At 69.5% G+C, this 115,343-nt stretch carries 92 protein-coding genes, 1 tRNA gene and 1 pseudogene (1 of these 94 cut by a window edge); 53 read left to right on the top strand and 41 right to left on the bottom strand.

The window, feature by feature from the left end; genetic code table 11:
• A protein-coding gene (locus OIC96_RS22945; RefSeq protein ID WP_330306027.1) for an RICIN domain-containing protein crosses the window boundary here: on the bottom strand, nt 1-961 show its beginning. It extends 1,700 nt beyond the left edge of the window; the window shows 961 of its 2,661 coding nt (coding positions 1-961); it begins with the start codon at nt 959-961; its stop codon lies off the left edge, out of view.
• Between the two features lie 626 nt (nt 962-1,587).
• Here OIC96_RS22945 and OIC96_RS22940 point away from each other — a divergent pair.
• On the top strand, nt 1,588-4,638 hold the full coding sequence (locus OIC96_RS22940) for an RICIN domain-containing protein (RefSeq protein WP_330306028.1): 3,051 nt from the start codon (nt 1,588-1,590) through the stop codon (nt 4,636-4,638).
• 176 nt (nt 4,639-4,814) lie between these two features.
• Here the strand turns inward: OIC96_RS22940 and OIC96_RS22935 are convergent, their stop codons facing one another.
• From OIC96_RS22935 to OIC96_RS22925, 3 genes are all read right to left on the bottom strand, one after another.
• Entirely contained in the window at nt 4,815-5,588 is a 774-nt protein-coding gene (locus OIC96_RS22935; protein ID WP_330306029.1) for a polysaccharide deacetylase family protein, read from the bottom strand.
• 396 nt (nt 5,589-5,984) lie between these two features.
• On the bottom strand, nt 5,985-8,369 hold the full coding sequence (locus tag OIC96_RS22930; RefSeq protein ID WP_330306030.1) for a non-reducing end alpha-L-arabinofuranosidase family hydrolase: 2,385 nt from the start codon (nt 8,367-8,369) through the stop codon (nt 5,985-5,987).
• Nucleotides 8,370-8,785: 416 nt separating this feature from the next.
• Entirely contained in the window at nt 8,786-10,390 is a 1,605-nt protein-coding gene (locus OIC96_RS22925) for a sigma-70 family RNA polymerase sigma factor (protein WP_330306031.1), read from the bottom strand.
• A 181-nt stretch (nt 10,391-10,571) separates the two neighbouring features.
• Here OIC96_RS22925 and OIC96_RS22920 point away from each other — a divergent pair, with 181 nt between their 5' ends.
• Both OIC96_RS22920 and OIC96_RS22915 read left to right on the top strand, forming a co-directional pair.
• Nucleotides 10,572-10,832 (top strand): CopG family transcriptional regulator, encoded by a 261-nt coding sequence (locus tag OIC96_RS22920; RefSeq protein ID WP_330306032.1) that lies wholly within the window; start codon nt 10,572-10,574, stop codon nt 10,830-10,832.
• Nucleotides 10,829-11,272, top strand: coding sequence for a PIN domain-containing protein (locus OIC96_RS22915; RefSeq protein WP_330306033.1), 444 nt, complete (start codon nt 10,829-10,831; stop codon nt 11,270-11,272). The genes OIC96_RS22920 and OIC96_RS22915 overlap by 4 nt, the downstream gene beginning before the upstream one ends.
• Before the next feature lie 229 nt (nt 11,273-11,501).
• Here OIC96_RS22915 and OIC96_RS22910 read toward each other — a convergent pair.
• Nucleotides 11,502-11,572 (bottom strand) — tRNA-Gly (locus OIC96_RS22910).
• 570 nt (nt 11,573-12,142) lie between these two features.
• Between OIC96_RS22910 and dcd the strand changes: the two genes are divergently transcribed.
• The gene (gene dcd, locus OIC96_RS22905; protein WP_330306034.1) at nt 12,143-12,718 is read left to right on the top strand and encodes a dCTP deaminase; all 576 of its coding nucleotides are present in this window, start codon (nt 12,143-12,145) and stop codon (nt 12,716-12,718) included.
• 10 nt (nt 12,719-12,728) lie between these two features.
• Complete coding sequence (locus tag OIC96_RS22900) at nt 12,729-13,226, top strand: phosphoribosyltransferase (protein WP_330310210.1); 498 nt, start codon at nt 12,729-12,731, stop codon at nt 13,224-13,226.
• Nucleotides 13,227-13,293: 67 nt separating this feature from the next.
• Here the strand turns inward: OIC96_RS22900 and OIC96_RS22895 are convergent, their stop codons facing one another.
• From OIC96_RS22895 to OIC96_RS22855, 9 genes are all read right to left on the bottom strand, one after another.
• Complete coding sequence (locus OIC96_RS22895; protein ID WP_330306035.1) at nt 13,294-14,307, bottom strand: Yip1 family protein; 1,014 nt, start codon at nt 14,305-14,307, stop codon at nt 13,294-13,296.
• A gap of 94 nt (nt 14,308-14,401) precedes the next feature.
• Complete coding sequence (locus OIC96_RS22890) at nt 14,402-15,850, bottom strand: FG-GAP-like repeat-containing protein (protein ID WP_330306036.1); 1,449 nt, start codon at nt 15,848-15,850, stop codon at nt 14,402-14,404.
• A 31-nt stretch (nt 15,851-15,881) separates the two neighbouring features.
• Nucleotides 15,882-17,189: an FG-GAP-like repeat-containing protein gene (locus OIC96_RS22885; protein WP_330306037.1), complete on the bottom strand. Its 1,308-nt coding sequence runs from the start codon at nt 17,187-17,189 to the stop codon at nt 15,882-15,884.
• A gap of 166 nt (nt 17,190-17,355) precedes the next feature.
• On the bottom strand, nt 17,356-18,792 hold the full coding sequence (locus OIC96_RS22880; protein ID WP_330306038.1) for an FG-GAP-like repeat-containing protein: 1,437 nt from the start codon (nt 18,790-18,792) through the stop codon (nt 17,356-17,358).
• A 93-nt stretch (nt 18,793-18,885) separates the two neighbouring features.
• Nucleotides 18,886-20,235: an FG-GAP and VCBS repeat-containing protein gene (locus OIC96_RS22875; RefSeq protein WP_330306039.1), complete on the bottom strand. Its 1,350-nt coding sequence runs from the start codon at nt 20,233-20,235 to the stop codon at nt 18,886-18,888.
• A 15-nt stretch (nt 20,236-20,250) separates the two neighbouring features.
• Nucleotides 20,251-21,624, bottom strand: coding sequence for an FG-GAP and VCBS repeat-containing protein (locus OIC96_RS22870; RefSeq protein ID WP_330306040.1), 1,374 nt, complete (start codon nt 21,622-21,624; stop codon nt 20,251-20,253).
• A 103-nt stretch (nt 21,625-21,727) separates the two neighbouring features.
• Complete coding sequence (locus OIC96_RS22865) at nt 21,728-23,212, bottom strand: FG-GAP-like repeat-containing protein (RefSeq protein ID WP_330306041.1); 1,485 nt, start codon at nt 23,210-23,212, stop codon at nt 21,728-21,730.
• 263 nt (nt 23,213-23,475) lie between these two features.
• A complete protein-coding gene (locus tag OIC96_RS22860; RefSeq protein WP_330306042.1) occupies nt 23,476-24,954 on the bottom strand; it encodes an FG-GAP repeat protein in 1,479 nt (492 codons plus the stop codon).
• A gap of 159 nt (nt 24,955-25,113) precedes the next feature.
• On the bottom strand, nt 25,114-26,439 hold the full coding sequence (locus OIC96_RS22855) for an FG-GAP repeat domain-containing protein (protein WP_406501844.1): 1,326 nt from the start codon (nt 26,437-26,439) through the stop codon (nt 25,114-25,116).
• Between the two features lie 285 nt (nt 26,440-26,724).
• Between OIC96_RS22855 and OIC96_RS22850 the strand changes: the two genes are divergently transcribed.
• Nucleotides 26,725-27,753: a hypothetical protein gene (locus OIC96_RS22850; RefSeq protein WP_330306043.1), complete on the top strand. Its 1,029-nt coding sequence runs from the start codon at nt 26,725-26,727 to the stop codon at nt 27,751-27,753.
• Between the two features lie 138 nt (nt 27,754-27,891).
• Here OIC96_RS22850 and OIC96_RS22845 read toward each other — a convergent pair whose 3' ends face one another.
• A complete protein-coding gene (locus tag OIC96_RS22845; RefSeq protein ID WP_330306044.1) occupies nt 27,892-30,168 on the bottom strand; it encodes a (Fe-S)-binding protein in 2,277 nt (758 codons plus the stop codon).
• 168 nt (nt 30,169-30,336) lie between these two features.
• Nucleotides 30,337-33,144 carry an NACHT domain-containing protein gene (locus OIC96_RS22840; RefSeq protein WP_330306045.1) on the bottom strand — a complete coding sequence of 936 codons (2,808 nt, stop codon included), beginning with the start codon at nt 33,142-33,144 and terminating at the stop codon, nt 30,337-30,339.
• 200 nt (nt 33,145-33,344) lie between these two features.
• Here OIC96_RS22840 and OIC96_RS22835 point away from each other — a divergent pair, with 200 nt between their 5' ends.
• The 5 genes from OIC96_RS22835 (at nt 33,345) to OIC96_RS22815 (ending at nt 39,107) form a co-directional block, all read left to right on the top strand.
• Nucleotides 33,345-34,424 (top strand): MraY family glycosyltransferase, encoded by a 1,080-nt coding sequence (locus tag OIC96_RS22835; protein WP_330306046.1) that lies wholly within the window; start codon nt 33,345-33,347, stop codon nt 34,422-34,424.
• 495 nt (nt 34,425-34,919) lie between these two features.
• Nucleotides 34,920-36,770, top strand: a complete 1,851-nt coding sequence (gene dnaK, locus OIC96_RS22830) for a molecular chaperone DnaK (RefSeq protein ID WP_330306047.1) — start codon at nt 34,920-34,922, stop codon at nt 36,768-36,770.
• A complete protein-coding gene (gene grpE, locus OIC96_RS22825; protein ID WP_330306048.1) occupies nt 36,767-37,429 on the top strand; it encodes a nucleotide exchange factor GrpE in 663 nt (220 codons plus the stop codon). The genes dnaK and grpE overlap by 4 nt, the downstream gene beginning before the upstream one ends.
• Nucleotides 37,430-37,462: 33 nt before the next feature.
• Nucleotides 37,463-38,647, top strand: coding sequence for a molecular chaperone DnaJ (gene dnaJ / locus OIC96_RS22820; RefSeq protein ID WP_327430334.1), 1,185 nt, complete (start codon nt 37,463-37,465; stop codon nt 38,645-38,647).
• Nucleotides 38,648-38,654: 7 nt separating this feature from the next.
• Complete coding sequence (locus tag OIC96_RS22815; protein WP_330306049.1) at nt 38,655-39,107, top strand: heat shock protein transcriptional repressor HspR; 453 nt, start codon at nt 38,655-38,657, stop codon at nt 39,105-39,107.
• Between the two features lie 65 nt (nt 39,108-39,172).
• Here the strand turns inward: OIC96_RS22815 and OIC96_RS22810 are convergent, their stop codons facing one another.
• Nucleotides 39,173-41,596: a PA14 domain-containing protein gene (locus OIC96_RS22810; RefSeq protein ID WP_330306050.1), complete on the bottom strand. Its 2,424-nt coding sequence runs from the start codon at nt 41,594-41,596 to the stop codon at nt 39,173-39,175.
• Nucleotides 41,597-41,898: 302 nt separating this feature from the next.
• Here OIC96_RS22810 and OIC96_RS22805 point away from each other — a divergent pair, with 302 nt between their 5' ends.
• Together OIC96_RS22805 and OIC96_RS22800 are read left to right on the top strand one after the other, a co-directional pair.
• The gene (locus OIC96_RS22805; protein ID WP_406501846.1) at nt 41,899-43,026 is read left to right on the top strand and encodes a sugar ABC transporter substrate-binding protein; all 1,128 of its coding nucleotides are present in this window, start codon (nt 41,899-41,901) and stop codon (nt 43,024-43,026) included.
• Between the two features lie 185 nt (nt 43,027-43,211).
• Nucleotides 43,212-43,706: a hypothetical protein gene (locus OIC96_RS22800; protein ID WP_330310213.1), complete on the top strand. Its 495-nt coding sequence runs from the start codon at nt 43,212-43,214 to the stop codon at nt 43,704-43,706.
• Here OIC96_RS22800 and OIC96_RS22795 read toward each other — a convergent pair.
• On the bottom strand, nt 43,684-43,884 hold the full coding sequence (locus OIC96_RS22795; RefSeq protein ID WP_330306051.1) for a DUF397 domain-containing protein: 201 nt from the start codon (nt 43,882-43,884) through the stop codon (nt 43,684-43,686). The genes OIC96_RS22800 and OIC96_RS22795 overlap by 23 nt on opposite strands.
• Before the next feature lie 2 nt (nt 43,885-43,886).
• Nucleotides 43,887-44,777 (bottom strand): helix-turn-helix domain-containing protein, encoded by an 891-nt coding sequence (locus OIC96_RS22790; RefSeq protein WP_330306052.1) that lies wholly within the window; start codon nt 44,775-44,777, stop codon nt 43,887-43,889.
• A gap of 268 nt (nt 44,778-45,045) precedes the next feature.
• On the opposite strand from OIC96_RS22790, the gene OIC96_RS22785 reads away from it, so the two are divergent.
• The 5 genes from OIC96_RS22785 to OIC96_RS22765 all read left to right on the top strand — a co-directional run bounded on the left by OIC96_RS22785 (nt 45,046) and on the right by OIC96_RS22765 (nt 49,908).
• Nucleotides 45,046-45,528, top strand: coding sequence for an ATP-binding protein (locus tag OIC96_RS22785; protein ID WP_330306053.1), 483 nt, complete (start codon nt 45,046-45,048; stop codon nt 45,526-45,528).
• A gap of 75 nt (nt 45,529-45,603) precedes the next feature.
• The gene (locus tag OIC96_RS22780) at nt 45,604-46,869 is read left to right on the top strand and encodes an AAA family ATPase (protein ID WP_330306054.1); all 1,266 of its coding nucleotides are present in this window, start codon (nt 45,604-45,606) and stop codon (nt 46,867-46,869) included.
• Nucleotides 46,847-47,470, top strand: coding sequence for an RloB family protein (locus OIC96_RS22775; protein WP_443058349.1), 624 nt, complete (start codon nt 46,847-46,849; stop codon nt 47,468-47,470). The genes OIC96_RS22780 and OIC96_RS22775 overlap by 23 nt, the downstream gene beginning before the upstream one ends.
• A 103-nt stretch (nt 47,471-47,573) precedes the next feature.
• Nucleotides 47,574-48,236, top strand: a complete 663-nt coding sequence (locus OIC96_RS22770; RefSeq protein WP_330306055.1) for a M15 family metallopeptidase — start codon at nt 47,574-47,576, stop codon at nt 48,234-48,236.
• A 175-nt stretch (nt 48,237-48,411) separates the two neighbouring features.
• Nucleotides 48,412-49,908, top strand: coding sequence for a hypothetical protein (locus OIC96_RS22765; RefSeq protein WP_330306056.1), 1,497 nt, complete (start codon nt 48,412-48,414; stop codon nt 49,906-49,908).
• A 54-nt stretch (nt 49,909-49,962) separates the two neighbouring features.
• On the opposite strand, the gene OIC96_RS22760 is transcribed toward OIC96_RS22765, so the two are convergent.
• Genes OIC96_RS22760 through OIC96_RS22750 form a run of 3 tightly spaced genes read right to left on the bottom strand, consistent with a single transcriptional unit; the run spans nt 49,963 to nt 53,314 of the window.
• Nucleotides 49,963-50,805, bottom strand: coding sequence for a transglutaminase family protein (locus OIC96_RS22760; protein ID WP_330310215.1), 843 nt, complete (start codon nt 50,803-50,805; stop codon nt 49,963-49,965).
• A 35-nt stretch (nt 50,806-50,840) separates the two neighbouring features.
• Nucleotides 50,841-51,773 carry an alpha-E domain-containing protein gene (locus OIC96_RS22755; protein ID WP_330306057.1) on the bottom strand — a complete coding sequence of 311 codons (933 nt, stop codon included), beginning with the start codon at nt 51,771-51,773 and terminating at the stop codon, nt 50,841-50,843.
• Nucleotides 51,770-53,314 carry a circularly permuted type 2 ATP-grasp protein gene (locus tag OIC96_RS22750; RefSeq protein ID WP_330306058.1) on the bottom strand — a complete coding sequence of 515 codons (1,545 nt, stop codon included), beginning with the start codon at nt 53,312-53,314 and terminating at the stop codon, nt 51,770-51,772. The genes OIC96_RS22755 and OIC96_RS22750 overlap by 4 nt, the downstream gene beginning before the upstream one ends.
• A gap of 496 nt (nt 53,315-53,810) precedes the next feature.
• Between OIC96_RS22750 and OIC96_RS22745 the strand changes: the two genes are divergently transcribed.
• The 3 genes from OIC96_RS22745 (at nt 53,811) to OIC96_RS22735 (ending at nt 57,233) form a co-directional block, all read left to right on the top strand.
• Complete coding sequence (locus OIC96_RS22745; RefSeq protein ID WP_330306059.1) at nt 53,811-54,185, top strand: hypothetical protein; 375 nt, start codon at nt 53,811-53,813, stop codon at nt 54,183-54,185.
• 148 nt (nt 54,186-54,333) lie between these two features.
• Nucleotides 54,334-55,065 (top strand): ABC transporter ATP-binding protein, encoded by a 732-nt coding sequence (locus OIC96_RS22740; protein WP_330306060.1) that lies wholly within the window; start codon nt 54,334-54,336, stop codon nt 55,063-55,065.
• A 260-nt stretch (nt 55,066-55,325) separates the two neighbouring features.
• On the top strand, nt 55,326-57,233 hold the full coding sequence (locus OIC96_RS22735) for a hypothetical protein (protein WP_330306061.1): 1,908 nt from the start codon (nt 55,326-55,328) through the stop codon (nt 57,231-57,233).
• 60 nt (nt 57,234-57,293) lie between these two features.
• Here the strand turns inward: OIC96_RS22735 and OIC96_RS22730 are convergent, their stop codons facing one another.
• Nucleotides 57,294-57,929, bottom strand: coding sequence for a response regulator transcription factor (locus OIC96_RS22730; RefSeq protein ID WP_330462137.1), 636 nt, complete (start codon nt 57,927-57,929; stop codon nt 57,294-57,296).
• A 396-nt stretch (nt 57,930-58,325) separates the two neighbouring features.
• Between OIC96_RS22730 and OIC96_RS22725 the strand changes: the two genes are divergently transcribed.
• The gene (locus OIC96_RS22725; protein WP_330306063.1) at nt 58,326-59,414 is read left to right on the top strand and encodes a helix-turn-helix transcriptional regulator; all 1,089 of its coding nucleotides are present in this window, start codon (nt 58,326-58,328) and stop codon (nt 59,412-59,414) included.
• Here OIC96_RS22725 and OIC96_RS22720 read toward each other — a convergent pair.
• The 3 genes and pseudogenes from OIC96_RS22720 to OIC96_RS22710 form a co-directional block, all read right to left on the bottom strand.
• Nucleotides 59,323-60,197, bottom strand: a pseudogene (locus tag OIC96_RS22720) (helix-turn-helix transcriptional regulator). The gene OIC96_RS22725 and the pseudogene OIC96_RS22720 overlap by 92 nt on opposite strands.
• A gap of 154 nt (nt 60,198-60,351) precedes the next feature.
• A complete protein-coding gene (locus OIC96_RS22715; protein ID WP_330306064.1) occupies nt 60,352-61,359 on the bottom strand; it encodes a helix-turn-helix transcriptional regulator in 1,008 nt (335 codons plus the stop codon).
• On the bottom strand, nt 61,360-62,328 hold the full coding sequence (locus OIC96_RS22710) for a helix-turn-helix transcriptional regulator (protein WP_330306065.1): 969 nt from the start codon (nt 62,326-62,328) through the stop codon (nt 61,360-61,362).
• A 354-nt stretch (nt 62,329-62,682) separates the two neighbouring features.
• Between OIC96_RS22710 and OIC96_RS22705 the strand changes: the two genes are divergently transcribed.
• Complete coding sequence (locus OIC96_RS22705; protein WP_330306066.1) at nt 62,683-63,018, top strand: hypothetical protein; 336 nt, start codon at nt 62,683-62,685, stop codon at nt 63,016-63,018.
• A 159-nt stretch (nt 63,019-63,177) separates the two neighbouring features.
• Here the strand turns inward: OIC96_RS22705 and OIC96_RS22700 are convergent, their stop codons facing one another.
• Nucleotides 63,178-63,591 carry a pyridoxamine 5'-phosphate oxidase family protein gene (locus tag OIC96_RS22700; RefSeq protein ID WP_330306067.1) on the bottom strand — a complete coding sequence of 138 codons (414 nt, stop codon included), beginning with the start codon at nt 63,589-63,591 and terminating at the stop codon, nt 63,178-63,180.
• Between the two features lie 146 nt (nt 63,592-63,737).
• Here OIC96_RS22700 and clpB point away from each other — a divergent pair, with 146 nt between their 5' ends.
• Nucleotides 63,738-66,335 carry an ATP-dependent chaperone ClpB gene (gene clpB, locus OIC96_RS22695; protein WP_330306068.1) on the top strand — a complete coding sequence of 866 codons (2,598 nt, stop codon included), beginning with the start codon at nt 63,738-63,740 and terminating at the stop codon, nt 66,333-66,335.
• A gap of 13 nt (nt 66,336-66,348) precedes the next feature.
• Here clpB and OIC96_RS22690 read toward each other — a convergent pair whose 3' ends face one another.
• Nucleotides 66,349-66,798, bottom strand: coding sequence for a hypothetical protein (locus tag OIC96_RS22690; protein WP_330306069.1), 450 nt, complete (start codon nt 66,796-66,798; stop codon nt 66,349-66,351).
• Between the two features lie 135 nt (nt 66,799-66,933).
• Here OIC96_RS22690 and OIC96_RS22685 point away from each other — a divergent pair, with 135 nt between their 5' ends.
• Nucleotides 66,934-67,467, top strand: a complete 534-nt coding sequence (locus OIC96_RS22685; RefSeq protein ID WP_330306070.1) for a YbjN domain-containing protein — start codon at nt 66,934-66,936, stop codon at nt 67,465-67,467.
• Between the two features lie 41 nt (nt 67,468-67,508).
• Here OIC96_RS22685 and OIC96_RS22680 read toward each other — a convergent pair whose 3' ends face one another.
• The gene (locus OIC96_RS22680) at nt 67,509-68,708 is read right to left on the bottom strand and encodes a mannosyltransferase family protein (RefSeq protein WP_330306071.1); all 1,200 of its coding nucleotides are present in this window, start codon (nt 68,706-68,708) and stop codon (nt 67,509-67,511) included.
• A 154-nt stretch (nt 68,709-68,862) separates the two neighbouring features.
• Entirely contained in the window at nt 68,863-70,074 is a 1,212-nt protein-coding gene (locus OIC96_RS22675) for a pyridoxal phosphate-dependent aminotransferase (protein WP_330306072.1), read from the bottom strand.
• A gap of 489 nt (nt 70,075-70,563) precedes the next feature.
• On the opposite strand from OIC96_RS22675, the gene OIC96_RS22670 reads away from it, so the two are divergent.
• From OIC96_RS22670 to kynU, 12 genes are all read left to right on the top strand, one after another.
• Nucleotides 70,564-71,082 carry a hypothetical protein gene (locus OIC96_RS22670; RefSeq protein ID WP_330306073.1) on the top strand — a complete coding sequence of 173 codons (519 nt, stop codon included), beginning with the start codon at nt 70,564-70,566 and terminating at the stop codon, nt 71,080-71,082.
• A gap of 273 nt (nt 71,083-71,355) precedes the next feature.
• On the top strand, nt 71,356-71,658 hold the full coding sequence (locus OIC96_RS22665; protein WP_330306074.1) for a hypothetical protein: 303 nt from the start codon (nt 71,356-71,358) through the stop codon (nt 71,656-71,658).
• A gap of 382 nt (nt 71,659-72,040) precedes the next feature.
• Nucleotides 72,041-72,586, top strand: coding sequence for a DUF2617 family protein (locus OIC96_RS22660; protein ID WP_330306075.1), 546 nt, complete (start codon nt 72,041-72,043; stop codon nt 72,584-72,586).
• Nucleotides 72,587-72,786: 200 nt separating this feature from the next.
• Nucleotides 72,787-74,436 (top strand): polyamine aminopropyltransferase, encoded by a 1,650-nt coding sequence (locus OIC96_RS22655; protein WP_330306076.1) that lies wholly within the window; start codon nt 72,787-72,789, stop codon nt 74,434-74,436.
• Between the two features lie 67 nt (nt 74,437-74,503).
• The gene (locus OIC96_RS22650; protein ID WP_330306077.1) at nt 74,504-75,343 is read left to right on the top strand and encodes an SRPBCC domain-containing protein; all 840 of its coding nucleotides are present in this window, start codon (nt 74,504-74,506) and stop codon (nt 75,341-75,343) included.
• 254 nt (nt 75,344-75,597) lie between these two features.
• Nucleotides 75,598-76,386 carry an aldose epimerase family protein gene (locus OIC96_RS22645; protein ID WP_330306078.1) on the top strand — a complete coding sequence of 263 codons (789 nt, stop codon included), beginning with the start codon at nt 75,598-75,600 and terminating at the stop codon, nt 76,384-76,386.
• 10 nt (nt 76,387-76,396) lie between these two features.
• Nucleotides 76,397-76,945 carry an orotate phosphoribosyltransferase gene (gene pyrE, locus OIC96_RS22640; RefSeq protein ID WP_327430363.1) on the top strand — a complete coding sequence of 183 codons (549 nt, stop codon included), beginning with the start codon at nt 76,397-76,399 and terminating at the stop codon, nt 76,943-76,945.
• A 216-nt stretch (nt 76,946-77,161) separates the two neighbouring features.
• Nucleotides 77,162-78,184 (top strand): class II fructose-bisphosphate aldolase, encoded by a 1,023-nt coding sequence (gene fbaA / locus OIC96_RS22635; protein ID WP_330306079.1) that lies wholly within the window; start codon nt 77,162-77,164, stop codon nt 78,182-78,184.
• Between the two features lie 85 nt (nt 78,185-78,269).
• Nucleotides 78,270-79,790 carry an MFS transporter gene (locus OIC96_RS22630; RefSeq protein ID WP_330306080.1) on the top strand — a complete coding sequence of 507 codons (1,521 nt, stop codon included), beginning with the start codon at nt 78,270-78,272 and terminating at the stop codon, nt 79,788-79,790.
• A gap of 59 nt (nt 79,791-79,849) precedes the next feature.
• A complete protein-coding gene (locus OIC96_RS22625) occupies nt 79,850-80,263 on the top strand; it encodes a DUF3151 domain-containing protein (RefSeq protein ID WP_330306081.1) in 414 nt (137 codons plus the stop codon).
• Between the two features lie 157 nt (nt 80,264-80,420).
• Nucleotides 80,421-81,299: a tryptophan 2,3-dioxygenase family protein gene (locus OIC96_RS22620; RefSeq protein ID WP_330306082.1), complete on the top strand. Its 879-nt coding sequence runs from the start codon at nt 80,421-80,423 to the stop codon at nt 81,297-81,299.
• 1 nt (nt 81,300) lies between these two features.
• Nucleotides 81,301-82,494, top strand: coding sequence for a kynureninase (gene kynU / locus OIC96_RS22615; RefSeq protein ID WP_406501850.1), 1,194 nt, complete (start codon nt 81,301-81,303; stop codon nt 82,492-82,494).
• 171 nt (nt 82,495-82,665) lie between these two features.
• On the opposite strand, the gene OIC96_RS22610 is transcribed toward kynU, so the two are convergent.
• On the bottom strand, nt 82,666-83,271 hold the full coding sequence (locus tag OIC96_RS22610; protein ID WP_330306083.1) for a TetR/AcrR family transcriptional regulator: 606 nt from the start codon (nt 83,269-83,271) through the stop codon (nt 82,666-82,668).
• A 251-nt stretch (nt 83,272-83,522) separates the two neighbouring features.
• Between OIC96_RS22610 and OIC96_RS22605 the strand changes: the two genes are divergently transcribed.
• Both OIC96_RS22605 and OIC96_RS22600 read left to right on the top strand, forming a co-directional pair.
• Nucleotides 83,523-84,464 carry an alpha/beta hydrolase gene (locus OIC96_RS22605; protein ID WP_330306084.1) on the top strand — a complete coding sequence of 314 codons (942 nt, stop codon included), beginning with the start codon at nt 83,523-83,525 and terminating at the stop codon, nt 84,462-84,464.
• Nucleotides 84,465-84,676: 212 nt separating this feature from the next.
• The gene (locus tag OIC96_RS22600; RefSeq protein WP_330306085.1) at nt 84,677-85,699 is read left to right on the top strand and encodes an alpha/beta hydrolase; all 1,023 of its coding nucleotides are present in this window, start codon (nt 84,677-84,679) and stop codon (nt 85,697-85,699) included.
• Here OIC96_RS22600 and OIC96_RS49905 read toward each other — a convergent pair.
• Nucleotides 85,623-85,832 carry a pentapeptide repeat-containing protein gene (locus OIC96_RS49905; RefSeq protein ID WP_406501851.1) on the bottom strand — a complete coding sequence of 70 codons (210 nt, stop codon included), beginning with the start codon at nt 85,830-85,832 and terminating at the stop codon, nt 85,623-85,625. The genes OIC96_RS22600 and OIC96_RS49905 overlap by 77 nt on opposite strands.
• 99 nt (nt 85,833-85,931) lie before the next feature.
• Between OIC96_RS49905 and OIC96_RS22595 the strand changes: the two genes are divergently transcribed.
• The 6 genes from OIC96_RS22595 (at nt 85,932) to OIC96_RS22570 (ending at nt 93,331) form a co-directional block, all read left to right on the top strand.
• Entirely contained in the window at nt 85,932-87,149 is a 1,218-nt protein-coding gene (locus OIC96_RS22595; RefSeq protein ID WP_406501852.1) for an acyltransferase family protein, read from the top strand.
• Between the two features lie 10 nt (nt 87,150-87,159).
• Complete coding sequence (locus OIC96_RS22590; RefSeq protein WP_330306087.1) at nt 87,160-88,779, top strand: sensor histidine kinase; 1,620 nt, start codon at nt 87,160-87,162, stop codon at nt 88,777-88,779.
• A complete protein-coding gene (locus tag OIC96_RS22585) occupies nt 88,776-89,456 on the top strand; it encodes a response regulator transcription factor (protein WP_330306088.1) in 681 nt (226 codons plus the stop codon). Before OIC96_RS22590 ends, OIC96_RS22585 begins: the two co-directional genes overlap by 4 nt.
• Before the next feature lie 454 nt (nt 89,457-89,910).
• Nucleotides 89,911-91,257, top strand: a complete 1,347-nt coding sequence (locus tag OIC96_RS22580) for a sensor histidine kinase (protein WP_330306089.1) — start codon at nt 89,911-89,913, stop codon at nt 91,255-91,257.
• A complete protein-coding gene (locus tag OIC96_RS22575) occupies nt 91,254-91,937 on the top strand; it encodes a response regulator transcription factor (RefSeq protein ID WP_330306090.1) in 684 nt (227 codons plus the stop codon). Before OIC96_RS22580 ends, OIC96_RS22575 begins: the two co-directional genes overlap by 4 nt.
• Before the next feature lie 173 nt (nt 91,938-92,110).
• Nucleotides 92,111-93,331 (top strand): cytochrome P450, encoded by a 1,221-nt coding sequence (locus OIC96_RS22570; RefSeq protein ID WP_330306091.1) that lies wholly within the window; start codon nt 92,111-92,113, stop codon nt 93,329-93,331.
• 172 nt (nt 93,332-93,503) lie between these two features.
• On the opposite strand, the gene OIC96_RS22565 is transcribed toward OIC96_RS22570, so the two are convergent.
• Complete coding sequence (locus tag OIC96_RS22565; protein WP_330306092.1) at nt 93,504-95,153, bottom strand: ABC transporter permease; 1,650 nt, start codon at nt 95,151-95,153, stop codon at nt 93,504-93,506.
• Entirely contained in the window at nt 95,150-96,067 is a 918-nt protein-coding gene (locus tag OIC96_RS22560; RefSeq protein WP_330306093.1) for an ABC transporter ATP-binding protein, read from the bottom strand. Before OIC96_RS22560 ends, OIC96_RS22565 begins: the two co-directional genes overlap by 4 nt.
• 118 nt (nt 96,068-96,185) lie before the next feature.
• Here OIC96_RS22560 and OIC96_RS22555 point away from each other — a divergent pair, with 118 nt between their 5' ends.
• Nucleotides 96,186-96,728, top strand: a complete 543-nt coding sequence (locus OIC96_RS22555; RefSeq protein ID WP_330306094.1) for a GbsR/MarR family transcriptional regulator — start codon at nt 96,186-96,188, stop codon at nt 96,726-96,728.
• A 155-nt stretch (nt 96,729-96,883) separates the two neighbouring features.
• Here OIC96_RS22555 and OIC96_RS22550 read toward each other — a convergent pair whose 3' ends face one another.
• Nucleotides 96,884-98,404 carry an APC family permease gene (locus tag OIC96_RS22550; protein ID WP_330306095.1) on the bottom strand — a complete coding sequence of 507 codons (1,521 nt, stop codon included), beginning with the start codon at nt 98,402-98,404 and terminating at the stop codon, nt 96,884-96,886.
• Between the two features lie 216 nt (nt 98,405-98,620).
• Here OIC96_RS22550 and eutB point away from each other — a divergent pair, with 216 nt between their 5' ends.
• The gene (gene eutB, locus OIC96_RS22545; RefSeq protein WP_327430382.1) at nt 98,621-100,015 is read left to right on the top strand and encodes an ethanolamine ammonia-lyase subunit EutB; all 1,395 of its coding nucleotides are present in this window, start codon (nt 98,621-98,623) and stop codon (nt 100,013-100,015) included.
• Nucleotides 100,012-100,812 (top strand): ethanolamine ammonia-lyase subunit EutC, encoded by an 801-nt coding sequence (gene eutC / locus OIC96_RS22540; RefSeq protein WP_330306096.1) that lies wholly within the window; start codon nt 100,012-100,014, stop codon nt 100,810-100,812. The genes eutB and eutC overlap by 4 nt, the downstream gene beginning before the upstream one ends.
• A 101-nt stretch (nt 100,813-100,913) precedes the next feature.
• Here eutC and OIC96_RS22535 read toward each other — a convergent pair whose 3' ends face one another.
• Both OIC96_RS22535 and OIC96_RS22530 read right to left on the bottom strand, forming a co-directional pair.
• On the bottom strand, nt 100,914-101,327 hold the full coding sequence (locus OIC96_RS22535; RefSeq protein ID WP_330306097.1) for a hypothetical protein: 414 nt from the start codon (nt 101,325-101,327) through the stop codon (nt 100,914-100,916).
• Nucleotides 101,328-101,501: 174 nt separating this feature from the next.
• Nucleotides 101,502-102,353, bottom strand: a complete 852-nt coding sequence (locus OIC96_RS22530; protein WP_330306098.1) for a diacylglycerol kinase — start codon at nt 102,351-102,353, stop codon at nt 101,502-101,504.
• A 191-nt stretch (nt 102,354-102,544) separates the two neighbouring features.
• On the opposite strand from OIC96_RS22530, the gene OIC96_RS22525 reads away from it, so the two are divergent.
• Nucleotides 102,545-103,828 carry an adenylosuccinate synthase gene (locus OIC96_RS22525; protein WP_330306099.1) on the top strand — a complete coding sequence of 428 codons (1,284 nt, stop codon included), beginning with the start codon at nt 102,545-102,547 and terminating at the stop codon, nt 103,826-103,828.
• 75 nt (nt 103,829-103,903) lie between these two features.
• Here OIC96_RS22525 and OIC96_RS22520 read toward each other — a convergent pair whose 3' ends face one another.
• Nucleotides 103,904-105,769 carry a serine/threonine-protein kinase gene (locus tag OIC96_RS22520; RefSeq protein ID WP_330306100.1) on the bottom strand — a complete coding sequence of 622 codons (1,866 nt, stop codon included), beginning with the start codon at nt 105,767-105,769 and terminating at the stop codon, nt 103,904-103,906.
• 357 nt (nt 105,770-106,126) lie between these two features.
• Between OIC96_RS22520 and OIC96_RS22515 the strand changes: the two genes are divergently transcribed.
• The 4 genes from OIC96_RS22515 to OIC96_RS22500 all read left to right on the top strand — a co-directional run bounded on the left by OIC96_RS22515 (nt 106,127) and on the right by OIC96_RS22500 (nt 111,703).
• Entirely contained in the window at nt 106,127-107,938 is a 1,812-nt protein-coding gene (locus tag OIC96_RS22515; protein WP_330306101.1) for a bifunctional metallophosphatase/5'-nucleotidase, read from the top strand.
• Nucleotides 107,939-108,190: 252 nt separating this feature from the next.
• The gene (locus OIC96_RS22510) at nt 108,191-110,410 is read left to right on the top strand and encodes a glycoside hydrolase domain-containing protein (protein ID WP_330306102.1); all 2,220 of its coding nucleotides are present in this window, start codon (nt 108,191-108,193) and stop codon (nt 110,408-110,410) included.
• A gap of 64 nt (nt 110,411-110,474) precedes the next feature.
• Nucleotides 110,475-110,954, top strand: coding sequence for a hypothetical protein (locus OIC96_RS22505; RefSeq protein ID WP_330306103.1), 480 nt, complete (start codon nt 110,475-110,477; stop codon nt 110,952-110,954).
• Complete coding sequence (locus OIC96_RS22500; RefSeq protein ID WP_330306104.1) at nt 110,951-111,703, top strand: hypothetical protein; 753 nt, start codon at nt 110,951-110,953, stop codon at nt 111,701-111,703. The genes OIC96_RS22505 and OIC96_RS22500 overlap by 4 nt, the downstream gene beginning before the upstream one ends.
• A gap of 65 nt (nt 111,704-111,768) precedes the next feature.
• Here the strand turns inward: OIC96_RS22500 and OIC96_RS22495 are convergent, their stop codons facing one another.
• The 3 genes from OIC96_RS22495 to OIC96_RS22485 all read right to left on the bottom strand — a co-directional run bounded on the left by OIC96_RS22495 (nt 111,769) and on the right by OIC96_RS22485 (nt 115,078).
• A complete protein-coding gene (locus OIC96_RS22495; RefSeq protein ID WP_330306105.1) occupies nt 111,769-113,178 on the bottom strand; it encodes a condensation domain-containing protein in 1,410 nt (469 codons plus the stop codon).
• A gap of 330 nt (nt 113,179-113,508) precedes the next feature.
• Nucleotides 113,509-114,159 (bottom strand): hypothetical protein, encoded by a 651-nt coding sequence (locus OIC96_RS22490; RefSeq protein WP_330306106.1) that lies wholly within the window; start codon nt 114,157-114,159, stop codon nt 113,509-113,511.
• A gap of 223 nt (nt 114,160-114,382) precedes the next feature.
• Nucleotides 114,383-115,078 (bottom strand): GntR family transcriptional regulator, encoded by a 696-nt coding sequence (locus OIC96_RS22485; protein ID WP_330306107.1) that lies wholly within the window; start codon nt 115,076-115,078, stop codon nt 114,383-114,385.
• Nucleotides 115,079-115,343: the final 265 nt, after the last annotated feature.

Here is a 115,343-nt window from a genome sequence, read left to right as displayed (position 1 = left end):
CCAGCTTGAACGGCAGAGCGGTGCGCTTGAAGGTGCGGCCCCGGTCCGTGGAGCGCAGCAACTCGGCGTTGCCCGCCCAGTCGTTGGTGTAGGTGCCCGCCCCGATGTAGAGCCGGTCGGGGTCGACGGGGTCGGTGGCCAGCGAGTCGATGCCCAGCAGGTTCCAGTCCTTCTCGCCGAACCGGTCGGTCAGCGGGATCCACTGCTCGGCCCCGGTGTCCCAGCGGTAGGCGCCGCCCATGTCGGTGCGCGCGTACAGCAGGCCCTTCTCACGCTGGTTGAACACCAGCCCGTCGACGTAACCGCCGCCCACCACCTGGGCGTTCTTCCAGGCGTACGGTCCGGCCGCGGCCGTGGTCTGCGCGTTGCCGTCCCCGGATGCCTGGGTCTCGGCCGCCTTCACCAGCTTCCACTGCTGGTTGGTGCTGCCCTTCCCGGGATACTGGACGACTGCCGCGCCCTCGGCCGTGGAGCCTCCCAGGACGTCCAGGACCTGGCCGCTCCTGCGGGAGGTGAAGGTGACGGCGTCGGAACCGCTCACATCGTCGATCCGCCACTCCTGGGAGGTGGAGGAGCTGTCGGTCTGTTGCTCAGCGGCGGCCTTCTCGGCGGTCGAACCGCCCGCTATGCCCAGCACCTTGCCGCTGTTGCGGTTGACCAGCTCGTAGTAGCCGTCCCCGGCGGGCTTCAGCTTCCACTGCTGGTTGGCGGTGTTCTGGTCGGTCCACTGCTGGATACGGGTGCCGTCGGCGGTGGAGTAGCCGTTGACGTCCAGCACCTTGCCGCTGCGCACGGAGACCAGCCGGTAGTAGGCCCCGTCGTCGACCGGTGCGGCCTGCGAGTCCTCCTGCACGAACGCGAGATACGGCAGGACGACGGCGGGCACGCCGAGGAGCAGTCCGGTGGCGGTCCAGCGACGGCGGTGACGCCCGCGGCGCCCGCCGTTCGTGGGGTCGTTCATGGGGGGTGTTCTCCTTGCGTACCGTGCACCAGAGGAAGGGCGAATCCAGGCGCTGGAAGCACCGGATCCGACTCCTTGTGGTCACAGGCCACGCATAGGGTTGCCGCGCGCCGAGATCTTTTTCGGATCACCTCGTGGCGCGGTGGGCGTTGCGGCGATGAGGGAGCGCGGCGGCCGCACCAGTGCGCCGCGTTGCGCCAGTGGATTTGCGCAACGCGGTACGGGTCTCGGCTGCCGAGCGGCCGGTGTTGCCCCGTCCGCTCGGTTGCGTCCTTGGGAGCGGTGCATCCAGGCGGCGGCAGTGCAGCAATACATCCTATGACTGGGGGGGCGAGGAGTGCGATCGCATCGTCGCCGGTTCACGCCAACTGCCTGTAACCGCAGGTAAGTTCCCCTTTGTGGCGATCTTTGCTGTCCGAAGCATGGACAGCGTCTCCGACGCGCCTCTGTACATACACCCCATGTCTCTGCTTTCTTACAGGCCGGACATCTCCGTGAAGCATCAAGACAGGAGCCCGCATGTCCTTGAGGGGATCGCCTCCTCGGGCACGTGAACGCGACCGGATACTTCGCGGCAGCGGATGTGCGCCCTCACGATTTCCGAATCCGAACACCGAGAGGTGATCATGTACCAGCACAGACCGCCCCCGCACCGGCGTCGTTTCGCACAGTTGTTTGTGACCGTCACGGCGCTGTTCGCCGCGGTCCTGGCGGCGCCGCAATCGGCGTCCGCCGCACCGGTATCGGCGTCCGCCACGTCGGCATCGGACATCAACGGGTCTACCGCGGGCAACGCCGCGATCAGGTCGGTCGACCTGGCCGGAACGTGGAGCTTCACACCGAAGGGCCGCGCGGCGACGTCGATCACCGTGCCCGGCGGCGGCTGGTACAAGCAGGGCTTCACCGACGTGAACGAGGCGACGTACTCGCGCACTGTGACCGTGCCGGACACGGGGCAACCGCAGTCGGTGTGGATCGAGTTCGGCGCGGTGAACCATCAGGCGACGCTGTCGGTCGACGGGCAGGTGGTCGCCACCCAGACCACCTCCTTCACGCCGTCGAACTTCGACATATCCGCCGTCGCCGCCCCCGGTACCACCCACATGATCAGCGTGAACGTCAAGGGCCGCTACGCCCTGATGAACGGGAACAAAACCCTGGTTCCCGACGCCGCCAACTGGTCCGAGGCGATCCCCCAGGGCATCTACCGCTCGGCATTCATGCGCGTGTATCCGGCGGTGTACGTCAGCGACACGTTCGTGCGCACCTCCGTGACCGACAAGACCCTCACCTACGACGTGTCGGTGACGAACACCTCCGGCAGCTCGCGGTCGGTGACGCTGACGGGCTCGCTCGCCTCGGACAACGGCGGGTCGTTCAACTACCCGGCGCTGCCCAGCAAGACGGTCACCGTGGCCGCCCACTCGACCGCCAAGGTGACGGTCGGCCCGGTGGCGTGGGACCTCGGATCCGCCTCGTACTGGTGGCCGAACGTGCCCTACCAGGCCGGGTACCGCGCCCAGCTGCACAAGCTGTCGGTGCACGCGTCCACCGACGACGGCCGCACCAGCGACGCCAGCTACCGGTTCGGGTTCCGGGAGACCGTCCAGAACGGCGAGTACTACTACGTCAACGGCGTGCGCGTGAACTTCCGCGGTGACAGCCTGCAGGGCGCGGACTACGACCGGATCGACCATGGCGGAAAGGGCGACGCCTATGACACGCTGCCCGGCTTCCTTCCGCCGTCCTCGGGCAACGGCGGCTGGCCGCAGGCGGTCGACAACTATCAGCGGCTCAACTACAACGTGGTCCGCATCCACCAGGAGCCGGGCAGCCCGTACATGCTCGACGTGGCCGACGAGATGGGCCTGATGGTCATCGACGAGACCGCGATCCGCGGCACCTGCAGTTGCCAGGACTTCGTCGCCGGGCACGACAACATGGTCAACCACGCCAAGGCGCTGACCCTGCGCGACCGCAATCACCCCGCGATCATCCGCTGGAGCCAGAGCAACGAGGCGGACATCAGCAGCGTCGACTCCGAGTCGTTCGAGAAGGACCTGTACGCGGCGATGAACGGCAACGACGGCACCCGGCCGATCAGCGCCGACACCGCCTGGAACACCAACCCGTGGCCCACCATGCTGAACGGCAACTTCACCGTCTTCTCCCACTACATCGACGGCATCGGCAAGTACGGCGAGGCGCGCACCTCCCTGGCCGGCCGGCCCGACGGTGAGGGCGAGTACGTCTGGGACAAGTCCAACACCAAGCAGGGCTTCGAGTGGTTCGCCACCACGACGGCGGCCAAGCGCGCCAAGGACGCCAGCGACCTGCGCCCCTACACCCTGCTGTCCGGCTGGGCGAGCTTCGTACCCGGCGTGAAGAGCACCGACTTCGTCCCTGAGGAGGGCGGCCACCCCGTCTACGGCGAGGACAACCTGTCCGCCCCGTGGAGCAACCCGCAGATCCAGCGGATCCAGGCGGCATTCAACCCGGTCGCCGCGATCGACCTGCCCTTCTGGTCGGCCTCCGGCCAGTCGGACGCGGACGGCAACTTCCCGCTCCCGGAGAAGGTGGACACCTACTCCTACAACAAGGCCATCACCCGGAACATCACCGTCTTCAACGACGACTTCAGCGGTACCTCCGTCGGCCTGAACTGGACGGCGCGACTCGACCGGCCGGACGGCGCGGTCATCGCGTCCGGGAACGAATCCCTGACCATCCCGCTCGGCTCCCGGGTCACCCAGCCGATCTCGTTCACCGCGCCGGCCAGTGGTTCACGCGTGTACCTGGTGCTGTCGACCACGAAGTCGGGCAGCACCACGTTCACCGACTCGGTCGAGTACCTCAACCTGGGCAACAGCGCGACGTCCAATGTGGACGACGGCGCCACCGCGGTGACGTACAACGGCAGTTGGAGTCACGCGAGCGATGAGAGCGGCCCGTACGCCGGCACGAACTCCTACAGTGACACCACGGGCGACACGGCGACGCTGAGCTTCGTCGGCACCGGCATCACGCTGCACGCCGTGACCGCGCCCAGCCATGGCATCGTGGGCGTCTCCATAGACGGCGGGACCGAGGCGCTGGTCGACGAGTACTCGGCGGACCGTACCGGCGACGTCGCGGTGTGGACCAGCCCCCGGCTCGCCTCCGGCACCCACACGATCCGCGTGCGAGCCACCGGCACCCAGCGGGCCGCTGCGACGCACGACTGGGCCACCGTCGACCGCTTCGAGATCGCCAACCAACCGGCGGTGGGCACGAACTATCGCATCGTCAACCGCAACAGCGGCAAGCCGCTCGCCGTGTCCGGCGGGTCGACCGCGGACGGCGCGAAGATCGTCCAGAAGTCGGACGGCGGCGCCTGGACCATCAACACCGCCCCAGGGGGCGCGTACACGCTGACCTACGTCAGTAGCGGCAAGGCGCTCGATGTCGACGGCTACTCCTCGACCGTCGGGCTCCAGCTTCAGCAGTGGACACCCAGCGGCGGCACCAACCAGCAGTGGTACCTACGACCTGCCGACGACGGGTACTTCACCATCGTCAGCCACGACAGCGGACTGGCGGCGGACGACTACGGCTGGGACACCGGCGACGGCGCCAAGGTCGTGCAGTACACCGCCGGCGGCGGCGCCAACCAGCAATGGCAGCTGGTACCGGCGTGATCCGTTCACAACCATCACCCGCATCCTGACGGCTGCGGATCCCCGACGTGCGGTCGGCCGGGCACCCGGCCGACCGCACGCCTGCGTCTCAGCTTGGGAAGCGGCGGTGCTTGGGCGGCAGGATCGCTTTTGACCTGCGTGGATTCGTTGCGTGAGTCTGGCGCGAAGGCCGGGGTTCAGCGGACCGGGAAGCCGAAGAAATAGCCCTGCTGCTTGAGCCGGGGGAGGATTCGGCGCAGGGCCTCGACGGTCTGGGAGCGGTCGCCGCCCGCGTCGTGGAAGAGGAGCGTCGGGCCGCCCGGCAACTCCCGCTGGACGGTGGCGACGATGGCGTCCGTGCCCGGCCGCTCGAAGTCCTTGGTGTCGACGTTCCAGCCCAGCGGGCGCATGCCCCGGGAGGCGGCGAGCTTGCGACTGTAGGGGGTGAAGGCTCCGCCGGGCGCGCGGTAGTACATCGGCCGTACGCCCCCGGACGCCTCGGTGATCATGCGTTCGGCGTCGAGTATCTGCTGCGACTGGTAGGCCTGGGACTTCTTGTCCATGGTGGTGTCGTGCGACACCGAGTGGTCGCACAGCCGGTGCCCGGCCGCGACCACCTTCTTCACGAGGTCCGGGTGGGCCTGCGCCTGTGTCCCCACCATGCAGAACGTGGCCTTCACCCCGTACTCCCGCAGCACGTCGAGCACTTGAGGGGTCCACACCGGGTCCGGGCCGTCGTCGACGGTGATGTTGACGCCGCGCGAGCCCTTGTCCGAGGCGTGCGCGATGGTCACCGCCACCGACTTGACGTCACCGCCCGCCGCGGGCGACGCGACCGCCCGAGGCGACGAGCGGTCCACGGCATCGGCCTGAGCGGTCCACACCGAGGCACCGACGGCCATCAACGTCACCCCGAGCGCCGCCCCGAACACCTTGCCGTACCAGCCCCGCCCGCCACCGTGCCGCGCCATGTCCGCCCCGCTCTCCCGCAGTTCTTCGCCGATCCCTCGGTCATCTCCCGACCACCTGGCAGGACGAGGAACAGCGGCCACAGGATGCGTTTGTTACCGATCAAGGACAATTCCGGGGAAGTTCACGGGAACCCCGGCGGCGAACAGCGACCGCAACCGGACCGGTCGACCCGACCGGGCCCCCGGCAGCCGCGCGCCCGCGACGGTGGCCCGTCGGAGTCGAGATCCCGCTGCCGCATGACGACGGCAAAAGAGAGGAACCCCAGCCGACGCACGGCTGGGGTTCCTCGAAGCGGTGAGTATCGGTCAGCGGGTGGAGTTGCCCACGCCGTGAAGCGCTCGTCTCCGCGCCGGCAGGCCGCCGCCCCGAATCGCGATCACCGTGGATCGAGCAGGTCAGCGCTGCAGGGTGAGGACACCCGGCCGGTACGGCAGTTTGTCGTAGGGGCCGCCCGCGGTGGGGGACTTGCCCTGGTAGAGGAACTGCAGGTTGCAGGGGTCGATGGTCATGGTCTGGTCGGGGTTGTTGCGGACCAGGTCACCGTGGCTGATGTCGTTGGTCCAGGTGGCACCGCTGTTGGCCTTGCCCGCGAAGGGGTTGCTCTCGGTGGCGGCCTGCGGGGTCCACGAACCGTTCAGGCTGGAGGCCGTGAACGAGCGGAAGTAGCGCTGCTCAGTGGCACCCCGAGCCTCAACGATCATGAGGTACTGGTTCTGGCCCTGGACCTTGTAGACCTGCGGCGCCTCGAACAGGTTCTTCACCGTGTCGCTCATGACCGTGGTGTACGACGAGCCGAAACTGCCCGGGAAGTTCCCGATCGGCATGCTCGCCCGGTAGATCTTCCCGTTGTCACCGGCGAAGAACAGGTACATGTTCTGGTCGTCGGCGATCAGGGTCTGGTCGATCGGGGCGGCGCCCGGGATGCTGCCGGTGAACAGCGTCTGCGGCGAGGACCAGCCGTTGGGGTTGGTGGGGTCGCTGGATGTGCGGTAGACGAAGGGCGACGCACCCCACTGGGACGCCAGCACCCAGATCTTCTTGGGTGCGAAGTAGAACAGCGTGGGCGCCACCGTTGACTGACTCATCCCGGTCTGGCCGGCCGACGCCATGTCCGACCAGTTCGTGAAGGGGCTGAACGCCATCGAGCCGTAGGACGATCCCGAATAGTTCGTTCCGTAGACCAGGTGCTTGCCGTTGTACACCACGTTGGTGAAGTCCTTCAGCGAGGCCCACCCGTTCGCCGGCTGCGCCAGCGCACCCGTCGACGTCCACCGGTACGTCGACGGAAGAGCACACGCGCCGCCGGTCGCTGTCGGCGTCGGGGTCGATGTCGACGTCCCTGACAGGCCGGTCCACTTCTGGTTGCTGCCGGACCAGCAGGAGTACAGCTGGATCTTGGTGCCGTTGGTGGTGGCCGCGCCGACGGCGTCGAGGCACCGCCCGGACTGGACGCCGGCGATCGTGCCGTTGGTGTTGATGTTCCACTGCTGGTTGGCGCCGCCGTCGCAGTCCCCGATGACCACCGCGGTGTCGTTGCTGGTGCCCTTGGCCTCCAGGCACTTGTTGCCGTAGATCATCAGCTGCTTGCCGGAGGTGTGGGTCCAGCGCTGGTTGGTCTGTCCGTTGCAGTCCCACAGCTGCGCCTGGGTGCCGTTGACGGTGGTGGAGCCGTTGATGTCGATACAACGACCGGAGGCGACGCCCTTGATCGCCCCGGTCCCCGTCCCGCCCGTGGTCGTCGTCCCGCCCGTGTTGGTACCGGGAGCGGCCTTGAGGGCGTTCATGACGGCGGTGTAGGCGGCCTTGGGGTTGCCGTTGTTGTCGAACAGCAGGGGGCTGTCGCTGCTGCGCCAGGAATCGCTGTCACGGATGCCCCATACCGTGAGGCCGGTGCACCGGGCCACGGACAGGCAGGCGTTGACCGCGTTGGCGTAGTTGGTGGACGACGCCTGGGCGATGTCCAGTTCGGTGACCTGGACATCAACGCCCAGGGCGGCGAAGTTGGACAAGGTGGTCTGGAAGCTGGACGGCGGGCCGCCGGCGCCGAAGTGGCTCTGGAACCCGACGCAGTCGATGGGCACGCCGCGCGCCTTGAAGTCCTTGACCATGTTGTAGACGCCCTGGGTCTTGGCGTCGGTCCAGTTCTCGATGTTGTAGTCGTTGTAGCAGAGCTTGGCCGAGGAGTCGGCGGCCCGGGCGGTGCGGAACGCCTCCTCGATGAAGCCGTTGCCGAGCACGTTCTGGAACACCGAGCTGCGGTGCTGGCCGCTGCCGCCGTCGGCGAACGCCTCGTTGACCACGTCCCAGGCGTAGATCTTGCCCTTGTAGTGGTTCATCTCGGTGGTGATGTGGTTCTTCATCACGCTGCGCAGGGTGTTCGCGTCGCCGATGGAGCTGACCCAGCCGGGTAGTTGGGAGTGCCAGACCAGCGTGTGGCCGCGCATCCGCTGCCCGTGCGCGGTGGCGTGGTTGACGATCTGGTCGCCGGGCCCGAAGTTGAAGTTGCCGCGGGACGGTTCGGTGGCGTCCCACTTCATCTCGTTCTCCGGGGTGATCATGTTGAATTCCCGGTCGAGAATCGTGGAGTACGTCGAGTCGCCGAGCCTTCCGGCGGCCACAGCGGTGCCGAAGTACCTGCCCGAGGGGGCCGCCTGCGCACCCAGGGCCGCGGCTCCGGCGGAGCTGGGGAGGAGCGTCACGACACCGGCCACCACCGCCGCGGCCGACAGTCCTATCGCCAGTGTCCGGCGACGCCGGCCGAGCCGGTGCAGGCCCTTCATGATTCTCCTCGGAGGTCGCGGGTCACTCTGGGTGCGCTGATCGGTTCGTGGGTGTGTCGCGTCATGGGAGGGGCTTTCATCAGGGGATACGTCAACGGGGGAGTCGGGGAACCTGCCACGCCGGCACGTCATGGTGAGCGGCGGGAAGGGCACCCCCTGAAGTGGAGGCCTCCGAACTCGCGGTCTCGTAACAGAAAAGTCGCGCCGTCCGGACGATTGCTCAGTGATGCATCTCGCAGGCAAAAAGCGTTATGCCAAGCCCCGCGGTCCGGTCGTCCCTGTGGAAGGGGCGCGCCGCCCAGATCACCAGTGAAGGGTTTTGGAGTGGTGGAGGTGGCGGTGATCAGCCTTCAGACCGGTCACGGCGAGGCAGCCGTCGATGCGCGACTCGGTCCAAAATGCTCAGAGGGCGGTTCTCAAGCCCGGGCCCTGCGCACGATGAAGGAAGCCTGGCCGGCGAAGGCCCGAGTGCCGTCGGAGCCATCGAGCCGGATGCCACCGTCGCGGTGGCGGAGGACCGATCCCGGATAGTTGTGCGCGTGCAGGGTCACCGACCCGGCGACCGCCCCGGGGCGCGGACAGAAGGTGGCATCTTCACGGAACAGTTCGCTGCCGTCGTCGGCGCTCAGCCGTAGCCGCAGGTCACGATGGCGCAGATAGCGGCCGTCGGCGGCACGGAAGGTGACGCACCGTGTGTCGGCCAGCCCCCGGATGACCGTGAAGGTGGCCTGCTGCCGTGTCTGCGCGCTGCTGGACGCGGAGACCCGGCCGAGCGTCGCGAAGTCGCCGGCATACGTGACGTACAGGGCGGGCTCGTCCACGGACTCCAGTGACTGTGCGCCCAGCGGAACAGCGCCCGCGACGGCGGACGGACTCACCGGGGACGGCTCGGCCGACGTGGTGCGCGACGGAGTCGAGGTGGGAGTGCCGGCCGTGGGAGCGGCGGTGACGCCGGGCGTCCGATGCGCCGGTTCGGGCCAGGCCGCGTAGGTGGCGGTCCCGGCGATGAGCACCGCGCCGGTGGTGAGGCTCACCAGCGGATGAGCGGTCACCGCGGAGAGCTTGCCGAGCAGCGAGCTGTGCAGACCGCCTGCCCCCGACGCCGACGCCGACGCCGACGCCGACGCCGACGCCGACGCCGACGCCGACGCCGACGCCGACGTGCCGAAGCCGACATGTGCCGTGGCCAGCCCGGCGGCGCTCACGGCCGTACCCGACAGCAGGCCCTTGGCGGCCAGCGCGGCGATGAGCCCGGCCGGAACGGCCAGCGGCGCGAGGCTGAGGAGCAGGAGGTCGGCCGGAACCCGTTCTGTCGTCGTCGCCGTGCAGACCGGGCAGTCGCGGGTGTGCCGCGCGATCCGCTTGCGCCACACCGATGTACGGAGACCGTCCCAGCCGACGACGGTCTCGTCCAACTGCGGACAGCGCGGGTCGGCCTCCAGCGCGGCGACGATCGTCCGGCTCAGTTCCAGCTGCTCGCGCATGCGTTGCAGGCTCACTCCGACGTGGGCGACCGTGAGCCCCGTCGCGGCGGCGATGTCGTCACGGCTCAGCGAGCCGGCGCATTCCTGCCACCACAGCGACAGCAGCACCCGATGGTCCGGGTCGAGCCACCGGCCGGCTTCGACGACCTGACGGCGCTCGTCCGACACATGCAGACGCAGGATCGTCATGTCCTCGGGTTCGGCGCCGGCGTCCGGTATCTGGCGTGCCTCGTCGATGACCGTGGTCCGGCCGGCGAAGGCGCGTTGCCGGTGCCGGTGGGTACTGATCTGGCGGAGCGTGATCGACACCAGCCAGGACCGGAAGCTCTCGGGCGCACGCAGGGCAGGCAGGTCGCGCACCACGCGCAGCAGGGTTTCCTGGACGACGTCGTCGACGTCGGCATGTCCGCTCAGCGCTCGCCCGACGATGTTGTAGAGCAACGGCAGGTACGCGGCGACCAGCTCCTCGCGCGCCCGATCGTCACCGGCCTGCGCCGCGACAACCCGCTCCGCGTGGTTCGCATCCATGAGCCTCATTCCCACCTCCCTCAGGGAGCGATCCGCCGAGTACGGCGCCACACCTTAACGTCGGCACATGTATGCGGCCAGATTCTGTGTCTTGGGTCACTGTTCCTCCTCGTCCTCCTCGACGACGCGACCCCGGCGATCGCCGAAGCCGCCGGGTACATCAATTCAGTACATGGACTACGCTTGGTACATGTCCATGAAGCGCACGAACGTCTACGCCGACCCTGAGGACCTGGCGATCATCAAAGAGGCGGCCAAGCGGCGGGGCATAAGCGAGGCCGAGATCATCCGTCAGGGGATCCATCTCGCGGCCATGGCGAACCGGGTCTGGGACGAGCCGCTTTTCTCGCGGACGTTCGAGGGGTCGGGTCGTACGCCGTCCAAGGTCGAGGTCCGTGACGCGGTCGCCGATGCGGTCGGCCGCGAGACGGACTCCGGAACTGCCGCGTGATCATCGTTATCGCGGACACGTCCGGCCTCCTGGCCGCTCTCGACTCGACGCATCCGGAGCACGGAGCGGCCAACGAGGCGATCATGGCGGCCGGTCTCCTGGTCATGTCCCCGCTCCTGCTGGCGGAACTCGATCACGTGGCCACGCGCGAGCTGGGGCGTGCCGCCGCTGTCAGCGCGGTCGACGACCTGCGGCGCTGGATGAGCCGGGGCCGGGTCGTCCTGCCCGAGATCACGGAAAACCACTTGGGCGCCGCGCAGTCCGTCCGAGTTCGCTACGGCGCGCTCGACCTGGACCTCGCCGACGCCGTGAACGTGGCGCTCGCCGCCGACTACGACACCGACGCGATTCTCACCCTCGACCGACGGGACCTCCGGGCCGTACGACCGTTGGGCCGTCACAAGGCGTTCCGGGTGCTGCCCGACGACCTCCCGCTCTGACTCGAGATCCTCTGCGGCCAAGCGCCTGTATCCGCAAGCGACTTGGCCCCTTCCGTTCGCAACGTGCGGTGCGCGTCCGGCATCGTGCAGGACAGGCGGGAGCGGACTTCATCCGCAAGGCGCTCGCGCCCTCCACGTGCCCGATCCTCGGGCCCAGGGCTACCGGCGAAACCCCGAAACGGCCCACCAATACACAAGCCCCAGGTCGCTGACCTGGGGCTTGAAGAAGAGCGGGTGACGAGAATCGAACTCGCACTCTCAGCTTGGGAAGCTGATGTTCTACCACTAAACTACACCCGCGTAAGACGCCGACCGAGCCGGTGTCGAATGCTCGCTCACTCTACCGCATGCCTGGCCCCCGGCGTCGAAGCCGTGGGGCCCGGTTGCGTTTCGGGGGGTGGATGCGGCTGCGGGGGGCCGGAGTTGGGGCGTACGGTGGAGGTCTGAAAGAGGGGCTGGGCGGGACCGGAGTGCCGCCTGGAGAGCCATCCCTTTGATCCCGTAATGTGGCTTTCGTCGTCAGTCAGACGCGGCTCTTGGGGAAGGGACTCTGAGGACTTGATGGAGCGCACCGTCGTCCGTTGTGCCGAGGGGCACGTGTTCAGCACCGCTTCGTTCCCGATGCAGCAGGCCGAGCGGCTCGGTCCTGGTCGGCTGCTCCGGTGTCCGCGGTGTGCGCGGCTCCGGAACGTCGTTCCGGTGGAGTTGGAAAAGCGGTAAAGAGCGGTAACCAGCGGTGAACAGCAGTAACTGAACAAGCGGTAACCAGCGGTATCGAGAAGTACCAGCGACAAGCGGTACCGCGAAGGGTGCAGGCGCGCGGGACGTCACGATTGTGGTCGGTCCGCGCGCCTTGCGTATCCTCAGGGCGTGCTTCTCTCAGACAAGGACATCCGGGCCGAGATCGACGCCGGGCGGGTCCGGATCGATCCCTACGACGAATCCATGGTGCAGCCGTCGAGCATCGACGTGCGGCTCGACCGCTACTTCCGGGTGTTCGAGAACCACCGTTACCCCCACATCGACCCGGCGATCGAGCAGGCGGACCTGACGCGGCTCGTCGAGCCGGAGGGCGATGAGCCTTTCATCCTCCACCCCGGGGAGTTCGTGCTCGCCTCGACGTACGAGGTCATCTCGCTTCCTGACGATCTTGCCTCGCGGCTCGAAGGGAAGAGCTCGCTCGGGCGGCTCGGGCTGGTCACCCACTCCACCGCCGGGTTCATCGACCCCGGGTTCTCCGGGCACGTCACCCTTGAGCTGTCCAACCTCGCGACCCTCCCCATCAAGCTCTGGCCGGGCATGAAGATCGGGCAGCTGTGCATGTTCCGGCTCAGCTCGCCGGCCGAGTTCCCGTACGGCAGCGACCGGTACGGGTCCCGCTACCAGGGCCAGCGCGGGCCGACCGCCTCGCGGTCCTTCCTCAACTTCCATCGGACCCAGGTGTGAGGGCGTGAGCATGTCCGAAGTGCGCGAGAACCTCACGTACGAAGGGTTCGGCGGTGCCATCCGCGAGCTCGCCCAGACCATCGCCGACGACGGGTACGAGCCCGACATCGTGCTCTCCATCGCCCGTGGCGGGGTGTTCGTCGCGGGCGGGCTGGCGTACGCCCTCGACTGCAAGAACATCCACCTCGTGAACGTCGAGTTCTATACGGGGGTGGGGACGACCTTGGAGATGCCGGTCATGCTCGCTCCCGTCCCCAACGCCATCGACTTCTCCGACAAGAAGGTGCTCATCACCGATGATGTCGCCGACACCGGGAAGACCCTGAAGCTCGTCCACGACTTCTGCGTCGGTGCCGTCGCCGAGGTCCGCAGCGCCGTGATCTATGAGAAGTCCCACTCCCTCGTGAAGTGCGAGTACGTGTGGAAGCGGACCGATGAGTGGATCAACTTCCCGTGGAGTGTGGAACCGCCCGTCGTGAAGAGGGCCGGGCAGGTTCTCGACGCCTGAGCGCGGAACGCGTACGAAGAAAGGGGCGCCCGGTGCTGCAAGGCACCGGGCGCCCCTTTCGCGCGTACTAGAACGTGCCCAGCTTCACGATCGACAGGATCGCGATCAGCTGGATCGCCGACGCGCCCAGCGCCTTCGGCCACGGGAGGTCGTGGGACTTGCTGACCATGAGGGTCAGCAGGGCGCCCGCCGCGACCCAGGTCGCCCAGCCCAGGAGCTGGACGAAGGACGCGTTGCCGCCGAAGAACATGGCGACGACCAGGCGCGGGGCATCCGTGAGCGACATGATCAGCATGGAGAGGCCGACCGTCGGCTGCCAGGCGCCGTCGCCGCCGAGCTGGCGGGCCAGGGTGTGGGTGACCACGCCCAGGATGAAGGTGCTGATGACGATCGCCACGGCGGTGGTGAGGACGATCGGTACGGCGTTGGAGAGGGTGGCGTTGATGGCGTCCGAGCGGGCGCCGTCGAAGCCGAAGACCGCCAGCAGGCCGTAGATGAACGTCACGATGAGTGCCGGGGCCCACATCGTGTAGTCGCGCATCTGGAGGAAGGTCTGGTTGGGGGTCATCACGATGCCCCTCAGCAGGTCCTTCCAGTGCAGGCGCGGGCCGACGGGCGGGGCCGCGGCCTGGCCGGCGCGGTAGGTCTCGCCCTGGCTGTAGGGGTCCTCGCCGATCGAGAACGCCTGGGTGTGGCCGGGGCTGTTCGCCGCGTACGGGTCCGGGCCCTGCTGCGGGTGCCCGTCACCGAAGTACTCCGGCTCGCCCTGACCCCCGCCGGGCTGCGGCCAGCCGCCGCCCTGCTGTCCGCCGCCGTAGGGCTGGGAGCCGTACGGCTGCTGCCCTCCGTACTGCTGCTGCGGAGGCGCGGGCGGGTAGCCGTACGGCTGCTGCTGGCCTCCCTGGGGGGCCTGCTGTCCGTACGACGGTCGGTGTTGTTGCGGTCGCGCTTGCGGGGGGCGATTGTCCCGGCCGCCGCGTCCGATCCTGAATCCAGCCACGTCATCGAACGTACCTGGTCCCGCAGAGTGACGTGCCGGGCCCGGGGTTACGGGCCCGGCATTGGGGCCGACCTGTGACATCCCCTAAGGCATCCCCTAAGGGGGGACAGGGGGGAGGAGTTTCCGGGGTTCTCTCCTGGGTCAGCGGAGCACCTGAGTCACCGGAGCACCGGGGTCACCCGAGCATCTCCCAGCCGAAGCTCGGGTACCCGGACGTCGAGACGCCCGCGGACGAGGGGCCGAAGCTGACCGCGTTCGTCGTGGTGATGCCGGACGTCGCGCCGCGCAGGCTCCACAGGGCGCCGTCGGAGCTGTTCTCGCCGGAGGCGCCGATGGACAGGTCCGCGTGGCCGTCGCCGTTGAGGTCGGTGAGGCTCACCGCCGAACCGAAGTAGTCGTACGCCTCGGCGGTGCCGGGGACTCCGGCCGTGTTCTGGGAGAAGAGCTGGCTGCCGGAGGTGGACAGGCCGGTCGGCGAGCCGCGCAGCACGGTGACGGTGCCGGTGTTGGTGATGGTGCCGATTTCCTCGTAGAACGCGGAGACAGCCGCGTCCGCGTAGCCGTCGCCGTCGATGTCGCCGAGCGAGATGGCCCACCCGAAAAGGTCGCCCGACTCGTCCGTTCCGGGCACGCCCGCGGTGTCCTGGGCGAGGGTCTGCGTCGGCTCGGCGTCGACGCCCGTGGAGCCGCCGAGGTGCGTGCTGACGGAACCGCCGAGGTGGTCGACGCTGCCGCCCCAGAAGCCGCTGGTGACGATGTCGTCGTAGCCGTCGCCGTTGATGTCACCGATGGTCGCGTGTTCGCTGTCCTCCTTCAGCACGCCCTGGTAGGCGAGGCCGGAGGACGAGCCCAGGTACACGAGCGTGCCGTCGTAGACGGTGTTCTCGCCGGTGTAGATGCCGGAGACGGTCAGGTCGTCGGTGCCGTCGCCGTTCACGTCACCGGAGGCGAGGGAGCGAGCGCCCCCTCCCGCGACGTTGCCTTTGACGGGCGCGGTGACCTTGTACTTCGACGCCGCGCCGGAGGCCTTGGTGAAGCCGCCCTTGTGGATCCAGACGTCATTGCCGTTGCTGCCGACCGCGAGGTCGGCCTTGCCGTCGCCGCTGAAGTCGCCGACAGCGAGGGACACTCCGAATTCGTCGTGGGCCGTGGGGGCGGGATCCGGGACGGTCCGTCCGCCGGAGAGGCCGCTCGCGCCGCCCCAGACGATCACGGCCGTACCGCCGTTGGCGTCGTCGCCGACCTTCTCGTACGGGGCGCCGATCACGAGGTCGGCGTACCCGTCGTTGTTGAGGTCGCCGGAGGCGAGTTCCTTGCCGAACTGGTCGTTGTTCTCGGCCGTGCCGGGGATACCGCTGGTGTTCTGGGTGAGGACCGTGCGGCGGGAGGCCTTGATCCCGGACGCCGAGCCGTAGTTGACGACCACGGCGCCCGCGGAGGTCGCGCCGCCCACGGTGGCGGTGGGCGCGGCGGTCACCAGGTCGTGGTAGCCGTCGCCGTTGAAGTCGTCGGCGTACTTGGCGGGGGCGGCGCCCGCCGGAGCGGCGGTGGCCAGGGTGAGCAGGCCGCCGGTGAGGGCCACCGCCGTCGCGGTGGCCAGGGTGGTGCGGAGGCGGATCTTCATGCGCGTGTGATTCCTGACTGGGATAAGGGGGTCAGTGGAGCATCGCGAAGCCGAGCCTCGGGTAGCCCGACGTCGAGACGCCCGCCGATGACGGGCCGAAGCTGACCGCGTTCGTCGTGGTGATGCCGGAGGACGCGCCGCGCAGGGTCCACAGGGCGCCGTCCGCGTTGTTCTCGCCGTCGGCGCCGATGGACAGGTCGGCGTGGCCGTCGCCGTTGAGGTCGGCGAGATGGATCGCCTTGCCGAACTGGTCGGTCTTCTCGGCGGTGCCGGGGACACCGGCGGTGTCCTGGGTGAAGGCCTTGGCGTTGGACGTGGACAGGCCGGTCGACGAGCCGCGCAGCACCGTGACGCTGCCGGCGAGCACCGCGGAGCCGATGTCCTCGTAGAGCGCCCCCACGGCCACGTCGTCGCGGCCGTCTCCGTCGATGTCGCCGATGGAGAGGGACGAGCCGAACCAGTCGGAGTCCTCCGCCGCGCCGGGGACGCCGGCAGTGTCCTGGTCGATCGTCTGGCGCGGGGTGGTGGCGATGCCGTTCGGGCCGCCCAGGTAGGTGTTGATGGAGCCGCCGTCGCCCTCCCGGTAGGCGTTCGGGGCCGCGCTCGACACCACGTCGTCGTAGCCGTCGCCGTTGAGATCGCCCACGGCCGCCAGCTCCCAGGCGTGGTTGGCCAGCACGGTCTGGAAGGTGAGCCCGGTGGAGGAGCCCAGGTACACCAGGGTGCCGTCGGTGTACGTCGAGGCGTCGGGGTTGTAGGTGCCGCTGACCGCCAGGTCGTCGGTGCCGTCGCCGTTGATGTCGCCGGCGCTCAGGGACTGGGCGCCGTAGATGCCGTTGCCGGGCTCCAGGTCCGTGGCCAGCTCGTAGCGGGACGCGGCGCCGGAGGCCTTCGTATAGCCGCCCTTGTGGATCCAGATGTCCCTGCCCGTGCCGCCGACGGCGAGGTCCGCCTTGCCGTCGCCGCTGAAGTCGCCGACGGCGAGGGACATGCCGTACAGGTCGTGGGCCGAGGGGGCGGGATCGGGGACCGCCTGCCCGCCGGAGAGGCCGCCGGAGCCGCCCCAGATGATCACGGCCGTACCGCCGTCGGCGTCGCTGCCGACGTCCTCCTTCGCGGCGCCGACCACGAGATCGGCGTACCCGTCGCGGTTGAGGTCGCCGGAGGCGAGCGCCGTGCCGAACTCGTCGTCCTTCTCCGCCGTGCCCGGGACGCCGGTGGAGTTCTGCGTGATGACCGTGCGCCGGGAGGCCTTGATCCCGGACGCCGAGCCGTAGTTGACGACCACGGCGCCCGCGTAGGCGTTGCCGCCCACGGTGGCGTAGGGCGCGGCGGTCACCAGGTCGCGGTAGCCGTCGCCGTTGAAGTCGTCGGCGTACTTGGCGGGGGCGGCGGAGACGGGGGTCGAAAGGGTGAGGGGGTGACGCCCGCCGCCAGAAGGGCTGCGAGCGCCACCGAAGTGCGTGTGCGCACAGGTGAGTTCTCCATGTTCAGGCGTGGGGGTGTCAGCCCGCGAAGACGTTGCCGAAGTACGAGAGTCCCGACGGGCCGCCCAGCGTGGTGCCGTTGAAGGACTTGGAGCCGGTGGCGGTGGTGCCGGAGGTGGTGGACTTGAAGAGCCAGACGGCGCCGGCGCCGTCGTTCTCTCCCATCGCGCCGACCGTCAGTTCCGCGCGGCCGTCGGCGTTGGCGTCCGTCAGGAAGACCGCGTCACCGAAGTAGTCCTCGGACTCGGCCGTGCCGGGGACGTTCGCGGTGTCCTGCGAGTACGACTTGGAGTTGGTGCCGGTCAGGCCGGAAGAGGAGCCGCGCAGGACGGTGACCTGGCCCGCGTGCTTCTTCGTGCCGAGGGTCTCGCTGTTGGAGCCGATCACGACGTCGGCGTACCCGTCGCCGTTGGTGTCGCCGGACGACAGGCTCCAGCCGAAGCCGTCCCACTTCTCGCCGGTACCGGGGACGCCGGTGGTGTCCTGGGTGATACGGACGGGCGTACGGGTGCTGAGGCCGCCGGAAGCGCCGTACGTCACCGTGATCGCGCCGCCCAGGCCGCCGTTGGGCTCGGTCGTGGACTTCTCCATGAAGTTGCCGGTGACGATGTCGCCGTAGCCGTCCTTGTCGACGTCGGCGATGGTGGCCGCGTAGCCGCCCGCGAGCTTCTTGCTGTACTTCGGGCCGGTGGCCGAGCCGAGGTAGAGGGCGCTGCGGGTGGCGTAGTCGCCGCTGCTGGTCTCCTGCTGGCCCATGACCAGGAGGTCCGTCTTGCCGTCGCCGTTGACCTCGCCGGCGACCAGGCCGTCCGGGTAGATGGTCGTCTGGTCGACGGTGTCGACGCCGACGAGCGAAGCCGCCTTGCCCGTACGGGAGATGGGGCCGCGGAAGATGTTCAGGGCGGGCGTGGAGTTGTTGGCGGCGGCCAGGTCGGTGTGGCCGTCGCCGTCGAAGTCGCCGGCCGCGATCTGCCAGCCGAGCTCGTTGCGGTACTCCGGCAGCGGCGAGGAGATGTCGGTGCCGGACTTCACGCCGTCCGCGCCGCCCCACAGGACGGTGAGCGTGCCGTAGTCGTCGGTGGAGCCGATCCGCTCGCTGTGCACGCCGACCACGATGTCCGTGTAGCCGTCGCCGTCCATGTCACCCGTGGTCAGCCGGTCGCCGAAGTAGTCGGACGACTCCGGGGTGCCCGGGATGCCGGTCGTGGCCTGGCTGATGATCTGCCGCTTGGAGGTGTCCAGGCCGCTCGCCGTGCCGTAGACCACGGCGACGTAACCGGCGCCGGACTTGCCGCCGACCTTGGCTATGGGCGCGGCGATCGCGAGGTCGCGGTAGCCGTCGCCGTTGAAGTCGCCGGAGAGGCCGGAGGGCGCGGCGGCGGCCGTGGTGGCGGGCAGGGCGGTGAGCAGGCCGGTCGTCAGGGTCGCGGCCAGGAGGAGGGTGCGCTTGCGCATAGGGGGTTCCCCGTTCACGGATGCATGAGGTTCATGAATGGTCGGTCGGCGGGCCCGGCCCGCCGACCGAGGAGAGGGCTTCGAAGAGGGGGGTCAGTCGAGGAACGCCCCACCGAACTCCGGCAGTTGAATCACCCCGTCGGCCGTCGGCACGGTGCTCGTGCCGCGCAGCAGCACGCTGGTGCCCGCCGCGCCCACGCCGAGGTCGGCCTTGCCGTCGGCGTTCAGGTCGCGCAGGCGGACCGTGTAGCCGAAGGACGCGTCGGAGCCGTCCGCGCCCGTCACCGTCTGCGGGATCCAGGAGGAGCGGGCGCCGCTCAGGCCGCCGGAGCCGCCGCGGAAGAGGTGGACGCCGCCCTGGTCCTCGGTGCCGTCGACGTCCTCGTGCGGGACGCCGACCGCGAGGTCCGCGTAGCCGTCGCCGTTGGTGTCGGCTGCCGACACGTCGTAGCCGAAGTTGTCGTCGGCCTCGGGGGTGCCCGAGACGCCGGAGGTGGCCTGGGTGAAGGTGGCCGAGCCGCTCGGGCCGGAGGAGGTGCCGCGCCAGACGGTCACCGCGCCCTTGCCGGTGCTGCGGTCGGGCTGGCCGAGGGCGATGTCGCCGTAGCCGTCCTTGTCGAAGTCGCCGATGGAGGCGTCCAGGACGCTGCTGTCGAACGTCTTGGACGCGCCGGACGTCAGGCCGCCGGAGGCGCCCTTGAGGAACCAGACGCGGTGGCTCTCCTCGCTGCCGGAGAGCTGCGTGCCGAGGACCACGAGGTCGGTCTTGCCGTCGCCGTTGACTTTGCCGGCCGCGAGACCGTACGAGTACCAGCCCCCGTCCGTCTTGTCGATCTTGCTGACGGTGCCGGTGGAGCCGGACTTGGTGAAGGAGCCGCGGTACAGCCACGCCTCCTCGCCGCCGATCACCGCGAGGTCGGGCGAGCCGTCGCCGTTGAAGTCGCCGGTGGCGAGGTCGCTGCCGAAGTGGGCGAACTCCCCGTTCGCGCCGCTCTTCGGGGCGACGTTGGTGCCGCCCGACAGCCCGGAGGCGGAGCCCCACACGATGGTGACCGTGCCCCGGTACTCCACACTGCCCACGTGCTCGGTCCCGTTGCCGACGACGAGGTCCGCGTAGCCGTCCTTGTTGAGGTCGGCGCTCGCGAGCGACTCGCCGAAGCTGTCGTCCTCCTCGCTCGCGCCCGGGACGCCGGGGCTTTCCTGGTCGATGACCTGGGTGTGAGAGGTGTCGAGGCCGCTCGCGCTGCCGTAGACGACGGTGACGGCGCCGCCCCCGAGGGAGCCGCGGCTGAAACCGCCGTACGCGACGTCGCGGTAGCCGTCGCCGTTGAAGTCGTCGTAGTGCTTCGCGACGGCGGCGGACGCCGGAGCGCTCAGGACGAGCGGGGTCAGCCCCGCCGCCAGCAAGGAGGCGGCGAGGGCCGCGGAGGTACGTCTGCGCATGGGAGTCTCCGGTGGTCAGCCGACGAGGGTCGTGCCCAGGGTCGGGTTGTCTGCGGTGGAGATCGAGAAGCTGCTGGGCCCGTAGGCGGCCGCGCCGGACGTGGTGATGCCGGAGGCGGAGCCCTTGAGGAAGGTGACGAGGCCGGCGGCGCTGTTCTCGCCGTCCGCACCGGCCAGCAGGTCGGCCTTGCCGTCGCCCGTGACGTCGGTCAGCAGGACGGACGTACCGAAGAAGTCGTTGTACTCGGCGGAGCCCGGGACGCCCGGGGTGTCCTGGGTCAGCGTCACGGGGGAGGCGAGGCCGTCGGCGCTGCCGTAGTGGACGAGGACCGCGCCGTTGACGGTGGTGATGCTGGACTCCTCCGGGTAGCCGAGGGCCAGGTCGAGATGGCCGTCGCCGTTGATGTCGCCGAGGGAGGGGCGGCCGGAGTTCGCGAGGGTGGTCTTGGTGGTGCCGGCTCCCGAGGACGTGCCGTACGCGATGACGGCCGCGCCCGGAGCCCCGTCGCCGCCGGTCGCGGTCTCCGTCTCGCCGGTGACGATGTCGCCGTAGCCGTCCTTGTCCAGGTCACCGATGGCGAGTTGCCGGCCGTACGGAAGCTCTGTCTTCTTCGTCGGGGCCGAACTCGTCCCGAAGTAGAGGTAGTTGTGGTCGAGGTAGGTCTCGGAGGCGATCTTGGTGTGGCCGCCGAGGATCAGATCGGCCTTCGCGTCCGTGTTGACCTTGCCCGCCGTCAGGCGCTGTACGCCCGCGCTGCCGGTCCACGACGTGGTGTAGGTGATCTTCGAACCGGTCGAACCGGCCTTCGTGAAGCCGCCCTTGACGATCCACTGCGTGGTGCCGGTCGCGCCGACGGCGAGGTCGGCCTTGCCGTCGCCGGTGAAGTCGCCGACGGCCAGCGCCTGGCCCCAGCGGTCGTGCTTCGTCGGTGCCGGGTCCGCCACGGTCGTCGCGCCCTTCAGACCCGTCGACGAGCCCCAGACGATGACGACGGTGCCGCCGGCCACATCGTCGCCGACCTGCTCGTACGGGGTGCCGACCACGAGGTCGCTGTAACCGTCGTTGTTCAGGTCGCCGACGGCCGCCGCGTCGCCGAAGTAGTCGTAGAGCTCGGCCGTGCCGGGGACACCGGAGGTGTTCTGGTTGACGGACGTCTTGCGTCCGACGCCGCTCGCCGAGCCGTACGCGATGCCGACCGAGCCCGCCTCCTCCTCACCGCCGGCGGTGGCGTTGGGGGCCGGGGCCGCGGCGTCCTGGTAACCGTCGCCGTTGAAGTCGCCGACCAGGCCGGAGGGCGCGGCGGCGGCCGTGGTGGCGGGCAGGACCGGCAGCGTGGTGAGCAGGCCGGTCGTCAGGGTCGCGGCCAGCAGGAGGATGCGCTTGCGCAAGGCGGGGGCTCCAGGGAGGGGGAAGCCGGGCCCGTGGTGCACGGGCCCGGCGAATGCACAAGAAACAGAACGGAACGGAACGGAACGGGATGGAACGGAACGGCTAGTCGGCGAAGAGGGCGCCGAGCTGCGGCGTACCCGACGTCGAGACGCCCGAGGTGCTCGGCGAGATGGTGCGCGAGCCGGTCGTGGTGATCGTCGTACCGTTGGAGGGCAGGTAGGTCACGGCCCCGTTGGCGCTGTTCTCGTACGAGCCCACGACCAGGTCGGCCTTGCCGTCGCCGGTGACGTCGTCGAGCTTCACGTCCGCGCCGAAGAGGTCGCTCTTCTCGTCGTTGCCGGGGACGCCCGCCGTGCTCTGGGCGAAGGACTGGACGCCGGAGGAGACCTTGACGCCGCTCGCGGAGCCGTACAGGACGGTGACCATGCCGGCGTTGGTGACGCCGTCGATGTCCTCGTCGGGGGCGCTGACGACGAGGTCCTGGTAGCCGTCGCCGTTCACGTCACCCAGGTCCAGGTCCCAGCCGAAGCCGTCGCCCTTCTCCGAGGTGCCGGGCACGCTGCCGGTGTTCTGAGTGATGCCGGAGGTCGAGGCCGGGCCGGACGCGGAGCCGTAGGTGATGTTCACCTTGCCGCCGTTGGCCGCGTCCGGGACGGGCGTGCCGTCGGTGGTGGTGGCGTCCCAGCCGGCGCCGCTGACGATGTCGCCGAAGCCGTCGCCGTTGATGTCGCCGATACCGGTGACGATGCCGGGCTTCAGGGCCTGCGCGGAGGCGACGCTGAGGCCGTTGGCCGTGCCGGGCACGTAGTAGTTGGTGTTCCAGCCGTAGCTGGTCTGGGTCTCGTAGCCGTCGACGATCAGGTCGGTGCGGCCGTCGCCGTTCACGTCACCCGCGGTCAGACTCATCGGCCCGAACGGGTAGTCGTTGGTGCCCGACTGGATCGGGGGCTTGAGGGTCGAACGGCCGCCGGGCGTGCCGCTGGTGCTGAAGCCACCCTTGTAGACGTAGAGGGTGGCGGCCGAGCTGCCGACGACCAGGTCGGCCTTGCCGTCACCGTCGAAGTCGCCGGCGGCCAGGTCCTTGCCCCAGTAGTCGTGCGAGGAGCCGGCCGGGTCCGGGACGTCGATGCTCTTGCCGGTGAGGCCGCTCGCCGAGCCCCAGAGGATGGCGAGGGCGCCGCCGTTGGTGTCGGTGCCGACCTTCTCGTAGGGGGAGCCCACGGCGAGGTCGTCGTATCCGTCGCCGTTGAAGTCGGCGTACGCCGTCTCGCCGCCGAAGAGGTCGCCGGTCTCGGCGGTGCCCGGGACGCCGGTGGTGTTCTGGCTGATCGTCGAACGCTTGGCGGACGATATGCCGGTGGTGGTGCCGTAGAGCACGACGACCTGGCCGGCGTTGGCGTGGCCGCTGACATAGGCGCCCGGCGCCGAGGCGACGACGTCACCGATGCCGTCGCCGTTGAAGTCGGCCTTCGCCGTCTTGAAGGAGTCGGCGGCGGTCGCGGTGGCAGCCGTGAACGAGAGCAGACCGCCCGTCAGCGCGGCAGCGGTGGCCGTCGCGAGGGCGAGTCTCAGGTGCTTCTTGTGCATGCGGGGTTCTCCTGCGGCATGCGGGGATGTATGGCGGACATCCACAGTCAATGGGGTGCCGACTGCCCGCGTTCGCCTGGAGTTGTCCGAGGGTTCGCGGGGCTGTCGGCTAACAGGAGACCCCTGGTCGGGGCTGAGGGTTGTACGTGAGTTCGGTAAATTTTTGCGGCTGGTGGGGCTGGTGGGGCGATTCGGATGAATAGGGGTGGTGGGGCCGGTGGGGCCTGGCGCCGGGTTCACGCCAGGCCCGGTCGGGTTCCGGGTCAGCCGAGGAGGCCGGTGCCGAAGGCGCCGTACGTACGGGACAGGCCGAAGGTGCCGGGGCCGAACGAGCGGGAGTTGCTGGTGCCGACACCGTCCGCGGAACTGCGCAGTGCGGTGACCGCGCCGACGCCCTCGTCCTCGAAGCCCGCGGCGATGGTGAAGTCGGCGCGGCCGTCCTTGTTCACGTCCGACAGGAGCACGTCGGAGCCGAAGTAGTCCATGGACTCGGCGGTCCCGGGGACACCGGTCGTGGCCTGCGAGAACGTACGGCCGCCGGTGCGGGAGACGCCCGAGGACGAACCGTTCATGAGCACAGTCGCGCCGGTGTCCTCCGCCGAGCCGATGTCCTCGAAGACGACGCCGATGGCGAGGTCGCCGTAGCCGTCGCCGTTGGTGTCGGCGATGGAGACCGACCCGCCGAAGCCGTCGTTCGCCTCGTCGGTGCCGGGAACTCCGGTGGAGTCCTGGGTGAGTTCGGCCATCGGCGCGTCACCGTTGATCGGGCCGCCCGCGCTGCCGCGGATGACGACGACCTGGCCGCCGAGGGTGCCGGTGTGGTCGTCCTCCTTGGTGAAGACGTTGCCGAGGGCGATCTCGTCGTAGCCGTCGCCGTCGATGTCGCCCAGCGCGATGGAGGTGCCGCCGTTGAGCGGGCGCGACATGGCGGTGTCCAGGCCGGAGGAGGCGCCCATGTAGGCGACGCCCTTGGACCAGCTGCCCGACGCGTCCGAGGTGTCGTCGATGCGGTAGGTGAGGACGAGGTCGGCCTTCTTGTCGCCGTTGGTGTCACCCGCCTTCATGGCGTCGGCGCCGTACTCCGCCTTCTCCGGCAGGTTGATCTTCTGCGCGGTGCCGGTGACACCGGCGGTCGTGAAACGGCCACGGATCATGTACACGTGCGAGGCGCCGGTACCGACGGCCAGGTCGGCCTTGCCGTCGCCGTTGAAGTCACCGGCGGTCAGCAACTTGCCCCAGTTGTCGTGCGCGGTGGGCGCCGGGTCCTTGACCGAGGTGCCGTTCTTGATGCCGGCCGCCGAGCCCCACAGCACGGTGACCGAGCCGCCGTCGACGTCCGAGCCGACGTCCTCGCCGGGGTCGCCGACCGCGAGGTCCGTGTAGCCGTCGCCGTTGAGGTCGGCCACGGCGAGCGCCTCGCCGAAGCTGTCCTCGGACTCGGCGGTGCCGGGCACGCCCGCGGTGTTCTGGCTGACGACCGTGCGCTTGGCGGGGTTGAGGCCGGTGGAGCTGCCGTAGACCACGGCCACGTAACCGGCCATGCCCTTGTCGGCGACCTTCGCGTACGGGGCGGCGAACGCGACATCGCCGTAGCCGTCGCCGTTGAAGTCCGCCTTGTACTGGCGGACCGAGCCGGCGGCCGACGCGGTCGCGGCCGAGCAGACGAGCAGCCCGCCCGTCAGCGCGACGGCGGTGGCCGTCGCGAGGGCGAGGCGCAGGGGGTGCGAGGGGCGCTGGGGCATGCGGGGGTCTCCTGCGGTCGGATGACATCGGATGACATACGGGTGATCAGGAGACCGGTTGTGTTGCGCAAGGGTTGTACGTGAGTTCGATGAGCCTGTGTTTTTCCTGTACAAGGCGGGCAGGTGGGCGGGCGGGTGCTTACAGGTGCTTACGCGTGCTTACGAGACCAGGAACTCCGAACTGGAGAAGGTGACCGTCGGCTTCGGCGCGACCAGCCCCTTCGCCGCCCCCGGATACAGGGCGACCGTGTCCCGCGTCTCTCCCCGGTACGTCCGCACCACCAGGTCCGCCCGCCCGTCGCCGGTGAAGTCGCCGACGGCCAGTACCCGGGTGGTGCCCCGGGCGGGCGGCTTCACGGTCACCGTGCCTTTCGCGGACAGTCCGGTCGTACGACCCCGCAGCACGCGCAACTCCGTACCGCTGGAGACGAGTTCGCTGAGGCCGTCCCCGTCGAAGTCGCCGGCGTCGAGCACCGAGCCCGGGGTGGGGACGCTGCCGCGGGCGGTGCCGGGGAGGTCGTAGCGCAGAGACGTTCCGCCCATCGAACCGATCGCCGCGTCGAGGGCCTTGCCCTTGCCGAAGCGGCCGAAGGCGACGTCGATACCGGTCGGCAGGGTGGTGCCGGTGCGGGTGGGGCCGGCCGGGCCGCCGAGGACGACGGCGGAGGGGGCGGTGCCGTCCGCCGCCGTACGGACGAGGAGGTCGTCGTAGCCGTCGCGGTTCACGTCGACGGCGGGCTCGGTCGGCACGTTGCCCGGGGAGACGAGCGGCTTGCCCGCCGCGCGCGGGGTGCCCTTGCGGCTGAACGGGCCGCGCAGATAGCTGAGTTCACCGTTGGAGGCGTGCACGACGAGGTCGTTCGCGCCGTTGCCGTCGAAGTCGCCGCAGACCGGCTGGTCCGGCCAGTCATTGCCGAAACGTGCCTGCGCGGGGATGGTGAGCTTCACCGCCTTGCCGGTCAGACCGGCGGGCGAGCCGAAGAGGATCTGGAGCGGGACGGGCGGCTGCCCCTGCCCGTCGTACGGCGGATCGGTCGACACGACGAGATCGGTGAAGCCGTCCTTGTCGAGGTCGCAGCTCGCCTCCGCGTCGAAGACCGCCGGGAGTTGGCCCTTGGTGGGCGCCGCCTGCTTCGCCGGGCTGAGCAACTGCCGTGCGCCGGGGGCGAGTCCGTGGGCCGTCCCCGTCCCGTAGACGATGCCGATGCCCGCGTCGTCGCTGTGACTCTGGTCCTTCACCAGGTCGTTGAGGACGAGGTCACGGTGGCCGTCGCCGTTGAAGTCGTCCTGGGTCTTGCTGCCCTTGCCGTGCGGGACGGGGAGGTGGGCGGGGGACTTGGCGCCCTGTGCGGGGGTGTGCCGGGTGGCTCCGGCGTCGGTGGTGGGGCCGCAGGCCGCGAGCAGCAGGAGGAGACAGCCGAACGCCGTCGCCGTCGGAGTCGCTGTACGTATTCCGCTTCCGCGCCTGCTTCTTCGCCCGCGCACCATTCACCCCGACCGCACCGTCGACAACAACCTGCACATGATGGCCCTGTTGTGGTGATGCGTTAAGGGTGCGGGCGTGCGGGATCGGTCACTTGCGAGGCGGAGTGCGTGGCGGAGTGCGTAGCGGCGAGACCTTGACAGCGACTCGGTGATGGTGCGTTTGTTCGGCAGGGGATCACGGGGATCACGGGGATCACGGGGATCACGGGGATCACGGGGATCACGGGGATCACGGGGATCACGGGGATCACGGGGATCACGGGGATCACGGGGGGAGAAGGTTTCATGCGCTCTGCGCTGGTCTGGACCGTGCGGGTGTGCGGGCTGGTGGGGTGGGTCGCGGCGGGGGTCGCGTGCTGGTGGCTGCTGGGTGTCTCCGCCGTGCCGCGGCCGTGGACCGAGCCGCTGGTGTGGGGAGGTGTGGCGGCGGGGTGCGCGGTCGTGCGGGTCGGGGCGCTGTGGGGGCTGCGGGTGCCGCGGCGGCGCGGGGACGGGGAGGCTGTCTCCCTCGCGAAAGCGGGTGCGCGGGCAGGGCGGGCCGGGCGAACCGAGGAGCTTGGCCGGGCGCCGCTGGACGACGTCCTCGGGATCTCGTTCGGCTCGCCGGGCTGGGTCAGGTTCCGTACCGGTGCCGTGTGGCTCCTCGTGGCCTTCGTCTCCGGGGCGCTGTTCGTCGGCGTGATGGGGGACTCCTCGGGCAACGACAGGATCGACGCCCTGCGCGAGGCGGGCGCCGAGGTGAGCGCCGCGACCGTCGTGGAACCGCCGCGCGCGGTGCGGGAGGACCTCAGCGACGACGTTGTACGCGGCTATATGTCCCGGCTGGTGGTCTCCGTGTCCGGCGGTCCCGAACGGCTCACCGTGAAGGGTGCGTACACGGACGCCAAGCCCCGCGTCGGCACCGAGGTCGAGGTCCTGTGGTCCCGGTCGGCGCCGCGCCTCGGCGGAGTCGTGCACGAGCGCGAGAGTCTGCGTACGCTCGCCGCCGGCCGCTGGGAGGCCTTTCCGGACGGGGCGAACGGCGGGGACGCGCTGGTCGCCTTCGTCCTCATCATGATCGTCGGATGCGTGCTCGGCGCCGTCTTCACCTTCGCGGCCGGGCTGGACGGACTGCGGCGGACGGCCTGGTCGCCGACGGTCCAGACGGTCCGTGGCGCGATGACTGTGGCGGTGTTCCTGGGCTGGCGGCCGCTGCTGCTGGGGCGCGACGCGAGTGCGCCCGAGGTGCCGTTCGTGCTGGTCGGCCTGGGCGGCTTCGTCCTCGTACTCCTCGTGTACGTCTTCTCGTCGCTGACGAGTTTCGGTGAGGACTGAGGAGCCCCAGGCCCGGGAGGGGGCCTGGAGGTATTCCAAACCGACCGCCAGGAACGGCGACGCCCCCTGCCCGGGTGGGACAGGGGGCGTCGGTCGTACCGATCGAGCCGGTCGAGCCGGTCGGGCCGGTCGGGCCGGTTACTTCACCGGCTCCGGCTCCGGCGCGCTCTCCGACTCGGCCTCGCCCGCCGGGGGCTCGTCGTCGACCGGGGTCTTGACGGACTCGAGGAGCAGCTGGGCCACGTCCACGACCTGGATGGACTCCTTGGCCTGGCCGTCGTTCTTCTTGCCGTTGACCGAGTCGGTCAGCATGACGAGGCAGAACGGGCAGGCGGTGGAGACGATGTCGGGGTTGAGCGACAGGGCCTCATCAACACGCTCGTTGTTGATGCGCTTGCCGATCCGCTCCTCCATCCACATCCGCGCACCACCGGCGCCACAGCAGAAGCCGCGCTCCTTGTGGCGGTGCATCTCCTGCTGGCGCAGGCCCGGGACGGCGGACATGATCTCGCGCGGCGGCGTGTAGATCTTGTTGTGGCGGCCCAGGTAGCAGGGGTCGTGGTAGGTGATCAGACCCTCGACCGGGGTGACCGGCAGCAGCTTGCCCTCGTCGATGAGGTGCTGGAGCAGCTGGGTGTGGTGGATGGTCTCGTAGTCGCCGCCGAGCTGCGGGTACTCGTTGCCGATCGTGTTGAGGCAGTGCGGGCAGGTCGCGACGATCTTCTTCGCCGACCTCGGCTTCTTCGTCGACTCGTCTTCGTCGTCCTCGCCGAAGGCCATGTTCAGCGCGGCGACGTTCTCCATGCCGAGCTCCTGGAACAGGGGCTCGTTGCCGAGGCGGCGGGCGGAGTCACCGGTGCACTTCTCGTCGCCGCCCATGATCGCGAACTTGACGCCCGCGATGTGGAGGAGCTCGGCGAACGCCTTCGTCGTCTTCTTCGCGCGGTCCTCAAGGGAACCGGCACACCCGACCCAGTACAGGTACTCGACCTCGCTGAGGTCCTCGATGTCCTTGCCGACGACCGGCACCTCGAAGTCGAGTTCCTTGAGCCATTCCAGGCGCTGCTTCTTGGCGAGACCCCAGGGGTTGCCCTTCTTCTCCAGGTTCTTGAGCATCGTGCCGGCCTCGCTCGGGAAGGCGGACTCGATCATCACCTGGTAGCGGCGCATGTCGACGATGTGGTCGATGTGCTCGATGTCGACCGGGCACTGCTCGACGCAGGCGCCGCAGGTGGTGCAGGACCACAGGACGTCGGGGTCGATGACGCCGTTCTCTTCGACGGTGCCGATGAGCGGCCGCTCGGCTTCCGCCAGGGCGGCGGCGGGCACGTCCTTCAGCTGCTCCTCGCTCGCCTTCTCATTGCCCTCCATGTCCTTGCCGCCACCGGCGAGCAGGTAGGGGGCCTTGGCGTGCGCGTGGTCGCGCAGCGACATGATCAGCAGCTTGGGGGAGAGCGGCTTGCCGGTGTTCCAGGCGGGGCACTGCGACTGGCAGCGGCCGCACTCGGTGCAGGTGGAGAAGTCGAGCAGGCCCTTCCAGGAGAACTGCTCTACCTGGCTGACACCGAAGACGTCGTCCTCACCGGGGTCGGTGAAGTCGATCGGCTTGCCGCCGGAGGTCATGGGCTGGAGTGCGCCGAGGGCGGTCTCACCGGTCGCGTTCCGCTTGAACCAGATGTTCGGGAAGGCGAGGAAGCGGTGCCAGGCGACACCCATGTTGGTGTTCAGCGAGACCACGATCATCCAGATGAACGAGGTGCTGATCTTGATCATCGCGGTCAGGTAGATCAGGTTCTGCAGCGTGGAGACGCTCAGGCCCTTGAAGGCGAGGACCAGCGGGTACGAGGCGAAGTACGCGGCCTCGTAGCTCTCCACGTGGTGGATGGCGCCTTCCAGGCCGCGCAGCACGTAGATGGCCAGGCCGATGGTGAGGATGACGTACTCGACGAAGTACGCCTGACCGGCCTTGGAGCCCGTGAACCGGGACTTGCGGCCGGCCCGCGAGGGCAGGCTGAGCAGCCGGATCGCCATCAGGGCGACGATGCCGAGGACGGTCATCACGCCGATGAACTCGGTGTACATCTCGACCGGCAGGAAGTCGCCGATGACCGGCAGCACCCAGTCGGCCTTGAACAGCTGGCCGAACGCCTGGGCGAGGGTCGGCGGCAGCGTCAGGAAGCCGACGGCCACGAACCAGTGGGCGAAGCCGACGATGCCCCAGCGGTTCATCCGCGTGTGGCCGAGGAACTCCCTGACCAGGGTCACGCTGCGCTGGTAGGGGTTGTCGGTCCGGGTGCCGGCGGGTACGCGCTGGCCGACCTTGAAATACCGGACGAACTGGCCGATGGCGCGTGCGAGGAGCGCGACGCCGACCACGGTCAGGACCAGCGACACGATGATCGCGGCGAGTTGCATTTGGGGGCTCCTCGGGCCTGCGAGGTGTTGCTTCGAGGGTGACCTCGAAGGTGATTACTAAGCGGTAACTTATGCAGTCCGTCTGAGACTACCTACATCTTCCGCCGCACTGTAGCCAGGGGGGCGGTGATCTGCGTCGCTGAGGGTTGCCTGAGCGGGGTGTCGTGGTTACGGGGGCCCGGGGCGGAGGAGGGGTTTGAGGACGTACTCGCGGATGGGGTGAGAGGTGATCCTGTGGCGCCTGCTCAGCACGGCTGCGCGCCAGCGGGACAGGAGGACACCGCTGACAGCGAGAGCGCTGAGGGCTCCCGTCAGCCATGGAAGTCGCCAGGAGGGGAGGCTCACGGCGCCTCCCAGGGCGCCGGACGCGCCGACCAGCGACAGCACGAGGAGGTTGCGGTGGCTGATGGGCGCAGACACGAACACGGCCGGTGTTTCCCGAGGGAGCACGTCCCAGCTCTCTTCCCCCGCGAACCCGGACTGCCGCAGCAGCGCCACGGCGGCACCCAGCTGCAGCCGGTCGGGCAGCATACGCAGCAGGGTCAGCCGGCGAGGGGACAGCCCCGCCGACTTGAGTGCGTCCTGGGCCTGCACGAGGACGAACGAGCTGAAGGAGTCGAGCGAGGACTCCAGGTAACGCGAGAGGTCGTCGGCCCGGATGCTCGTGCCGGCGGCACCCGAGACCCGGAACTGATGCATCTCGCCGACTGAATGGGGCATCGTCTCCGCCAGTTCGTCCGGGATAGCCACCCAGTCGGTAAGGCGTTCCTGCTCGCTACGATTGTGGTGCTTGATGACGCACAGCGCGGCGACGATGCGCGGATCGGGGGTCGGCAGACCGGTTCGCCACACGACCTCCAGCGTCTCCCACTGATCGATGATCCACGCGATCCTTCCGGCCAACTTGACCAGCGGGTCGTCGGGACCTTCGGCGAACGGGCGCCACACCCAGTCCAACCGCTCCGGTACGTCCCCCAGCGGAGCGGTACGCAGCTCGGCCTCCACCTCCGGGAGCGTCAACAGCTCACCGAGGTGGAAGGCGCACACAAGCTCTGACTGCAGACCTGGGGCGCGCCCCAGTAGATCGCTCAGGGCGCGCGCGGCCTTCGGTGTGCGGATGGTCCACAGCATGTGGACGGTATCGGCGTACGCGCCTGCCCCGTCCCAAGGGGCCATGAACGCGGGCACCGCGAGATCCCCCATCCCTGCCAACGCCCCCCACGCCGCATTGCTGGGGCGTGCCATCGCCGCCAGCGCCTCGGCGGCCCGGGGCAGATTCGTCGCCGCCAGCGCGCGTGCCGCCGTATGCCCCACCCCCGTGTCCTCCTCGGAACGGACCGTCTCCACCAGGAAGTCGAAGACCCGCACCCCTCGTTGCCGCCGGTCCCCCGCCACCAAGCCGAACGCGGCGATCATTTGCTCGTCGGCGAACTCACCCAGCCGCAGTCGCTGCCCGAAGTGGTCCAGGACCTCCTCGGCCAGTCCGTCATCCACCACATGCGCATCCGCCAGACACTGGAACGCCAGCACCGGATCCCGCCGGTACACCGCCCGTACGACCTCAGTGCAGTCCCGCGGTGCCACCCCGCACCACAGCCGCACCGTCTCCCGCCAGGCCTGGGGATCCGCCCCGTACCGCCGCAGCAGCCCCGCCGGGTCGGCGGCGAGGACGATCGCCGCCAGGTACTCCTGCAAGGTCAAATGCGCGAACTGATACCGCTCCCCGTTGTCCACGGCCAGCAGCAGCCCGCTGCGGTGGACGATCTCCTTCAGCACGTCCTCCGCGAGCGCCACGTCCCGGCCCTGTTGCTCCAGGACCGTCCGGACCGTCTTCAGGACCTCGTCCTCCGGCAGCGCCAGCCGGTCGTGGGTGCCGGAGGGGATGTCCTGGGCCGCGAGGGCGAGGTGCTGGAGGACCGCCTTCTTCAGAGGGAGCGCGTACGACGTCTGGCGACGGTCGGCCAGGAGGCTGCCGATGACCTGTTTGTAGAAGTCGGCGCGGGTGTGCGGGAGGACCTGGTCCGTGCCGGCGTACACGAAGTCGTAGAGGTACGCGATCATCGTCAGGAGCAGCGGATTCCGGGCCAGCGACATGATCTGCGGTGTGTCCCGGAGCGCGCCCAGGACCTGGTCCACCGTGTCCGTCGCGGTGCCCGCCCGCCACGGCCAGCCGCCCAGGAACCGCCGGATCAGGTGCTCGTCGAAGTCCCGCACCCGCAGCGTCTGGTCGAACTCCGTGAACTGGCCCTCGTACACCGCGACCCGGCAGGTCACCACGATCCGGCAGTCCGCGTACGTGTCCGCGAACTCCTTGATCAGTTCGACCACCTTGGCGCGCAGGTCGGTGGCGACCTCGTCAAGGCCGTCGAAGTACAGCGCGAGATCGCCCCTGCCCAGCGCCCCGGCCACCCAGGTGTCCGCGCGCGGGAAGCCGTGCCGGGCGAAGTGCCGGACGACGTGCTGCTCCAGGGTCAGGTCCGGGTCCTTGTTGAGGCGGTGGAGTTCGAGGAGTACGGGGATGTCGTCGAGGGCGCCCAGGTCCACTCGTGAACTGTCCGCCCGTACCCGCTCCCGCGCCCACATCAGTGATTCGTGGCGAAGGAGGAGGGTCTTGCCCGCGCCCGGCACCCCGAGCACCACGCTGTGCCGGGCCCGTCGCAGCGTCTCCGACAGTGCGGGGCGGTTCTCGGTGGTGGACTCGCCGCCGTACAGGGGTACGTACACCGACTCCATCGGCAGCTTCAGGGCCTCGTCGGCCTGGAAGGAGACCGGGAACTCGCGGTGGCGGCGGTACAGCTCCCGCGTGTACTTGGCGAGTGCCGCGCGGCGCAGGAGCCGGCTGCCGGCGAAGCGGCCGTACAGGAAGTCGAGCAGCAGTTTGACCTTGGCGACCAGTAAGTCCTTCGAGGCGAGCGCGAGGATTCCGAGCACGAATCCCCCGAGCCCGACCAGCCAGTTCCACACGGCGTCCCCCACCGAGCCCCTCGCGGTTTCCGAGCCTTGTCAGGCTCCCACGGGGACGTTCTCCCCGCTGCCGGTTCACCGGGACACCTCACGGTTCGTCAGGCCGTTCGTCAGGCCGTTCGGCAGGCGGTTCGTCAGGAGGTTCGGCAGGACACGTAAACCCGATCGTGTTAATCGCACGATACTGTGACAATCGCGCCTAAATTGGCGTCGTGTTGTACGGAATCACGGCCGCCACGGCCGCCCTGCTCCTCACCGCCGCGCTCGCCGCGCTCTTTCGGATGCTCGCCCTGCGCTTCGGCGTGGTCGAGCGGCGCCGGGTGCGGCCCGTTCCGTTGCTCGGCGGGGTGGCCGTCGTCGGCGGTACGGCGTTCGTCGCCGGGGTCGGGGACTGGATGGATGTCGCCCCGCTCGGCCCGGAGGCCGGGCGGCTGCTGGTCGTCGGGATCGGGGTCGCGCTGGTCGGTCTGGTCGCCGATCTGCGGGCCGTACCGCCGGTGGTGCGGATGGCCGCCGTGGGTGTCGGCGCCGTGCTGACCGTGCCGTACGACGAACTCGGGCTGTTGGGTGCGGTGGTGGGTGTCGTCTGGATCGTCTTCGTCACGCATGCCTTCGGCTCGCTCGATCATGCCGACGGGGTGTTGGGGACGGTCGGTGTCATCACCGCGTTCGCGCTGAGCGGGTGTGCGGCTGCCGAGGTCATGGACGGGCTCGCGACGTTGCTGAGCGTGCTGGCCGCCGCGCTCACCGGGTTTCTGATGCACGGGTGGCCTCCGGCGCGGATCGTGCCGGGGCGGTGCGGGGCGTTGTTCGCGGGGTTTGTGCTGGCCTCTGCGGCCGTGCTCGTTCATGCCGGGCAGGAGGACGGGGCGGGGGTCGGGGCCGGGTTCGCGCTGACGGCGGTGGCCTGTGCCGATGTCGTGCTGGTGCTTGTGTCGCGGCGGAGGGTGGGGTGGCCGTTGCTGCGTTCCGCCCCGGACCACCTTGTCCATCGGCTGCGGAGGCTTGGGCTGACCCGGCAGGGGGTCATGGTCGTCATCGGCTTCGCCGCGTTCGCCGGGGCGCTGGTGGGGCTGGCCATCGATCTGCGGTGGGTCGGGGCGGGGGCCGCGTGGTGGGTGGTGGGGAGTGTCGGGCTTGTCGCGGTCGTGGGGGGCTTGCGTCCGGGTTCTCGCCCCCGCCGCCCCTACCCGATCCCATCCCCTGGGGGCTCCGCCCCCAGACCCCCGTATCGGCCTGAACGGCCTCGTCCTCAAACGCCGGACGGGCTGAAAATTGCGGGCCGGAGCTGAAGATGCCCGGCCGGAGTCGAAGATCCCCGGCCGGGACCGAAGATTCCCAGCGCCGGGACCGAAGATCGCGGGCCGGAGCCGAAGATCCCCAGCCAGGGCCGAAGATTCCCAGCCGGGACCGAAGATTCCCAGCCGGGACCGAAGATTCCCAGCGCCGGGACCGAAGATCGCGGGCCGGAGCCGAAGATCTCCAGCCGGAACTGAAGATCTCCATCCGGGACTGAAGATTCCCAGCCGGAACTGAGGACCCCCGGCCAGGACCGAAGATCGCGGCCGGCGAATTGAAGATCCCCGGCCGGGGCTGAGGGGGCCGAAGGGGTGACGAAAGTCCTGCCCGTCCACCCCACCCCCCACGACAAACCCCCAGCTCACCGCCCACCTGCGCGTAAGCAACAGATAAGAGTTGAGCCCCTCCGACTCAGCTCTGTTGACCGGGCGGCGACGGTCATGCACACTTGAGTCCGTTCCACTCAAGTCATTGCTGGAGGAATCGAAATGGCACGTGCGGTCGGCATCGACCTGGGCACGACTAACTCCGTCGTCAGCGTTCTTGAAGGCGGCGAGCCCACCGTCATCACCAACGCAGAGGGCGCCAGGACCACGCCGTCCGTCGTCGCCTTCGCCAAGAACGGCGAAGTGCTCGTCGGCGAGGTCGCCAAGCGCCAGGCGGTCACCAATGTGGACCGGACCATCAGGTCCGTGAAGCGTCACATGGGTACGGACTGGAAGATCGAGCTCGACGGGAAGCACTTCAACCCGCAGCAGATGAGCGCGTTCATCCTGCAGAAGCTCAAGCGGGATGCGGAGGCGTACCTCGGTGAGAAGGTGACCGACGCGGTCATCACCGTCCCGGCGTACTTCAACGACTCCGAGCGTCAGGCGACGAAGGAAGCCGGTGAGATCGCCGGTCTCAACGTCCTTCGTATCGTCAACGAGCCCACCGCCGCCGCGCTGGCGTACGGCCTCGACAAGGACGACCAGACGATCCTCGTCTTCGACCTCGGTGGCGGCACGTTCGACGTGTCCCTGCTGGAGATCGGTGACGGCGTCGTCGAGGTGAAGGCCACCAACGGTGACAACCACCTCGGTGGTGACGACTGGGACCAGCGTGTCGTCGACTACCTGGTGCAGCAGTTCAAGGCCGGTCACGGCGTGGACCTCGCCAAGGACAAGATGGCCCTCCAGCGCCTCCGCGAGGCCGCCGAGAAGGCCAAGATCGAGCTGTCCTCGTCCACCGAGACCTCGATCAACCTGCCCTACATCACGGCGTCCGCCGAGGGCCCGCTGCACCTGGACGAGAAGCTCACGCGCGCCCAGTTCCAGCAGCTCACCGCCGACCTTCTGGAGCGCTGCAAGACGCCGTTCCACAACGTCATCAAGGACGCGGGCATCAACCTCTCCGAGATCGACCACGTCGTTCTCGTCGGTGGCTCCACCCGTATGCCCGCCGTCGCCGAGCTCGTCAAGGAGCTGACCGGTGGCAACGAGGCCAACAAGGGTGTGAACCCGGACGAGGTCGTCGCCATCGGCGCCGCCCTCCAGGCCGGTGTCCTCAAGGGTGAGGTCAAGGACGTTCTGCTCCTTGACGTGACGCCGCTGTCGCTTGGTATCGAGACCAAGGGCGGCATCATGACCAAGCTCATCGAGCGGAACACGACGATCCCGACCAAGCGGTCCGAGATCTTCACCACCGCCGAGGACAACCAGCCCTCCGTGCAGATCCAGGTCTACCAGGGCGAGCGCGAGATCGCGGCGTACAACAAGAAGCTCGGTATGTTCGAGCTGACCGGTCTGCCGCCGGCCCCGCGTGGTGTCCCGCAGATCGAGGTCGCCTTCGACATCGACGCCAACGGCATCATGCACGTCACGGCCAAGGACCTTGGCACGGGCAAGGAGCAGAAGATGACCGTCACCGGTGGCTCCTCGCTGCCGAAGGACGAGGTCGACCGGATGCGCCAGGAGGCCGAGAAGTACGCGGAGGAGGACCACGCCCGCCGCGAGGCCGCCGAGACCCGCAACCAGGGCGAGCAGCTCGTCTACCAGACGGAGAAGTTCCTCAAGGACAACGAGGACAAGGTCCCCGGTGACGTCAAGACCGAGGTCGAGGCGTCCATCGAGGAGCTGAAGGCCGCGCTCAAGGGCGAGGACACCGCCGAGATCCGTACGGCCACCGAGAAGGTCGCCGCCGTCTCGCAGAAGCTGGGCCAGGCCATGTACGCCGACGCCCAGGCCGCGCAGGCCGCCGGTGGCGCCGAGGGTGCTCCGGGTGCCGAGCAGGCCAGGGCCGACGACGACGTCGTCGACGCCGAGATCGTCGACGAGGAGCGCAAGGACGGTGCCGCGTGACGGAGGAGACCCCGGGCTTCGAAGAGCAGCCCGACGTCCCCTCCGGCGCCACCCCTGAAGACGCCGAGCCGAAGGCCGCCCCCACGGAGGGGGCGGCCCCGGCCGGGGACGCGGCAGCAGCAGCCCAGACGGCCGGTCTGACGGCCCAGCTGGACCAGGTGCGTACGGCGCTCAGCGAGCGCACGGCGGACCTCCAGCGGCTCCAGGCCGAGTACCAGAACTACCGCCGCCGGGTCGAGCGCGACCGGATCGCGGTCAAGGAAATCGCCATCGCGAACCTCCTGACCGAGCTCCTGCCCGTGCTCGACAACATCGCCCGCGCGCGGGACCACGGCGAACTGGTCGGCGGCTTCAAGTCGGTGGCCGAGTCGCTGGAGACCGTCGCGGCGAAGATGGGGCTCCAGCAGTTCGGCAAGGAGGGCGAGCCCTTCGACCCGATGATCCACGAGGCCCTGATGCACTCGTACGCGCCGGATGTCACGGAGACGACGTGCGTGGCGATTCTGCAGCCGGGGTATCGCATCGGCGAGCGCACCATCCGCCCCGCTCGGGTGGCCGTCGCCGAGCCCCAGCCGGGGGCGCAGACCGCCAAGGCCGACGAGGCGGAGGCGGCCTCCGCCGGCGACGACAAGGAGACCGGTGGCCCGGACGAGGGCTGACGTTGAACGCATGAGGAAGGAGGGACGTCGAGGATGAGCACCAAGGACTTCATCGAGAAGGACTTCTACAAGGTTCTCGGCGTCCCCAAGGACGCCACCGAGGCCGAGATCAAGAAGGCGTACCGGAAGCTCGCCCGCGAGTTCCACCCGGACGCCAACAAGGGCAACGCCAAGGCCGAGGAGCGCTTCAAGGAGATCTCCGAGGCGAACGACGTGCTCGGCGACCCCAAGAAGCGCAAGGAGTACGACGAGGCACGCGCCCTCTTCGGCAACGGCGGCTTCCGTCCGGGTCCCGGCGCCGGCGGCGGCAACTTCAACTTCGACCTGGGCGACCTCTTCGGAGGCGGTGCCCAGGGCGGAGCGGGCGGGGCCGGCGGCTTCGGCGGCGGCATCGGTGATGTGTTCGGGGGCCTGTTCAACCGCGGTGGCGCGACCACCGGCACCCGGACCCAGCCCCGGCGCGGCCAGGACATCGACACCGAGGTGACGCTCAGCTTCACCGAGGCGGTGGACGGCGCGACGGTCCCGCTGCGGATGACGTCCCAGGCGCCCTGCAAGGCCTGCTCGGGCACCGGCGACAAGAACGGCACACCGCGCGTGTGCCCGACCTGCGTCGGCACCGGCCAGGTCGCGCGGGGTTCGGGCGGCGGTTTCTCGCTCACCGACCCCTGCCCGGACTGCAAGGGCCGCGGTCTGATCGCGGAGCACCCCTGCCTGGTCTGCCAGGGCTCGGGCCGCGCGAAGTCGTCCCGGACCATGCAGGTCCGCATACCGGCCGGGGTGAGCGACAGCCAGCGGATCCGGCTGCGCGGCAAGGGAGCACCCGGCGAACGGGGCGGCCCGGCGGGCGACCTGTACGTCACCGTCCATGTCGACGCCCACCCGGTCTTCGGCCGCAAGGACGACAACCTCACCGTCACCGTGCCCGTCACCTTCGCGGAGGCGGCGCTGGGCGGGGAGGTGCGCGTGCCGACACTCGGCGGCCCGCCGGTCACCCTCAAGCTGCCGCCGGGCACGCCCAACGGCCGCACGATGCGGGCCCGCGGCAAGGGCGCGGTCCGCAAGGACGGCACCCGCGGCGACCTTCTGGTCACCGTCGAGGTCACGGTCCCCAAGGACCTGTCGGGCAAGGCTCGTGACGCCCTGGAGGCGTATCGCGAGGCGACCGCGGAAGAGGACCCGCGGGCGGAGCTGTTCCAGGCCGCGAAGGGAGCATAAGAGAGCCATGGACACCACCGGGCGTCGACGCAACCCGTACGAACTGACCGAGGAAACCCCGGTCTACGTCATCTCGGTGGCGGCCCAGCTCTCCGGCCTGCACCCGCAGACCCTCCGCCAGTACGACCGCCTCGGCCTGGTCTCGCCCGACCGCACCGCCGGGCGCGGCCGTCGCTACTCGGCCCGCGACATCGACCTGCTGCGCACCGTCCAGCAGTTGTCGCAGGACGAGGGCATCAACCTGGCCGGCATCAAGCGCATCATCGAGCTGGAGAACCAGGTCGCCGCGCTCCAGTCCCGCGTGGCGGAAATGGAGGCGGCCCTGGACGGCGCGGCGGCCGCCATGCAGCAACGCGAGGCCGCCGTCCACGCCTCGTACCGCCGTGACCTGGTCCCGTACCAGGAGGTCCAGCAGGCGAGTGCGCTGGTGGTGTGGCGGCCGAAGAAGGCCAAGGACTAGGCAGCCCGCACACGGAAGGGGCCCGGAGATTTCTCTCCGGGCCCCTTCCGTGTGCGGGCTCAGAGTCAGTAGTCCCAGATGCCATACGCCGTCGACGTGGTCGCGGCCTGCGCGCCGACGGAGTCCAGGCGGACGACACGGTAGTAGTACAGACCCAGCGCGTCCTCGTGGACCGTGGTGTCCATGGAGAACACGGCGTCGCCCATCGTGCCCTCGGTCAGGGTGACATAGGCGGCCGAGACCGGGTCCCAGCGCTCCACGCGGTAGCTCACGAACCGGGTGCAGTCGCCGAGACCGGAGCTCTCGGAGCAGCCGACGTACAGCTCCGGGTACTCGTCCGCACGGATTTCGGTCCCCGTCCAGCCGGGCGGCCGGGTGTCGGGGACTTCGACCGACACCTCGGTGGTGTGGAAGAAGTCCGGGCCCTCGTCCTCGTACAGATGGAAGCGGTCCGCGGCGGCCACCTTGTAGACGTGGGTGGCGCCGTCGGGGACGGTCGGGCAGAGGACCTCGGTCGCGGCCGAGCTATGGGTCCAGCAGTTCTTCTCCCAGACGGTCTCGCCGGTGTCCGGGTCGGTCATGCCCTGCCACACGTAGTACTCGGTGACGTCGTCGTCGGCCGGCGGCGTCCAGGTCAGCCGTACGCCGAGCGGAACCCGCTCCGCGGTCAGGTCCTGGACCGGGTCCGGGCGCTTGGTGTCCGGCATGGTCGCGGTGGCGGCAGGGCCTGGCTGCGACTCATGGCCGTACGGATCGATCGTCACGACCGTGTACTCGTACGTCGTCTCGGACGCGCCGGAGACGTCCCGGCAGGCGCCGTTGATCTGCCGGGAGCCGGCGTAGGCGGGGGCGTCGCCGGTGTTCCAGGTCCAGTACGTCTTCGGGTCGGTCAGCGGCAGGTCCTGCGAGCTGTTCGGCTTGCACCCGGTCACCACGCTGCTCTCGCCGGTCGCCTTGTCAGTACGGACGATCCGGTACGTGAGCAGCGGCTGGTTCTCGCCGTAGGTCCACGGGTCGGCGCTGCTCCACTCGATCGACACGCCCTCGCCGTAGTTGACCGCGGTGGTCGCGAACGGCGCAATCGCCTCCGGCCGGTCGGCCATCGACAGGGCGACCTCCACCGGGGCGGCCGCGTTGCCCTTCGCGTCCACGGAGCGCACCACGTACTTGTAGGTGTCGGCGACAGCCACTCGCTGGCGCGGCACGACATCGGTCCGTGTCGTGGTGGTCGTGGTGGTCCCCTCGGTGAGGGCTTCGACGTATCCGCCGGTCGCCGGGTCGTACTGCAGGACCTGGTACGAGGCGGCTCCGGCGACGGGCGACCACACGAGGTGGGGAACGCCCGACTCGTACACGACGTGGGCGTCGGCGGCGGTCGCCGGCGGTGTCAGATCGGAGGTGGTGAACGTGGTGGCGGCCGAGTACACGGACCAGTTCCCGGCGGCGTCGCGGGCCCGCCCCCGGTAGGTGACCTTGCTGCCGTCGGCCTGATAACCGGTGTCGCAGATCGCGCCCTTGGCGCCGGAGTACACGGTGGTCCAGGTGCTGCTCGCCGCGTTCAGGCGCTGCATCTCGTACCACGCGATGTCGGCCGCGTTCGCCGCGGTGGTGACCAGCTCCGGGGCCGCGTAGGGCTGGTCGGCCGGGCAGGAGTCCATCTCCACGAACGGTGCGGCGGGCGGGGTCTTGTCGACGGTCGTGACGCCCTGGTCCGCGGTGCCCGTCGACTCGTTGCCGGCCCTGTCGTAGGCGCGGACCTCGTAGTAGTACGTCTCGCCGGTCGCGGGCGGGATGTCGGTGTACGAGGTGGAGGTGGTCGTCGCCAGGGGCTTGGTGCCGTACGAGGTGCCCTTGAGGCGGCGGTAGACGCGGTAGCCCGCGAGGTCCATCTCCTTGTTCCTGGACCACGTCAGGGCGGCCTTGCCGGTCGCGGTGGTGTACGTCACCGCGTCACCGGTCGGGGTCAGCGGCTTGACCGTGTCGACGCTCGCCGCTGTGCGTGGGGTGTACGCGAAGCTGACATTCGCGGCGCCCGTCCAGTTGACGAAGTCGACGCGCAGGGTGTGCTTGCCGGAGGGGATGGTGACGTTGACGGTCTTCTTCACCGTCGAGGACACGTTCTTCCAGAGGTCGACCTTGCGGACGCCGTCGAGGTAGACCCGTAGGCCGTCCTGGGTGGCGACGGGGAGGGCGAAGGGGCCTCCGGAGCCGAAGTCGCGCGTCACCGTCCAGCGGACGCCGAAGTTGTTGGTCGGCAGCCCCGAAGCCGGAGCACCCGACCCCCAGTTCTGGTCGATCGCCGAGTCGCAGTCCGTTTTCTTCGGTGTGCCCGAGAAAGTGGTGTTGGCGAAGAACTGCCGCTTATAGACCGGTGATGCGCAGGTTGTCGCGGCGGAGGCGGGCGCGGCGACTGCGGTGAGCAGGGCGCCCGTGGTGGCGAGCACGAGGGCGGAGGAGACCGCGGCCGTCGTGCGTCTGGCTGGGTTCATGCGTTCCTTCAGGAGTGCCGATCGTCGCCGATCGTCAACGGGAGGTAAAGCCGTTGACGATCACGACTCCTGAAGTGGCCACTTGGTTGTAGGCAGTTGCAGTGACTTGTGCGACTCAGGGTGAAGCTGAGGGGATTGCTGGAAGGCGAGGGCGTAACCTCTTCCCATCGTGTTCACTTGGGGAACACAGAACGCTGTTGCCATCTCGTTAAGTGGTTACTCCTTGACGCTGAGGTGATCGCCGCGTTGGCTTTCAGCCACCTGGGTCGCAATGCTGCAACCTCGCCCGGAAGGCACCTGATGTGAACACTCGTAACGCCCGGCTTCGTCGTACGGCCATATCCCTGGCCTCGTCCGCGATGGCCGTCACCCTCGCCGGCTGCGGCGTCGTGGACGGAATCGGCGGAAGCAGCACCAAGGCCAGCCCCACAAAGGGCGACGACATCCAGGTGGGCCTGCTCCTCCCGGAGAGGGAGAACACCCGTTACGAGAAGTTCGACTACCCCATCATCAAGGCGCAGGTCGAGAAGCTCACCAGCAACAAGGGCAAGGTGGTCTACGCCAACGCCGAGCAGGACGCGGCCAAGCAGAACCGCCAGCTCCAGCAGATGGTGGACGACAAGGTCGACGTCATCCTGGTGGACGCGGTGGACTCCAAGTCCATCGCGGCCGGCGTGCAGAAGGCCAAGGACGCCGGCATCCCCGTCATCGCGTACGACCGCCTGGCGCAGGGCCCGATCGACGCGTACATCTCCTTCGACAACGAACTCGTCGGCGAGGTCCAGGGCAAGGCCCTCGTCGAGGCGCTGGGTGAGAACGCCGCCTCGAAGAAGATCATCATGATGAACGGCGCGACCACCGACCCGAACGCGGCGCAGTTCAAGGCCGGCGCCACGTCCGAGCTCAAGGACAAGGTCGTCATCGCCAAGACGTACGACACCAAGGACTGGAACCCGGTCAACGCCAAGGCCAACATGGAGAAGGCCATCGCGGCCGTCGGCCTCAACAACATCGCCGGTGTCTACTCCGCCAACGACGGCATCGCGGGCGCCGCCATCGACGCCCTGAAGACCGCGGGCGTCAGCAAGGTCCCGCCGGTCACCGGGCAGGACGCCGAGCTCGACGCGGTGCAGCGCATCGTCAAGGGCGACCAGTACATGAGCGTCTACAAGTCCTACCCGGACGAGGCCAACGCCGCGGCCGAGATGGCCGTGGCGAAGGTCCAGGGCCGCTCGATCGAGTTCGACGCCCTCACCCGCGACAAGGTCGACAGCCCCACGAACAAGGACGTTCCGGCCCAGCTCGTGCCCGTGGTCGCCCTCACCAAGGCCAACATCCAGGACACGGTGATCGCGGACGGCATCTACACGGTCAAGCAGATCTGCACGGCCGTGTACAAGGCGTCGTGCACGGCGATCGGACTGAAGTAGAGCGGTAGAGCGGTAGAGCGGTAGAGCGGTAGAGCGGTACGAGGTACGCGGGCCGGGCGGCTGCCGGTAAACCGTTCCCGGTCCGCGGATGTCTCACAGGATGACCGCACGTCGCACCGCACGTCGCACCGTACGTCGTACGGTGCGACGTACTGTCATCGTCCTGCTGGAGGCACCCCGTGGCCATGATCGGCCTGTTCTGGATAACCGAGGAGAGTGTGCACCTGGGTGCCGAGCCCGAAGGACAGGGGCGCGGCGTCCGGCTCACTCCCGAGGGCCTGAAGGCCGTCGGCGCGGACCAGCGGGGATCCTGGGCCTGGGCGGACGTCCGCGCCGTCGACGTCCACCACGTCCAGGTGCGTGCGAGCACCGGCTGGCTGATGCACAGCGTCGCGGACACGGTCCTCGACCTCGGGGCAGGCATCGGCGAGGCCCCGCCCCCCTTCGAGCTCCACGTCCGCACGGCCACCGACGAGACAGCCGAGCTGACCGTGCACTGCGCGGTGCCCGGCGGCTACGTCCAGTCCGAGTACGAGCTGTCCCTGGAGCTGCTGCACCGGTTCGTGGACGGTACGGCGGACGTGGCGCGGCTGCTGGAATGGGGCCGCGCCGAGGGCGGCGGCACGACACCGTGGCGCCCGGCGCGGGAAGCGTTGCTCAGGAGCTGGGCGACGACTTGATGTTCCGCGACTTGATGTGTCGCAGCAGTGCGGTGAGCCCCTGCGGGGCGGTGGTTATGACCGTTTGGGGCTCGTCGCTCTCGCGGAGGCGGATCGTTCCGTCGGGGGTGGTGGCGATGAAGAGGCAGTTCGCCTGATCCTCGCTGAACGATGACTTCTGCCAGGCCGGTTCGGACATGGTCAGGCCTCCTGAAGGCTGTAGAGCAAGTGCTGAAGCAGGGCCAGGGAGTCACGGGACTCGTGCGTGGATGCGGATACCGCGGGATCCAGGGGCGGCAGGGCCGCAGCGCGGAGGCGGTCGAAGCGCTGGCGGTATTTCAGGACCGCGCTGCCCTCGTGGATGTAGACCGTGGCGGCCGGGTTCTCGACGAGAACCGTCTGCAGGGCCGACCCGTGTGAGTCGGCCAACAGGAACGGGGTGCTGAAGGCGGACAGCCCTTCGGCCGTGAACGGCAGCACCTGAATGGTGACGCGCGGCAGTTCCGCCATGCGAATCAGGTGCAGGAGCTGTCGGCGCATGACGGGCACGCCGCCGAACCGCACATGCAGGGCCGCCTCATGAATCACTGTGTGCAAGGACGGCGGCTCGGGCCGGGTGAGGATCTGTTGCCGCTCCATGCGGAACTGGACGGCCCTCTCCAGGTCGTCGTGCGGGCGATCGCTGGACCGGAAGATGGAGCGCGTGTACTCCGGCGTCTGCAGGATCCCCGGGATGAACAGCGACTCGTACGAGAAGAGCGCGTCGGCGGATGCTTCGAGTTCAGCGAGATCCAGCACGGGTTGAGCGAGCGCGCGGCGGTACTCGGTCCACCAGCCTTTGCCACTGTCCTCGCTCATCGCGACCAGGGCCTCGATCAAAGGTTCTCGTGTGCACCCATAGGCGTGGCATAGTGCGCGCAGTTTCTCCGCCGGAATCGCGGTGCGGCCGGCTTCGACGTGTCCCAGGTGGGCGCGACCCATGGCGATGATCTCACCGCCCTCCGTCACGGAGTAGCCCACCTGTTCGCGCAGCTTCCGCAGTTCGGCACCGAGGCGTCGCTGCCGTTCTGTGGTGCTGGTGCGCAGTGCCAACGTGCTTCCTCTCCCACTGGGTTGGCGCCAGTCTGCCCCGCCCGAGCGGCGGGGGCCACCTATTCCGGCGAATAGGTTGCACGCGGTAACCCTTATTCCCTACCGTGAGTGTTGCGCCACTAACTCTCCGGAACTGTATCGGAGTTGTCCAACTCCCCCTGCCCACAAGCGAAAGCGCACCCGATCCGCCCCCCAGCCGGAGCCGGACACTGCCATCGCGGGCGTTACCCCCCACTCCACAAGCTCTCCGACAGGAGCCGATCCCCCCATGGAAATGGAACCCGCCCGCAGGGCAGCCCACCGCCCAGCCCAACTCGCCTACGACTACAGCCTCTTCGCCCCCGCCGACGCCACCGCCCCCAAGGTCTGCCGGGACTTCGTACGCACCGTGCTCCTCACCCTCGACCGCGAACCCCTCATCACGCCCGCGACCCTGTGCACCTCGGAACTGGTCACCAACGTCCACCTCCACACCAAGGGCACCGCCATGCTCCGCGTCCAGCTCACCCCGGCCCGCCTCCGGGTGAGCGTGTACGACGAGAGCCGCGAGCCCCCGGTCACGCCGGCCGCCACCGGCACCGCCTGCTGGGGTCGCGGCCTCGCGCTGGTGGCGGAGGTGGCGGATCTGTGGGGCGTGGCGGGCGAACGGGCGGGGCGGTTCGCGAAGGGGGTGTGGTTCGAGTTGGGGGAGGGCGATCGCCTGCCACTCGAACGGGCGGTTGGCCTGTCCTTGGGACCTGCCAGGCCGTAATGTGAGGACAGAGGCTAATTGCTGCAAATTTCCCGCACAGAATGCGTCCTAACCCCGTAAAGGAGGTGATGAGCTGTGCTTCTCAGCTTCCGCGTCGCCAACCATCGGTCCATCAAGGAAGAGCAGCAACTGTTGCTCGGCCCGGTGTACGAGGCGGACCGCCCGGAGGGGACGGACTGGCAGGCGGTCCCCGTCGCCGCCGTCTTCGGGGCGAACGCGGCAGGCAAGTCGAACGTGGTGGACGCCCTCCGCTACATGGCGGAGATGGTGAGCTCCTCACACCTGAACGCCGAGCCCGGCGCCGGAATCGCACGTCACCCTTTCGCGCTCGACGAGGAGTGCCGAGGACAGCCGTCCTGGTTCGTCGTGGATCTGTCGCTCGAGGGTGTCCGGTACACGTACGGCTTCAGCCTCGATGACGACCGGGTCGTAGACGAGTGGCTCTACAGCTACCCGCACGGGCGGAAGCGGATGGTGTTCCAGCGCAGCGGCGAGGACTTCTCCTTCGGCGACGCGCAGCCCCGTAAGGAGCTGGAGCTGGTCAGGAAGATCACCGAGCCGAACAGCCTGTTCATGTCCGTCGCCGCGCGGTCCCGACAGGATGCGTTTCTCCCGGTGTACGAGTGGTTCGCGCAAGGGGTGCGGTTTCGCGGTGGCTCAGGGTGGGAGTTCCTCCTCCTGAGCATGTTGGTGGGAAAACTATTGAAGGATCCAGCTCGGATCCCGGGCGTGATCGGGCTGCTCAAGGCCGCGGATCTGGGCATCGAGAACGTGGGAGTGGACCAAGTCAACTACGTGGTCCCGCGCGGGCCCAAGTCTTCGGAGCGGTCCCACGAGGTGCCTGTCGTCTGGGTCGAGCACCAAGGCCGCAGCGGCCCCGTACGGCTCGGTCTCGAACACCAGTCGTCCGGTACGAAGGCACTGCTGGCATACGCGGAGTCGGTGCTGACGGTGCTGGACGGCGGCGGGCTCCTCGTCGTCGACGAGATCGACTCCAGCCTGCACCCCCGGCTCACCGCCCATCTGATCAAGCTGTTCCAGAACGAGGAGACCAATCCGCAGGGGGCTCAGCTTCTGCTGACAACGCACGACGCGAGCCTTCTGGGGCACAGCGGCGGTGAGGACATCCTCAAGCGGGACCAGGTGTGGTTTGTTGAGAAGGACGCTTACGGGGAGACGACCCTCTACCCGCTCTCCGACTTCAAGCCGCGCCAGGAGGAGAACCGGGAACGCCGCTATCTGGGCGGTAGTTACGGCGCCGTACCGCTGTTGAACGAAGAGCTGTTCGCGGCTGCTGTCGCAGTGCGGGAGGAGACTGGTGGCGAGGACCCCGAAGAGTAGCGGGCGCCGCCGCCCCGTCTTCGAGTCGGACCTGAGGCGCGTGGCGGGGAAGCGGGAAGCCCGCCGGAGGCTGCTGATCGTGTGTGGTGCGGATGTAACCGAGAGCGACTACTTACGCGGGTTGGTCGCGCATGTCGCCAATCCCGCCGTCACAGTGCGGATCGCCACGAAGTCGTGCGCGCCCTCGCAGCTCATCAAGTACGCCGCAGGACAACGAGAGTTGTCCCGGAGTGACTTCGACGAGGTGTGGTGCGTCTTCGACGTCGACGAGTTCCCGGACGTGTCGCGTGCCGTCTCGTGCGCGAGAGACGCCGGGATCGAGGTCGCCGTCTCCAACCCGTGCTTCGAGTTGTGGCTGATTTTGCATTTCGGCACACACACCGCATACGCGGGAAGCTACCGCGAACTGCTGCCGCACTTGGCACGCCATCTACCCCGCTACGACAAGTCCCGCCTCGACTTCCGGTACTTCGTGGACGGATGGGAGTCCGCGATACCGCGTGCCAGGAGGCTTGCCCCCTCCGGCAAGGAACACGAAGTCAATCCGGCCACCGGCATGTGGACGCTGGTCGAACGGATTGCGGGGCGGTCCCGCGCGTGAGGGAGGCATCGCGCTGCCCACCCTTGGGTGGCTTCTGCTGTGCACACTCCACGATCCCGACTCGCCCGAAACCGCCCCCAGGGCCGTACGGCATGATCCATTCATGGCAGAGATCGTGTTGATGTCGGACCCGAAGATCGCCGCGATACCCGTCGTGGACTGCGGTGAGCCTCTCCTCGACGTACGGGAGAAGGCGCCATTTCCCGTCGACGGGCGGAGACAGGACGGATCGGGAGCCTTCGCGCATCTGCGGGAAGGGGTGTTGAGCAGGCTCGTCGAGGCACAGGCCTTGCTGCCGGACGGCGTACGGCTGTTGTTCGTCGAGGGGTACCGGCCGCCCAGCCTGCAACGGATCTATTTCGAGCGGTACGCCGACGAGTTGCGCGCGAGCAACCCCGACTGGGATGCCGAGCGGCTCCGGTCCGCGGCGAGCAGGTATGTGTCCCCGCCGGAGATCGCCCCGCACAGCGCGGGTGCCGCCGTCGATCTCACCCTCGTGGACGCCGACGGTCGCGAACTCGACATGGGCACCCCGGTGAACGCGAACCCGGAGGTGAGCGACGGTGCTTGCTACACCGCGGCGGAGAACATCAGCTTGGAGGCGCGGGCCAACCGGCAGCTGCTCGGCGACGCGTTGACCGCCGTAGGGCTCGTCAACTACCCCACCGAGTGGTGGCATTGGTCCTACGGCGACCGGTACTGGGCCCTCGCCTCGGGTGCCGGTCACGCGCTCTACGGGCCCCGGGAACTCGAACTCGACGCTTGACGAAGGTCGGTTGGTATTGGCCTCGTGGGGCGCGGAGATCCTGTGGAGATGCACGCCCGCGGGGCCGACGAGGCGGACGATCCGGGCGTCCGGGTCAAGGACTGGTCAATGAACTCCCTGAAGATCGTCTAGGGTTGCGCGCTGCCACCTGACGATCACGGGGAGATTCTTTCGCATGGCTGGAATGAACGGGGACATACGGCACGCGGCGCCGCGCAGGCGGGGCGCGATGGCGATGGGCGTGACTGGGCTGGTGCTGTCGCTCGGGCTGCTGACCGGGTGCGGGTCGGGTGACGCGGCGAACGAGGGCGGGTCCGACGGGAACGGCAAGGGCGCTGCGTCCGGAGGCGGCAAGGCCGGGGCCGGTCCCGCCTACAAGGGCCCCCAACTGCCCGGCCTCGCCCGGAAGTCCGCATGGAGCCTGGCCGCGACCGAGGGCGGCAGCGCCCCCGGCGTACTGGACCTCGGCGACACACTGCTGTTCGCCAAGGACGCCGACGGCGCCTACCTCTCGGACAATGAAGCCCAGGGCGAGCCGGAGAACGCGAAGAACCGTGTGCTGTTCTTCGCGGACGAACCGGAGAACCTCGTCCTGGAGTTCCGGGACGTGAAGACCGGTGCCCTGCGCAAGACCCTCAAGGTGAAGGCCGACATGGTCTCCGTCACGACGTGGCACGAAGGCGTACCGGCCGTCGCCGTGAGCACGTCCGCGACCGCCGAGTCCGACGGGCTCACCGAGGAGTCGACGACCTCGACGGCCACCCTGTACGACGCCACCGGCAAGAAGCTCGGCGCGAGCCAACTCCCGCAGGAAGACGAGCAGTCGACGGAGGAGCAGACGTACGACGCCGCCTACCTCTTCGAGGGCTACCGTGTCGCCGTCGCCGACAACACCCTCAGCCTCACCCCCATCGACGGCGGCACCGCCCGCACGGTCGGCTGCACCGGTTCCCAGGCCGGCTGCTCGTTCCTCCCGAAGGAGGGACTGGCCACCGGGCAGTCGACGTACGCCCCGCTCATCACGGGCACCTACTACGCCGGCTTCGAGAACGCCAGCGGCTACGAGTACGACCCCGAGCAGGTAACCCTCTCCGACCTCACCACCGGTGCGAAGGTCTGGAGCAGCGGCGAGGTGACGCCGCCCCAGGGCGTGAAGTTCCGGGAGGACGGCGACCGCATGTCGGAGGCGACCCGGGTGCTGCGGGTCGAGGACGGCAAGATCCTCACCGCCTGGCAGACCCAGGCGGGCTCGGACACCTGGATCGACGCCTGGTACGACCTGAAGGGCGCCAAGACCGCCACCGTGTCCTATCCGAGCGTCGAAGAGCCGCTCTTCGCGCCCTCCGGCGACCTGTTCGCCGCCGCCACCGACAGCGGCACCGTCGTACGGCAGACCGCCGACGGCAAGCAGCTGTGGGCCCAGGGCACGAACGAGAAGGCGCTCGCGCCGGTCCGGTTCTCCGCGGACGGCTCGGTCCTGTACGGCACGACGGACGCTACGGACAACGGCATCGACGACGACAACCACACCGTCGTCGCCGTCGACGCCCACACCAAGAAGGTCCTCGCCAAGGACCTCACCACCGACCAGATCCCCTACTTCAACGACACCTCCCGGTACGGCTACCTCTCCACCGACGACGGCTTCTTCGTCTTCGCGCCTGCCTCCTGACTCGCCTGTCGCCAAGTCACCGCGGTCGCCAAGTCATCGACGTACGGCCGGAGTTCACGCCACCCGCGTGAACTCCACCGTCACCTCCGGCGGCCCCCCGGCCACCCCCCGGTACACCCCCTTGTGCGGCGTCACGTCGTCGTAGTCGCGACCGCGCCCGACGACCACGTGGGACTCGTCGGCCCGGGTGCTGTTGGTGGGGTCGTAGCCGGTCCAGTCGCCCGCCCAGTACTCGATCCAGGCGTGGCTCTGGCCGGCGACGGGGCGGTGGAGTTCGGCCTCGCGTTCGGGGTGGAGGTAGCCGGAGACGTAGCGGGTGGGGAGGCCGAGGCCGCGCAGGAGGCCTGTCGTGAGGTGGGTGATGTCCTGGCAGACGCCCGCGCCCTGTTCCCAGGCTTCCATGGCGCTGGTGTTCACGCCGGTGGCGCCGGGGATGTAGCGGACCTGGTCGGTGACGAGGGAGGAGACCGCGACCGCCGTCTCGTGGGGGTCCAGGCCGGATGTGAGGCTCCTCGCCCGTTCCACCAGCTCCGGCGACACCGTCGTACGGCTGGTTGGCGCGGCGTACTCCAACAGGCGTGACTGGGACGTCACTTCGGCGACCTTCGCCCATGTGGGGGCAGCCCTCAGCGGGCCCGGCGGGGCCGTCTCCACCAGGCTGGACGCCGTGATGGTCAGGTCCGCGTGGGGTTCCATGAGGTCGAAGCCGGTCACCTGGGTGCCCCAGTAGTCCCAGTACGACCAGGTGGCGGTGGAGGGGTTCACGGTCACCCGGGCGTCCAGGGTCGTCTGGCCGGGGAGCGTCAGCGGGGTCATGCGGACCTCGTTGTGCGAGGAGACCGCGGCCTGCGCGTAGGAGACGCGGGTGGTGTGACGGATGCGGAGACGGCGCGTCATGGACGCACTCACGTTGATCACGTTGCTCATGTCGCTCACGCTCCTTCCTGGGCCCATTCGACGGGCCCCTGGTACGGGAAGAACTTTTCCGCCACCGCCTCCGCCGAGGCCATGCACGCCTGCTGCAAGTCCTTGAGGAGGAGGGGGAGTTGGTCCTCAAGGGCCGAGAGGTCCAGGTACTCCAGGCGGGTCCGCATACGGCCTATCGGGCGGCGTGCCGGGTCCTGGCGCGGGCGGCCGAGCGCCGCCAGGCACTCCTCCGCCGTGGTGAGGGCGTGCAGGGCCGAGCGCGGGAAGTCCCGGTCCAGCAGGAGGAATTCGGCCACCCGCGGGGTGTCGCCGAAACCGCCGTACACCCGGGCATATGCCTCGTCCGCGCCGCTCGCGCTGAGCAGCGTCGGCCAGTCGGGGGCGTGCGCCGCGTCCAGCACCCGTACGGACAGCAGCCGTACGGTCATGTCGACGCGCTCCAGACTTCGGCCCAGCACCACGAAACGCCAGCTGTCGTCCCGGCTCATCGTCGAGTCGGCGAGCCCGAAGAAGAGGGCGGCCCGGCGGCGTACGAGTTCCAGGTAGGCGTACGGACCCGTGCGGCGCGCGGCGAGACGCTGGTCGGCGAGGGCGTGCCAGGTGGAGTTGAGGCACTCCCACATCTCCGACGACACCGCCTCGCGCGCGCTGCGGGCATTGAGGCGGGCGGCGCCGAGCGCGCCCTCGATCGAGCAGGTCGAGCGGGCGTCGAAGGCCAGCTGGTCCAACACCTGCTGCATGTCGACACGTTCGTCGCCGGCGTCCACGCCGAGGATGGCGTAGAGGGAGCGGCAGGCGACGTCCTCGTCGCGCCAGGGGTCTTCGAGGAGCCGGTGGAGGTAGGCGTCGAGGATGCGGCCGGTGGCGTCCGCCCGCTCCACGTAACGGCCCGTCCAGATCAGGGCTTCGGCTATCCGGGAGAGGATCACGTCGTTCACTGCTGCTGTGCCCCTTCCTGTACGACGGCGGGGGTGCCGTCGGGTCCGAGCTGGCGCGGGACGACGTCCGGAACGGTGCCGTCAAACTCAGGCTCGGGATGTTCGGCGGGTCCCTCCGCCAGCACCCAGGTGTCCTTGGAGCCGCCGCCCTGGCTGGAGTTGACGATGAGGTTCCCCTCCTGGAGCGCGACCCGGGTGAGCCCGCCGGGCAGCACCCATACGTCACTGCCGTCGTTGACGGCGAACGGACGCAGGTCGATATGGCGCGGCGCCATGCGTTCGCCCGCGAGGGTGGGGGAGGTGGACAGGGCGACCGGGCGCTGCGCGATCCAGCCGCGCGGGTCGGCGGCGACGGCGGCACGGGTGCGTTCGAGGGTCTCCCGGTCGGCCTTCGGCCCGATGACGATGCCCTGGCCGCCCGCGCCGTCCACCGGCTTGATGACGAGCTGGTCGATCTGGTCGAGCACGGCGTCCAGCTGGCCCGGTTCGTCCGGCCGGAACGACTCCACGTTCGGGAGAACGGGCTCCTCGCCCAGGTAGTACCGGATGAGATCGGGAACGTACGTGTAGAGGAGCTTGTCGTCGGCGATTCCGTTGCCGACGGCGTTGGCGAGCGTGACCGTGCCCGCCTGTGCGGCGCTCAGGATGCCCGGGCAGCCGATCACCGAGTCGGGCCGGAAGTGCAGCGGATCGAGGAAGTCGTCGTCGAGCCGCCGGTATACGACGTGGACGGGCATCTCGCCGCGCGTCGTCCGCATCCAGACCCGGTTGGCCCGGCAGACCAGATCGTGCCCTTCCACCAGCTGCACGCCCATCAGCCGGGCCAGCAGGGCGTGTTCGAAGTACGCGGCGTTGCTCGGCCCGGGCGTGAGCACGACGACACGCGGGTCGCCGACCCCGTCCGGGGCCGCGGCCCTGAGCGCGGCGAGGAGCTTCTGCGCGTAGCCGTCCACGGGGACGACATGCTGCTCGGCGAAGAGGGAGGGGAAGATCCGGGTCATCGCACGCCGGTTCTCGATGACGTACGACACCCCGGACGGCACGCGAACGTTGTCTTCGAGCACCCGGAAGTCCCCGGCCTCGTCCCGTACGAGATCGATCCCGGCGACATGAATCCGGACACCGCCCGGTGGCTCGACCCCGTGCGCGGCTCGGTGGAAATGCGGTGAGTTGAGCAGCAGCCGCCACGGGACGACACCGTCCTCGAAGGCCCGGCACGGCCCGTAGGCATCGCTGAGATAGGCCTCAAGGGCCCTGACCCGTTGAGCGACCCCGCGTTGTATGAGATCCCATTCGAGCGCGTCGAGAATCCTGGGAACAAGATCCAGCGGCCAGGGCCGCTCCTCGCCCGCGAAGGCGTAGGTCACACCTCGATCGGTGGACGCACGGGCCATCTGATCGGCCTTGAACCGCAGTTCACCCGGTTCGATCGGCTGAAGCGCCGCCAGCACCGGCTCATAGGCGGTCCTGACCTCACCCGGCCGCTCAAACATCTCGTCCCACGCATCGGCCAACGCGTACGCGTCAAATATGTCCGCCATGGACTGACGTTAAGTGCGATACGTAACGCGCCGATCACTCGACGATTTCCGCCGGCTCACGCGGTGTTTCGTCGCGCTCCGCCGCGCGCCGCCACGCTCCGGCGCGTGCCGCGGCCCTGGCCGAAAAGGGGGGTGATCGACCAGGGCCGCTCGGAGCGCCGTCGCGCCCGTGGGAAGCGGTACCACCATGCACCGGGGGGCGGGGCCGCGCCACCGTCATCTTGTTGCAAGGGGCGGGGAGGAGGTGGGGAGATTCACGGGCAAATAGGGGTGAGAAGGTGCCCGGGGTGAAGAGGAGCGGTCGTCAGTCGGTGGCGGAGGGGGGTGCATGAACCCGCCGAAAGAGGGGTGTGGGGAAGGGGCGGCGTGACGCTTCAATGTCCCTTGCCCGGTTCGCTCTTGGCGAGCGCAACTGGGCTTCTCCCCGCACGACGTGGGGAGTGAGTACCGGCCTGTGCACGAGCTGACAGGTTTCCGACGAAGGAAGGAAGGTGCAATGAGCAGTAGAGGTATGCGCCGCGCCGCGGTTGGTGTGCTCACCGTGATCGCCATCGCAGGAGCGTCGCCGGCGTTCGCGCTCTCGGCCAGTCGGGGTGGTGCCCGTGGGTGGACCGAGCAGTCCGCGTCGATCATGAACATCCAGGACACCCAGGATGACGGCCATGACGTGAAGGCCGAGTACTACAGGACTGCCCACCCGAGCGACAAGCTCACCCTGTGGAACAAGCAGGCCTACGGCGACACGTACTTCGAGGACAACGACGGCAACGCCTGGACCGTGGAGAGCGGGAAGTACTCCACCATCTTCAAGATGCAGGTCTGCGAGGTGTACGACAACTGGCCCGATGCCTGCAGTGGTTGGGTCGAGTAGTCACCGCGGGTTGTAGCTGACCCACTGCGGAGAGCTGGAGGGGTGGTGGCCGGTGATAGCGGCCGCCACCCCGCCGTGCGCATGAGTCTACTCAGCGAGTCGAACTCACGGCGCCTCTCACGGAGGGGGTGCGAGGCGGACGAGCAGCATGGAAATCTCTCTGGAGGTGCAAGTGGGCGGCTACACCGAGCGTGTTGTGCTCGAAGTCGAGAATCTGGAGTACGGCCTGCCTGGCCGGTCACTGCTGGCGGGGGTCCATCTCCGGATCGCCGCCGGTGAGTCCGTTTCTGTGATGGGTGCCAGCGGCAGTGGGAAGACCACGCTGTTGGCGTGCATCCTCGGTCTTGTCCAACCGGACGCGGGATTGGTACGCGTCGCGGGCGTCGACCAGGGCGGGCTGTCGTCTCGAGGGCTCGCCCGGCATCGCCGGGAGAACATCGGAATGGTCTTCCAGTTCGGCGAGTTGCTTCCGGAATTGTCGCCCCTGGAGAACGTGGCCTTGGCGGGGCTCCTGGCCGGCAAGAAGACCGGTGAGTCCTACGCGCGTGCGGCCGAGTTGCTCGATGAACTGGGTGTGCCGTCGGAGGGTTCTGCCACCGCGACGCTGTCAGGTGGCGAACGGCAGCGAACGGCGGTCGCACGCGCATTGATGAACGACCCGGCCCTGCTTCTCGCGGATGAGCCGACGGGGTCACTGGACGCTGTGCATCGTGATGCCGTGTCAGAACTGCTGTACAGCGTGCCACGGCAACGAGGCTGTGCCCTCCTGGTGGTCACACACGACGTCAGCGTCGCGCGGCGCGCGGATCGACAGGTCCGACTCGACGGAGGCCGGTTGTCAGCTGACGCGGCGGTTGCAGACATGGGGGGAAGCACGTGAACGACCGAGGGTTGTTCCGTCAGTTGTTGCACATGGGACGTACGGCTGCCCTGGCAGCGGAGGCGGGTCGGGTGCGTTTCTGGGCGCTTGCCCTGGCCACCATCCTGCTGTCTCTCGCTGCGAGTGGCCTGGTGTTGGCTTCGGCCTCCTTCGACGCCCGCACGGAACGTAGTGTTGCGAGGTCTCCCCGACTCATCGCCGCTTACCCGCACGAGACTCCTCGGGCGCTTTGGGCGCCGACCACGTCAAGTATCGGAGACATGGCGTACGACGTCGTGTACATCGAGCCGATACGCGAGGACGCACCGCTTCCCCCCGGCCTCTCCCACTGGCCCGAGCCGGGAGAAGTCGTGTTGTCCCCCGCTCTGTTGAAGTCCGGTGGGCGCGAGGGCGTCTCGCGGCAGTTCGGGAGGTTCGGCGGTGTCATTGGCCCTGCAGGCCTCGAAGCGCGGGCTGAGCGCTTCGCTTATGTCCGGCCCAGCGCCAAGATGCTTGATCGATCCAAGATGTTCGAGATCAGTGGGTTCGGTGCAGAGGCATCCGCCGGTTTTGTCGGGGAGAGCATTCATAATTTCGGGGCGCAGAAGTTCTACGCCGGATATGCCGTATTGGTGCTTCTTCCGTCAGCTCTCCTCGTGGTCATCGCGGCACGGGTGGGAGCCGCTGCCCGGGACAGGCGCACGGCACTGCTCGGAGCCCTGGGCGCCGGCAAGGGAGCCAGGCTGGCCTTCACCCTCGGTGAGGCGGCGCTGCCTGTAGCCCTCGGAGCGGGTCTCGCGGCTCTGGGCGCCTCGATCCCGCTCGTGCTGGACTCGTCGTACCCGCTCGTGGAATTCGTCCTCTCAAAGGAAGACGCTCGTGACGCGTGGCCGGAGTTGCTGCTCTGCTTGACAGTTGTTCCGATCGTAGTGCTCTTCGTGACGGTTGTTCTTCAGCCCGGCTACCAGCGTTCGGGCGGAACCAGGCCGGTGTCCGTAACGGGACGCAGAGCGTGGATGGCATGGGTATTCCCCTTCGCTCTGCTGGCCACTGTGCGGGGCGCTGAACTCGCGCCCCTTGAATTTCGGATACCTGTGTATGCCGCTGGCTGCGTAGTGGTGCTCTCGACTCTTCCTGCTGTCATCGGGACCGGGGTGGGGCGGCTCGGGCCGTTCATGGCCGGTGTCGGTCGGCGGTTCGGTGCGCCGGGGCTTCTCGTCTCCGGGCGCCGACTGGGCGTTGGGTCGCGTTCGGTGTCGAGGCTGGTGGCTTCCATGGTGATCGCCATAGGGCTTGCCGCCCAAACGCAGCTGTGGACAGGGGTGTTCGGGGAGTTCACGAAGAGCGCGATCGAGACCCAGAAGAGAGTGGGGACGACCGTTCTCAGAGTCACCCCCTACGCGGGAACTGATCGGGTGCGGGATTTCGAGAGCGAGCTGGCATCGGACGCGCTGCCCTTGGGCGTACGGCAGTCAGGTGACCGGGTTGAGATCGTAGGTGGCTGTGCCGCGCTTCGGGAGATCGGTCTGCCGTGCTCGAAGACGGCTGTACGGATCTCGGCAGCGAGCGGAGATGTACGCCTCCGGGAAATCCTGAGCAGAACTGGAGTGGCACAGGGGGCGAAGGGATACGTGCGACGCGGGTCGGTCTCCCGTATCGGCGACAGCAGGCGCAGTTCGGTGACCTTGCTGATCGTGGGCAAGGACCGTAAGCAGCTCTCGGTACCGGAGATTCAGGGGATGGCCGGCCGGTCTCTGGCGATGAAGGCGTCCGTTCGGCCCTTGGGGGACCTGTCCGACACGGGGAAACTGGAGACGGCCACCGGGTGGGTGCGACTGATGTCGCTCGTGGGAGTGGGCGTCATCGGCTTGGTGGCCGGGATCAGTGCGATGGCTGAATTTCTCCGCTTCGGACGGGAGCTTGCCCCGCTGTCCGTGCTGACGGGCAGCCGCTGGATCTTTCGGTCCGTGGCCATGTGGTCTCTGCTGATGCCCGCGGTCTTGGCGGCGGCGCTGGGCGTGTTGGTGTCATGGTGGCTGGCGACCCCGCTCACCAGTACTTCTGTGGCGACACCTGCGTCCATGGCGCCTATCACGGTTGGTGCACTTGCCTGTGCCCTGTTGCTTGCCTCGTGGGGAGCGTATGCCGCGGTGCGGGCGGCTGAGATGTGGAAGCCCTCGTCGGACTGAGGTGTGCGTGGCCATTCCGATTCCATGCGCCGCTGGAGAAATTCTTTCGCGCAGTGCCCCTCATAATGTGGGGTGTTGCGGTTCGCGGGAGTGAGCTCGCCAGGCGATCCGGGCGGCTTGTACGCGGTTTTCGACTCCGATCGTCTCGTAGATCGTGCGAACGTGATCCTTCACGGTGTGTGTGCTGATGCTGAGCTTTTCGGCGATGGCGAGGTTCGAGAGTCCATCGCCAAGGAGACTCAGGATCTCGTGGCACCTAGGGCTGAGACTTCTTAACTGTTCCCGAGCCAGGTTCACTTCTTCTGCCGCCCGACTGGGGTCGAGGTAGCGGTCCACCACGGGTCGTGCCACCTCTGGAGCAAGCGCGACGCTGCCGGCGACGGCCGCTCGTATGGCCCACCGGAGGTTGTCCACACAGTCGCCGCTGTGAAGGATGCCGTTCGCCCCCCTGTCGAGGAGTCTTCGGGCTCCGGGCTCCGTGACGTGATCGACGAGAACAATACTTTTGGGAGTGGTGGCGAGCCGGTCCAATTCCCTGAGCGTGTACAGGGCTTCATCGACGTTGGAATGGCTCAGAACGAGTATGTCCGGCGTTGCCGTACGCGCGAGTCGGGATGCCGATGCGATGGAGCCTTCGCTGACGACACGCACTTGATCGTCCTGCTCAACGGACTGACGCACTTCGGCGCGCTCCACAGAATGGCGCCCGAAAATTCCGATCCGTATCACTCGTATCCCTCCCCGTTGGCGCGGCACATCACGAGAACCCTGGCCGGATGGGGGAAATCCGGCCAGGGTCGCTCAGGATGCCGCTACGCCCGGACAGACAGTCTATTCCGCGGGCGTTTTGGTCGGCGGAAATAGTGAATTCCCGCCGTCACCAAGAATGCGCTCTGTGGATACCTTGTCGCCACCGTCATCTTGTTGCAAGGGGTGGGGCGGAGGTGGGGCGATTTCGGTACGAAAATGGATGAGAGGGGGCGCGCGGGCGGGGCAGCCGTGTTGCGATGCCGGACGGGTCCGCGCATAGTTGCGCTGCGGATGACGCTGTAACGCGGGGCTTACGCCAGGGGTTGGAGCCAGGAGTGGGAGATGGCCGGGCACGGTACGGACACGCATCCGCACGGCGCTGACCGACTGTGCGAGGCCGGCGACCGGGTCTACTCCCGGGCCGTGCGGCGCGGCCGTGTGCCCCGCGAGGACGCGGAAGCGGTGCCCTGCCTGCTGGAGCTGGCGCTGCTGCACCCCGACCCCGACGACATGGGGTGGCTGGTGCCGACCTCGCCGCAGGAGGTCATGACGCGACTGCTGCGCGGGGTGTACGAGGAGGTCAGCGCGAGCCAGGCGCGGGTGGGCGAGGCGGTGTCGGCCTTCGAGTGGTACGCGGGGCTCGGCGGACGCGTCCAGGTGCCGGCCGGGGGGGTGGCGATCCGGGTCCTCGACGGACTGCCCCGGATTCGCGCCGCGATGGACAAGGCGACGGAGGAGTGCGCGAGCGAGGTCCTGGCGGTGCAGCCGGGCGGCATCCGCCGCGAGGACGAACTCTCCGAGGGCCTGCACCGCGCGCTGGAGATGCGTCGCCGCGGCGTCCGGATGCGCGACCTGTACACGCATGTGGCCCGGCACGGCCAGGGCCTGCTGAACTACATGGAGTTGATGGGCGGCGCGGCGGAGGCACGCACCCTCGACGAGGTCGTCGAACGCCTCATCCTCTTCGACCGCAAGGTCGCCTTCATCCCCGCCAACACGGACCGCACGATCGCGCTGGAGCTGCGCCACCCGGCCCTGGTCGACTACTTGGTCACGGTCTTCGAACGCCTCTGGCGGCTGGCGATCCCCCTGACGTCCCCCCTCCCCTCGACGGGCATCGAGGGCATCACGCACCGGGAGCGGTCGATCGCCGCCCTGCTGGCGGAAGGGCACCAGGACGCGGTGGTCGCCGAGCGGCTGGGGATCAGCGTTCGGACGTGCCGGGCGCACATCGCACGGCTGTCGGAGACGCTGGGGGCCGCCAGCCGCACGCAGTTGGGTGTGCGGATCGCTCAGGCGGGCCTGGACGGGCCGCCTCGGGCACCGGAGCTTGAGCCGGTCACGCCTCCGGGTGCTGTCCCGGAGGTTGCTCCGGGGGCTGTTCCGGGTCCTCGTGCTGTCGCTGATCCAGAATCCCCGACCGGCCTATGAGGTAGCCGAGTTGGGCGCGGCTTTCGCTGCCGAGGGTGGCGGCGAGTTTGGCTATGTGGACGCGGGCGGTGCGGATGTTCATGCCGAGGCGGTCGGCCATGGCGGCGTCGGTGAGGCCTTCGATGAGGAGGCCGGCGATGGCGCGTTGGCAGGGGGTGATGCCGTTCAGGGTGGGCTGTTGCGCGGCCTCAGGGTACATGGGGGTGGTCAGGTGCCAGAGGCGGTCGAAGGTGGCGAGGAAGAAGTCGATCAGGGCCGGTTACGGACTTCCAGGGCGAGTGTGCGGTCCTTGTTCGCCGGAATGTAGGCGACGGTGCGGTCGATGATCAGCAGCCGCTGGGTGACTTCGTCGAGGGTGCGGGCTTCCGCGTCGCCCTTCAGCTCTTCGTAGCGTGCGAGGACGGTGGGGGCGTGGCGGAGGGTGTGCTGGTAGAGGGTGCGGATGCGGCCGCCACGGTCGAGGAGGGCCTGATCGCGGCCCAGGGCTTCGACGTGGACCTGAGGCGGCGGACCGATGTGACTGGTGTGCGGCTGGATGGCGAGAACCTGGGACGCGTCGTTCATGGCCTGTGTGATGGCCCGGTTGATCCGCTTCATACCGCTGAGCACGCTGATCGTCGGCGTGTCCGTCGTGGTCGTAGGGGCCCCGTCGAACCGCAGGAGTGGCTCGAAGACCGTGGCCAGATGCTCTTCGCGTCGCCGTTTGTCCGCGATGCGGTCCTCGACGCCGCGCAGCAGTCGGTGCAGGGCGAGGGCCGGGGCCACGGGTTCGAGGCGGCACATGTCCTCGACGTGAGGTTGGCGCAGGCCGAGGTCGAGAAGGCAGGGGGCGGTGTCCGCGTCCCTGCCGGACACCTGTCCTTCGCACAGGGCCTGCGTGTACAGCTCCACGCCTTCCGCGCAGAGATCCTCGACCCGTGCGACCTGTGCGCCCGCGTCACTCCGCCTCACCCTCCTCCTGCTTGAGGATCCCGGATTCGGCGATGAGGTAGCCGAGTTGGGCTCGGCTTTCGCTGCCTAAGGTGGCGGCGAGTTTGGCTATGTGGACGCGGGCGGTGCGGATGTTCATGCCGAGGCGGTCGGCTATGACCGCGTCGGTGAGGCCTTCGATGAGGAGGCCGGCGATGGCGCGTTGGCGGGGGGTGATGCCGTTCAGGGTGGGCTGGGTGACGGCTTGGGGATACATGGGGGTGGCCAGGTGCCAGAGGCGGTCGAAGGTGTCGGCGAAGTAGCTGACAATGGCTGGGGTGCGGATTTCCAGGGCGAGGGTGCGGTCCTTGTTGACGGGGATGAACGCCACGGTGCGGTCGACGACGATGAGCCGCTCGGTGACTTCGTCGAGGGTGCGGGCCTCGACGTCGCCGTCCAGCATTTCGTAGCGTCCGGCCACTGCGGGCGAGTGTCGGAGCGGGTGCTGATAGAGCGTGCGCATGCGGCCGCCCCGGTCCAGCAGGGCCTGGTCGCGGTCCAAGGATTCGGCCAGCGCTGCGGCATTACGGCCGGTGTGGGGCTGAATGGCGAGGATTTCTCCGTTCGCGTCGGCCATGGCCTGCGTGATGGCCTGGTTGATCCGCTCCATACCGCTGAGAACGCTGATCGTCGGGGTCTCCGCGGTTGCGGAGTGATGACTGTCGATCCGCATGAGCGGTTCGAAGGCCTCAGCCAGGCGGGCGTCGCGCTGCCGCTGCCGGGCGATGTCCTCGGCGGTGGCGCGCAGGAGCCGGGGAAGTGCCACGGCGGGGGCTATGGGACGCAGCCACCGCATGTCCTCGATGTCCGGCTGGAGCAGACCGAGGTCGATCAAGCAGGGGACGGGGTCGGCTTCGTCAGTGGGCACGCGCCCTTTCTGCAGGGCACGCGTGTACAGGGCCACGCCTGCGTCGCACAGGTCCTCCACTCTGTGTGGATGGGTCCCCGTAGACCTCGACTCCCCGTCGGCCGGCACTCAGCTGTCCTTGTCCAGGAGGCCCGACTGCGCGATGAGATAGCCGAGTTGGGCCCGACTTCCACTTCCCAGCGCGGCGGCGAGCTTGGCTATGTGGGCGCGGCACGTACGGACATTCATGCCGAGGCGACGGGCGATGGCCTCGTCGACGTGGCCCTCCACGAGTAGGTGGGCTATGGACCGCTGGACGCCGCTGATGCCGTCAGTGGGTGGGGCGTACGGCGTCTGTGCGAGGAGGGGGACGGCACGGCGCCAGAGTTGTTCGAAGACCTTGACGAGGTACTGGACGAGTCCGGGGTGGCGGAGTTCCAGAGCTACGCGCCGGTCGTCCTGCGCGGGTATGAAGGCGACTTCCCGGTCGAAGATCATCAACCGTTCTATGAGCTCCTCAAGCGTACGTATCTCCACCTTGCCCTGAGCCATCTGCTCGGCGTACTCCAGGGTGCCCTGGCTGTGCCGAGCTGTGTGCTGGTAGAGGGTGCGCATCACGATGCCGCGTTCGATGATCCCGTGGCCGATCTCCGCTGCCTGGTTCAAGACATCCTCAGGACGTCCACCGCCTGGCTGCACCGTGAGGATTTCGGACCGGCACTCCGCCGTGGCCCGCTGTATGGCTTCATTGATGCGGGGCATGCCTTCCAGGACCGTGATGGCGTGGGTGGTCGGCCGGTCCTGGGCCGTGATGGACATGAAGGGCTCGAAAGAGTCGGTAAGGCTGATGGCCAGATGCCGACGCTCCTGGATCTCCCGCTCGATGGGGTGGAGACGCTGCGCGAGGGCAGCGATCGGTGAGACCGGCCGGAGCAGGTCCGGATCGTCGGGATCGGGCTGGAGGAGCGCGAACTCCACCAGGCAGGGCGCAGGGGACACGTCCGCACGAGGGATGCGTCCTAGGCGCAAAGCCTCGGCATAGAGCTGCCTGCCCACCTCGCAAAGATCCGCCACCCCGTGACCATGTGTCTGGTTCATGTGGCTATTGGGCAATTCTCCACCCCCCAGGGTCCTGAACGTGCAGGAACATGATGCACCTCGCAGGTGGCTTGACGTGTCCTGATGAGCCATCGTCTTCAGGGCGGGGGAGAAGACTTGGGAAGTGAGGACGAGGCCCAACATGTGCAGGAAAATGCTTCGCTCGGTACTTGCTCTGGCCTTCTCGGCGGGACTGGTCTTCGGTGCGGCCCATGGCTTGGATGTGATCTGGAACAGCCAGCCTGCGACCGCGGTTCAAGCGGATGTGATCTGGAATGCCGTACCAGCGACCGTGACCTTGGCCGACCCGGCTCCGGATCCTGTCTGGGATGCCACTCCGGTGGACGCCGAGGCATGACCATCCCCCCCGACGACCGCTCCTTCCGCCGAGAAATGGCCACCGCCTACCGCTCCGGCTGGCACTTCATCGACCTGGTCACCGCCATCCCCCACAGTGGTGACTCGTTGATGGTGACGGTGTTCGGAGAGCCTGTCGTCGTCACCCGGGACGACGAGGACGACGTACGGGCGTACCGGTGTCTGCGGCGGCCTCGGGGGGCGCCGCAGCCGGTCCGGTGTGCCATTCGGTACGGAATGATCTTTGTGAACCTTGACCAGCGTGACCACCAGCTTGTCGAGCCGGAAGCCCCGGACGTACAGACCATTGCAGCCACCCCCCGCAGTGCCTGACGCGATTCCCCCGTCGTAGTAGATCGCGCAGGTACTTCCCCCCGCAGCGGCGTCACCGTGACCTGAACACGGTGACGCCGCTGCAGTTTTACGTGAAACCTCCAGGATTCCGCCCATCTCGGCAAGGGCTGAAACCGGCCGTAGCCCGGCTGCCCCGCGTCAGCCCCGCCCCATCGCCGACGTCAGCTCCACCTCGATCACCACCCGCGCCGGATTCGGCGCCGGCACCCGCCCGTACCGCTCCGCGTACCGCCGCTCCGCCTCCGCGACGCGTGCCGGGTCCACGGACACCCTCGCGCGCCCCTCCAGCGTCGCCCAGCGGCGGCCGTCGACCTGGCAGACCGCGACCCGGGCGCCGTCCGCGCCCGCGGCCAGTACGTGGCCCACCTTCGCGCTGGACTTGTTGGTGATCACCCGAGCCAGACCCGCCTCCGGGTCGTATGTAACCCCGACGGGCACCACGTGCGGGCTCCCGTCGGGCCGGAGCGTCGTCAGCGTGCACAGATGCCGCTCGCGCCAGAAGCTGAGGTAGGCGGGGTCGGGATCGCGAGGGTCTACGGGGTATGCGGCCATGGTCCGAAATGTAGCCGGAGCTGTCAGCGGTATGCCGCATGGCCCGTATGGCCTCCACTCCACCCCTTGAGTGGAATAGACTCAACTTTGTGCCCGTTGGCACACTCAGCATGAGGGAACGCTGACGCAGGGAGGAGAACGCGAACGTGGACGCCGAGCTGACCAACAGGAGCCGGGACGCGATCAACGCGGCCACCAGTCGGGCCGTGTCGGAGGGGCACCCGGACCTCACCCCCGCCCACCTGCTGCTCGCTCTGCTGGCGGGGCAGGAGAACGAGAACATCATTGATCTGCTGGCCGCCGTCGACGCCGACCAGGCCTCCGTCCGTGCCGGGACCGAGCGCGTCCTCGCCGGTCTGCCCAGCGTGACCGGGTCCACCGTCGCGCCCCCGCAGCCCAACCGCGAGCTGCTCGCCGTGATCGCCGAGGCGGCCGACAAGGCCAAGGAGCTCGGCGACGAGTTCCTCTCCACCGAGCACCTGCTCATCGGTATCGCCGCGAAGGGCGGCCAGACCGGCGACGTACTCTCCCAGCAGGGGGCCAGTGCGAAGAAGCTGCTGGACGCGTTTCAGAAGAGCAGGGGAGGGCGCCGGGTGACGACCCCGGATCCCGAGGGCCAGTACAAGGCGCTCGAAAAGTTCGGTACCGATTTCACCGCCGCCGCGCGGGACGGGAAGCTCGATCCCGTCATCGGGCGGGATCAGGAGATCCGGCGGGTCGTGCAGGTGCTGTCCCGTCGTACGAAGAACAATCCCGTGCTCATCGGTGAGCCGGGCGTGGGCAAGACCGCCGTCGTGGAAGGGCTCGCGCAGCGGATCGTGAAGGGCGACGTGCCCGAGTCCCTCAAGAACAAGCGGCTGGTCGCGCTCGACCTCGGCGCCATGGTGGCCGGGGCGAAGTACCGGGGTGAGTTCGAGGAGCGGCTCAAGACCGTGCTCGCCGAGATCAAGGACTCCGACGGGCAGATCATCACCTTCATCGATGAGTTGCACACCGTCGTGGGCGCCGGGGCCGGCGGCGACTCCGCCATGGACGCCGGCAACATGCTCAAGCCCATGCTCGCGCGCGGCGAGCTGCGCATGGTCGGTGCCACCACTCTTGACGAGTACCGCGAGCGGATCGAGAAGGACCCGGCGCTGGAGCGGCGCTTCCAGCAGGTGCTGGTCGCCGAGCCCACCGTCGAGGACACCATCGCCATTCTGCGCGGGCTCAAGGGGCGGTACGAGGCCCATCACAAGGTCCAGATCGCCGACAGCGCGCTCGTCGCGGCCGCGACCCTCTCCGACCGGTACATCACCTCCCGCTTCCTGCCCGACAAGGCCATCGACCTCGTCGACGAGGCGGCCTCCCGGCTGCGTATGGAGATCGACTCCTCTCCTGTCGAGATCGACGAACTCCAGCGCGTCGTCGACCGGTTGAAGATGGAGGAGCTGGCGATCGGCAAGGAGACCGATGCCGCCAGCAAGGAGCGGCTGGAGAAGCTGCGCCGCGACCTCGCCGACAAGGAGGAGGAGCTGCGCGGTCTCACCGCCCGCTGGGAGAAGGAGAAGCAGTCCCTCAACCGCGTCGGTGAGCTGAAGGAGAAGCTCGACGAGCTGCGCGGCCAGGCCGAACGCGCCCAGCGCGACGGCGACTTCGACACCGCCTCCAAGCTGCTCTACGGCGAGATCCCCACCCTGGAAAGGGACTTGGAGGAGGCCTCCGAGGAGGAGGAAGAAGCCGCCAAGGACACCATGGTCAAGGAGGAGGTCGGCCCCGACGACATCGCCGACGTCGTGGGAGCCTGGACCGGCATCCCCGCCGGGCGGCTCCTCGAGGGCGAGACACAGAAACTCCTGCGCATGGAGGAGGAGTTGGGGCGCCGGCTGATCGGGCAGGCGGAGGCCGTGCAGGCCGTGTCCGACGCCGTACGGCGTACCCGCGCCGGAATCGCCGACCCGGACCGGCCCACCGGATCCTTCCTCTTCCTCGGCCCGACCGGCGTCGGCAAGACCGAACTCGCCAAGGCGCTGGCCGACTTCCTCTTCGACGACGAGCGGGCCATGGTCCGCATCGACATGAGCGAGTACGGCGAGAAGCACAGCGTCGCGCGGCTCGTGGGCGCCCCGCCCGGTTACGTGGGCTACGAGGAGGGCGGCCAGCTGACGGAGGCGGTGCGCCGGCGCCCGTACAGCGTCATCCTGCTCGACGAGGTCGAGAAGGCGCACCCGGAGGTCTTCGACATCCTGCTCCAGGTGCTGGACGACGGGCGGCTGACGGACGGTCAGGGGCGGACGGTCGACTTCCGCAACACCATCCTGATCCTCACGTCGAACCTGGGCAGCCAGTTCCTGGTCGAGCCGATGACCTCCGCGGAGGAGAAGAAGCAGCAGGTCCTGGAGGTCGTACGGGCCTCCTTCAAGCCGGAGTTCCTGAACCGGCTCGACGACCTGGTGGTCTTCTCGGCCCTCGACAAGGAGGAGCTGGAGCGCATCGCCAGGCTCCAGATCGACCGCCTCGCCCAGCGCCTGGCCCAGCGCCGGCTGACCCTGGAGGTCACCGACGCGGCCCTCGCCTGGCTCGCCGACGAGGGCAACGACCCGGCGTACGGCGCGCGCCCGCTGCGCCGCCTCGTCCAGACCGCCATCGGCGACCGGCTCGCCAAGGAGATCCTGGCGGGCGAGGTCAAGGACGGCGACACGGTACGGGTGGAGGTGTTCGGGGACGGGCTGATCGTGGGCCCGGCGACCGGCAAGACCCTGTGATCCCGGCCGCGGCTCAGGACGAGTAGGCCTCAAGGCGTACGAGGGCGGTGTCCCCGTCCTCGTACGCCACGGTCAGTCGTGCGTAGTCGGCGTCGTACTCGGCGTCGAAGTCGATGTCGAGGCACACGTCCTGGGTGCAGGCCTCCGACGGCTTCTCGTCCGGGTAGGAGTCCTTCAGCCAGGCGGCGACATCGGTGCGTGGCATCTTCCAGGTGCCGCGCACCACGTCGTCCATCCAGTCGTCCAGCGAGCACTTACCGTCACGCGCGCTCTCGGGCAGCGTGCCGTGTGCGAACGTCATCGCCTGTGAGCAGGTGATCTCCGAGTGTGTGCGGAAGGGGTCGCCACTCGCCTCGGCGGTGATCACCGACCACGCGAACCACCCCCCGACGACCACGGCGAATGCCAGGCACAGCGACCACATCCCCCACAGCAGCCACCGCAGTCTCCTCCGCATGCGCATGACCAGATCATGTCAGTGCTGGTGCGGCCGGGTGACCGGATCTTGTCAGCCTCCGGCGGAAGGACCCGGCAAGGGTTGCCACCCCCCGCCCTGGATGGGGGAGGATGGCAGGATCCGTACGAAGGGAAATACACGGTGAGCATCGACCCGTCCTCGATTCCGAACTTCGGGGGCCAGCCCGAGCCGCAGTCCGGCGGCCCCGCGGGCCCCGTCGTCCCGGATCAGGACCTCGTGAAGCAGCTCCTCGAACAGATGGAGCTCAAGTACGTCGTCGACGACGAGGGTGACCTCGCGGCGCCGTGGGAGCAGTTCCGTACGTATTTCATGTTCCGCGGCGAGGGCGACCAGCAGGTCTTCTCGGTGCGCACGTTCTATGACCGGCCGCACCAGATCGAGGAGAAGCCGGCGCTGCTGGAGTCCATCGATGACTGGAACCGCCGCACGCTGTGGCCCAAGGTCTACAGCCACACGCACGACGACGGCACGGTCCGTCTGATCGGCGAGGCGCAGATGCTGATCGGCACCGGCGTCGCCCTGGAGCACTTCGTGTCCTCCACGGTCAGCTGGGTGCGGGCCGCCATCGAGTTCGACAAGTGGCTCGTCGAGTCGCTCGGCCTCGAAGAGGAGATCAACGAGGCGGAGAAGCCCGAGGGCGACGACGAGGAGTAATCCTCCGGTCAGGTCCTGACGAGCGTTCCTCCCGCCAGGTCCTACAGCGGCGTGTGCGCGAGCACCACCAGATACGCGCCGTACGCGAACGAGAGCCCGGCCAGGGCGCCGACCACCAGGGTCGCGTGCCAGGGCCGGGCTCTCGCCGTCCGCACCAGCGCCGCCGCCAGCGGCAGCAGCAGCGGGAACGCGGGCAGCAGGAAGCGCGGCTTCGACTCGAAGAACCCGGAGCCGCCGAGCGTGACCAGCAGCAGTACGCCGCTGTAGACGACGAGCGGCAGCGGCGCCCGGTCCGCGATCAGCAGCGCGTACAGCAGGACGGCCGCCGCGACGATCACCAGGGTCACGGGGAAGACGAAACGGTCCCCGTGCAGGAGCAGGTGCTTGACGACGTCGAGCGAGCCCGCCCCGAAGTCGAAGCGTGAGCCCCACAGCCGCTGCACGTCGAAGTAGCCGCCGAGCGGATCGCCCTTGCGGATTCCCACCCACAGGACGAAGCCGCCCCAGCCGAGCGGTGCGAGCGCGGCGCCCGTCCACAGCCTGTGGGGAACTTTTCGCCCGCGCCGCCGCCAGATCTCGTACCCCGCCGAAGCGAGGACCGCCGCGGCCACCGCGAACCCGTTCGGCCGGGCCAGCCCCGCGAGCGCCGCCAGGGTGCCCGCCCACAGCCAGTGCCCGCTGAGCACCGCGTACAGGGACCAGGCGGCGAAGGCGGTCAGCACGGGCTCGGTGTACGCCATCGACAGCACCACCGAGTGCGGGAGCAGGCCCCAGAGCAGCACGAGGGCGGTGGCGACCGCGCGGCCCCGCAGCCGGGCCCCGATCGCGTAGATCCCGCCGGCGGCGGCCGCCGCCGCCAGCCAGGCGACCAGCAGGCCCGCCGTGCTCGCGTTCAGCGGGCTCAGGGCGGTGACGACGCGCACCAGCGCCGGGTACAGCGGGAAGAACGCCAGGTCGCTGTGGATGATGGTGGGCTGGAAGACCAGCGTCCGGCCGTAGCCGTGCGCCGCGATCCCCAGGTACCAGACCGAGTCCCAGGACCGCGCGAGCAGCGTGAGCGGGTGCCTGCCGGTGGCCCAGGCGGTCGCGGCGAGCACGAGGACGCCGGTGAGGCGCGCGGTGGCGAACAGCCCCAGCGCGATCACCGCGGCGATCGGCAGGCCCCGCGCGGCGCGGGACGGACGGGCGCGGTCCCCGGGCTCCGTGCGGGCGGGGCGAGCGAGGGTACTCGGGTGGGTCACATCCGAACTGTGCGTTCCCCACGGGGCACTCGCGACCTGTGCTCCTCCGCGCGGGTACGGTTCGCGCGCCCCCGGCGCGCCGCCCGCACGGACGGCGCCACCGGTGTTAGAGAGCCCGGGCCGGTGTGGGTGGAAGACCCCGGGCCGAGCCCGGCTACCAGGCCGCCTTGAGTCGCTTCGCCGCCTCCTCCAGCACCTCCGTCTGCTTGCAGAACGCGAACCGCACGAAGGGCGCGCCCGCCTCCCGGTGGTCGTAGAAGACGGCGTTCGGGATGGCGACGACCCCGGCGCGCTCCGGCAGGGCCCGGCAGAAGGCGAAGCCGTCGGACTCGCCGAGCGGCCGGATGTCGGTGGTGATGAAGTACGTGCCCTGCGGCCGGAACACCTCGAACCCGGCCTCCGTGAGCCCCGCCGCCAGCACGTCCCGCTTGGCCAGCATGTCCGCGCGGAACGCCTCGAAGTACGTGTCCGGCAGCGCGAGCGCCTCCGCCACGGCGTACTGGAACGGGCCCGACGACACATACGTCAGGAACTGCTTCGCCGACCGTACGGCGCTGATCAGGGCCGGCGGCGCGGTCACCCAGCCCACCTTCCAGCCGGTGAAGGAGAACGTCTTGCCCGCGCTGCCGATGGTGACCGTCCGCCCGCGCATCCCCGGGAACGAGGCCAGCGGCAGATGCTCGGCGTCGTCGAAGACGAGGTGCTCGTACACCTCGTCCGTCACCACGAGCAGATCCCGCTCGACGGCGAGCTTCGCGATCTCGGTGAGCTCCTCGCGGGTGAGCACGGTGCCGGTGGGGTTGTGCGGCGTGTTGATCAGCAGCAGCCGGGTGTTGTCGGTGACCGCGTCGCGCAGCTCGTCGAGGTCGAGGCGGAAGCGTCGGGGGGAGCCCTCCCCGTCGGTGCTCTCGTCCGGGCGCAGGGTGACCGGAACCCGCGTGCCGCCCGCCATCGCGATGCAGGCCGCGTACGAGTCGTAGTACGGCTCGAAGGCGACCACCTCGTCGCCGGGTTCCAGCAGAGCGAGCAGGGTGGCGGCGATGGCCTCCGTGGCGCCCGCCGTGACCAGGACCTCGGTGTCGGGGTCGTACGACAGGCCGTACCGGCGCTCCTGGTGCGCGGCGATCGCGGTGCGCAGCTCGGGGACGCCCGGGCCCGGCGGGTACTGGTTGCCGCGCCCGTCGCGCAGCGCCCGCACGGCCGCTTCCCGGATCTCCTCGGGGCCGTCGGTGTCGGGGAAACCCTGGCCGAGGTTGATCGAACCGGTGCTCATCGCGAGGGCGGACATCTCGGCGAAGATCGTCGTCCCGAACTCGGCGAGCCGGCGGTTGAGGAAGGGGCGTGCGCTGGAGGTCATGCCGGTCATCCTGCGCCCAAGCTCTGGAGTTCCTCAACCTGCGTTCACGGATGAGCACCTGCGGCGGTGCCCAACGCGCCATCTCTGAGCAGGGGCGGAGCCGTCGACAACTGTCATGGTCTGTCGTCGTGGGCCACCTTCGGACGGCCCGACAGTCGCGAGCGTGCCCGTCGGGCCATCGACAGGGTGTTCCAGCGCAGTTCCGGGAAGGACCAGGGTCCGCAGCCAACAGAGTGAGGCACGGACGGCCTCTGAGCTGCCTTCTGGTACAGGTCAAGGGCCGTTTTCCTGAGAGACCCGCAGCACTTCGATTTAGGCGCCCCTTGAGCCTGGCCTCGGCCGTCCGGCTTCACCGCCAACGCTGAACGGGCGAAGCCTCCGCGGATCGTGTGTGGCAAACGTGAGAGCGATCAGCCCGCTCGACATCCTTTCTGGTGACCCAATCGCCAAGCGAGTAGCTGCCACGGCGTACGTCACCCACCCGACAAGGACAACCGAGTGAACCCAGCCAAGAGAATCAGCACCATTTGCGCTGCCGCCGCAGCGACCATGCTCCTCGGCGGCACTGCCGCCCACGCGGACAGTGACGGGGGGCTGCTCGGCCTCGGTCTCCTCAATACGCCCTCCATCACCCTCGCCTGTTTCCCGGCGGGGCAGGTGGGCCAAGGCAATTCCAGCACCGGCAACCAAAACATCAGCTGCAGCCAGTCGGCTTCTGCAACGGGAACAACGCCGCCCCCGAGTGACAGCGGTTTGACGGGGTTTGACCATGAATTCGGGTCCGCTACCGCGCAGCCTGGCGAGGTAGCTATTGCGAGTGCGATCTGCCCGAATGGGAAGACGCCGACAGGTGGCGGTTTTCGTGTGGCGTCGGGTGACTCCTGGCAGGTAACGGCGTCTGTATTTCAGCCGGGTATCGTCCCGAACCCGAGTGGCTGGTCGGTGTTCGCCAAAAACACCGGTAGTGGGCCTCAGACACTCACCGCCGAGGTGATTTGCTACAACGGCGTGACCTGACGGGCAGCCAGTCCTCGTATGCTGCCGGTTCGTCTCTGCATGCCAACTGGCGGTAGTCCACTGAGCACGTCGTGCAGGATGAACACGGCCCGCAGACGGCCCAGCGACATCCGGTCGGCCCCTGAACTGCGTATGTGCGCAGGTCGGGGGCCATTTCCATGCTGGGACCCTCAGAAGTTCCTCAACTCTGCTTTGCGCAGTGAGACGCGGGGGCATTTCCACGGCACGGCCCACGGGGGGCCGCTTTCGGGGGAACGAAAGGAGGGTGACGCCATGATCATCGGTCTCATCCTGGCGGGCATCTGCATCCTGGTCGTCGTGGGCCTTGTGGCCACGGACCGCAGCCAGAAGGTCAGCCTGTCGAAGAGTGGCCGCAGGTCCCACCGCGGCTCCTCCTCGGACAGCGGAAGCAGCAGCAGCTGGTGGGCCGGCGGGGCGGGCGACGCCTCGTCCTGCGGCGGCGGCTCGGGAGGGCACCACTCGTCGTGCGGCGGTTCCTCGTCCTGCGGCGGGGGCTCGTCCTGCGGAGGCGGGTCGTCCTGTGGCGGCGGGGGCGGATGCGGCGGAGGCAGCTGACACGGGGCAGCTGAGCTCCCTGTGGGGGAAGCGCATCCGGAGTACTGGGAAGTGTCCGTCGGGCAACCGCTGCCGGCGGGCACTTCCGCGCGCCGGGCGTACGCCGTAGTTGAACAGTTGAGCTGTGGAGCCCTCGGGGGGATGGAAACCCTACGAAGTTGGGTAAAAAGGCTGTGGCGGCGCCACAGTTCATGATTCCCTCTAAAACACCGAAGCAGCCCCGAGCCGACAGGCCTCGGATGCCCGTCGGACGCGTTCATCGGGTGCGTCCTTCGGCTGTCCTTCTGGTGTCCTTCCGACCGGGCTGACCGGGCCGTTCCCCCGGTGCCGACCGGGTGCGGCGGACCCCCCACCTCCCTTTGCGTGCTAGCGGAGCCGACCCATGCTCACGACCCTGAAAACCTCGTACACCGACACGCGCGCGGCCGATCTCGCCTGGACCCTGGGCCGGGAACCGCTGCCGGCCCTCGCCACCCTCGACCTCGAACTCGCCGGGGCAAAGCTCCAGTTGAGACTCCTCGGCGCCTCCCACCAGGTACTTCTGGAGGAGGAGAAGGGCAGTTGCTCGGAGACGGTCGCGTGCATCCCGGGTTCCAGCACCCCCCTCCCGCTCGGCGTGGCGAAGCGGGTCGGCGACTGGGAGTACGAGTTCGCGGCCCGCGTCGAAGTCCTGTCACCCGGCTCCTTCGCGGGCCGCGCCCAGGAGTTGCTGGCCCTGGTCTCCGACCACCCCAACGGCCTCGCCGGCGTCTTCCCGGGCAGCCCGCACGCCTTCACCGCGCTGCTGGCCCAGCGCCACGAGGGCCAGGTCCACTGGCGCACGTGGCACGCGTACCCGCAGGACGGGCAGTTGGTGGCGACGCGGACGAGGGTGGGGGTCCGGATGGCGACGGGGCGAGACCTGCCTCTGCTGGTGGGCGAGAGCTGAGCATATTCAGCCCGTCCGGCGTGTGAGGACGAGGCCGTTCAGGCCGAAGCGGGGTCTGGGGGCTCTGGGGGGCGCTCTGGGGCGCTCTGGGGGCGGCGGCCCCCGGTGACACCCACTTCAACCCCGGTTATCCCAAAGCGCAACGGTTCCACACGTGTGGGTGACGAGGCGTAGCGCCAGTGTGACGTAGCGTTCGCTGCGTGATCGAACCGCACGCGCCCGCTCCCCCCGGCGTACCGCCGCCCTGGGCCGTCCAGGGTCAGGCGCGGCTGCCCGTACGACCGGGCTTCGGCCGGTTCCTCGTCCTCGCCGGAGTATTCGTCTGCGCGGCGTGTGGACTCGTGTACGAACTCGAACTCGTCGCCCTCGCCTCGTACTTGATCGGCGATTCGGTCACCCAGGCGTCCGTCGTGCTCTCCGTCATGGTCTTCGCCATGGGCATCGGCTCCCTCGCCGCGAAGCGGCTGCGCCCCCGCGCCGCGGCCGGTTTCGGCGCGGTCGAGGCGGCGCTCGCGCTGGTCGGCGGATGCAGCGCGATGGCGCTCTACGCGGTGTTCGCGTGGACGGGTGACTGGGGTGGCGTCTGGGCGAACGGATCCCGGTATCTGCTGGTGGCCTTCTCCCTCACCATCGGCCTGCTGATCGGCGCCGAAGTCCCCCTCCTGATGGAGCTGATACAGCGCATCCGCCGCCAGGACCCGGGCGGCGCGGTGGCGGACCTGTTCGCGGCGGACTACGTGGGCGCGCTGGTCGGTGGCCTGGCCTTTCCCTTCCTCCTGCTCCCGATGCTCGGCCAGCTGACGGGCGCGCTGCTCACCGGCACGGTGAACGCGGTGGCCGGCGGAGCCCTCGTACTGGGCTTGTTCCGCCGGGACTTGACCCGCCGGGCACGCTGGCTGCTGCTGGTCGCCAATCTCGTCGTCCTCGGACTGCTCGGCGCGGCCGCGGTGCTGGTCGACGACTTCGAACGGGCCGCGCGGCACGCGGTGTACGGGGCGGACGTACGGGTCGCACTCCGGACCGGGGAACAGGAGATCGTCCTCACCGGCGGCACGCACGGCCGGCCGCTCGACCTCTTCCTCGACGGCCGGCTGCGGGTCAGCGGCCGCGACGAGGACCGCTACCACGAGGCGCTCGTGCACCCCGCGATGAACGGCCCGCACGCGCGCGTGCTCATCCTCGGCGGCGGTGACGGGCTCGCCGCGCGCGAGGTGCTGCGCTACCCCGGCGTGCGCAGCGTGGACGTGGTGGAACTCGACGCGGGGGTGGTGCGGTTGGCGCGCCACGACCGGGCACTGTCCGCCCTGAACGGCCATGCGTACGACGACGCACGTGTGCACGTCATGAACGCGGACGCCTTCCGCTGGCTGCGCGGCGCCCCGTCGACGTACGACGTGGTGATCTCGGACCTCCCCGACCCGGCCATCACGGCCAGTACGAAGCTGTACTCGCAGGAGTTCTACGGGCTCGCGTACCGCGTCCTGGCCCCCGACGGCCGGCTGGCCGTGCACGCGGGCCCGGTGACCTGCCGCCCCCGGGTCTTCTGGACGGTCGACACGACGATGCGAGCGGCCGGGCTCCGCACCACACCCTACCGTGTGGGCGGCCGGGAGTCCGGCTTCGCGGCGGGCCCCGACCGCACGGCGGGCGGTGCGTCGAAGGCCCCGGGCGACTGGGGCTTCATCCTGGCCTCCCGCACGGGCGTACCCCTGAGCCTCGCGCCGGACGGCCCACGCCTGCGCACGCTGACCCCAGCGGGCCTGGCGGCGGACGCGCGCGTGGCCTCCCGCACCCGCGTCACGGGTTCGCTCCCGCCCTCCACGCTGGTGCATCCGCGGTACGCCGACTGAGGTGGAGCCGGGCGAATCCGGTGATACACGGGTGCGGTCCGGGCCGTGCTGGGTAGGCTCGGCTGACATGGAGCATGAGGTGTTCGTTCCGGTTCCGGCCGAGCGGCTGAGGGAGGCGCTGGCCGATCCCGTACGGGTGGCCCGCGCGGTACCCGGCCTCCAGCAGGACGCGGGGACGCCACCCGTCTCCGGACGCCTGAAGGTCCGCGTCAGCGGCCACACGATCACCTACCGCGGTGCGCTCCGGGTCACCGCCCAGGACGACGGCACCTACGCCGTCGAGGGCGACGCGACCGAGGCCCGCGGCGCCGGCTCGGTGAAACTGGCGCTCGCCGTGCGTCTTGTCCCGGCGGACGGCGGCACGACGCTTGCCTTCAGCGGGATGGCCTCCGGGGACGGGCGGGTGGCGGAACTGGCGCCGGATGCTGTGCTCTCGGCGGGGGTGCGGCTGCTGGGGCGGTTCGCGGAGAACTTGGGGGCGGGTTCTTCGGGTGACTCTTCGGACGGCTCTTCGGGCGAGGGGGAGCCTGCTGAGCGGGATGCGGTGACTGAGTCCGAGTCCGAGCCTGAGCCTGAGGCTGAGTCCTCCTCTGTCTTCGATACCGAGGTTCCGCCTCCCGCGCTCGATCCGCTGGTGGATGACGAGCTGGCGGGGGAGGAGTTCGTGGTGGGGGCCGGGGAGCCGGGACCGGAGGACGCCATGGCCGAGGCGGCGCATGCGCGGCGGACGATGATCGGCCGTAGTGCGGAGGAGGTGGACCATGCGCCTCCGCGTGGCCGCTATGCCCCCGTTCCGGCGCCTGAGGCCACCGCCGCCCGTGCCACTCTGCGGTGGGCGGCCCCTGCGGCGGCGCTGGCGCTGGCCTCGGCGATCGCGCTGACGCGAGCCCTGCGGAAACGGCGCTGAGTTTCCTCGCCCCCGCCGCCCCTACCCGTCCCATCCCTGGGGGCTGCGCCCCAGACCCCCAAAAGATCGCGCAGTTCCCCGCGCCCCTAAAAGGGGCGCGGGGAACTGCGCAATCTTTTAGCCCAGCCCCCACCCGCCCGCACCCGACACACAGCCCCCGGGGTCGAAGGGGCGGAGCCCCTGGAGGATGGGACGGGTAGGGGCGGCGGGGGCGAAATCCCCGGGGGCCGGGTCGTCCCAGTAGGGTCAACTTCGTGAGTAACGAAGACATCACGCTGACCGCGGGCGACGCGGAGGTGACCGTGGCGCCGGGTAACGGCGGACGGGTCGGAAGTCTGCGGGTCGGCGGCGTCGAACTGCTGCGGCAGGGCGAGAAGTTCGGGTGTTTCCCGATGGTTCCGTGGTGCGGAAGGATCCGCGACGGACGGTTCCTGGACGGGGCGACCGTCCAGCAGATGCCGCTCAACTCCCCACCGCACGCCATCCACGGCACGGCACGAGACGGCGCCTGGAAAACCGCCCGCACCGCCAGGAACGAGGCCGTCATCACGCACGACCTCGTCGCCCCCTGGCCCCACCCCGGCCGCGTCACCCAGGCCTTCACCCTGACCGAGGACGCCTTCACGCTCACCATGTCCGTGGAGACGTACGGCGATTCCTTCCCCGCCCAGATCGGCTGGCACCCGTGGTTCAACAGGAACCTCGGCCAGCGGGACGCACAGGTCGGCTTCACCCCCGCCTGGCAGGAGGAGCGCGGTGACGACCACCTGCCCACCGGTCGCCGGATCGAGCCGAAGCCCAGCCCCTGGGACGACTGCTTCGGCATGCCGGACGGGGTCGACGTGACGCTCACCTGGCCGGGGCAGATCGAGCTGAAGGTCGCCAGCCGGGAGCAGTGGGTGGTCGTCTACGACGAGCAGGAGGCCGCCGTGTGTGTGGAGCCGCAGACCGGGCCGCCCAACGGGCTGAACACCCTCCCTCGCCTGGTCACTCCCATCGAGCCCCTCGAAGCCACCACGACCTGGAGCTGGCGGCGCCTCTAAGCTGGCGGACATGAGTGACGTACGCGGCGCGCTGCTGCAGGAGATCAAGGACAAGGCCGTGGTGCACGGCAAGGTGACCCTTTCGTCGGGCAAGGAAGCCGACTACTACATCGACCTTCGCCGGATCACGCTCGACGGTGTGGCCGCTCCGCTGGTCGGTCAGGTCATGCTCGACCTGACGGCCGAGATCGACTTCGACGCCGTCGGCGGTCTGACCCTGGGCGCGGACCCGGTCGCGACCTCGATGCTGCACGCCTCCGCCGCGCGCGGGAAGACGCTGGACGCCTTCGTCGTGCGCAAGGCCGGCAAGGCCCACGGCCTCCAGCGCCGCATCGAGGGTGCCGAGGTCAAGGGTCGCCGTGTCCTGGCGGTCGAGGACACCTCCACCACCGGCGGCTCGGTGCTGACCGCGGTCGAGGCGCTGCGCGAGGCCGGTGCCGAGGTCGTCGCCGTGGCCACGATCGTGGACCGGGACACCGGTGCCGCCGAGGCGGTCGCCGAGCAGGCCGGCGTGCCGTACCTCTTCGCGTACTCGAAGACGGATCTCGGCCTGGACTAGGCACTTGCCAGGCCCCGGCACGGGACCCCGCCGCGTTCGGGGTCCCGTGTCTCGTATCCCGCGTCCCGTATCCCGGACGCGGTGTCTGGAGCATCCGGCCAAGTCTGGAAAGATGGGGACGACGATGACGTCGCCCCCCTAGGTCAGGGCCGAAAGCACCAGTCCCGTCGTACCGCAGCAGCAGTACGCAGACCCGCACATACAAGGAGCGGACAGATGCCCATCGCAACCCCCGAGGTCTACAACGAGATGCTCGACCGGGCGAAGGCAGGCAAGTTCGCCTACCCGGCCATCAACGTGACCTCGACCCAGACCCTGCACGCTGCGCTGCGCGGCTTCGCGGAGGCCGAGAGCGACGGCATCATCCAGATCTCCACCGGTGGTGCGGAGTTCCTGGGCGGCCAGTACAACAAGGACATGGTGACCGGCGCCGTCGCGCTCGCCGAGTTCGCGCACATCGTCGCCGCGAAGTACGACATCACGGTCGCCCTGCACACGGACCACTGCCCCAAGGACAAGCTGGACGGCTACGTACGTCCGCTGCTCGACATCTCCGCCGAGCGCGTCGCCAAGGGTGAGAACCCGCTGTTCCAGTCGCACATGTGGGACGGCTCCGCCGAGACCCTCGCCGACAACCTGGCCATCGGCCAGGAGCTGCTCGCCAAGGCCGCCGCCGCGAAGATCATCCTTGAGGTCGAGATCACCCCCACCGGCGGTGAGGAAGACGGCGTCTCGCACGAGATCAACGACGAGCTGTACACCACCGTCGACGACGCGCTGCGTACCGCCGAGGCCCTCGGCCTGGGCGACAAGGGCCGCTACCTGCTCGCCGCGTCCTTCGGCAACGTGCACGGCGTCTACAAGCCGGGCAACGTCGTGCTGCGCCCCGAGCTCCTCAAGGACCTCCAGGCGGGCGTCGCCGCCAAGTACGGCAAGGCGAACCCGTTCGACTTCGTCTTCCACGGCGGCTCCGGCTCGACCGCCGAGGAGATCGCCACCGCGCTGGAGAACGGCGTCGTGAAGATGAACCTCGACACCGACACCCAGTACGCCTTCACGCGTCCCGTCGCGGACCACATGTTCCGCAACTACGACGGCGTCCTGAAGGTCGACGGCGAGGTCGGCAAGAAGTCCACCTACGACCCGCGCACCTGGGGCAAGCTCGCCGAGGCGGGCATGGCGGTGCGGGTGACCGAGGCCTGCGCGGCGCTGCGTTCCACGGGCACCAAGCTCAAGTAGCACCCCTCCGGTACTCCCACGAGTACTCCCCATCGGTTCGGGCTCGGCACCCCACGGTGCCGGGCCCTTCCGTATGCTCCGAGGTATGGCTGCCACGGCGCAGGAGAGACCGGCCGTACGGATTTCCACCCCCACGGGGAAGTGGATCCTGCTGACCACTGTCCTTGGTTCCAGCATGGCCATGCTGGACTCCACGGTCGTCAATGTCGCGCTGCCCCGCATCGGCCGTGACCTGGACACGAGCCTCGCGGACCTCCAGTGGACCGTGAACGCGTACATGCTCACCCTGGCGGGGCTGATCCTGCTGGGCGGCTCGCTCGGGGACCGCTTCGGACGCCGGAAGGTGTTCGTCATCGGTGTGGTGTGGTTCGCCGCGGCCTCGCTGCTGTGCGGGCTCGCGCCGAGCAGTGGGGTGCTGATCGCCGCCCGGGCGTTGCAGGGGGTCGGCGGGGCGCTGCTCACCCCCGGTTCGCTCGCGCTCATCCAGGCGTCCTTCCATCCGGACGACCGGGCCCGGGCCGTCGGCCTGTGGTCCGGCTTCGGGGGCGTCGGCGCGGCGATCGGCCCGTTCCTGGGCGGCTGGCTGGTGGACGGCCCCGGCTGGCGCTGGGTCTTCCTGCTGAACATCCCGGTGGCGCTGGTGTGCGCCCCGATCGCGCTCCGGCACGTCCCCGAGTCGGCCGACGGCCAGACGCACAAGGGCTTCGACGTGCTCGGCGCCGCCCTCGGCGCACTGTCGCTCGCCCTGGTGACGTACGCGCTGATCGAGGCCCGCAGCGGCTCCGTGCTCGTCGTGGTGACGGCGGTCGCGGGCGTCGCCGCGGGGGTCGCCTTCGTGTACGTCGAGAAGCGGCGGCCCGATCCGATGATGCCGCTCGACATCTTCGCCTCGCGCCAGTTCAAGGCCGTCAATCTCGTCACCCTGTGCGTGTACGCGGCCTTCGCCGGGTTCTTCTTCCTGACCGCGCTCCAGCTCCAGGTCGTCGCGGGTTACTCGGCCCTCCAGGCCGGTACGGCGCTGCTGCCGACGACCGCCCTGATGCTGCTGTTCTCCGCCCGCTCCGGCGAGCTCGCCCAGCGCATCGGCCCGCGCATCCCGCTCACGGTGGGCCCGCTGCTGTGCGCGGCGGGGATGCTGCTGATGCTGCGGGTGGGCCCGGACGCCTCGTACGTCGTCGATGTCCTGCCCGCGCTGCTGGTGATGGGGGCGGGCATGGTGACGCTGGTCGCGCCGCTGACCGCCACCGTCCTCGCCTCCGTGGACACCGCGCGGGCGGGGCTGGCCAGCGGGATCAACAACGCGGCGGCCCGCGCGGCCGGTCTCATCGCCGTGGCCGCGCTGCCGCTGCTGACCGGGATGGGCCCGGAGGCGTACCGCTCGGCGGACGCCTTCAACGCCGCCTTCCGCCGGGCGATGCCGCTGTGCGCGGGCATCCTGGTGGTGGGTGCGGCGCTGGCCTTCACGTCCGTACGCCGCCTGGCGCCCGACTGCCGGCGCCCCGAGTGCCGTACGCACGGGTGCGTGACGGCGCCGCCGCTGGAGCCGCAGCGCGCCGCTCCGGCTCCTCCGGCGGCTACGGCTTCCAGCGCTGGTCCAGCTGCTTGATGGCGTCGTCGCGCCGTCACCATGCGGCCGCTCCCTCGCGATGCAGCAGACTGGAACCTATGACGATTCACGAGAACCTCCTCGGGGGGCCGGCCCCGACCCACCTGCCCGACGACCCGGAGCCGCGCGAGCTCCTCGCGAACGGCACGGCGCCCGCCGATGTCGCCGCCAAGTACCCGACCTCCTCGCTCGCCTGGGCCCAGCTGGCCGACGACGCGTTCGAGCGGGGCAGCGTCGTCGAGTCGTACGCCTACGCCCGTACCGGCTACCACCGCGGCCTGGACGCCCTGCGCCGCGGCGGCTGGAAGGGCCACGGCCCGGTGCCCTGGGAGCACGAGCCGAACCGCGGCTTCCTGCGCGCCCTGCACGGCCTCGCCCGCGCCGCGCAGGCGATCGGCGAGCAGGCGGAGTACGAGCGCTGCAGCCAGTTCCTGAAGGACTCCTCGCCGACGGCGGCGCAGACGCTGGGCTGAGTCCACGCAGGTCACGCGGGTCCGCCTGGTCGATGTGACCAGGCGGACCTTGCGGTTTCGGGGGACGATTGTGGAGGATGCCCGGTGGGGACCGGGGCCCCCGTGTCGATAACGGCAGGGGCGGACCGCTACCCGGAGTACGCATCAGGAGACAGCGATGTCGTCCCATCCGGCCCAGCCCGTCGAGGTTCAGCCCGCAGAGGCTCAGCTCGCAGAGGCTCAGGAGCCCGAGACCCCGCATCTCGACTTCCAGGGAACCACCCCGTACGAGGACTACGTCCAGGCGGACGTCCTCACCCACCTCCAGCACACCCGCTCCGACGACCCCGGAGAGATGGTCTTCCTGGTCACCACCCAGGTCATGGAGCTGTGGTTCACGGTCATCGTCCACGAGTGGGAGACGGCGGCGAAGGCCCTCCGCTCGGACGACGTCCCGACGGCCGTGGCCGCGCTGAAGCGGTCCGTACGGGAACTGGAGGCGCTGAACGCCTCCTGGCGGCCGCTCGGCCAGCTCACCCCCGGCCAGTTCAACTCGTACCGCTCCGCCCTCGGCGAGGGCTCCGGCTTCCAGTCCGCGATGTACCGCCGGATGGAGTTCCTGCTCGGCGAGAAGTCCGCGTCCATGCTGGTCCCGCACCGGGGCGCGCCGCGCGTGCACGCCGAGCTGGAGAAGGCGCTGCACGAACCGAGCCTGTACGACGAGGTGCTGCGGCTGCTGGCGCGGAACGGGCACGCGATCCCGGACGCCGTGCTGTCGCGGGACGTGTCCGCGAGGTACGAGTCCTCTCCCGAGGTCGAGGCCGCGTGGACGTCCCTGTACGCGGGTGACGAGAGCGCTGAACTCGCCCGTCTCGGCGAGGCGTTGAGCGATGTCGCCGAGCTGGTGTGGCGATGGCGCAACGACCATCTCGTCGCCACGCGCCGCGCGATGGGCGCGAAGACCGGCACGGGCGGCTCCGCCGGGGTGGCCTGGCTGGAGAAGCGGGCGCAGAAGAACGTGTTCCCGGAGCTGTGGACGGCGAGGTCCCATGTCTGACATGCCTGACGTGCCTGAGCTGCGGGAGAGGGCCGCCGAGCTCGACGCGGCCGACGAACTCGCCAAGCTGCGCGAGCAGTTCGTGCTGGACGAGGTCGTGTACCTGGACGGGAACTCGCTGGGCGCGCTGCCGGTGGCGGTGCCCGGGCGGGTCGACGACGTGGTGCGCCGGCAGTGGGGTGAGCTCCGTATCCGCTCCTGGGAGGAGAGCGGGTGGTGGACGGCGCCGGAGCGGATCGGCGACCGGATCGCTCCGCTGGTCGGGGCCGCGCCCGGCCGGATCGTGGTCGGCGACTCGACAAGTGTGAACGTTTTCAAGGCACTTGTGGGAGCCGTACGCCTGGCCGGGGACGGCCGGAACGAGATCCTCGTCGACGCGACGACATTCCCGACAGACGGGTACATCGCGGCGTCGGCGGCGCGCCTGACGGGCTGCGAGCTGCGTCCGCTGGAGCCGGCGGAGGTGCCGGGTACGGTGGGACCCCGTACGGCGGCGGTCCTGCTGAACCACGTCGACTACCGCACGGGCCGGCTGCACGACCTTCCGTCGCTGACGTCCGCGATCCATGACGCGGGCGCGCTCGCGGTCTGGGACCTGTGCCACAGCGCGGGCGCCCTGCCGGTCGGTCTGGACGAGCACGGGGTCGACCTGGCGGTCGGCTGCACGTACAAGTACCTGAACGGCGGCCCGGGTTCACCGGCGTACCTGTACGTCCGCGGCGACCTCCAAAACCGCTTCGACTCCCCCCTCCCCGGCTGGAACTCCCACGCCGACCCCTTCGGCATGAGCCCGTCGTACGCTCCCGCGCCGGGCGCGCTGCGGGGTCGGGTCGGCACGCCGGACATCCTCTCGATGCTGGCCCTCGAAGCGGCGCTGGAGGTGTGGGAGGACGTCTCGATCGACGCCGTCCGCGCCAAGTCCCTCGCCCTGACGGACTTCTTCCTGGAGTGCGTCGCGGCGTACGTCACCGGGGGCAGGGTGGAGTCGATCACTCCGTCCGCCCACGCGGAACGGGGCAGCCAGGTAGCGCTGCGCTGCCCGGACGCGGGCGACGTGATGAAGCGCCTCATCGAACGCGGCGTGGTCGGCGACTTCCGCCACCCGGACGTCCTGCGCTTCGGCTTCACGCCGCTGTACGTGGGGTTCGGGGACGTGGAGCGGGCGGCGAGGGTGTTGGGGGAGACGCTGGGGTAGGCGCCGGGATCGGCGGGTGGGTCGGGGCCCTTCAGGGGCGCGGGGAACTGCGCAATCTTGTGGACCAGCCCCCACCCACCCGCAGCCAAAGAACCGGCCACGGGGTCTGGGGCGGAGCCCCAGAAGGATGGGACGGGTAGGGGCGGCGGGGGCGAAAATCTCCTGGCCGGGTCACCCGACGACGTACACCCCGGCCACGGCCGCGGCAACCGCCGCCTCGGCCGCACGATCGGCCGCGGCGGCATCCGGAACCACCCCCGTGGTGAGCAACGCGTAATAGAGCGGCGCCGACACCGCCCGCACGACCAGCCCGGGATCGGTCCCCACCGGCAACTCCCCCCGCACAACCCCTTGTTCCACACACGGCGCCCACTCAGCGACACGCACGTCGTAGAACCGCCGCAACGCCTCCGCCGTACGAGAGTCACACGCCGCCGCAGCAATGACCGCCCGGAACAACGCCCCTTGCCGAGGATCGGCCAACGTCCGCCGCACCAGCGCGGCATTGGCCCGCAGATCACCGAGCACACTCCCCGTCTCCGTACGGGGAACGGACTGCTCGGCCATGTCGCCGAGCAGATCGGCGACCAGCCCCGTCACCGACCCCCACCGCCGGTACACGGTCGTCTTCCCCACCTCGGCCCGCCGGGCGACATCGGCCAGATCGAGATGCGCGAACCCCTGCTCGGCGAGCACATCCCCGGCGGCCCGCAACACGGCCGCACGGACACGCGCGGTACGCCCTCCGGGACGTACGGTGCCGGGCTCGGCGGACATGGCGACCTCCTTGAGGGACGTGAACGCGGACGCACCACGGGCAGGACCGCGGACGCATTACGGGTGGGACCGCGGGCAGGCCCACCACTGTGGACGCTACCCGCCAGCGTAACGAAACAGCAGGACCGTTTAACCCTCACCGAGCGTGATATCCCGGTGTAGACGCACGTCACGGGCCTGATACCGTCCCGGCCAACGGCCGAATTCTCTCCTGGTCCGCCAAATCCGTTTCACCGCTGAGAGGTTGGAGCATGCAGGACGACGCCGCAGCCGACGGGACCGCAGCGGAGCGCGACGCCGCGGAAGAGGCGTCGGCCTTCTCGCACCCGCCCGTGGACCCCGACATCACCGCCGCGTACGGCGACGACCCCGACCAGGTGATCGACTTCTACGTCCCGCGCGAGCCGGACCCCGCGGTCCTCGCCCCTCTCGTGGTCGTCCTGCACGGCGGTGCCTGGCGCGCCCCGTACGACCGTCGCCACATCACCCCGTTCGCGGACTTCCTGGCCCGCCGTGGTTTTGCCGTGGCGAACGTCGAGTATCGGCGGGGTGGCCCCGCCGCCAAGCCGGAGAGCGGCCCGATCCCCGCGCAGGGCGGGCCGGGTCCGGTGCGGGGCGCCGGTGGTCCGGTCGCGGGTCGCTGGCCGGACACCTTCGACGACATCGCGGCCGCGTTCGACGCGCTGCCCGCCCTCGTGCGCGAGCTGCTGCCGCAGGCCGATGCCCGGCGCATGGTCGTCACGGGCCACTCGGCGGGCGGTCAGCTGGCCCTGTGGGCCGCCGCGCGTCACCTCCTGCCCGCCGACGCTCCCTGGCGCACCGACCGGCCCGCCCCCCTGCGCGGCGTCGTCGCCCTCGCCCCGATCGCGGACTTCCAGGTCGCGGAGAAGCTCGACGTCTGCGGCGGAGCCGCCCGCCAACTCCTGGGCGGGGAAGGTGAGTTCGCGGAGCGCCTGCCGTACGCCGACCCGGCGCTCCTCCTCCCCACCGGGATCGCCACCACTCTCGTCCAGGGCCGCACCGACATCGTCGTCCCGCAGGCCGTCGCCGAGTCGTACGCCGACGCGGCCGCCAAGGCGGGAGAAGTGGTCGGCCTGACCCTCCTGGAGGACGTCGGCCACTTCCCCCTGATCGACCCGGCGGCGGACGCGTGCGCGGTGGTGGCCGAGGAGATCGCCCAGCTTGCTTGGTGAGGAATCACCCGAGTTGCTTGGTGAGGAATCACCCAAGTTGCTTGGTACGAAGGGGAGTTGGCTGTTCCCCTGAGTGTTCCCCGTCATACCCGTAGTACCTGAGAGCTACCTCTCAGGTGAGCACCCCAGCGGGACGCCGACGACACGTCACGGTCCGTAACTTCCCTTCCAGCGACGCCCGATGAGCGGGCGGACTGGAAGGGAAGGACACCATGGGCCAGGAGGGGCTGGGGGCTGCCCGGGCTGCGGGGGCTGAGGAGGCTGCGGGGCGAGGGACCGGCCGAGGAGCGGGCCGAGTCGTCCGGCGGGTGCGTCGTACTCTGCTCGCCGCGCTGGTCATGGGCGCAGTGGTCGTCCCCGTGTCCGCCGCCGCCCGGCCTCGGATACCCGCCCCGGCACCCGCGGTCCTCGCGCCGGTGACGGCATCGACGCTGGACACGGCGTATGCGGCCAACCGTGCCAACGCCGCGGAGGCGGCCCACATGGCCGCGGACCACGGCGACCGCACCCGCGCCGCCGCTGACCGCGCCATGGCCGACCCCTCCCGCCACTTCCTCTCCTTCGACGGCCGGGGCGCCGGCCAGGCCGTCGAGGTCTTCGGCGACCTCGCCCACGCCGACCATGTGGCCGTCCTGGTCCCCGGTTCCGACACCACCCTGGAGACGTACGGCCGCTTCCGCGCCGGCGCCCTCGCCCTGCACGACCGCCTCGGCCCGCACACGGCCGTCGTCGCCTGGCTCGGCTACGAGACGCCGGGCACGGTGAGTCCCACGGTCCTGACGACGGGCCGGGCGGAAGACGCGGCCCCGCGCCTGAAGGGGTTCATACGCGAACTGCGCAGCGTCGTCGGCCAGTCGGCGCGGATATCCCTGCTGTGCCACTCGTACGGCTCGGTGGTCTGCGGCCGCGCGGCCCAGGGTGTGGACGTGGCGGACATCGCCCTCGTCGGCAGTCCGGGCACCGGCGCGGACTCCGCGGCGGCGTTGCACACGTCCGCCCGCGTCTGGGCGGCCCGAGGCGCCGACGACTGGGTCGCGCACGTTCCGCACACGAGCACCGACCTCTTCGGCACGACCGTCGGCTTCGGCACCGACCCGGTGTCCCCGGCCTTCGGCGCCCACGTCTTCGCGGCGGGCGACGGCGGCCACAGCGACTACTTCACACCGGGCTCGGTGTCCCTGGACAACCTCGCCCGCATCGTCCTCGGCGACACCTCGGAGGTGACCCGTGCGTGAAATGAGCCTGCGTGGAACGCGGCGGCGCGAAATGCGCCTGCGTGAAATGAGCCCGCGTGAAGTGAGTCCGCCTGAATCGAGTTCGCGTGAAGTGAGTCCACGTGAATCGAGTCCGCGTGAATCGAGTCCGCATGAAGTGAGTTCGCGTGAAGTGAGCCCGCCTGAAGTCAGTCCGCGTCTTCGGAAGAACGCTCCGGCGCGCGCCGACGCCCCGCAGGGGTCACCCCCGGCCGTGGGCCGCGTGCCCCGACCCCGCCCCGCGCTGAACGCCATACGTACCGCCGCACACCGCATCGACAAGGCGACCCCCGTGGAGCGGGACCGTGCCGTCGACGCCCTGCGGGCCCTCGCGATCCTCGGTGTCGTCCTCGGCCACTGGCTGGTGACGGCCCTGGTCGCGGACGGCGGCGCGCTGCGCACGGGGAGCCCCTTGCAGCACATGCCCTGGCTGGCCCCGATCTCCTGGGTCTTCCAGACGCTCGCCGTGTTCTTCCTGGTGGGCGGCCATGTGGCGACGAAGAGTTATGCGTCGGCGCGGGCGCGCGGCACGACGTACGGGCAGTGGCTGCGTGCCCGACTGGGCCGTCTCTTCAGGCCGGTGGCGGCGGTGCTGACCCTCTGGACGGCGGCCACGGCCTGTCTGCTCGCGTCGGGCGCGGACTTCGCGACCGTCCACACGCTGGTGAAGCTCGCCCTGTCCCCGCTCTGGTTCCTCCTGGTCTTCGCCGGACTGACCGCGGCGACGCCCCTGGTGACGCGGATCAACCCGCTGTGGCCGCTGGCCGTCGTTCTCCACGTGGACCTCATTCGCTTCGGCCTCGGCGGCCCTGCCTGGCTCGGCTGGGTGAACGTCGCGGCGGGCTGGCTGGTGCCGTACACCCTCGGCGCGGCCTGGACACGCGGTGAGCTGGACCGGCGGCGCGCGGGCTGGGTGCTGTTCACCGGCGGTGCGGCCGTGACGGCGGCGCTGGTGGCGTGGGCCGGCTACCCGGCGTCGATGGTCGGCGTCCCGGGCGCCGCGGTCTCCAACCTGGACCCGCCGACGCTGGCCGCGGTCACCTTCGGTCTGGCCCAGTGCGGCCTCGCCCTGCTGCTGCGCGAGCCGCTGCGCCGGGTGATGCGGCGCCCCGCGGCCTGGGCGGGGATCGCCTTCGCCAATCTCTCCGCGATGACGATATTCCTGTGGCACCAGACGTCCATGATGGCGGTCACCGCCCTGGGCCTCCTCGCGGGCCGTCTCCCCGGCCTGCACACCACCCCGGACGGACTGGGCTGGGTGGCCGCCCGGCTCGCCTGGCTGCCGGTCTTCGTCCTCGCCCTCGCCGTCTGCTGGTCCGCCTTTCGCACCTACGAACAGGGGCCGCGCCGCCGCGCCGGCCGCCCGTCGCGAGTCGTCCGCGTCCACCGCCGCCCCGGCAGGGCGGGAGCGAAGGCGAGCCCTCGTGCCTAGGGTTGGCCACGTGATCAGCGAGGAGCACCGGGACCCGGACAGCGAGCCCTCCATGCCTCGCATGCCGCCCCCCGGGCCTCCGGTGTCCCACGACGCCGGGCTCAGCCCGAGGGACGCGACGCGCCGTCCCCAACGGCAGGACGGCACGGGCGAGTCCAGCCTTCGGAAAGCTCGGAAAGCCGCGCGCAAGCCCAACCCGCAGGAAGCCTCCGACAATGCCGCGGCGCCCCACACTCGTCCCGCCGCCCGCGCACGGGGCGTCAGAGCTCTCGTCGGCTCGGTCCTGACCGACCTCGGGTCGTCGTCGGCCGCACCGTTGCCGCCGCTGTCCCGGCCGCGGTGGCTGCGCTGGCTGCCGCACGTCGTGGTGTGCTGGATCGCCCTCGGGGTGGCGCTCGCCGGCGTGGACACACTGAACAGCAGCTATCGACTGGGCTTCGCGATGGGCACGTCGACCGGGCTCGCGCAGGGAGCGGCGATCGCCCTCGCCCTGTGGCGGCCCGTGCCTGCCTGGTGGCTGTCGCTGGGAGCCACGGTGCTGGCCGCCTCGGCCGCCCGGGGGCACATGCCGGTCGACTTCCTGCCGCCGGGCCCGGACTGGCCGTGGAGTTCGCCCGCGATCACCGCGCAGGCCTTCGTGCTCTTCCTCCTCGCCCTGCGGGTACCCGCGCGCGTGGCCGTCGGCGCGCTGTCCCTGACCGCCCTGGCGACGTACGTCGTGCAGGGGCTGGTCGGCGGGCAGGTCTACCGTTCGACGGGGCTGATGGCGATCGTCGTCTTCGCCGCCGTCGTCCTCCTCGGCACCGCCCTCCGAGGCCGTCGCGAGGCCCGCACCCAACTCGTAGAGCAGGCCTCGCTGACCGAGGAGGAGCGCGCCCGCCGCACCCTCCTGGAGGAGCGCAGCCGGATCGCCCGCGAACTGCACGACGTGGTCGCCCACCACATGTCGGTGATCTCCATTCAGGCCCAGGTCGCCCCGCATCTGGTCGAGAACCCCACCGAGGAGCTGAAGGAGAACCTGGAGGGCATCCGGCAGAACGCGCTGGAGGCACTGACCGAACTGCGCCGCGTCCTCGGCGTGCTGCGCTCGGAGAACCCCGAGGACCCGTACGGCCTCGGTGCCGGTACGGGCGCCGCGCCGGACGCCCCGCAGCCCACGCTCGACCGCCTCGACGCCCTCGTCGAGAACACCCGGGCCGCCGGGCTGGACGTGACCACGGAGATCACCGGCGACCAACTCCCCCTCGCGCCCGGCGTGGAGCTGTCGGCGTACCGGATCATCCAGGAGGCGCTGAGCAACGCCCTGCGGCACGCGCCCGGTTCCGCGGTCCGCGTCGAACTCTGGCACTTCCCGCGCGGCCTCCAGGTCCGGGTCGTCAACTCGAGACCCGAGCGCCCCGCCCCGCCGTCCCCGGGCGCCGGGCACGGTCTGCTCGGCATGCGGGAGCGCGTCGCGATGCTCGGTGGCACCCTCGTGACCTCGGAGACGTCGTGCGGCGGCTTCGCGGTGGCGGCCTTCCTGCCCCGCAACGGCGCGGCTCCCGCAGGCGAAGGCCCGGAGGACGACATGCCGCCCCCCGGCTCCACCGACGACAACTCCACAGGCCTCCCAGGAGAAGAGACCCCATGACGAGCGCGAGCGGCACCATCCGCGTACTGATCGCAGACGACCAGCAGATGGTCCGCCAGGGCTTCACCGTGCTGCTCAACACCCAGCCCGACATCGAGGTGGTCGGCCAGGCGGTCGACGGCCTGGACGCGATCGTCAAAGTCGCCGAGCTCGCCCCGGACGTCGTCCTGATGGACATCCGCATGCCCGAGCTCGGCGGCATCGAGGCCACCCGCCGCATCACCGAGAAGACCCCCCACATCAAGGTCCTGGTCCTCACCACCTTCGACCTCGACGAGTACGTGTACGACGCCCTGCGCGCCGGCGCCTCCGGCTTCCTGCTCAAGGACGCGTCCGCCGACCAGCTCGCCGAGGCGGTACGGGTGGTAGCGGCGGGCGACGCCTTGCTCGCCCCCGGCATCACCCGCCGCCTCATCGCAGAGTTCTCCCGCCTCGACGCCACCCCCCGTGCCCCCCTCAAGCAGCGCGTGGGCGAACTGACCGAACGCGAGACGGAGGTCCTCGCACACATCGCCCAGGGCCTGTCGAACGCGGAGATCGCCGAACGCCTGGTCGTAGCCGAACAGACCGTGAAGACCCACGTAGGCCGCATCCTCGTAAAACTGGGCCTACGCGACCGCACCCAGGCAGCGGTCTTCGCCTACGAGTCGGGCCTGGTCCGCCCATCGGGCTACTGACCCACGCCCGACCACACACCGAGCCGTCGACGCCCCCGACCACGTGGCCTCGCACCAGCCCCCAGCCGGTACGGCCCGCAGTCGGCGATGGACGGCCCCACCCACCCCCAGCCGGTACGGCGACGCACCCGCGGTCGGCGACGCACCGAAGGGGCCGTGCCGGTACGTCCAGCCCGTCGCATACGTGGTTATGGCCAAGTTCATGCTGTGGCAGCAGGCAGTAATGCCCACCGGCGACGGGCTGGACGTACCGGCACGGCCCCGCCCCACCCACCGGCACGGCCCCGCCCCACCCACCGGCACCGTCGCGCCCCACCCACCGGCGGCAGGCGACACACCCACCCACCCACCGCCCTACGGACCCCGGCCATACCCGTAGTACCTGAGACGGATCCGCAAGGACCCTCCTCGCAGGTGACGACCGTGACCCCCGCGGCGGCCTACCGTTTTGAACGTGACCGAGACGACCCAGACCCAGACGCAGATGACACCGCCCGGCGGTGCCAAGCCACGCAGCCCGGAGTTCCGGCTGGCCGCGGACGCCCTGCGCGGGCTGCGGCAGGACCTGTTCCACAACGCCTTCGCCTACCGCCCGCTGCCGCGGATGCGGCTGGACGGCCCGCTCACCCGACGCCTGCCCGAAAAAATAAGGGAGTACGCGGCCTGGACCCCGCACGCCACGGTGGCGGCGGCCGGACTGATGGCGATGGCCGTGGCCTCCGTGGACGGCGACGCCGGCAGTGTCGGGACGCTGGTGTCCGGACTCCTCGCCCTGCTCCCGGTCCTGGCCACCCTGATCCGGCCGGTCGGTGCCTTCTGGTTCTCGCTCGCGGCGACACCGGTCGCCGCCGTGCTCGGCAGCGGCTGGAGCGACTGGCCGTGGCAGCCCGGCAGCTTCGCCGCCCATCTGGTGGTGCTGACGGTCGTGGCGCTGCGGACGAGGCCACGCACCGCCGCATGGATGTGGGTACTGACCGCGGTGTACGGGATGGTCGCCGAGACCTTCTTCGGCGCGGGGTACTACGACAGCAACACCGTGCCGCTGCTGTTCGTCTCCGCCCTCGCGCTTCTCGTCGTCACCGTCCTGCACATACGCCGAGAGGCGGAGCAGGAGGTCACCGCCCACCAGTCGGAGACGGCACAGGAGCGCTCCAAGCGCACGCTTCTCGAAGAGCGCACGACGATCGCCCGCGAGCTGCACGACGTGGTTGCCCACCACATGTCGGTGGTCGCCATCCAGGCGGAGGCCGCCCCCTACCGGGTGGAGAACCCGCCGCCGGAGCTGGAGCAGGCTTTCATCACGATCCGGGAGAACGCGGTGGCGGCGCTGACCGAGCTGCGCCGCGTGCTCGGTGTAGTCCGGGCCGAGGACTACGAGGCTCCGGACGCCCCGCAGCCCACCCTCGCCGACCTCGACGCGCTCCTCGCGAATGTGCGGGACGCGGGCCTGACCGTCGAGAAGGCGGTGACCGGCGCGGTGCGCGAACTGCCGCAGGGCGTCGAGCTGTCGGCGTACCGGATAGTCCAGGAGGCGCTCAGCAACACGCTGCGGCACGCGCCGGGTGCGGCGGCCCGTGTGGAGATCGGTTACGTCCTCGGCGGGCTCGGCCTGCGCATAGTCAACGGCCCCGCGCCGGCGACGAGCCTGACGAAGTCCACGCACGGCGCGGGGCACGGCATCACCGGGATGCGCGAGCGGGTCACGATGCTGGACGGCGAGATGACGGCGGGCGAGGCGGACGACGGGGGCTATGAGGTGACGGTGTTCCTGCCGGTGCCCGCGATGGAGGAGTCCGGATGACGGGCGGCACCAGCGGCACCATTCGCGTACTGATCGCCGACGACCAGGTGATGGTCCGCGAGGGTTTCTCCGTGCTGCTCGGCGCGATGCCGGACATCGAGGTGGTCGGCGAGGCGGTGAACGGCCGGGACGCGGTCGAGCGGGTCCGTGAGCTCGCACCGGACGTCGTGCTGATGGACATCCGGATGCCGGAGATGAACGGGATCGAGGCGACCCGGGAGATCGTCGCCGCGGACGGTGCCGCGAAGGTGCTGGTGCTGACCACGTTCGACCTCGACGAGTACGTGTACCAGGCGTTGCGCGCGGGAGCCTCCGGTTTCCTGCTCAAGGATGCCTCGGCGCGGCAGCTCGCCGATGGGGTGAGGGTGGTGGCAGCCGGGGAGGCGCTGCTCGCTCCCTCCGTCACCAAGCGGCTGATCACCGAGTTCTCCAAGCTCGCGGACGCGCCCCGGCTCTCGTCCACGGCGCACGGGGCGTACGGGGATCTGACCGAGCGGGAGACGGAGGTGCTGGTCCTCATCGCCCAGGGCCTGTCGAACGCGGAGATCGCGGGGCGTCTCGTCGTCGCCGAGTCCACGATCAAGACCCATGTGAGCCGCATCCTGGTGAAGCTGGGCCTGCGGGACCGAACCCAGGCGGCGGTGTTCGCCTACGAGGCACGGTTGGTCACGCCGCGGTGAGCAACGGGGCGAGGGCGGGGCAGGCGGCAGGGTACGGGGGTCCCTGCCACAGGCCTGGGGCGAGCCCCTCGTCGAGACGCCCCTGGTCCAGAGGCTGGTCCAGAGGCTGGTCCAGACGCCGCTGATCGAGACGCCCCTGTTCAGAGGGGGGTGCGTCGGGCTAGCGTCCGTTCATGGCAGCTTTGGAGACTCCGCAGGCCTTCGACCCGTGGGACCCGGCGTTCGTGGCGGACCCGTACCCGGCGTACGAGGAGCTGCGTGCGCGTGGCCGGGTGCACTACTACGAGCCCACGAAGCAGTGGCTGGTGCCGCATCACGCGGATGTGTCGGCGTTGCTGCGGGACCGACGCCTGGGCCGGACGTATCAGCACCGGTTCGCGCACGAGGACTTCGGGCGGACGGCGCCGCCGGCCGAGCACGAGCCGTTCCATGTGCTCAACGACCACGGGATGCTCGACCTGGAGCCCCCGGACCACACGCGCATCCGGCGGCTGGTGTCGAAGGCGTTCACGCCGCGTACGGTCGAGCAGCTGAAGCCGTATGTCGACCGGTTGGCGGGTGAGCTGGTCGCCGGTCTGGTGGAGGCCGGTGGCGGCGATCTGCTGACCGATGTGGCGGAGCCGCTGCCGGTGGCGGTGATCGCCGAGATGCTGGGCATCCCGGAGTCCGACCGGGCGCCGTTGCGGCCCTGGTCGGCGGACATCTGCGGGATGTACGAGCTGAAGCCGTCCGAGGAGACGGCGGCGAAGGCGGTCCGGGCGTCGGTCGAGTTCACGGAGTATCTGCGGGAGCTGATCGAGGCGCGTCGCAAGGAGCCGGGCGACGACCTGATCTCGGGCCTGATCGCGGCGCACGACGAGGGTGACCGCCTCACCGAGCAGGAGATGATCTCCACGTGTGTCCTGCTGTTGAACGCGGGGCACGAGGCGACGGTGAACGCCACGGTGAACGGGTGGTGGACGTTGTTCCGCCACCCCGAGCAGCTGGCCGCCCTGCGTGCGGACCACTCCCTGATCCCTACGGCGGTGGAGGAGCTGATGCGCTACGACACCCCGCTCCAGCTCTTCGAGCGGTGGGTTCTCGACGACATCGAGATCGACGGTACGACCGTCCCTCGTGGCGCGGAGATCGCCATGCTCTTCGGCTCGGCGAACCATGACCCGAAGGTCTTCGAGGCGCCGGAGCGGCTGGACCTCACCCGCGCCGACAACCCGCACATCTCCTTCAGCGCGGGCATCCACTACTGCATCGGCGCACCGCTGGCCCGTATCGAACTGGCGGCGTCCATGGCCGCGTTGCTGGAGCGGGCCCCGACGCTGTCCCTGGCAGCCGAGCCGGCCCGCAAGCCGAACTTCGTGATCCGCGGCCTGGAGGGTTTGCGGGTGGAGGTCTGACGGTTGTGTGTCGGGATTGCGCAGTTCCCCGCGCCCCTTAAGGGGCGCGGGGAACTGCGCGAGCAACCCCCACCCACCCGCACCCGACACACAACCGAACGGGGTCTGGGGCAGAGCCCCAGAAGGATGGGACGGGTAGGGGCGGCGGGGGCGAAGAAACCGCAGGTCGCTCTCACGTGGTCATGTCCCGTCGGCGCAGTCCCACCAACCCCCCAGCGACCAGCAGACCCGCAAGCCCCGTCAGGACGAGGACCGGCGTCCACGCCATGGCACCGCCCGGCAGCTTGGGGAGGTGGCCGAAGGGGGAGAGGTCCAGGACGGTTTGGGGGACGTTGAGGGCGGGGCCGATCCAGCCGAGCAGGAGGGCGAGGCCGGCCACGCCCCAGGCGCCGGGGGCCAGGCGGGGCGAGAGGCCGTAGAGCAGGACCGCAAGGCTGCCCAGAGTCCAGATCGCCGGGACCTGGACGAGGCAGGCGCCGAGGATGGGGCCCAGGTCGGCGCCGTAGCCGAGGCCGAGTCCGAGGCCGCCGAGCAGCATGATGAGGACGGCGCCGCCGAAAGCGATGGCCAGATGGCCGGAGGCCCAGCGCAGTCGGCCCACCGCGTTCGCCAGGACCGGCTCGGCCCGCTGCGAGGTCTCCTCGCCGTGCAGCCGCAGGACGGAGGCCACCACGAACAGCGCGGCGACCATGCCCAGCATCCCCACCATCGTGGCGAGGAACGCGTCCGTGATCCCGGCCTGCCCGCCCATCCGTTCGATGATCTCGCGGGTCTTGCGGTTGTTCCCGACGAGGTCCGAGGCCCCCTTCGTCATCCCGCCGAACGCGGCCCCGGCGGCGAGGAACCCGAGGCTCCAGCCCAGCACGGCGCCCCGCTGCAGGCGCCAGGCCAGCGCCCCCGCCGTACCGAGCCGTCCCGTGGCGGGACCGGGCCGCGTCGGCAGGAAACTCATACCGACATCGCGGCGCCCGGCGAGCTCGTAGGCGACCGCGCCCTGGATCGCGACCGCCGCCGCGAACAGCGGCAGTACCCACCAGCGTTCGTCCGCGAAGGACCTGATCTCCTCCAGCCAGCCCACCGGGGAGATCCAGGTCAGCGGCGACGATCCGTCGTCCGTCGCCGAGTCGCCCGCCGCCTTCAGCACGAAGGCCGCACCGAGCAGCCCGCCCGTCAGCCCCTTCGCGAGCCGCGCGCTCTCCGTGAACTGGGCGACGATCGCCGCCATCGTGGCGAAGACCATGCCGACTCCGCCGACGGCGAGCCCCAACGCCAGTGCTCCGGCGCCGCCCTGCCCCGCGAGCCCGCCCGCGATGAGCAGCGAGAGGACGCCGTTCGCGACGAACGCCGCCAGCAGCGCGGCGGTCAGCGGGGCCCGGCGTCCGACCATCGCCGACGAGATGAGTTCCTGCCGCCCGCTCTCCTCCTCGTCCCGGGTGTGCCGTACGACGATGAGCAGGCTCATGATCCCGGCGAACACCCCGGCGTAGCCGCCGATGCGCCAGGCGGTGAGTCCGCCGAGCGAGTCGCTGAACACCGGCCCGTACGTGGCGCGCAGGGAGCTGTTGGTGAGCATCTGGCGGGCGACGTCGGCGCGTTCGGCCGGGGTGCTGTAGACGGTCTTCAGCGAGTTCGGCATGGAGAGCACCAGCAGGCCGGTCACACCGGCCCAGAGCGGCATCATCACGCGGTCGCGGCGCAGCGCGAACCTCAGGAGCGCGCCCGTTCTGGCCAGTTGACGAGATCCGCCGGCCCGCACCGCGAAGGCCGAGGCAGTCTTGGCAGTTGTGCCATCCGTGCCATCCGTGGCATCCGTGGCGGTCATCGCGCTGTCGCCCCTTCGGAAGCAGCCAGGGCATCTTCCTGGTAGTGCCTCAGGAACAGCTCCTCCAGCGTCGGCGGGGTCGACGTCAGCGACCGTACGCCGGAGTCCGTGAGCGAACGCAGTACGGCGTTCAGTTTGTCCGTGTCGACCTGCAACCGCACACGCCTGCCCTGTACGTCGATGTCGTGCACCCCGGGCAGTGACGCCAACCCGTTGGGTGCGCCCACGAGTTCGGCGGTGACGCTCGTACGGGTCAGGTGGCGCAGTTCGGTCAGCGTGCCGCTCTCGACGGTCCGGCCCTTGCGGATGATGCTGACCCGGTCGCAGAGCTCCTCCACCTCGCTGAGGATGTGCGAGGACAGCAGGATGGTGCGGCCCCGGTCGCGTTCCTCCTCGACGCAGCGCTGGAAGACCTCCTCCATCAGCGGGTCGAGGCCCGAGGTCGGCTCGTCGAGGATCAGCAGGTCGACGTCCGAGGCGAAGGCGGCGACGAGGGCGACCTTCTGGCGGTTGCCCTTGGAGTACGCGCGCCCCTTCTTGGCGGGGTCCAGCTCGAACCGTTCGATCAGGTCGGCCCGCCGCGCCTTGTCGAGGCCGCCGCGCAGCCGGCCGTACAGGTCGATGACCTCGCCGCCGGAGAGGTTCCGCCACAGGGTCACGTCACCGGGGACGTAGGCGACCCGGCGGTGCAGTTCCACCGCGTCCGCCCAGGGGTCCCTGCCCAGCAGCTGCGCCGCGCCCGAGTCGGCGCGCAGCAGGCCGAGCAGGACACGGATGGTGGTGGACTTCCCGGCGCCGTTCGGGCCGAGGAAGCCGTGCACCTCACCGGTCTCGACGTCCAGGTCGAGGCCGTCCAGCGCGTGTGTCCTGCCGAACGACTTGTGCAGTCCCGAGACCGTGATCGCCTTCGTCATGGTTCAGAACGTACGCTACGTTCACAAATTTGTGAAGTTAAGGAAGCGTGTGAACCATGGATACACTGGGTGGCGGCGCGTGAGCAGGGCGAATGAGCAGGGGAGATGATCCGGGGAGATGGCCGAGCCCAAGGAGCTCAAGGAGCTCAGGGAGCCCGAGGAGCCCAAGGAGCCCGAGGCGGCGGAGCGGGACGCCGAAGCGGTCTCCAAGTTCGTCGAGAGCTTCGCGGCGCAGCTCGTCGAGGCCGGGATGCAGCGGATGCCGGCCCGTGTCTTCGCGGCGCTGCTCGCCTCCGACACCGGCACGATGACCTCCGCCGAGCTGGGCGAACAGTTGCGGATCAGCCCCGCCGCGGTCTCCGGCGCCGTGCGCTACCTCGCCCAGCAGCACATGGTCTCGCGGGAGCGCGAGCCCGGGTCCCGCCGTGAGCGCTACCGCGTCCACAGCAACCAGTGGTACGAGGCGCTCACCAACCGTGAGGCGGTTTTGAAGCGGTGGGAGTACGCGTTGCGGGACGGGGTGGACAGTCTTGGGCGGGGGACGCCTGCGGGGCGGCGGCTTGCGGAGACGCTGGCGTTCTTCGAGTTCATCGACGGGGAGATCGCGCAGATGATGGAGCGGTGGCGGGTTCATCGGGAGCAGCACTTCGGCGCGGGGTGAGTGCCCGCGCCGAAGGGGTGCCGGAGAGATGCCCACAGGGTGCCGAAGGGGTGGGGTGGTGACGGGGATTCGGGGGCTGCGGACCGTATGTGGCTGGTCGCGCCCACGCGGTGGAGCCGCAAAATGTCACAGCCCCGCGCCCCTGAAGGGCGCTCCTACCTCTCCTTGGTTTCTTCGAGCACCGTCCTGCCCAGCAGCGCGTACCGTTCCGGAGCCCGGCGCTTCAGGTAGGTCGCGTAGGCCAGGCCGCCCACCGCTATGAGGGCGACGATCCACGGGGTGGACTTGAGGATGAGGGAGCCGGACTCCGTTCCCGCCGCGGCGCCCATGTTGGATACCAGCAGGGCCACTACGCCGAGCATCGCGAGGCCGCCGAGGAGGGGGGCGGTGAAGGTCTTGAACCAGTGCTTGCTCTCGGGGTGGTGGGAGCGGAAGTAGGCGAGGACCGCGAAGGAGCAGACGGCCTGGACGATCAGGATGGCCATGGTGCCGAGGATGGCGAGCAGGACGTAGGTGCCGGTGTACGGGTCCTTGCCGGCGGCCCAGAACGCGCCGATCAGGATCGCGCTGACGACCGTCTGGACCAGGCCCGCGATGTGCGGCGAGCCGTGCCGGGGGTGGGTGCGGCCGATGGTCCGCTGGAGGGAGGGCAGGACACCCTCGCGGCCCAGGGCGTACATGTAGCGGGCGGCGCAGTTGTGGAAGGCCATGCCGCAGGCCAGTGAGCCGGTGATCATCAGCCACTGCATGACGTCGACGGCCCAGTGGCCGACGTAGTGCTCGGTGGGGTTGAAGAAGAGCGCGAGGGGGTTCGCGGAGGAGGCGGCCGTCAGGGCCTCGCTCTCGCCGTTGCCCGTGATGGCCATCCAGGACACGAAGACGTAGAAGACGCCGACGCCCAGGACGGAGATCATCGTCGCCTTGGGGATGATCTTCTTCGGGTCGCGGGACTCCTCGCCGTACATCGCCGTCGACTCGAAGCCGACCCACGACCAGAAGGCGAAGAAGAGACCGAGTCCGGCGCTGGTGCCCTTGAAGGCGTTGACCGGGTTGACCGGGCCGAAGGTGAAGCCGTGCGGGCCGCCGCCGTGCAGGGCGACGGAGATCGCCATCGCGGCGAGGATCGTCACCTCGGTGCCCAGCAGCACGACCAGCAGCTTTTCGGCCACGGAGACGCCGAACCAGGTCCCGGTCGCGTTGATGGCCAGCATCAGGATCGCGAAGGCCCACCACGGCACGTCAAGTCCCGTCTGGTCCTTGAGGGTTCCGGTGGCGAAGGTGGAGAAGATGCCGATCAGGGCCGGCTCGAAGACGACGTACGCGAAGGTGGCCAGCAGGCCCGAGGCGAGTCCGACGGTGCGGCCGAGACCGTACGAGATGAAGCCGTAGAAGGCGCCGGTGGAGGTGATGTGCTTTGCCATCGAAGTGAAGCCGACGGAAAAGATCGCCAGGACGACCATTGCGACGAGGTAGCTCGCCGGGGCGCCGATGCCGTTGCCGGCGGAGACCATGAAGGGCACGTTGCCGGTCATGGCGGTGATCGGCGCGGCGGTGGCGACGGCCATGAAGACCACGCCGAGGAGGCCGATCGCGTTCGGCTTCAGCCGGTGAACTGTCCCTCCGGGCGCGGAATCCGTGTCCGCTGCCTCGGGGGCCACGCCCTCTTGTACTGCCATCGGGTGGCCCCTTTCCTCATGCACTCAGTCGCTGATCGCTCGGTGATCGGTGGTGTTCGATGAGCCGGAATCCTGCTGGGCAAATGAGTCGTCTTACCGGCAGCCGCGTTAAATGTTTGTCAACCAGACCTTTAGAGCGGTGCGGGAGCGAACGTCTGCGTTAACTCTCCGGCCGGGTGTGGACCCGGCCCCGTGCCCCTTCGTACGGTCGCCGTCATGAGCACCTACTCCGCCACCCTCGGCGGCCGGAAATACACCTTCGCCGGCCTCGCGTCGCTGCTCGCCGCCGCGAGCCCCGAGCGCTCCGGCGACCGGCTCGCCGGCCTCGCCGCCGAGTCCGCGCAGGCGCGGGTGGCGGCGCGGTGGGCGCTGGCCGAGGTGCCGCTCGCGCGGTTTCTCGCCGAGCCGGTGATTCCGTACGAGGACGACGACGTGACCCGGCTGATCGTGGACAGCCATGACCCGGTGGCCTTCGCACCCGTGTCCGCGCTCACCGTCGGCGACTTCCGGGAGTGGCTGCTGTCCGAGGCGGCGGACGCGGCGGCGCTCGCCGCGCTGGCCCCCGGGCTGACGCCCGAGATGGTGGCCGCCGTCTCCAAGCTCATGGGCAACGCGGACCTGGTGGCGGTCGCCCGCAAGGTGCGGGTGGTCACCGCCTTCCGCTCCACGATCGGCCTGCCCGGCCGGCTGGCCACCCGCCTCCAGCCCAACCACCCCACCGACGACCCGGCGGGCGTCGCGGCGGCCCTGCTCGACGGACTCCTCCTCGGCTCCGGCGACGCGGTGATCGGCATCAACCCGGCGACGGACAGTCCGAAGGCGGTACGGGACCTGCTGGAGCTGCTGGACGGAGTGATCGACCGCTACTCCATCCCCACCCAGTCCTGCGTCCTGTGCCACGTCACCACCAGCATCGACCTGATGGAACGCGGCGCCCCCGTCGACCTCGTCTTCCAGTCCATCGCCGGTACGCAGGCCGCGAACGCGTCCTTCGGCGTCACCCTGGGGCTGCTCGACGAGGCGTACGAGGCCGCCAAGGGGCTCGGGCGGGGGACGGTCGGGCAGAACGCCCTCTACTTCGAGACCGGCCAGGGCAGCGCGCTGTCCGCCGACGCGCACCACGGGGTGGACCAGCAGACGGTGGAGGCGCGGGCGTACGCGGTGGCCCGGCGCTACGACCCGCTGCTGGTGAACACCGTCGTGGGCTTCATCGGCCCGGAGTACCTGTACGACGGCCGCCAGATCCTCCGGGCGGCCCTGGAGGACCACTTCTGCGGCAAGCTGCTCGGCCTCCCGATGGGCCTGGACATTTGCTACACCAACCACGCCGACGCGGACGACGACGACATCGCCACGATGCTCACCATGCTGGGCGTGGCAGGCGCGTCCTTCGTGATCTGCACGCCGGGCGGCGACGACATCATGCTCAACTACCAATCCGCCTCGTACCACGACGCGTTGTACCTGCGCGAGGTCCTCGGGCTGCGCCCGGCACCGGAGTTCGAGGCATGGCTGGACGGAATCGGGCTGCTGGACGGCGGTGGCGCCATCAGGGATGTGTCCGGTACGGCGCACCCCTTGATGACGATCGGCAAGGAGATAGCGGCATGACGGACGACCGCCAACTGGGCCAACTGGCAACACTCGTACGGGCCTTGGTGGCACCGCCCGAATCCGACGCCGCTCTCTGGGCGTCGCTGCGCCGCCACACCCAGGCCCGGATCGGACTCGGCCGTGCGGGGTCCGCGCTGCCCACCCGGCACCGGCTCGAACTGCAGGCCGCGCATGCGGCGGCGCGGGACGCGGTGCATTCGCCGTTCGAGCCGGACGTGGTGGCGGCCGCGCTGACGGGCGTTCCGACGATACGGGTGCGCAGTGCCGCCCCCGATCGGCTCACGTACCTTCAGCGCCCCGACCTGGGGCGGCGGCTGGACGACATCGACCGCGCACATCTGCCGCGCGACGACTGGGACCTGGTGTTCGTGGTCGCCGACGGGTTGTCCAGCCGGGCCGTCCATGAGCATGCCGCGCCGGTGATCCGGGAGACGACGGCGCTGCTGCCCGCCGAGTGGCGAATCGCGCCGGTGGTGCTTGCCGAGCAGGCCAGGGTGGCGCTCGGGGACGACATCGCGCAGGCGCTCGGGGCCTCGATGGTGGTCGTCCTCATCGGCGAGCGCCCCGGTATGTCGGCGGCCGACTCGCTGGGTGCCTACCTGACCCACACCCCCCGCCCCGGCCACACCACCGACGCCGACCGCAACTGTCTCTCCAACATCCGGCCACCGCTGGGGCTGGCCCATGCCGCGGCTGCCGCCAAGCTGGTGGCGTTGATGCGGGGGGCGCGGGAGCTGGGTTGCACGGGGGTTGCCTTGAAGGACGAGTCGGACACGGCGCTGTCGGTGGGGTGACGCCGTCGGTTTGGCTGTGTCTCGGCTGCGGGCCGGTGGGGGCTGGTCGCGCAGTTCCCCGCGCCCCTAAAAGCCAAAAGCCAAAAGCCAAAAGCCAAAAGCTAAGAGCCCTCCGCCTCGGCGGTGGTGAGTTGGTGGCGCATGTCGCTGGCGGTCTTGCGTATCGACTCGCGGAGCGACGGTGAGAAGTCGGGCCGGGTTTCGGCCCTGGTGGCGGCGGCTTCGGCCGACTCGGTCCAGGAGCGCAGGACTTCGAGGGGGCGCTGGTGGCCGCAGTCCAGTTCGGCGCCCGACTGGTCATAGACGACGGCCTCGTAGCCGACGTTCACCCAGACGCTGATGCCCTGGTCGTGGAAGGCCACGTCGAACGGCACGTCGTCCGCGGGCACGGGCTCCGAGTCACCGGCCACGACCGTGAACTGCTCGCCCGGCTTCATCCAACGGTCCTCACCGAGCGGCTCGATCCAGAGCGCGAGTATCTCGTCGGTGTCGTTGCTCAGTCTCACCTTGGCCATCCCAGCACCCTAACCAGGCGCCCTTAAGGGGCGCGGGGAACTGCGCGACCAGCCCCCACCGCCCCGCAGACGCATTCAGGGGCGCGGGGAACGGCGCAATCTTTCAGGGGGGTCTGGGGGCGCAGCCCCCAGGAACGGGATGGGACGGGTAGGGGCGGCGGGGGCGAAAACCCCCTACGCGCGCCCCGGCGGCAAGGTAAGCCCCCACGCCCCCTCCCGCACCACCCACGTCCGAGTCCGCACAGGCCCCCCGACCACAGAGTCCGCCCGATACCGAAAGTCGGCCCCGGACACCGTCACCCGCCGCCCCACGACCCGGAGGGGCGACCCCTCGACCCCCACCGACGCGGGCCGGATCTCCACCTCCGCACCCCCCGACACCCCGGGTGTCACCCACACCGTCTCCACAGGCTGGTCAAGATCCACCACCAGCACCCCGTCCACCTCGATCCGCAACCGCGCGGGCCCGGGCCCAGGCACGGCAGCCAGCCGCGAAGGCCGCGCGGCGAGGGTGCGGACCAGGGACTGGCAGGTGCGCAGCCAGGGGTGCGACGCGGCCTCCGAGGGGACCTCCGAGGGGACCGGGGACAGCACCGACGGGATCCGGAGCGCGCCCAGCACCACCCCGTCGCTGTCGTCCACGAGCAGGTCCAGCCGCCGCTCGACCCCGTCGAGAACGGCCCGCGCGGCGGCCACGGCCCCGGTCGGCACCCCCAGCGACCGGGCCAGCGACAGCACACCCCCCACCGGCACCAGCGACAGCGCACACGCGGTGAGCTCCCGTTGCCGGTGCAAAAGGGACACAGTTCGCAACAGGGCCCGGTCGTCGCCGATCACGACCGGTCGCCGGGACCCCCGTCGGGCCAATGCCCGAGCGAATTCCTCGGGCCCCTCCGGCAGGCACACTTTTGTCGCCGCACCCGCGCTGAGCACGTCTTTCGCGATCCGTACAGACTCGCCGTCCGTCCGACGGGCGACCGGGTCGATGACCACCAAGAGCTGGTCGGAAGCCGCCACCTCGGTCATGCCTCGCTTCCTCGGGTACCATCTTGCTGCAAGAGCCCCTTGCGCTATTGCGCCAGGGGCTTCGTCTATTCCGGGGCATCCGGTCCGACGGTCGCGGCCAAAGGAGGTCGCCGGCGTACGCAGCCGTATCGAAAACCAGCCGCGTACGTCCCCGACCTTGGACATGCCCCGCCCGGAAGGGGTGTACGCCTGTGCCCGCACTTGTGCTGCTCGGTGCTCAGTGGGGTGACGAAGGCAAGGGAAAGGCCACCGACCTGCTCGGTGGATCTGTGGACTATGTGGTGCGCTACCAGGGCGGCAACAACGCCGGCCATACGGTAGTCGTGGGCGATCAGAAGTATGCCCTCCACCTCCTCCCTTCCGGAATCCTCACGCCGGAGTGCACTCCGGTGATCGGAAACGGAGTCGTCGTCGACCCGTCGGTCCTGTTCTCCGAGCTGAACGGACTGAACGAGCGCGGCGTCGACACGTCCAAGCTCCTGATCAGCGGAAACGCCCACCTCATCACGTCGTACAACGTGACCGTGGACAAGGTGACGGAACGCTTCCTCGGGAAGCGGAAGATCGGCACGACGGGGCGTGGCATCGGCCCCACCTACGCGGACAAGATCAACCGCGTCGGCATCCGCATCCAGGACCTGTACGACGAGTCGATCCTGACGCAGAAGGTCGAAGCGGCTCTTGAGGTCAAGAACCAGCTGCTCACCAAGCTCTACAACCGCCGCGCCATCGAGGCCGGCCAGGTCGTCGAGGAGCTGCTGAGCTACGCGGACCGGCTCAAGCCGTACGTCGCGGACACCGTCCTGGTCCTCAACCAGGCGCTGGAGCAGGACAAGGTCGTGCTCTTCGAGGGCGGCCAGGGCACGCTCCTGGACATCGACCACGGTACGTATCCGTTCGTGACGTCCAGCAACCCCACCGCGGGTGGGGCGTGCACGGGTGCGGGTGTCGGCCCGACGAAGATCAGCCGGGTCATCGGCATCCTCAAGGCGTACACGACCCGTGTCGGCTCGGGCCCGTTCCCGACCGAGCTCTTCGACGAGGACGGCGACGCGCTGCGCCGCATCGGCGGCGAGCGGGGTGTCACGACCGGCCGTGACCGCCGCTGCGGCTGGTTCGACGCGGTCATCGCCCGCTACGCGACGCGTGTGAACGGTCTGACCGACTTCTTCCTCACCAAGCTGGACGTCCTGACCGGCTGGGAGGAGATCCCGGTCTGCGTGGCGTACGAGATCGACGGCAAGCGCGTCGAGGAGCTCCCGTACTCGCAGACCGACTTCCACCACGCGAAGCCGATCTACGAGACCCTCCCGGGCTGGTCGGAGGACATCACGAAGGCCAAGACCTTCGAGGACCTCCCGAAGAACGCCCAGGCGTACGTCAAGGCGCTGGAGGACATGTCCGGTGCGCCGATCTCCGCGATCGGTGTCGGGCCGGGCCGCGACGAGACGATCGAGATCAACTCGTTCATCTAGTCGGTTCAGCTGAAGCGAGGCCGTCGTCCCAAGCCGGGGCGGCGGCCTCTGCGCTGGGGCGTCGTCGTCCGGTGGTCAGTCGGCGCGTACGACGTCGATGGTTTTGCCGTTGTCCCAGTTCGTCAGGCGGAGCTTGTCCTTGCCGGTGATGGTGAACATGTGGGACGGACCGGGGGCGCAACTGTCGGAGAGGTCGGGGCCGAGGAGAAGGGCGTCGGTGGCTGAGACGAGGGTCGAGTGATATGCGCAGGGGGCGCCGTTGTCGCTGTTGGTCTGGGTCGTCGTGGCCACCTCGCTGCCGAAGGCGCCCTGCTTGATGGTGATGCGGTCGGCGGCTTCGGCCGCGTCGGAGGGATGGGCGAGCTTCCAGGTGCCGAGGTAGGCAGCGGACACCGGCCGCTTGTCGGTCAGAGCCCGGGTGAGGTCGCCGCTGAGATCTGCCGCCGTCCAGTGCAGATCGCCCCCCTTGGGGGTCAGGTGCTGCGCCGCAGCCATGACGCAGTGCTGGGAGGAGTCGGCGGGGAGACTGGCGGTGATCTTTCCGGGGTTGAGGACGAGTTCGTCGGCACTCTTCGAGGCCAGACCGGCCTCGCCCTTGCACAGCAAGTCCGGGGTGACAGAGAGGAAGGTAGAGCCCTTGTCACCCGGCTTGGCGCCGCCGAGGATCACTATCCGGACGAAAATCTTGGCGTCCTCGCCGTTCTTCGTGAGCTCGCCCTCCCAGGCCCCGGCGAACGGGTCCGCGCCGCTGCCTGAACTGCTGCTGCCCGCGCTGCTTCCGCCGCCCTTGTTGTCGTTGTCGCCGCCCCCGCCGGGCAACTGGGAGAGAACGACGATCGCCGCGACGATCGCAGCCGCGGCGGCGACGACGATGAGCCGGGTCCTGCGTCGGCGGGGTCGCGCGGCCGGTTCGACCGGTACGGGCGGCCCAGGGTCCACCGGCACCTCGCCGGGCGCCACCCCGAAGTCCCGGGTCACCGCATCCGCGGTCGGAGGTGGAGGTGTCGCGACCTCCGTCGGAGATGCCGCCGCCTCCGTAGGAGGCCCGTCCGCGTCCAGCAGCTCCGCCGCCCGTCGCCCCAGCCCCGCCAGCAACGCCCCCGGCAGCCAGGGCTCGTTCCCGGCACCGCCCTCCGTGCGGGCCGCGACCTCGGCCGGGGTGGGCCGCAGGGACGGATCCTTCCGCAGACAGTCCCGTACGAGCGTGCCGATGCCCGGCGGCAAGCCGGCCAGGTCAGGTTCCTCCTCCGCGACGCGGAACAGCAGGGCGTGCAGGCCGCTGATCGCCGTGCCGAACGGCGGTCGGCCCGTCGCCGCGAAGGCGAGCACCGAGCCGAGGCAGAAGACGTCCGAGGCCGGGGAGGTGCGCAGGCCGCGTACCTGCTCGGGCGACATGAAACCCGGCGAGCCGATCATCATGCCGGTACGGGTCCTGAAGTCGTCCAGGACGGTGTCCAGGGCCCGGGCGATCCCGAAGTCGATGACGCGGGGCGCGTCGACGGTCAGGAGGATGTTGGACGGCTTGAGGTCACGGTGGATGAGGCCCGCGGCGTGGATCGCCTGGAGGGAGACGGCGAGCCGGTTCGCCAGGACGCGGACGGAGGCCAGGGGCAGCGGCCCGTACTCCTTGTCCACGACCGTCTGGAGGGAGGGCCCGGGAATGTACCCGGTGGCCACCCAGGGCGTTGCCGCCTCCGTGTCCGCGTCCAGTACGGGCGCGGTCCACGCCCCGCCGACGCGGCGCGCGGCCGCCACCTCGTGTGCGAACCGCCGCCGGAATTCCGGCTCCTGGGCCAGTTCGGTCCGGACGAGCTTGACGGCCACGGTCCGCCCGCCTTCGGAACGGGCGAGGTAGACCCGGCCCATTCCGCCCGCGCCGAGCCTGCCGATCAGACGGTACGGGCCTATACGGGGCGGATCCTCGGGGCCAAGGGGGTCCATGCCGCTCTCCTGCCAACCGCTGGATGAGACCAGGTGATTCGTCGGAGCCCGGATCCTCACTCAGATCCTCTGCGCGGATCTTTGCACAGCAATAGGGGAGTTGGGGCACTTTGACCCGATCCTCCATGAGGATCCCCTGAGGATGAAGGGAGGATGAAGGGAGGACGCGGGGGGAATGCCGGGAGGATGCGGAGCGGCGGCAGGCAATTTCCGTTACTTGACCGGGAGATGGGGTGTTCCTGGTTTCGGAAGGGGTACGTCCGCGACCACGATCTACGCGTGTAGTCCCCACAGGCCCCCGCACGGCTCGCACGGCCCGTTCCCCTGCCCCCGCCACCCCACTCCCAGGAGCCCCGTATGCCCGTCAACCCCCTGAACCGCCGGGAGTTCGTGAAGAAGTCGGCCGTCACCGGTGCGGCCGTGGCCGTCGCGGGGACCGCTGCCGCGACGCCCGCCCAGGCGGCTTCTGGCACGAAGCCCCAAAAGGCGCCCAAGACCTGGTCGTTCTCCATCCTCGGCACCACCGACCTGCACAGCCACGTCTTCGACTGGGACTACTACAAGGACGCCGCCTACAGCGACAGCAAGGGCAACAAGACCGGCGTCGCCCGCGTCGCCACCCTCATCAAGCAGCAGCGCGCCGCCAAGGGTGAGGACCATGTCCTGCTCGTCGACGCGGGCGACATCATCCAGGGCACCTCGCTGGCGTACTACTACGCGCGCGTCGACTCGATCACCGGCACCAACGGGCCGAAGCACCCGATGGCCGTCGCCATGAACGCCCTGAAGTACGACGCCGCCGCGCTCGGCAACCACGAGTTCAACTACGGCATCGACCTGCTGCGCAAGTTCGAGAAGCAGTGCCACTTCCCGCTGCTGGGCGCCAACGCCCTCGACGCGAAGACGCTCAAGCCCGCCTTCCAGCCGTTCACCGTGAAGTGCATTCGCGTTCCCGGCGCCCCCGACATCAAGGTCGGCATCCTGGGGCTCACGAACCCCGGAATCGCCCTGTGGGACAAGGACAACGTCGCGGGCAAGATGGCCTTCACCGGCCTCGTCGAGCAGGCGAAGAAGTACGTGCCCCGCATGCGCGCCCTCGGCTGCGACGTCGTCTTCCTCACCGACCACTCTGGCCTGGACGGCAGTTCGTCGTACGGCACCGAACTCCCGTACGTCGAGAACGCGTCGAACCTCGTGGCCGAGCAGGTCCCGGGCATCGACGCGATCCTCGTCGGCCACACGCACACCGAGGTCTCGTCGTACACGGTCACCAACACCGAGACCGGCAAGGACGTCGTCCTCTCCGAGCCGTACTGCTGGGGCATGCGCCTGACCGTCTTCGACTTCGAGCTCGAACTCGTCCACGGCCAGTGGAAGGTCACCAGCACCAAGGCGCAGACCCTCAACTCCAACACGGTCGAGGAGGACGCCGAGATCACCGCCCTCCTCAAGGCCGACCACGACCTGGTGGTGAAGTACGTCAACACGGCCGTCGGCACCTGTACCGAGGACCTGTCGGCGGCCGAGGCGTGCTGGAAGGACACCGCCGCCATGGACTTCATCCACCAGGTCCAGATGGAGTCGGTCAAGTCGGGCCTGTCGACGGCGGACGCCGCGCTCCCGCTGATCTCGGTCGCCGCGTGCTTCAGCCGTACGGCCGACATCCCCAAGGGCGACGTCACCATCCGTGACGTCGCCGGTCTCTACATCTACGACAACACCCTGTACGGCAAGAAGCTCACCGGCGCCCAGCTCAAGGACTACCTGGAGTACGCGGCGAAGTACTACCACCAGGTGCCGAGCGGCACGGCCGTCGACACCGCCACGGTGACGAACGCCAACAGCTTCTGGGACTACATGTACGACATGGCCGCGGGAGTGTCGTACGAGATCGACATCGCGCAGGCCGAGGGTTCCAGGATCAAGAACCTCACCTACAACGGCACCGCGGTCGCCGACGACCAGGTCTTCGTCGTCGCCGTCAACAACTACCGCGCCAACGGCGGCTCCGGCTACCCGCACATCGCCGCCGCCGACATCGCCTACAGCTCCACCAACGAGGTCCGGCAGCTGATGATCGACTACTTCACCGCCAAGGTCACCCTGAACCCGGCCGACTTCGCGGTCAGCAACTGGAAGCTGACGCAGGACGGGACGCCGGTGTTCTGACCCGCGCGCACTGTCGCCGCAGAGACGCCACCGCGGCCGACGTCCTCCCTCCGGAGGGTGTCGGCCGCGGTGGCGTCTTTGCGTCAGGAGGCCCCAACCCGCCCGATTTTACTTGCAGTTGACCATCGGGCCGTGCCTATGGTGATCACACGCCCGGCGGCCACCAGACGTTGCACGACTTCTCGAACGACTCTCCTCTCGACCGATTTGTCGACCGAGTACGAGTACCTCCGCAACGGAACAGGAGCCCCCGTGGCCGACGAGATGGTGCGCAAGGCACAGCAGTTCATCAACGGCGCCTACGAAGGCAAGCTGGGTATCGACCGTATCCCCGAGACCGGGGTCACCGGGTGGACGACGATGTTCGGCCTCACCCGTGCCCTCCAGTACGAGCTGGGCATCACGACGCTCTCGGACACCTTCGGCCCGACCACGCTGTCCACGCTGGCGTCGAAGTACCCGAGCCTCAGCAGTGCCACGGTCCCGTCCGAGAACTTCGCCCGGATCATCCAGTCAGGCCTGTACTGCAAGGGCTACGACGGCGGCGACATCGACGGGACGTACAACTCCCGCGTCCAGTCGTCGATGGCCCAGCTGAAGCAGAACATGGGGGTGGACTTCACCTACCCCGGCGGCGACCTGGTGCCGAAGGTGTTCAAGGGTCTGCTGAACATGGACGCCTACGTCACCGTCAACAGCGGCTCGGACAGCATCCGGGCCGTGCAGAGATGGCTGAACGGGCAGTACGTGGGCCGCAAGGACTTCTTCATCATCCCGGCCGACGGTCACCACTCGCGTGACGTCGCGAAGTCCATGCTGTTCGCCGTCCAGTACGAGCTCGGCATGGCCGACGGCACGGCCAACGGCGTCTTCGGCCCGGGCACCCAGAGCGGGCTGAAGAGCCACACCGTCGCGTCCGGCGACTCGGGCCCGTGGGTGCAGCTGTTCTCCGCCGGCATGGTCCTCAACCAGCGGCCCGTCGGCTTCACTTCCAGTTTCACCAGCTCCCTCGCCTCGGCCGTCTCCGACTTCCAGTCGTTCGCGAAGCTCCCCGTCACCGGCAAGGGGGACTTCTCGACCTGGGCCTCCCTCCTCGTCTCCTACGGCGACCAGGCGCGCAAGGGCGAGGCCTGCGACGGCGTCACGCGGATCACACCGGCCCGGGCCGCCGCGCTGAAGGCCGAGGGCATCACGTACATCGGGCGGTACCTGACCAACCCGAGTACGACCTCCCTGCCGGAGAAGGCGATCCAGGCGGGCGAGCTGCAGACCATCGCCGACGCGGGCCTGCGCTGCTACCCGATCTACCAGACCTTCGGCCGGGACGCCTCGGACTTCAGCTACATCGCGGGCCGTACCGCCGGGCAGGCCGCGGTCAACGCCGCCCTGGACCACGGCTTCAAGTCCGGCACCAGGATCTTCTTCGCCGTCGACTTCGACGCCCTGGACGGGGATGTCACCTCCAACGTCCTGCCTCACTTCAAGGGCATCGAGGACGCGATAGCCGACGACGGGAACCGGTACGCGATAGGCGTCTACGGTCCGCGCAACGTGTGCACCCGCGTCGGCGAAGCCGGCCACGCGTCCGCCTCGTTCGTCTCCGACATGTCCTCCGGCTTCTCCGGGAACTTCGGCTACCCGCTGCCCACGAACTGGGCCTACGACCAGATCGTCACCCGCACTGTCGGCACCGGCGCCGGTGCGATCGAGATCGACAACAACATCGCCTCGGGCCGCGACACCGGCCAGGGCTCCTTCAACCCGCCGCGCGTGCAGAAGGCCGACACCCGCCTCGACGACTCCGTCCTCACGGCCATGCAGACGGACGTCGGCAAGTACATGGAGTCCCTCGGCTACCCGCTCGACGGCGGTACGCGCAGCTACCAGCACTGGAAGTGCTTCCAGTCGACCGTGGTCGACCACGACGACGTCATCACGGAGCTGTCGAACCGGTACAACATGCGCAAGGCGCTGGTCCAGACATCGGCGTACTGGGAGATGCGGCACATCGAGCCGCTGGACGAGGCGGCCTGGGAAGCCGTGATCCTCGCGTACAACACGACGGGCCAGTACATCAAGGACACGTCCACGGGCATCGCCAAGCAGCGCGCCCTCACCCTCGTCGGCGCGTGGAACCACTGTCTCACCAAGGGATATGTGACGGGCCGGCCGATCCTCGACGCGTCCAAGGACGACGACAAGTACTCGATCTGGAAGAAGGCGCACGACGACGAGAGCTTCGCCCTCACCAGCGTCTTCATGATCCACATGTGGGACATCGACGGGAAGCCCGGCGGAGACGACGATTCCCCCGCGATGCGGTCGCCGCGCCTGGACTACACCGACTCGGAGATCTACGACGTCCTGCGGCGCTACCAGGGTCCCGCCGAACCCGCGTTCACCGAGGCGAAGAAGCGCCTGGGGCTGTACTACGTGATGGAGAAGTACAACTCGATCTCCAGGAACGTATAGACCGCGCAGATCTCCCCGCAGGCGCAAGAGCAGGCGCAAGAGCAGGCGTAAGGAAGCGATGCGCATGATGTCCGGAGACCAGCCGTACGCCGGCCACGACGGCACCGCCGTCCTCCTGCTGACCCTGGTCGGCCTTGTCGCCACCCCGTGGCTCACGGTCTACGGGATCAGACTGGTGTTCCGCGCCAGGAAGGCCGCGAAGGCCGGGAAGGCCGCCACGGCTGGGGCCGCCCTCAAGTCCGCCGCCGTCCTGGCGTGGGCCGCGATGGCCGGCATGTACACCTGGGGCGTCCTGCACCTCGTCTTCTTCGACGACCCGGACCAGGCGCAGGCCTGCCATACGGCGATCGGTACGCGCCGGCTCACCGGATACGAACCCTCGTTCATCCCGCTGCACTTCGGCTGCCGTACCAGTGACGGACACACGGTCGAAGCGGTCATCCCGTCGTACATCAACCCGGCGGTAGCCGTGCTGGGAGTGGCCGCCGTAGCCCTCACTCTCACCGGATTCGCGAACGCCCGACGCAAGGAGGAAATCTCATGACGGCGAACTTGCCGCGACGCACCGTTCTGCGTCGCGCCGCTTTCATAGCCGCAGGCGCCACGGTCGGATCACAAGTGCTCGCCACGCCGGGATACGCGGCGGACAAGAACCCCGACCCGGCCGCGCTCCGCAAGGCGTTGAAGAAGGCGCAGCAGAAGGCCGCGGAGCGCAAGGCCCGCGTGGAGAGCGGCATCAAGTCCAAGAACGGCTGGGAGATGGAGAAGGTGGCCAACGACCGCGGCAACATCTACACCAGACCCGTTCCCGGCACCCCCGTGGACGTACAGGTGCGCATGGGTGACGTCGAGACGGTCCTCGTCCACGTCATCCGTCGCTTCCACTACGAGATCGACACGCTCCGCAAGGGCGACGTCGTCGGCTGGCGCACACCGGGGACGGTCCGCAAGGGCCTGGCGGAATCCAACCTGGCATCCGGTACGGCGGTACAGATCCGTCCCGGCTCCTACCCCTCCGGGGCGCGCGGTGGCTTCTACCCCCTCCAGGAGCTGACCCTCCGCGACATCCTCGCCGACTGCGAGGGCGTGATCCGCTGGGGCGGCGACGACCGCAGGCCGGACGAGTCGCTGTTCTCGATCGACGTACATCCAGGCGACGCGCGCCTGGTCCAGGTCGCGGAGAAGATCCGCGGCTGGAACTTCACCCCCGGCCTGGGCTCGGGTGTCCTGGTCGACCCTCTCCAGCCGGCCCGCCGCAAGGCCGCGAAGCGGCTGGCAGGTCAGCAGGCCTGACGGGCCTGACGAACCTGGCGGTGGTGGCGGCCCAGTCCTCGCCGAGGGCCGGGCCGCCGGGGTTCTCAGACCCGTACGGCCTGTGCGGCCGGGTGCCGTGCCGCCGTGACGATGAGGTCCCGCAGCCGGTCGACGTACAGGCACATGTTCTTGTACGCCACGTCGGTGTCCGGGTAGCGGGCGGCGAACTGCACGCCCTCGTGCAGCCGGGTCGTCCACGCGCACACCTGGTCGCCCGACGACACCCTGATCAGTCCGTACGCCTTCAGGTCCCGCCACCGCTCCGATCCCACCACGCCGCGCGCGTCGACGAACGAGACGATCGAGTAGAGGTCCGGGGACGTGGGCCGGAAGTCGGCGCCCAGCAGCCGGAGCACGCGCGCGATGGGCATCCGGGCGAGCGGGCGGCTCTCCCGCAGCGCGGCCCGCACCATCTCCAGCGCGCTGTCGAAGTCCGTCGCCCGCGCCACGGGAACCTCGATCGGCGCGCCGCCCACGTACCAGCCCACCGAGTCCGACCACTGGGACTTCGCCCGGGTGTGGAACGGCACGACGGTGCGGTACACCTCCTGCCCGCCGATCTCGCGGACGGCCAGGGCGGTGGCCGCGAGGATGCCGACGAGGCTTCCGCCGTACGGGCGGCAGCGCGCCTCGAAGGCCGCCGCGTCCGCGTCGTCCACGAGCATCTCGTGCATCAGCTTCTGGCCGGGCAGGGGTCCTTCGGGGTCGAGCCCGAGGTCGACGGGGAAGTTCGGCAGCTTTCCGTCGCAGCGGCCGATGAACTCCCGCCAGCGGGCCACGATCGCGTGCGTGTCGTCGATCCGGTCGGCGTTCGTGCGCTCGCTCGCGCAGAAGTCGACGTAACTGGCCACCGGTGCCGTGTCCATGGCGCGGCCTTCGAGTCCGGCCGCATAGAGCTCGTGGATCTCGGCGGGGATGCGGTAGATCGAGTAGGCGTCCACGTTGCTGTGGTCGAACGCCATGCGGACACTCGCGCCGTCCTCCCTGACGACCGCGGTGTAGATGAAGTTCGGCCAGGTCAGCGCGTTCGCCACGACGTCGAAACGGTCCTGCAAGTAGCGGGTGAGCGAGGCCGCCTCGGCGAAGCGGCCCTTGTCCTCGCGGTGCAGTACGACGTCGTCGGCGTCCAGAGTGAAGCGGCGCATCTCGTCACCGGCCCACCGGAAGCCACTGCGCAGCGTTTCGTGCCGCAGCGTCCATGCCCGCAACGCGCCTTGCAGCACGTCGAGATCGAGCCTCCCCGGGATGTCGAACGTCGCCCCCAGCCATGTCGGCACGAACAGACCGTCCTCGTGCACCGAGCGCGCCGTCCGGACGTGCGACTCCTGCACGTACGCGGGTGGCCGCTCGTCGTCGGGCAGTCTCGCCGCGGCCTCGACGGCCGCCGGATGCAACGTCCACTCGACGAGACGTCCGGGCCGCATCTCGCAACGCTGGAGGTCGGTCATACGCACGGGGCTCTCCGATCGCGGCATCCCTCGATGCCCACGACCAGCCCAACGAACGGGTGATGCTAAAGAGACGACGGGATCGGACGACGGGATCAGGGGGCTCTCCGTGCGTGCGGAGAGTAACGGGCATGACCTGAACGTGCACCTTTTGGGTGCATTTGCGTGCGTCGACCGGAAGAAGGTGAGTGCGATGCGCGTACTGCTGAGAGCGACCCACCTGCTTCCTGGTCTTCGACATGGAGGACAGCTCCCGGATGCCGGTCTTCGCCGCGCCGTTCTTCCTGAACTTCGACGCCACCGGCACTGACGTACTGCCTCCCCTCGTGTCTCTCCTCAGCTGAAGATGATCATCGAGCCCTGGGCGAGGCTCCGGGTCGCGGCCGCGTGCAGGCCCAGCCAGACGTGCCGTTCACGGGCGAAGGGGCTGGAATCGTACGGGGCGGGGGCGGCGGGCTCCTCCAGCTCCGTGGGGGCCATGGGAGGCTCGGGAGCCGCCGGAGGATTCGCCGGGTCGATGCCGATCGACGGGGCGACGAACTCGAGTTCGCGCAGCAGGGTCTGTGAGGAGCCCAAGGGGCCGCCGCCCGCGAGAAGTTCGTCGTTGGCGAGCGGGTGCGGGAAGTCGACGGGGACGTACGCGCCCGCGTGGTCGTAGTGCCAGACCAGGTGGGACTGCTGGGCGTTCGTCTCGAACATCTCCAGCAACTGCTCGTAGTCGCCGCCCAGTTCGTCCACCGGGGTCACCGCGAGTCCGCACATCTGGAGGAGATACGCGCGGCGCAGGAAGTGCAGCGCGTCGTAGTCGAACCCGGCGACCGGGGCCACGTCACCCGACAGTCCGGGCATGTACGCGTACACCGGGACCGGCGGGAGTCCGGCCTCGGCCAGCACCTTGTCGTAGAGCGCGAGTTCCTCGGCGAAGGGGTTGTCGGGGGTGTGGCACAGCACGTCGACGAGCGGGACCAACCACAGGTCACAGGCCAACAGACGGCTCCTCTTGCTCCTTGGGGTTCAGGGTGGTCAGGGCAGCGTAATGCGCGCGGCGGTTCTGGGAAGTCCCGGTGCACAAGTCCGTGGTGGGCGGGCCGGTGGCGGTGGGGCCGCGGCGGAGCCGCTGATCGATGAAGTGCCCCCAAACCCCCGATCGCCCGAAAGGCTCGTCCTCAAACGCCGGACGGGCTGGTTGGTGCCGGCCGGGCCGAAGAGATCACCCGGCGGCCAGGCGCTCGATGAGGGCGAGGGAGTGGGCGCTGTACTCCGTGACGATCGCGTGCGCGGCGGCCGGGTCGCGCCGGGCCAGCGCGTCCACGAGCTCCGTGTGGCCGGACCACAGGTGGCCCTTCAGGTCGTCCACCCGGCGCAGGTACTGGACCGCGCAGACCCACGACTGGACGCGCAGCCGGTGCAGGAAGTCGGCGAGGTAGGGGTTGCCGAAGAGGCCGCTGAGCTCGCGCCAGAAGCGGAGGTCGTAGCCGATGAGGATGTTCAGGTCGCCTGCGGCGGCGGCTCGCTGGGCCTCCTCGCCGCGGCGGCGGACGGCGGCGAGGGCGGCGACGGCGCGGGGGTCGTCGATCTGCCGCATGCCTCCCTTGGCGAGGCTGGTGAACATGCCGTCGGTGACCAGGCTCCGTGCCTCGATCATGCCGCGGTAGTCGGCCGGGGAGTACTCGTGGACGCGGAAGCCGCGGTGCTGGTCCGCTTCCAGGAGGCCCTGGGCCGACAGGTCGACCAAGGCCTCGCGGACGGGGGTCGCGGAGACGCCGTACTGTTCGGCGATCTCCTTCACCGTGAACTCCTGGCCCGGCTGGAGACGGCCCGCGAGCACCTCGTCGCGCAGCGCGTCCGCGATCTGCTGCCGCAGGGTGCTGCGGGTTACGGCCCCATTGCCGCCGCTGCCGGGCATGGTGTCTCGCTCCCCTGATCTACTCGCGTATCTCTCCGAGCAGGCCACCATACGCCGTGGGGCGCGGGAAGGGGTTTTTCGCCCCCGCCGCCCCTACCCGTCCCATCCCTTCCTGGGGGCTCCGCCCCCAGACCCCCAAAAGATTGCGCAGTTCCCCGCGCCCCTAAAGGGGCGCGAGCAACCCCCACGCACCCGCGGCCGAAGAGCCCGGGGTGGGCGGGGGATCGTGGGGCGAAGCCCCGCGCTTTCAGGGGCGCGGGGAACT

The organism is Streptomyces sp. NBC_00775, assembly GCF_036347135.1.
GTDB classification, from domain to species: Bacteria; Actinomycetota; Actinomycetes; order Streptomycetales; family Streptomycetaceae; genus Streptomyces; species Streptomyces lutosisoli.
This window is presented reverse-complemented; position numbering and strand designations above follow the sequence as displayed.

Excerpts from the sequence above, each read along its gene's own strand:
- OIC96_RS22735 (WP_330306061.1), top strand. The coding sequence starts at position 55,326 with ATGGCGTACGACGTCGTGTACATCGAGCCGATACGCGAGGACGCACCG.
- dnaK (WP_330306047.1), top strand. The coding sequence starts at position 34,920 with ATGGCACGTGCGGTCGGCATCGACCTGGGCACGACTAACTCCGTCGTC.
- OIC96_RS22860 (WP_330306042.1), bottom strand. The coding sequence starts at position 24,954 with ATGCCCCAGCGCCCCTCGCACCCCCTGCGCCTCGCCCTCGCGACGGCC.
- OIC96_RS22630 (WP_330306080.1), top strand. The coding sequence starts at position 78,270 with ATGGCTGCCACGGCGCAGGAGAGACCGGCCGTACGGATTTCCACCCCC.
- OIC96_RS22875 (WP_330306039.1), bottom strand. The coding sequence starts at position 20,235 with ATGCGCAGACGTACCTCCGCGGCCCTCGCCGCCTCCTTGCTGGCGGCG.
- OIC96_RS22895 (WP_330306035.1), bottom strand. The coding sequence starts at position 14,307 with ATGTCACAGGTCGGCCCCAATGCCGGGCCCGTAACCCCGGGCCCGGCA.
- OIC96_RS22810 (WP_330306050.1), bottom strand. The coding sequence starts at position 41,596 with ATGAACCCAGCCAGACGCACGACGGCCGCGGTCTCCTCCGCCCTCGTG.
- OIC96_RS22765 (WP_330306056.1), top strand. The coding sequence starts at position 48,412 with ATGGCTGGAATGAACGGGGACATACGGCACGCGGCGCCGCGCAGGCGG.
- OIC96_RS22935 (WP_330306029.1), bottom strand. The coding sequence starts at position 5,588 with ATGGCGCGGCACGGTGGCGGGCGGGGCTGGTACGGCAAGGTGTTCGGG.
- kynU (WP_406501850.1), top strand. The coding sequence starts at position 81,301 with ATGCCTGACGTGCCTGAGCTGCGGGAGAGGGCCGCCGAGCTCGACGCG.
- OIC96_RS22570 (WP_330306091.1), top strand. The coding sequence starts at position 92,111 with ATGGCAGCTTTGGAGACTCCGCAGGCCTTCGACCCGTGGGACCCGGCG.
- OIC96_RS22650 (WP_330306077.1), top strand. The coding sequence starts at position 74,504 with ATGGAGCATGAGGTGTTCGTTCCGGTTCCGGCCGAGCGGCTGAGGGAG.
- OIC96_RS22500 (WP_330306104.1), top strand. The coding sequence starts at position 110,951 with ATGACGGCGAACTTGCCGCGACGCACCGTTCTGCGTCGCGCCGCTTTC.
- OIC96_RS49905 (WP_406501851.1), bottom strand. The coding sequence starts at position 85,832 with ATGCGGACTCGATTCACGCGGACTCGATTCACGTGGACTCACTTCACG.
- OIC96_RS22760 (WP_330310215.1), bottom strand. The coding sequence starts at position 50,805 with ATGACGCGCCGTCTCCGCATCCGTCACACCACCCGCGTCTCCTACGCG.
- OIC96_RS22705 (WP_330306066.1), top strand. The coding sequence starts at position 62,683 with ATGACCATCCCCCCCGACGACCGCTCCTTCCGCCGAGAAATGGCCACC.
- OIC96_RS22920 (WP_330306032.1), top strand. The coding sequence starts at position 10,572 with ATGTCCATGAAGCGCACGAACGTCTACGCCGACCCTGAGGACCTGGCG.
- OIC96_RS22600 (WP_330306085.1), top strand. The coding sequence starts at position 84,677 with ATGGGCCAGGAGGGGCTGGGGGCTGCCCGGGCTGCGGGGGCTGAGGAG.
- OIC96_RS22770 (WP_330306055.1), top strand. The coding sequence starts at position 47,574 with ATGGCAGAGATCGTGTTGATGTCGGACCCGAAGATCGCCGCGATACCC.
- OIC96_RS22800 (WP_330310213.1), top strand. The coding sequence starts at position 43,212 with ATGATCGGCCTGTTCTGGATAACCGAGGAGAGTGTGCACCTGGGTGCC.
- OIC96_RS22700 (WP_330306067.1), bottom strand. The coding sequence starts at position 63,591 with ATGGCCGCATACCCCGTAGACCCTCGCGATCCCGACCCCGCCTACCTC.
- pyrE (WP_327430363.1), top strand. The coding sequence starts at position 76,397 with ATGAGTGACGTACGCGGCGCGCTGCTGCAGGAGATCAAGGACAAGGCC.
- OIC96_RS22815 (WP_330306049.1), top strand. The coding sequence starts at position 38,655 with ATGGACACCACCGGGCGTCGACGCAACCCGTACGAACTGACCGAGGAA.
- OIC96_RS22560 (WP_330306093.1), bottom strand. The coding sequence starts at position 96,067 with ATGACGAAGGCGATCACGGTCTCGGGACTGCACAAGTCGTTCGGCAGG.
- OIC96_RS22845 (WP_330306044.1), bottom strand. The coding sequence starts at position 30,168 with ATGCAACTCGCCGCGATCATCGTGTCGCTGGTCCTGACCGTGGTCGGC.
- OIC96_RS22610 (WP_330306083.1), bottom strand. The coding sequence starts at position 83,271 with ATGTCCGCCGAGCCCGGCACCGTACGTCCCGGAGGGCGTACCGCGCGT.
- OIC96_RS22925 (WP_330306031.1), bottom strand. The coding sequence starts at position 10,390 with ATGAGGCTCATGGATGCGAACCACGCGGAGCGGGTTGTCGCGGCGCAG.
- eutB (WP_327430382.1), top strand. The coding sequence starts at position 98,621 with ATGAGCACCTACTCCGCCACCCTCGGCGGCCGGAAATACACCTTCGCC.
- OIC96_RS22785 (WP_330306053.1), top strand. The coding sequence starts at position 45,046 with ATGGAAATGGAACCCGCCCGCAGGGCAGCCCACCGCCCAGCCCAACTC.
- OIC96_RS22565 (WP_330306092.1), bottom strand. The coding sequence starts at position 95,153 with ATGACCGCCACGGATGCCACGGATGGCACGGATGGCACAACTGCCAAG.
- dnaJ (WP_327430334.1), top strand. The coding sequence starts at position 37,463 with ATGAGCACCAAGGACTTCATCGAGAAGGACTTCTACAAGGTTCTCGGC.
- OIC96_RS22555 (WP_330306094.1), top strand. The coding sequence starts at position 96,186 with ATGGCCGAGCCCAAGGAGCTCAAGGAGCTCAGGGAGCCCGAGGAGCCC.
- OIC96_RS22605 (WP_330306084.1), top strand. The coding sequence starts at position 83,523 with ATGCAGGACGACGCCGCAGCCGACGGGACCGCAGCGGAGCGCGACGCC.
- OIC96_RS22750 (WP_330306058.1), bottom strand. The coding sequence starts at position 53,314 with ATGGCGGACATATTTGACGCGTACGCGTTGGCCGATGCGTGGGACGAG.
- OIC96_RS22485 (WP_330306107.1), bottom strand. The coding sequence starts at position 115,078 with ATGCCCGGCAGCGGCGGCAATGGGGCCGTAACCCGCAGCACCCTGCGG.
- OIC96_RS22725 (WP_330306063.1), top strand. The coding sequence starts at position 58,326 with ATGGCCGGGCACGGTACGGACACGCATCCGCACGGCGCTGACCGACTG.
- OIC96_RS22625 (WP_330306081.1), top strand. The coding sequence starts at position 79,850 with ATGACGATTCACGAGAACCTCCTCGGGGGGCCGGCCCCGACCCACCTG.
- OIC96_RS22890 (WP_330306036.1), bottom strand. The coding sequence starts at position 15,850 with ATGAAGATCCGCCTCCGCACCACCCTGGCCACCGCGACGGCGGTGGCC.
- OIC96_RS22620 (WP_330306082.1), top strand. The coding sequence starts at position 80,421 with ATGTCGTCCCATCCGGCCCAGCCCGTCGAGGTTCAGCCCGCAGAGGCT.
- OIC96_RS22505 (WP_330306103.1), top strand. The coding sequence starts at position 110,475 with ATGATGTCCGGAGACCAGCCGTACGCCGGCCACGACGGCACCGCCGTC.
- OIC96_RS22665 (WP_330306074.1), top strand. The coding sequence starts at position 71,356 with ATGATCATCGGTCTCATCCTGGCGGGCATCTGCATCCTGGTCGTCGTG.
- OIC96_RS22880 (WP_330306038.1), bottom strand. The coding sequence starts at position 18,792 with ATGCGCAAGCGCACCCTCCTCCTGGCCGCGACCCTGACGACCGGCCTG.
- OIC96_RS22535 (WP_330306097.1), bottom strand. The coding sequence starts at position 101,327 with ATGGCCAAGGTGAGACTGAGCAACGACACCGACGAGATACTCGCGCTC.
- OIC96_RS22795 (WP_330306051.1), bottom strand. The coding sequence starts at position 43,884 with ATGTCCGAACCGGCCTGGCAGAAGTCATCGTTCAGCGAGGATCAGGCG.
- OIC96_RS22690 (WP_330306069.1), bottom strand. The coding sequence starts at position 66,798 with ATGCGCATGCGGAGGAGACTGCGGTGGCTGCTGTGGGGGATGTGGTCG.
- OIC96_RS22675 (WP_330306072.1), bottom strand. The coding sequence starts at position 70,074 with ATGACCGGCATGACCTCCAGCGCACGCCCCTTCCTCAACCGCCGGCTC.
- OIC96_RS22940 (WP_330306028.1), top strand. The coding sequence starts at position 1,588 with ATGTACCAGCACAGACCGCCCCCGCACCGGCGTCGTTTCGCACAGTTG.
- OIC96_RS22740 (WP_330306060.1), top strand. The coding sequence starts at position 54,334 with ATGGAAATCTCTCTGGAGGTGCAAGTGGGCGGCTACACCGAGCGTGTT.
- OIC96_RS22660 (WP_330306075.1), top strand. The coding sequence starts at position 72,041 with ATGCTCACGACCCTGAAAACCTCGTACACCGACACGCGCGCGGCCGAT.
- OIC96_RS22930 (WP_330306030.1), bottom strand. The coding sequence starts at position 8,369 with ATGAAGGGCCTGCACCGGCTCGGCCGGCGTCGCCGGACACTGGCGATA.
- OIC96_RS22520 (WP_330306100.1), bottom strand. The coding sequence starts at position 105,769 with ATGGACCCCCTTGGCCCCGAGGATCCGCCCCGTATAGGCCCGTACCGT.
- fbaA (WP_330306079.1), top strand. The coding sequence starts at position 77,162 with ATGCCCATCGCAACCCCCGAGGTCTACAACGAGATGCTCGACCGGGCG.
- OIC96_RS22865 (WP_330306041.1), bottom strand. The coding sequence starts at position 23,212 with ATGCACAAGAAGCACCTGAGACTCGCCCTCGCGACGGCCACCGCTGCC.
- eutC (WP_330306096.1), top strand. The coding sequence starts at position 100,012 with ATGACGGACGACCGCCAACTGGGCCAACTGGCAACACTCGTACGGGCC.
- OIC96_RS22515 (WP_330306101.1), top strand. The coding sequence starts at position 106,127 with ATGCCCGTCAACCCCCTGAACCGCCGGGAGTTCGTGAAGAAGTCGGCC.
- OIC96_RS22710 (WP_330306065.1), bottom strand. The coding sequence starts at position 62,328 with ATGAACCAGACACATGGTCACGGGGTGGCGGATCTTTGCGAGGTGGGC.
- OIC96_RS22745 (WP_330306059.1), top strand. The coding sequence starts at position 53,811 with ATGAGCAGTAGAGGTATGCGCCGCGCCGCGGTTGGTGTGCTCACCGTG.
- OIC96_RS22530 (WP_330306098.1), bottom strand. The coding sequence starts at position 102,353 with ATGACCGAGGTGGCGGCTTCCGACCAGCTCTTGGTGGTCATCGACCCG.
- OIC96_RS22575 (WP_330306090.1), top strand. The coding sequence starts at position 91,254 with ATGACGGGCGGCACCAGCGGCACCATTCGCGTACTGATCGCCGACGAC.
- OIC96_RS22850 (WP_330306043.1), top strand. The coding sequence starts at position 26,725 with ATGCGCTCTGCGCTGGTCTGGACCGTGCGGGTGTGCGGGCTGGTGGGG.
- OIC96_RS22900 (WP_330310210.1), top strand. The coding sequence starts at position 12,729 with ATGTCCGAAGTGCGCGAGAACCTCACGTACGAAGGGTTCGGCGGTGCC.
- OIC96_RS22550 (WP_330306095.1), bottom strand. The coding sequence starts at position 98,404 with ATGGCAGTACAAGAGGGCGTGGCCCCCGAGGCAGCGGACACGGATTCC.
- OIC96_RS22585 (WP_330306088.1), top strand. The coding sequence starts at position 88,776 with ATGACGAGCGCGAGCGGCACCATCCGCGTACTGATCGCAGACGACCAG.